This is a genomic window from Streptomyces sp. NPDC001889 (assembly GCF_053594535.1).
Genome location: NZ_JBSFER010000009.1, coordinates 1 through 115343, shown reverse-complemented (window position 1 = coordinate 115343; position 115343 = coordinate 1). Strand labels below are relative to the sequence as shown.

The following is a 115343-nucleotide window of genomic DNA, read 5'->3' as shown; positions in this document are numbered from 1 at the left end:
CAGCGGCAGCCCGGGTTCACCGACTGGGGGTCGTTCGCCCAGTACGTCTCCCTGCACCGGGCCGACACTAATCTGGTCGCCCTGCCCGAAGCGCTCTCCTTCGCCACGGCGGCGGCCCTGGGCTGCCGCTTCGCCACCGCCTTCCGCGCGGTGACCGGACCGGGCCGGGTGCGGGCGGGGGAGTGGGTCGCGGTGCACGGCTGCGGCGGGGCCGGCCTCTCGGCGGTGATGATCGCCGCCGCCTGCGGGGCCCGGGTGGTCGCGGTCGACATCTCCCCGGGCGCGCTGGAGCTGGCCCGGGCCTGTGGCGCCGAGGTCTGTGTGGACGCGGCCTCCGGCGAGAGCGTGCCGGCGGCGGTCCGCTCGGCCACCGGCGGCGGCGCCCATCTCTCCCTGGACGCCCTGGGCTCCCCGGTGACCTGCCTCAACTCCCTGGAGAGCCTGCGGCCCCAGGGCCGCCACGTGCAGGTGGGCCTGCTGCCCGCCGGGGTCCATCTCCCGCTGGACCGGGTGGTCGCGCTGGAGCTGGAGATCCTCGGCAGCCACGGCATGGCCGCCCACGCCTACCCGGCGATGATGTCCCTGGTCGCGACCGGTGCGCTCCGGCCCGAGCTGCTGATCACCGGTGAGCTGGGGCTGCACGGCGCGCCGGACGCCCTGGCGGCGCTGGGTGCGTCCCCGGTGCCGGGCATCACGGTGATCCGCCCGCAGCACCAGGACTGACCCGCGCCCTGATCCGCGCCGGGACCGGGCCGCGCCGGGCGCCGGCCCCGGGTCCCGCCCGCGTACGCACCGGGGACGCCGCCCGCCATTACCCCGCGCGTCATCGACCGGCCCCCACTCCGTCGAGCACTGTGGTGCGGACGGAACCCGGGCGGCGCACTCCGCCCGGGTTCCCTCCCCGACCAGGCGCCACAACCCCCGACGGAGGCCGATCCGCCATGACCGCCACGCTTCTCACCGGTATCGCCCGCACCACCGAGCCGGGGACCGCGCTCCGCCGCTTCCTGGCCCTCGACGCCGTGGTGACCGGGGTCAACGGGCTCGTCTGTCTCGTCGCCCCGGGCCCCCTCGCCCGGCTCCTCGGCCTCGACCGGAGTCTTCTCCTGGTGCTCGGCGCCGCGCTGCTCCTCTACGCGGCCGGTGTCGCCGCCGTCGCCGCCCGCCCCCGGCCCGCCGGCCTCGCCGTCCGGGCCGTCGTCGAGGCCAATCTGCTGTACGCCGCCGTCAGCGTCGCCGCGCTCGCCCTCTGGCTCGACCCGACCACGGCGGGCGCCGTCTGGATTCCGGTCCAGGCGCTGACCGTGGCCGCTCTCGCCGTGCTCCAGTTCTCCGCGCTGCGCGCCCGCGCTACGGAGTGAGGGAGCGCAGATACGCGACGGTCGCCGGGTCCGCCGGCAGCATGGTCTCGATGGCCAGCTCGGCGACCGTCACATCCATCGGTGTGTTGAACGTCGAGATCGACGACACGAACGACAGCACCCGCCCCTCGTGCTCGACCACCATCGGCAGGGCGAAGTACGGGTACGGAAACGTCTCGTCCCCGCTCCGGCCGTCGCCGCCCTCCGGCACCGGGTAGGCGGCGACCTCCTCGTACAGCTCCCGCAGGGCGTCGGAGCGGACCAGGGCGATCTGGCGCTCCATCTGGTGCAGCAAGTGGCCGCGCCACTCCCGCAGATTGCGGATGCGCGGGGCGAGCCCCTCGGGGTGGAGCGTGATCCGCATCGCGTTGAGCGGCGGGGTCAGCAGATGCTCCGCCACACCGTCCAGCAGCATCGTGATCCCCCGGTTGGCCGCCACCACCCGGTACAGGCCGTCCACGACCAGCGCCGGATAGGGCTCATAGCCCCGGAGCAGCCGGTCCAGGGCCTCCCGCAGCGTCCCCATCGAGGGGTCGTCGAGCGGGGTCTCCGCGTACCGGGGGGCGTAACCGGCGGCGAGCAGGAGGGAGTTGCGCTCCCGGACGGGGACGTCCAGATGCTCCGCCAGCCGCAGCACCATCTCCTCGCTGGGGCGCGAACGGCCCGTCTCCACGAAGCTGATGTGGCGCGCCGACGAGTCCGCGCGCAGCGCCAGTTCCAGCTGGCTCACCCGCCGGCGCTCCCGCCAGCCGCGCAGCAGAGGGCCGACACCCGTACGGGTCACCGCAGTCGTCATGTCCAGACCGTAGTACGGCGCGCGGCCCGGGTGGCCCGAGGGGGGTCAGTCCTGCCAGTCCCGCGCATCGCTCAGCAGCGCCGCCACGGTCCCGTCGATGTCCAGGGCGCCGGCCTCCAGATCGGCCGGGACCGCCGCGTAGGTGCGGAGGAGGAAGTGGCGCAGCCGCCCGGTGGAGAACCGCAGCAGCGCCACTCCCTGCGACGACCGCAGCTCCACCGCCGTCCGGCCCCGGCCGCAGGGCCGGACGCGCACATCGCCCACGCCCGAGGGGGCCCGCAGCCCCGCCTCCAGCAGCGCTCGGGCGAAAGTCCAGGTCACCCCGGTGCCATTGAGCGACATGTCCGCGGAGAAGGTCATATGGACCGCGAGCGGGTCGTGCGCGCCGTAGGTCAGCCACACCGTCAGCGGGACGGGCCGAGGGGCGTCGCTGATGAGCTGGGCCGGGATGGGCTGTTCGACCGTGGGAATCACCGGGCGCTCCTCTGCTGCGGGTACAACTCCTCGCCCGTAAGACGGGGTTCGGGCCGCACCCGGCAGCACTCCGGCGCCACCAAGTGATGTGACGTGTATCACATGTCATGGGGTTCGAGGGGGAACCCGGTCAGCGGTGGGCTCCCTCCCCCCGAGACGATCTTCAGCTCCTCCTCCGTCAGCGGCGGGCCCGTCAGCGGCGACCGGCCGGGACCGCGCAGGGCGGCCACCACGATGTCCGGGTGCAGCCAGGACGACAGCGGCCGGGAGAGGGTGATCACATCGAGGAAGGCCCGGGTGAGCCGGGCGCGCCCCGTCGCCCCGTACGTCAGCCGGGTGGCGTAACGGTTCACCAGAGCCGATCCCGCGACCGGCCCCTGCCCGACCGCACCCGGGTACTGGATGTCCGTGGACGTCGCCAGATCCCAGGCGACGGAGACCGGCCGGGAGACGGCCCGCTGCACCCGGCGGGCGAACCCCGGCTCGTCGGGGCGGTGGCGCAGCAGCGCGCCGCGCAGCCCCACCAGCCCCTGCGCCGCGACGCTCATGCCCTGCCCGTACACCGGGTTGTAGGTGGCCACCGAGTCACCGACCGCGATGAACCCCTCCGGCCAGCGCGGGGCCCGCTCGAACCAGCGGCGCCGGTTGACCGTGGAGCGCGTCACCGCGACCTCGTCCGAGAGCGGCACCGCCCGCGAGATCAGCTCGCCCACGACGGGATGGCGCACCGCCGAGCGGGCGTACGGCTCGAACTCCTCCGGGTCCGCCGACGGCCGGCCGCCCCGGGTGCCCGAGAGCGTCACCATCCAGAGGCCGCCCTCCACCGGGACCAGCGTCGCCGTCCGGCCCGGGACCGGATCGCCGGGGTTCGCCTGGACATTGACGACGGGGAAGTCCCCGCTGTTCGCCGGGGCCCGGTAGAGCCGGGTCGCGTACACCAGACCCGAGTCGACCCGGCCCTCCTCGATGCCGCCGACGCCCAGCTCACCGAGCCAGCCCACGGCCCGCGAGCCCTGGCCGCAGGCGTCGACGACCAGATCGGCGGCCAGCGTCAGCTCCCGGCCCCCCGGGCCGCTCACCCGCACCCCCGTCACCCGGTCGGCGGAGCCCGCCAGCGACTCCACCGCGAACCCCTGGAGCAGGGTCACCGCCGGCCGTCCCAGCACCTGCTCGCGGAGGACCGAGTCCAGCAGATCCCGGGTGCACGCGATGGTGAACTGCGTCTGCGGCCACCGTCGGAACCAGCCCTGCGAGGAGAGCGTGACCAGCCCCGTCGGCAGCGGAATCCGCCGCGCCCCCGCCGCGATCCAGCGCTCGGTGATCCCGGGTATCAGCTCCTCGAAGGCACGGGCCCCGCCGGACCAGAGCAGATGGGTGTGGCGGGCCTGCGGCAGCGAGCGGCGCGGCACCGGGCCGTCGGGGAGCACATCGCGCTCGACGACGGTGATCTCGTCCACCAGGCCGTCCATGGCCGCGGCGGTGAGCATGCCCGCCAGCCCGCCGCCGAGGACGACGGCGCGGCTGCGGGGCCTCTCGCCGGCACGGACACGGGCGGGGCTCGTCATCGGGTCCTGGTCTCCGCGTTCTGTGAGGGGGAGGGGCCCGGCGGCTGACCGGCCGCCGGCGGGGAGGGTGCGGCGGCGCCGCGGACGGCCTCGGTCAGCAGCGGGGAGCGCATCCCCCGGGAGAGCTGCACCAGCCGGTCGCGCCCCGGGGCGAGAGCCGCGGTGAGCGCGTCCGCGCCGGCCTGGACATGCTCCTCGTCCTCCGCCGGGGGCACGGCGTCACCGCGCGAGCCCACCGCCGCCATCACCATCGCCGCGACCCCCACGATCACCGCCTGCGGGCCCGGCGCGCCGCCCGCGAGCACCGACTCGTACGCCCGCTGCCGCACCCGGTCGTCCAGGAACGGCTGGAGCCTGAGCAGTTCGTCGTGGATCGCCGTCTCCCGCACGGTGAGCCGCAGCCCGGCCGGGGCCCACCAGGGGATGTCCGGCAGCGGAGGGCGGACGCCCGGCGCGGAGCGCAGATACCGGGCCAGCGGGCCCAGTCGCGCGTACGTCAGCCAGGCCCGGCGCACCCCGGTGAGCCTCGGGCCCAGCAGCGGCAGCAGAAAGCCCACGGTCAGCACCAGACCGCCGGTCGCGGCCAGCGGCGGGGCCACGGTGGTGCTCAGGGTGGACCAGTCGCGGCCGGTCCACCGCGCCACCACCGCCGTCAGCTTGGCGATCCCGAAGGCCAGATTGAAGGCCAGCCCGACCACCAGCACCACCAGGCCCAGCCGCAGCCAGTGCGCCACCGCCCGGGCCCAGCGCAGACACATCACGACCGTCACCGCGGCGGCGGCGATGTGCGCCACCAGATAGGTGACGATCATCTCCCGGATGAACGGGGTTCCCGCGTAGTACGTGTCGAAGTCCCGCAGCCGCTCCACCCCGGCGTCGCCCGCCAGGAAGAGCAGCGGCAGCGCCGCCATGGCCGCTCCGTACGCCGCGATCCACCGCCGGGAGCTGCGGCGGACCCGCTCCTCCGGGCCGCCGCGCCAGTTGACGATCAGCACCAGACAGGCACAGCTGAAGGAGCACATGATGCAGTAGACCAGCGGGGCCGAGAGATTGGTGACCCCGGTGATCCGGTTCACCGCCGCGATGGTCGGCGGGGCGGCGAAGAAGAAACAGATCGCCGCCGTGAAGAGCAGGAACAGCACCGAGCGCACCATCGGGTCGTGCCGTCCGCGCCGCAGCGCGGGCAGTTTGGCGGCGAAGGCGATCCCGAGGGCGATGGCGGGGACGTAGTAGTCGCTGTTGCGCATGGGAGGAATCAGCCCTGGCGGTGCCCGAGGGAGTCCTGGATGCGCTGGGCGACGCCGCTGCGCGGGGCCCGGCCGGGCGGGCGCTCCAGCCAGCGGCGCAGCTGGGCGCCCAGCTCCAGACCGAAGGTCTCCGCCTCGGTCTCCTGGGCCTGCCGGAAGTCGGTGCGGGCCGCCAGGCTCTGGACGGCCGCGTCCAGCCCGCCGTCCGCGCCCCCGCCGGGCGCCTCGGCGCCGGTCACCAGGCGCGCCGCCGCCGCCGGACCCGCCGGGGGGGGGGGGGGGGCCCCGCGGGGGGGGGGGGGGGGGGGGGGGGGGGGCGGGACCGGCATACCCATTACGGCCCCAACCGGCGCACTCTCCGGCGCGCGCCGCCCCGGCCGTGCCGTGGTGCCCGCTGTGGCCCGCGACCATGTGCCAGACCTCGTGCCCGAAGATGATCAGCTGGTGGACGGGGTGGGTGCCGGCCTGGACGCAGATGACATCGCGGTCCGCCATGTCGAGATAGAGCCCGCTCGCCGTCTGCGGCGGGAAGTCCACGAAACGCAGCACCACCGGCCTGCCCCGGCGCTCGGCGAGCCGGGCGCACAGCGCGGCGAAGACTTCCTCCGGTCCGGTGGGCCCGGCCTGTTCGAGAGCGCCCGCGAGATCCTCACGGAGCTGGCGCATGGCGCTCCTGGTGCCCACTGCACTCTCCCCCGGCTCGATCGGCGGCTCAGCCTGGCACCACACCGTACAGAGGGTTCGGTGCGGGGTCTCGGGTGCCCGGCGAGGTTGCGAGTTTTCCGGACACGATCAGGGCGTGTCAGCCACGCGGCGGGGCTCCGGACGGTCCGCGACGAGCCGGAGAGTGCGCCGGTTGGGGCCGTAATGGGTATGCCGGTCCCACCCGCCGGCGCGGAACGGGCGCGACCTCGCGCCGCGCCCGGCTCCTCCGAACCTTTGGCGGGATTCTGCTGGCCGCTCCATCCCCGGGGAACCCGGGGGCCTCCGGCGCCGTCGAACCGGACCCGGGACCGCGCCCCGGCGGATCAGCCCCGCGACGGGGCGGCGCGCCGCAGCACCTCGTGGACCAGCGGTGAGGAGCGCAGCGCGAGCGACATCTCCACGAGATCGTCCGCCCGGGTGGACGGCTGCGCGGGCCGGGCACCGGGGGAGAGTTCGGTCCGGCCCGGGTCCGCCGCACAGGCGTCGCCCGCCGCGGCGATCATCGCCGCGTCCGCGAGAATCCCCGCCCGCGCGGGGCAGTGCCCGAGCGCCAGGGCGCGCGCGTGCACCTCCTCGTACACCCCGGTGTCGAAGTACGGCCGCAGGAAGATGATCCCGTCGTGGATCGCGGCCTCCCGCCGGATCAGCCGCAGCTCCAGCGAGGCCCAGGGGCCGATCGTCACCGAGGGGCCGCCCTGGCACGCCGAGCCGGTCAGCCGGCCCGCCAGCGGGCCGAGCCTGCGGTAGCGCACGGCGGTGCGCCAGCCGATGCCGAGACGCTGGGCCACCAGCGGCAGCACGAAACCGCCGCCGACCAGCGGGGCGGCGACGGAGACCAGGGGCGGGGCCACCGAGGTGCTGAGCCCGTCCCAGTCGCGGCCGGCCCAGCGGGCCGCCACCGCGGCGAGTTTGACGCCGTCGAAACCGAGATTGAGGACATAGCCGACGACGATCAGCACCAGACCCGCCCGCAGCACCCCGGTGACCCGCCGCGACCAGCGCCAGCACAGCACCGCCGTCACCACCGCCGCGACCGCGTGCGCCAGCAGATAGAGGACGATCATCTCGCGGATGAACGGGGTGGTGGCGTAGTGGGTGTCGAAGTCCCGCAGCCGCTCCTCTGGCGCCTCGCCGAGCAGGAACATGGTGTTCAGCGCGAGGATCACCGCGCTGTAGGCGATCACACACATCCGGGAGGTCCGGCGGGTGGTGTCCGTGGTGCCGCCGCGCCAGATGACGATGAGAATGAGACAGGCGCCGCTGAAGGCGGTGATCGCGCTGTAGACCACGGGCGCGGCGAGGTTGGGGACACCGCTGATCCGGTTGATCGCCGCGATCGTCGGCACCGCGGCGAGCAGGAAGACCAGCCCGCCCATCAGGAGCAGCCCGCAGACGGCCCCCAGCAGGATGTCCTGCCGGTTGCGGCAGAGCGCGGGCAGCTTCAGCAGAAACGCGCCGAAGAGCAGCACGGCCGGGATGATCATGCCGGCGTTCCCCATCGGCCACCGGCTCTCAGCGGGCCTCGGCGGGGCGGGTCACGCCGCGCGGCGCGCGGTGCCCGAGCGAGGCGTGTATCCGGGCGGCCACCCCGCCCTGGGGCGGGGCGCCGGAGCCCGCCCGGCACTCCAGCAGCGGGCGCAGCTCGGTGCCGAGCATCAGCCCGAACAGCTCCGCAGCGCTCTCCTCGGCGCCGCCGAAGCCGGAGCGGGCGGCGGTGTCGGCGATCATCTCGCGCAGGCCCGCGAGATCCGGGAGCGCGGCTCCCGACACCAGGGCCCGCGCGGCGCCGTCCGCGTGGCCGCCCCGGTGGCCGGCGTGCATGTGCCAGATCTCATGGCCGGTGATGACCAGTTGGTGCTGGGGCGGGGCGCTCTCCTCGACCACGATCAGATCGTGGTCGCCCCGGTCCGACCAGAGCCCGCTGACGGTTCCCGGCGGGAAGTGCCGGAACACGATGCGGACCTCGCGCCGCCGCTGCGCGCTCAGATTCGCGGCGAGGGCCCCGAAGACCGAGGCGGGCTCGGCGGGAACGGACAGCCGCAGACTTCCCGCCAGCCGCGCGCACAGCCGGCGCATCTCCCTCTTCCTGCCGCACACAGCACCCCACCCCGTCCGACCCCGTCCCCGACGCGGGCCCGAGGCCCCGCGTCCTGCAATCACCCCTGGTGCCGGTGCACTTCGGGCGACTTCCCCCGCGCAACCGTACTTCGTACACGTGTACCCCGCGCACGACGGTCTCCCAAGTCGCCACCACCGGGCCAGCCTCCGGGGGCCCTCAGGCTCTGGCGCGGTGACAGCCTGAGGGGGTGCGTATGGGGTGATGTGTGATGTACGGGGGAATGTCTGCCGAATCGCCCCCCAGGGGTGCCCTTTCAGGGGTTCGCTTGGGTTCGCTGGGGGCGGGGTGCCGCGTCCACGCGGCCTCGCCGGTGCTTGAGGCGGACCTTGGCCAGGGCCTTGCCGGGGGCTGGGGCGCACCGCCCCGGCCGCGCCGGCGTTCGTGCCGCGCCACTTCAGCCTCTCCCGGCTTGAGCCGCGCCCTCTCAATCCCTCCGGGCGAGCCGAGGCACGCAATCCCACCCCGCCGGCGCTTCGGGCGCACCACTCCAGCCCCTTCGGCGTTCGTGCCGCGCCCCCCTCGGCTCCGCCGGCGACTGAGCCGCACCCTTTCAGTCTCGTCGGCGTTTCAGGCGCACCCCTTCAGCCTGCCCCGTGTTTTTGGGTCGCACCCTTTCAGCCCCGCTGGCGACCTGAGCAAACCCAGCCCCGCCGGCGTTTGAGGCGCGGGGGTTCGGGGGCCGGCCCCCGACCGTGGCCCGCAGGGTGCGGGGTCCTGTCGCACAGGGTCCGTCCTCAATCGCCGGACGGGCTTGGTTTGTGCGGGTCTCCTGTGGTGCGGGGGCCGGGCTCAATCGCCGGACGGGCTGGGTTTGTCGGTCTGTGCGGGTCTCCTGTGGTGCGGGGGCCGTCCTCAATCGCCGGACGGGCTGGGTTGGTGCGGGTCTCCTGTGGTGCGGGGGCCGGGCTCAAGTTCCTCCGGAGTTGCCTCTGGGAGGTGCCCCCGGACGGGCTGGATGGCTCGGGTCGGCGGTGACAGGGGGGGGCCGGTCCCCAGCTCCCCCAGGGCTGCCTCCGGGAGACGCCCCCGGGAGTGCCCGGGTCGCACGTGGCACAGGTGGCACAGGTGGCGCGGAATCCCGGGGCGCCGGGGATCGAGGCGCGGGGGTCCGGGGGCGGGCGCACCCGGGAGGTGGGGGTGCGGAGGCGCGGAGCGCGAGGCACCATGGGCGCATGGTCGCCGACGCCCCGGCCCCGGACACCCCGCTGACCCGGCTCACCGAGGTCTCCCGCGAGGTCACCACCACCCCCGCCCGCTCCCAAAAGATCTCCCTCCTCGCCGCCCTCTTCGCCGAAACCCCACCCGACCAGGCCGCCCTCGTCATCTCCTACCTCGCCGGACGCCTCCCGCAGGGCCGCATCGGCATCGGCTGGAGCGCCCTGCGCGACCCCCCGCCACCCGCCTCCGCCCCCACCCTCACCCTCGCCGCCACCGACGCCGCCCTCACCGCGCTCGCCCGGCTCACCGGACCGGGCTCCCAGGCGGGCCGCAGGGACCTCCTGCGGGAGCTGCTGGCCGCCGCCACCGCCGAGGAGCAGCACTTCCTCACCCGGCTGCTGCTCGGCGAGGTACGGCAGGGAGCGCTCGACGCCATCGCCCTGGAGGGTGTCGCCCGGGCCGCCCACGCGCCCCCCGACGCGGTCCGCCGAGCGGTCATGCTGGCGGGCTCCCTGCCCCGGGTCGCCGGCCCCCTGCTCGCCGAGGGCCCCGCCGCGCTGGAACGGTTCCGGCTCACCGTCGGCACCCCGGTGCTCCCGATGCTCGCCCACACCGCCGCGTCCGTCACCGAGGCCGTGCGCACCCTCGGCGCGCCCTGCGCCGTGGAGGAGAAGCTCGACGGCATCCGCGTCCAGGTGCACCGCGACGGCGACGAGGTCCGCGTCCACACCCGCTCCCTCGACGACATCACCGACCGGCTCCCCGAAGTCGCCGAGGCGGCCCGGCTGCTGGCGGGCGACCGGCTGATCCTCGACGGCGAGGTGATCGCCCTCGACGCCGGCGGCCGGCCCGTCCCCTTCCAGGAGATCGCCTCCCGCGTCGGCTCCCGCACCGATGTGGCGTCGGCCCGCGCCGCCCTGCCCGTGTCCCCGGTCTTCTTCGACATCCTCGCCGCCGACGGCGAGGAGACGCTCGACCGCACCGGCGAGCAGCGGTACGCCGTCCTCGCCCGGGTCGTCCCGGAGCCGATGCGGGTCCGGCGCGCCGTCGTCGACGACCCCGGGGACCCCCGGCAGGTCGCCGCCGCCGAGGAGTTCCTCGCCGAGACCCTGCGCCGGGGCCACGAGGGCGTCCTCGTCAAGGCGCTCGGCGCGCCCTACGGGGCGGGCCGCCGGGGACGCTCCTGGCTCAAGGTCAAGCCCGTGCACACCCTCGATCTCGTCGTCCTCGCCGCCGAGTGGGGCCACGGCCGGCGCACCGGCCTGCTCTCCAACCTCCATCTGGGCGCCCGGGCCGCCGACGGCTCCCTCGTCATGCTCGGCAAGACGTTCAAGGGGCTCACCGACGAGATGCTGCGCTGGCAGACGGAACGCCTCGGCGCGCTCGCGGTCGAGGACGACGGATTCACCGTACGGGTCCGGCCCGAGCTGGTGGTGGAGATCGCCTACGACGGGGTGCAGCGCTCACCGCGCTACCCCGCCGGGGTCACCCTGCGCTTCGCCCGGGTGCTGCGCCACCGCCCCGACAAACCGGCCGGGGAGGCGGACACCGTCGAGCAGGTCCTCGCGGTCAGGGGCCCGGCTCCGCCGTGACGGCGCCGCGCGGGAGACGGCGCGCGGCAGACGGCGCGCGGCTCGGGCCGGAGCCCGCCGATGAGGCGGCCCGGTGCGGGCCGGCCCCACCCGGGTCCGGGCTCAGCGCGCCCAGGCGCCCGCCGACGCCGTGTCCAGGGCGAACTCCCGGAAGTCCTTCGGCTCACGGCCCAGCACCCGGCGCACATCCTCCGTCACCGACTGGTTGTGCCCGTCCATCAGCATCGCGAAGAGCCCGGCCAGCCAGGCCGCCTCCGGCTCCGAGAAGCCCAGCGCCGGCAGCATCCCCCGGAACTCCTCCTCCGAGACCGGGGCATAGCGCACCTCGCGCCCGGTGGCCCGGGTGATCTCGGCCGCCGCCTCGTCGAAGGTGACCAGCCGGGGCCCGGTCACCTCGTAGGTCCGCCCGGCGTGCCCCTCGCCGGTGAGCGCCACCACCATCACCTCCGCCAGATCGTCCGCGTCGATGAACGGCTCGGCCGTCCCCCCGGCCGGGAAGGGGATGACGCCGTGCGCCACCCCGTCGGCGAGCGCGCCCTCGGAGAAGTTCTGGGCGAAGAAGGCCGCGCGCACGACCGTGAGATCCACCCCCGACTCGCGCAGCGCGCTCTCCGCCGCCACCGCCTCCGGCTCCCCGCGCCCGGAGAGCAGCACCAGCCGCCCCACCCCGGCCTCGGCCGCCGCCCGCCCGAAGCCCCGCATCGCGTCCACCGCACCGGGGTAGGCCAGATCCGGGTAGTACGCCACACAGGCCGCGTCGACCCCCTCCAGCGCCGGGCCCCAGGTCGCCGGGGACTCCCAGTCGAGGACGGCCTCGCCGGGGCCGGTGCCCGCCTTGCGGGAGCCCGCCCGGACCGCCACGCCCGACTCGGTGAGACGCTGGGCCACCCGCCGGCCGGTCTTGCCCGTCGCCGAGGTCACCAGCACCGTGTTCTGCTTCATGTTCTCTGTCATGACTCCAGATTCCCCCGGTCACTCTGGACTCTCCATGCTCCGGAGGCTCATCCGCATACGCGTTCGTCTACGCTGGCGCCATGGACGCTCTCGCCGGACTGCTCGACGGACCCCGCGCCCGGGGAGCCTTCCTGCTGCGGATGGTCATGGAGCCGCCCTGGTCCGTCCGGGTCGAGGACGGCGCCCCGCTCTCCCTGATGTGCCAGACCGCGGGCGAGGCGTGGATCGTCCCGGACAGCGGGGACCCGGTGCGGCTGCTCCCCGGCGATGTGGCCATCGCGCGCGGCCCCGCCCCGTACACCGTCGCCGACAGCCCCGGCACCGAGCCGCAGGCGCTGGCCGGCCCCGGCGGCACCTGCCACAGCCTGCGCGGCGAGCCGCTGATGGAGTCCATGCTGATGGGGGTGCGCCGATGGGGCAACGACCCGCACGGCTCGGCCGACATGCAGGTCGGCACGTACCAGATGGAGGGCGAGATCAGCGGACGGCTGCTGGACGCGCTGCCCGCCCTCATCCATCTGCCCGCCGACGCCTGGAACTGCCCGCTGATGCCCTTCCTCGGCGAGGAACTGGCCAGTGAGGAGCCCGGTCAGAGCGTGATGCTCGACCGGATGCTGGACCTGGTCCTGATCACCGCGCTGCGGGCCTGGTTCGCCCGCCCCGAGGCCCGGGCGCCGCGCTGGTACCGGGCGATGGGCGACCCCGTGGCGGGCCGTGCGCTCCGGCTGATGCAGGACGATCCCGCGCACCCCTGGACCGTGGCCTCGCTGGCCGGCCGCAGCGGGGTCTCCCGGGCCCAGTTCGCCCGGCGCTTCCACGAACTGGTGGGTGAGCCCCCGATGACGTACCTCACCCGGCTGCGGCTCGACCTCGCCGCCGATCTGCTGCTCTCCTCCGGCGCCACCGTCGACGCCATCGCCCGGAAGGTCGGCTACAGCGGCTCCTTCGCGCTGAGCGCGGCCTTCAAGCGGGTGCGCGGGATCAGCCCGCAGGAGCACCGCGCCGGTGGCCGGCCCTCCGCCGGCAGCCCCACCGCGTTGCCGAAACCGCAACTGACATTGTCATAAAGGGCACCCGCATCCGATCCTGTCGCCCATGAGCCGACACCACCACAGCGCCCGCACGAGCCCGCACGACCACGGCACCGGAGGCCACCCCGCAGAACCGGCCGGCAGCCGCGCCGACGGCCACCCCGGGGGAGACACCGGGGGAGACACCGGGCACCACCATCACCACCACGCCGCCGAGATGGACTGGGACGCGATGGGCCCGCTCCTGGAGCGCGGCGCCGAGATCGAGAGCCCGCTCTACCGTGACGCGGCCCAGTGGCTCGGCACGCTGGCCGACCCGGCGCGGGTCCGCCGGGTGCTGGACATCGGCAGCGGCCCCGGCGTGCTGACCACCGTGCTCGCCGAGGCGTTCCCGCACGCCGAGGTGGTCGCCGTCGACCCCACCCCGCAACTGCTGGAGCGGGCCCGGACGCGCGCCGAGCGGGCCGGGATCGCCGGCCGCTTCTCGGCGCTCCGCGCCGAACTCCCCGGTGACCTCTCCGGCCTCGGCCGGGCGGACGTGGTCTGGGCGGGCAACATGGTCCACCACGTCGGCGAGCAGAGCGCCGCCCTCCGCGACCTCTCCACCCTGCTGAACCCCGGCGGGCTGCTCGCCGTGGTCGAGGGCGGGCTGCCCGCGCGCCGGCTGCCCCGGGACATCGGCTTCGGCCGGCCGGGCCTGGAGGCACGGCTGGACGCCGCCCACGCCGACTGGTTCAGCCGGATGCGCGCCGGCCTGCCCGGGGTGAAGGACGAGACCGAGGACTGGCCGGCGCTCCTCGCCACCGCCGGACTCACCCCCGGGGGCACCCGCTCCTTCCTCCTGGACGTGCCCGCCCCGGCCCCCCGGGAGGTGCGCGACTACCACGTCACCTCCTTCCAGCGGCTGCGCGAGGCGGCGGAGGAGACGTTCGGGGCGGACGATCTCGCCGCGCTGGACCGGCTGCTGGACCCGGAGGACCCCGGCGGGCTGCTGCTGCGCCCGGACGTCTGTCTGCTGCTCGCCCGCACGGTGCACACCGCGCGCGGCTGAGACCGCACCGCACCGCACCGGCCCGGCCGGTCCGGGGGAGGGGGCGCGGCTCAGGGGCAGGGTTCGAGCCGCCACTGCTGGCCGGGCGCGTCGGTGTCCTCCCACTGGCGCACCCGCGCCCCCTCCTCCCGGCTGCCGTCGGCGACCTCCAGCAGCAGACCGCTGACGAAGCTCACGATGGCGACGGTGCCGGGCGCGTCGACATGGTTCTCGATGATCCACTCCTGTGCGCCGAAGTTGTTCGGCCGCCACTGCTGCACGCGGGCGCCGTTCTCGGTGGAGGCGTTCGCGACATCGAGGCGCTTGCCGCTGGCGACGCTGACGAAGTGGTGGAGCCCGCTGCCGTTCGGCACGGGCTCGATCCGCCACTGCTGGCCGGCGGCGCCGCTCTCCGCGCCCTGCTGGACGACGGCCCCGCTGCCCTTCGCCCCGCCGTACACCTCCAGGAGCAGCCCGCTGCCGACGTTGCGCACCCGATACCGGCCAGGCCGGATCGCCCCGTTCCCCATCCCGTACTCCTCGTTCGTCCGGCGCCTCGGACCGTGGCGCCGTGCCGCCGCATGATCGTACGAGAGCGCCGCGCGGCGGACGCACGGGAGCCCTCGACCGGACGTGCGGCCGGCTGAGGGCTCCCGTGCGCCAGGTCAGCGCACGTGCACGGTGAAGGGGGCCGAGGCCGTGCCGCCGCCGACGATCCGGAGGGTGTTGCGGCCCTGGAGGCCGAGGTGGACCCGGAGCCGGTAGGCCGACGCCCGGGTGATGTTCATGGAGGCGGGCAGGGTCACCCAGTGCCTGCCCTGCCGCTGCTGGAGTGCCACCCGGGTGCCGGGCCTCATCTCCTGGGCGTCGCCGTACACCCGGAACTGCTGCCAGGCGCGGACGCCGGTGCTGGTGGGCCGGGCGGTGAGGGCCTGTCCGCCCTCCCGGCCCGGGCCCGGGGCGACGGCCGAGCCCTTCCGCGGCCCGGGGGCGGGGGCCGGGTCGACCACCGCCATGGCCATGCCCATGGTCGCGGTGAGCAGGGCGCCGGTGGTGAGGGCGGTGGCGGTGGTCCTGGTGCGACGCTCCACGGGATGCCTCCGGTGCGGGGGTCAAGGAGCGTCACGCTAGACATACGACACGAAAATATGATGAAAGGGCGCGCAGAGAGGCCCCGGAATCCCACGCCCGGCCGAGCGCCACCGCCCCCGCGCCGCCCCCGGAGACCGGTCGGCCCCTGAGACCGGTCGGCCCCTGAGACCGGTCGGCCGGCCTCCGGGGCCGGCCGGTCAGACGATTTCGAAGGCCGCCGGGTCCGGGCCCAGCCGCTTCCCCTCGTCCAGCGCCGCCAGCGCGGCGAGGTCGTCCGCGTCCAGCTCGAAGCCGAAGACGTCGATGTTCTCCCGGATGCGCGACGGGGTCACCGACTTGGGGATCACCACATGGCCGAGCTGGAGGTGCCAGCGCAGCACCACCTGCGCCGGGGTCCGCCCGTGCTTGCGGGCGATCGCGATGACGGTCGGGACCTCCAGCAGCCCCTTGCCCTGGCCCAGGGGCGACCAGGCCTCGGTGGCGATGGAGTGCCGGGCGTGGAACGCGCGGGACTCCTCCTGCTGGAGCTGCGGGTGCAGCTCGATCTGGTTCACCGCCGGGACCACGGAGGTCTTCTCGATCAGCCGCTCCAGATGGGCCGGCAGAAAGTTCGACACGCCGATGGCACGGGCCCGTCCGTCCGAGAGGATCTTCTCGAACGCGCGGTAGGTGTCCACATAGGTGTCCCGGGACGGCATCGGCCAGTGGATCAGATAGAGATCCACCCGGTCGAGGCCCAGCCGGTCGAGCGAGGCGTCGAAGGCGCGGAGGGTCGTGTCGTACCCCTGGTCGCTGTTCCACAGCTTGGTGGTCACGAACAGCTCGTCCCGGGGGACCCCGGAGGAGGCGATGGCGCGGCCGGTGCCCGTCTCGTTCTCGTACACCGCCGCGGTGTCGATGCTGCGGTACCCGGCCTCCAGCGCCGTGGCGACCGACTTCGCCGCCTCGTCGTCGGGAACCTGCCACACGCCGTAGCCCAGCTGCGGCATCGTGACACCGTTGTTGAGGGTGATGGAGGGAACCTTGCTCACGAGGGGTGGGTCCTTACGTCGTCGGATGCTCCGCTGGTTCTCCCATGGTCAACGATCGCTGGGGAAAGAGCATTCCCAGCCATGGAACTTGGCGCGATACCACTGCGACCACATCGGTTCGGAGCATTGACCGGTTCTCGTCAAGACGCAACTCTATGACACATGGCTGAACGCAGGTCGCTCATGTGAACGTCCGTCCGGAAAGGCAGGCACCCTCGTGAACACCACCACCCCGGCCCCCCAGGACACCGCACCCCAGCACACCACCCCCTGGCACACCCCCGGGTACGAGATCGTCGAAACCGCGCTCGAAGTCACCGCCTACGCCCTCACCGACTGAGCCCAGCCGCCATGCTGCTCCAGGTGCTCGGCACCGCGGCGGGCGGCGGACTGCCCCAGTGGAACTGCGCGTGCCCCGGCTGCACCGGGGCACGCGCCCACCCGCACCGCCGCCGCCGGCACGCCTCCCTCGCCCTGCGCGCGGACGAGGACCACTGGTACCTCGTCAACGCCACCCCCGACATCGGCGACCAGATCGAGGACAGCGACGCCCTGCGGCCCGGACCCGGCCACCGGCGGACCCCGCTGGCCGGCGTCCTCCTCACCGACGCCGAACTCGACCACACCCTCGGTATCGCCCGGCTCCGGGAGGCCGGCGGCTTCACCGTCCACGCCACCGCCCCCGTCCGCACCGCGCTGCGGGAACGGCTCCGGCTCGGCGAGATCCTCGCCCCCTACACCCGTGTCGACTGGCTGCCGCTCGGCCCCGGACCCCAGCCGCTCGGCGGGGAGGGCACGGTCGAACTGTCCACCGTGCCCGTCTCGGCCAAACGGCCCAGATACGCCGCCGGGGGCCCGCCCGACCCGGACGGCGCGGGCTCCGCCGACTGGGTGGTGGCCCTGCGGCTGCGCGATACCACCACCGGACGGTCCCTGCTGTACGCCCCCGCGCTCGCCCACTGGTCCGACGCGTTCCAGCGGGCCGTCGACGAAGCCGACTGCGTCATCGTCGACGGCACCTTCTGGGACGACGACGAACCCGTCCGCACGGGGATCTCCCGCAAGACCGCCACCGGCATGGGCCATCTCCCCATCAGCGGCCCCCGGGGCACCGCCCGGCACCTCACCCGCGCCCGAGCCCGCTGCCTCTACACCCACCTCAACAACACCAATCCCCTCGGGGACCCGGACGCCGAGGAGCACACATCGCTCCGCTCCTGGGGCCTCGAAGTCGCCGCCGACCGAATGGTGATCGAGCTGTGAGCACCCTCGCGCCGTCCCCCGCGGGCGCCGGTCAGCTGTGGAGCCCGGAGGAGTTCACCGCGCGGCTGCGCGCCGTGCCCGCCGAGCGCTACCACGACCGCCACCCCTTCAACGTACGGATGCACCAAGGCACCCTCACCCCCGCCGAACTGCGCCGATGGATCGTCAACCGGTTCCACTACCAGCGCTTCATCCCCGTCAAGGACGCCCTGATCCTCGCCAAGTTCGACGATCCGGCGCTGCGCCGCTCCTGGCTGCGCCGCATCCAGGACCACGACGGGACCACCGAGGGCGAGGGCGGCATCGAGCGCTGGCTCCGCCTCGGCGAGGCCGCGGGGATCGACCGGGCCCGGCTGCTCTCGGGCGACGGGGTCCTGCCCGGAGTACGGCTCGCGGTCGACGGATACGTCAACTTCTGCCGGCTGCGGCCCGCGCTGGAGGCCGTCGCCGCCTCGCTCACCGAACTCGCCGCGCCCACCCTCATGCGCACCCGGATCGCCGCCTTCGAACGGCACTACCCGTGGATCGGGGCCGAGGGCCTGGCCTACTTCCGCGCCCGCGTCGGGCAGGGCGACCGCGACAGCACGGAGGCCCTGGCCCTGGTCCTGGACGGGGCGGCCGGCCGCCGCGACCAGGAGGCCGCCGTCGCCGCCCTGCGCTTCAAGTGCGAGGTCCTCTGGTCCCTCCTGGACGCCCTGGAGACCGCGACCGCCCACCCCGCGCCGGACACCCCGCGATGACCGCCGCCCGCCCGCGGCCCGCCGCGTCCGGTACCGGCCCCGCGCCGGACGCACCCCCCACCCACCCCCCGCCGGAAGCGCCCCCCGGCTGGCGGCCCGCGCTCTCTCGGGGCGTCGTGCTGCGGCACGACCGCGTCCGCGGGGTCGATCTGCTGCTGCTGCCCGAGCGGGTCGTCGTCCTGCGCGGCAGCGCCGCCGAGGTGCTGAAACGCTGTGACGGTGTACGCGATGTGCGCACCATCGTCGCCGAACTCGCCGCACTCCACCCCGGCGCCCCCGTCACCACCGAGGCGCCCCGCTTCCTCGGCCGCGTCCGAGCGGAGGGCTGGCTGACATGACCGAGATCGCCCCGCCGTGGGCCCTGCTCGCCGAGCTGAGCCACGGCTGTCCGCTGCGCTGCGCCTACTGCTCCAACCCCACCGAACTGGTCGGTCGGTCAGACGAACTGACCACGGCCGAATGGGCCGGCACCTTCACCCAGGCCGCCGCCCTCGGCGTCGTCCAGAGCCATCTCTCCGGCGGGGAACCCCTGCTGCGCCGCGATCTCACCGAGATCGTCGCCGCCGCCGACGGCGCGGGCATCCACACCCAGCTCGTCACCAGCGGCGTCGGCCTGAGCGAACGGCGGCTGGCCGCCCTCGCCGGCGCGGGGCTGCGCAGCGTACAGCTCTCCGTGCAGCACGCGGACCCCGGCGCGTCCGAACGCATCGCCGGGGCCCGCTCGTTCGCCGCGAAGGAGCGCGCCGCCCGGCTGGTCCGGGAATCAGGGCTGCCGCTCGGGCTCAACGCGGTCCTCCACCGGGCCAATCTCGACGCCGTCGACGCGCTCATCGATCTCGGACTCGCCTGGGGCGCCCAGCGTCTCGAACTCGCCAACGCCCAGTTCTACGGCTGGGCCCTGCGCAACCGCGACGCGCTGCTCCCCGGCCGCCCCCAGCTCGCCCGGGCCCGGGACCGTGTCGAGCGGCGGCGGCCCGCTCTCGCCGGGCGGATGGAGCTGCTCTGGGTGGTGCCGGACTACGCCGACGGCCGGGCCAAACCCTGTATGGGCGGCTGGGGAGCGGTCTCGCTCACCGTGGCGCCCGACGGCCGCGTCCACCCGTGCCCGGCCGCCGCCGCCCTCCCCGGGCTCGACGCCCCCAGCGTCCGGGACCACTCCCTGGAGTGGATCTGGCACGACTCCCCGTCGTTCAACCTCTACCGGGGCGAGGAGTGGATGCGGGACCCGTGCCGCGGCTGCGAGCTTCGCACCCGGGACTTCGGCGGCTGCCGCTGCCAGGCGTACGCACTGACCGGCGACGCCACCCGCACCGACCCGGTCTGCTCCCGCTCCCCGGACCACGGGCTCGTCCGCGATCTCGTCGACCGCGCCGCGACCGCCCCGGCGGCCCCGCCCGCGTACACCTACCGCGGGGAGGGGCCATGAGGCCCTCCCCGCGACGGACACCGGCACCACCCGTACGACCACCGCGACACCCGTACCCGCACGGACAACTCACAACGAGGTGAGGGACATGGCCACATCCCGCAGGACCGTCCTCGGCGCGGCGCTCACCGGCGCGGTCGCCGCCGGAATCCCGGCGCTCGCCACCCCCGCGTCGGCGGCCTCCTGGCAACTGCGCTGGTCGCCGTCGGCGAGCGGCGACCGGCTCCGCGCCTTCGAGACGCTGGAGGACGACCGCGCCAACTCCCACCCGGCGGCGGGGGACCACATCACCACCGAGGGAGACAACTTCCGCTTCACCATGCACACCGTCGACCGGGACACCAGCACCGACCGCCAGCGGCACGAGGTCACCGGCTGCCGCAACGGCGACTCGTACCTCCAGTGGAAGCAGGGCGAGACCTGGCGGGTCACGTACTCGATGTACATCCCCAGCTCGCTCAAGGCCACCACCACCTTCACCCACATCATGCAGATGAAGCAGCCGGGTGCCGGTTCCGCCCCGATCGTGGTCCAGTCGCTGCGCCGGGTGAACGGGGCCCAGACCATCGAGCTGAAGATCTTCACCCCGAACATCCTCGTCGGCCGCGCCAGCCTGACGCCCCTGCACAACAAGTGGACCGATGTCGACTTCCAGATCAAGATCGGCAACGGCACCTCGGGCTCGGTCCGCTGGATTCTCAAGAGCGGTGGATCGACTGTGATCGACGCCTCCAAGTCGGGCATCGACACCTTCCTCGCCGACCGGGTCCGCCCCAAGTGGGGCATCTACCGCTCCCTGGAGGACAGCTCCGGCTCCCTGGAGAACTGTCATCTGCTCCTCACCAACCTGCGCGGCTACCAGCTCGTCTGAGGAGGACGGCATGAAGAGCGTTCGCGGATCGACCGCCACGGTCCTGCTCGGCCTCGCGCTCGCGCTGGGCGTCCTCCAGCCCCCGGCGACCGGCGCCCCGGCACCGGCGGGCGCCTCGGCCCCCGTGGACGGGTCCCGGCCCCCGGCCGCCTCCCCGCGCGGCGGTGACCTGGTGACCGTGCCGCCGCCCGTCGCGGCCGAGTTCGACGTCCGGGACTACGGCGCGGTGGGCAATGGCTCCACCAACGACACCGGCGCCATCAACCGGGCCATCACCGCCGCCAACAGCGCGGGCGGCGGCACCGTCCGCTTCACCTCCGGCACCTACGAGTCCAAGAACACGATCCACATGAAGAGCCATGTCACTCTTCAGCTGGACGCGGGCGCCACCATCAGCGGCAACGGCGCGGACACCTACGACCCGCCCGAGACCAACCCCTGGGACGACTACCAGGACTACGGCCACAGCCACTTCCACAACGCCATGATCCACGGCGACAGGCTCACCAACATCGGCTTCACCGGCTCCGGCACCATCGACGGCGACGGCGCGCTGATCACCGGCAACCCCAAGTCCGGCGAGGCCGACAAGATCATCTCGTTGACCCGCTGCACCAATCTCACCCTCAGCGGCATCACCCTGCGCGAGGGCGGCCACTTCGCGGCCCTCATCAACGACTGTGACAACGTTGTGTCCGACCGTCTGGTGATGGACACCGCGATGGACCGCGACGGCTGGAACATCATCTCCACCACCGACGTGCGGATCACCAACGCCCGTCTGGAGGCCAACGACGACGCCCTCGCCTTCAAGAGCGACTACGCGCTGGGCGCCAAGCTCTCCAACGGCAATGTCACCGTCACCGACTCCCATCTCTCCGCCGGCTGCTGCAACGCGCTGATGTTCGGCTCCGAGACCTGCGGCGACTTCACCAACTACCGCTTCGAGCGGATCACCATCAAGGGCTCGGACAAATCCGGCCTCGGCATGGTCTCCATGGACGGCGCCAAGATCTCCGATGTCCACTACAAGGACATCACCATGACCGAGGTCCGCTCCCCGATCACGCAGAAGGTCGGCACCCGCAAGCGCTGCGGCAACAACCCCGGGGTCGGCTCCATCAGCGACATCACCTACACCAACGTCAGGGCGAGCGGACAGAGCGCGTCCTTCTCGCCCACCCTCTGGGGCGAGTCCGGCAGCGGCCGGATCAGGAACATCACCTTCGACAACACCGACCTCACCGTCCCCGGCGGCAACGGCACCATGGCCACCACCCCGCCCAGCAACCAGCCCACCGGCTACAACCCCAACTCGATCGGCACCCGCCCCGCCTACGGCTGGTACATCCGCAACGCCGAGAACGTCCGCTTCACCGACAGCGAGGTCCGGTTCAACGCCAACGACGGCCGGCCCGCCGTGATCGCCAACAACAGCTCCGGCATCCGCTTCGACCGCTTCACCGCCCAGCGCGGCAGCACCAGCCCCGCCGATCTCCTCTTCCAGACGGTGACCGGCTACTGCGCCGCGAACAGCGCCAACACCGGCGGCGGGGCACTGCGCGTCAGCCAGACCGGCTCCACCCAGGACTGCGCACCCACCGGTCCCGCGCCCACCCGGTACGAGGCCGAGAACGCCTCCTGGACCCCCGGCTCCACCGTGGACTCCAACCACACCGGGTTCAGCGGCAGCGGCTTCGTCAACACCCCGAACACCACCGGCGCGCACGTGGAGTGGACCGTCACCGCCGCCGCGGCGGGCACCGCCGGTCTCGTCATCGGCTACGCGAACGGCACCACCGCGGACCGCCCGATGGACATCTCCGTCAACGGCACCACCATCGCCGCCGGAAGATCCTTCCCCGGCACCGGGGCGTGGACCACCTGGCGCACCGTCACCGTGCCCGCCGCCCTCCTGTCCGGCGCCAACACCGTCAGGGTCACCGCCACCACCGCGAACGGCGCCCCCAACCTCGACCACCTCGATGTGGAGTCACCCCGATGAGACGCATCGGAACCCTGGGCCGCGTCGCCCTGGTCCTCGCCCTCGCCCTGCCGCTCGGCGCCGGCCGGCTCACCGCGCCACCGTCCGCCGCCGCCTCCGACAACGGACTCTCCATCCGGCCCGCGATGGGCTGGTCCAGCTGGAGCTTCGTCCGCCGCTGGCCCACCGAGGCCAAGATCAAGGCCCAGGCGGACGCCCTGGTCAGCAGCGGCCTGAAGGACAAGGGCTACATCCATGTCAACCTCGACGACTTCTACCAGAAGTGCGACGCCAACGGCTTCGTCGTCGACTCCCACGGCCGCTGGACCGTCGACGAGACCGCGTTCCCCTCCGGGATCAAGGCGCTCGCCGACTACATCCACTCCAAGGGGCTGAAGTTCGGCTTCTATGTCACCCCCGGCATCGCCAAGAACGCCGTCACCCGCAACACCCCCATCGAGGGCACCCCGTACCGGGCCAGGGACATCGCCGACACCACCAGGCAGGAGAAGAACTACAACTGCAAGAACATGTACTACATCGACTACGGCAAACCCGGCTCCCAGGAGTTCGTGAACTCCTGGGCCCGCCAGTTCGCCGACTGGGGAGTCGACTACCTCAAGATCGACGGCGTCGGCAGCCATGACATCCCCGATGTCCGCGCCTGGGACCGGGCCCTGCGCGCCACCGGCCGGCCCATCACCTACGCCCTCTCCAACAACCTCGCCATCGCCGACGCCCCCACCTGGCGGCAGCTCGCCAACAGCTGGCGCACCCAGGGCGATGTCGAGTGCTACTGCGGCCCCGGCCCCAACGGCAGCGGCTATCCGCTCACCGACTGGGGCCACATCACCTCCCGCTTCACCAGCGCCGCCAACTGGCAGCCCTACGCCGGACCCGGCGGCTGGAACGACCTCGACTCCCTCCAGATCGGCAACGGCGACCAGGTGGGACTCACCTCCGACCAGCGCCGCTCCCATCTGACGCTCTGGGCGATGGCAGCCTCCCCGCTGCTGCTGGGCACCGACCTCACCGCCCTCAACGCCACCGACAAGGCGATGCTCACCAATGAGCGGCTGATCGCCGTCAACCAGGACGGAGTCGCCGCCCGGCGGATCGTCAACGCGGGCGCCCAGCAGGTCTGGAGCAAACGCGAGGCCAACGGCGACCACATCATCGCCCTCTTCAACACCGGCACCTCCGGCAACCAGACAGTCTCCGTCACCTGGGCGCAGGCCGGTCTCAGCGGACCGGCCGCCATCACCGACCTGTGGTCGGGCCGGAGCGGCGGCACCGTCAGCGACTCCTACAGCGCCACCCTCCGGCCGGGGGAGACCCGGCTGATCCGGGCGGCCCCGCGCTCCGGCGGCACCGTCCGCCACGAGGCGGAGAACGGCACCTGGACCGCCGGCTCCACCGTGGACTCCAACCACGGAGGCTTCAGCGGCACCGGCTTCGTCAACACCCCGAACGCCACCGGCGCGTATGTGGAGTGGTCGGTGGAGTCGGCGACGGCCCGGGACGCCTCCGTCACGCTGCGGTACGCCAACGGGACGGCCGACGGGCGCCCGATGGACCTCTCCGTCAACGGCTCCGTCGTCGTGGCCAACCGTCCCTTCAACGGCACCGGAGCCTGGACCACCTGGGCCGATGCCACGCTCACCGTGCCGCTGGAGGCGGGCACCAACACCGTCCGCGTCACCGCCACCACCGCGGGCGGCGCCCCCAACCTGGACTTCCTCGACCGCGGATAGCCCCCCACCCCGCAACCCCCCCCACGGAGGTATCCATGCACCGCAGCACCACCACGAGGACCCGGCTCGCCACCACCACCGCGGCCGTCGCGGCGGCGCTCCTCACCGCCCTGGTGCCGCCCGCCGGCGCCACCGGGACCGAGCCGCCCGCCACCCGGGGCAACCCGACCGGGGTCACCCAGATCTCCACCGGCTGGACCATCCCCTGGGGCGCCTCCTGGCTCCCCGACCGCTCGGCCGCCCTGGTCACCGAACGCGACTCGTTCAAGGTCCTCAAGGTGACCCCGTCCGGCGGGAAGTCCTCGGCGGGCTCCGTGCCCCACTCCCAGACCACCGGCGGCGAGGGCGGGCTGATGGGCGTCGCCGTCGACCCCAACTGGGCGTCCAACCGCTACGTGTACTTCCTGCACACCTCCACCGACGGCAACCGCGTCGCCAGGATGACCTACAACGGCTCCACCCTCAGCGGCTACACCGCCCTCGTCTCCGGCATCAAGAAGGCCAAGTACCACAACGGCGGCGCCCTGGCCTTCGGGCCCGACGGCTATCTCTACGCCGCCACGGGCGACGCCCAGACCACCTCACTCGCCCAGGACCGCAACTCCCTCAACGGCAAGATCCTCCGGATCACCCGGGACGGCGCAGCGGCCCCCGGAAACCCCTTCAACAGCCGCGTCTTCAGCCTCGGCCACCGCAACCCCCAGGGCCTGGCCTTCGACTCCAGGGGCCGGCTCTGGTCGGCGGAGCTGGGCCAGAGCACCGCGGACGAGCTGAACCTCATCAAGTCCGGCCACAACTACGGCTGGCCGGCCTGTGAGGGCAGCTGCGGCACCGCCGGCATGACCAACCCCAAGAAGACCTGGGGCGTCGCCGAGGCCTCGCCGAGCGGCATCGCCATCGTCGACAACGCCGTCTACATGGCCTCCCTGCGCGGCAAGCGGCTCTGGGAGATCCCGATCAGCCCCGACAACGAGAACACCGGCACCGCGAAGGCGTACTACGCGGGCACCTACGGCCGGCTGCGCGGTGTGACCAAGGTGCCCGGCGCCAACCAGCTCTGGCTGTCGACCACCAACACGGACGGCAACGGCGGCGAAGCGGCCGGCGCCGACCGCATTCTCCGCGTCACCATCGGCTGAGCGGACCCGCTCCCGGCACGGGCCCCGGCAGGCCGTTCCTCACGGCCTGCCGGGACCCCGCTCCACCGTCAGCCGCACCTCGAACGACGCATCGGCACCCGCCCCGGAACCCACCACCCCGTCACCGGGCGCCGGAGTCAGCCCGAAGGTGACCTCCAGGCCGGAGATCTGCCAGCCGTCGCTGTCCGGCGTACCGGCCAGTGAACGGCGGGCGGCCTCGGACGCGTGGTGAATGGCCTCCGCCATGCCGGCGCTGCCCTCCGGGAGAACGGGTTCCGTCCCCCGCGCTACGGTCTCGACCCTGACCACGGTCATCGTGAGGCTTCTCCCAGATCCAGATGAGGAACGGACGCACGGACGGCACCGATGGCCGACAGCCTAGCGACGCGGCGCACCCCGCAGGACCCCTTCGCCGGACACCCTCGGGCACCGCTGCCCCTCAGCGGTACAGGGCGTCCACCTCGGCGGCGTACACCTCCTCGATCGCCCGCCGCCGCAGCTTCAGCGACGGGGTGAGCAGCCCGTGCTCCTCGCCGAACGGACGCGCCAGAATCCGGAACGTGCGGATCGCCTCCGGCTGCGACACCAGGGTGTTCGCCGCGACCACCGCCCGCCGGATCTCCTTCTCCAGCGCCGGGTCCCGCACCAGGCGCGCGGGCGGCAGCGGAGGCTGCCGGCGCATCGCCAGCCAGTGCGCCACCGCCTCCTGGTCGAGCGTCACCAGCGCCGCCACGAACGGCCTGCCGTCGCCGACCACGAGGCACTGCGCCACCAGCGGATGGGAGCGCACCCGCTCCTCCAGCCGCACCGGCGACACACTCCGCCCGCCCGATGTCACCAGCACCTCCTTCTTCCGGCCGGTGATCGTCAGATAGCCGTCGGCGTCCAGCGAACCGAGATCCCCCGTGGCCAGCCAGCCGTCGTGCAGCGCCGCCGAGGTCGCCTTCGGATCGCCCAGATACCCGGAGAAGACATGCGCGCCGTGCAGCCACACCTCGCCGTCGTCCGCGATGTGCACCGTCGTCCCCGGGATCGGCCGCCCCGCCGTGCCGAACCGGGGGCGCTCGGGCGGGTTCGCCGTCGCCGCGGCCGTCGACTCGGTGAGCCCGTACCCCTCGAAGACGGTGATCCCCGCCCCCTCGAAGAACAGCCCCAGCCGCCGGTCCATCCCCGAGCCCCCGGACATCGCGTACCGCAGCCGGCCCCCCAGCGCCTCCCGCAGCTTCCCGTACACCGACCGGTCGAAGAGCTGGTGCTGCACCCGCAGTCCCGCCGACGGGCCGGGGCCGAGGCCGAACGCCCGGTGCTCGCGGGCCTCCGCGTGGCGCACCGCCACCTCCACGGCCCGTTCGAAGGGGCCCGCCCGCCCCTCGCTCTCGGCCCGGCGCCGGGCGGAGTGGAAGATCTGCTCGAAGACATCGGGGACGGCCATGAAGAACGTCGGCCGGAACGCCGCCAGGTCCGCCGCCGGCGCACCCGTGCCCGTGCCCGTGCCCACCAGTGGCCGGTGGCCGAATCTGACCCGGCCGCGCACCGCCGCGACCTCCACCACGCGGCCGAGCACATGCGCCAGCGGCAGGAGGAGCAGCGTCGACGGCTCGTCCCCGGGCCGGGCGCGGAAGAGCGACTCCCAGCGCCCGGTGAGGGTGTCGCTCTCGAACATCAGATTGGCGTGGGTGATCACACAGCCCTTGGGCCGGCCGGTGGTCCCCGAGGTGTAGATCACGGTGGCGGTGGAGTCCGGGGTCACCGCCCGCCGGTGCCGGTGCACCACCTCGTCGTCGATGTGCGCCCCGGACGCCATGAGCCCGGCGACCGCGCCGGTGTCCAACTGCCACAGCCGCTTCAGCAGCGGCAGCCGGTCCACCACCGAACCGACCGTCATCGCGTGGTCCTCGTGCTCCACCACACAGGCCGACACCCCGGCGTCGTACAGCGTCCACAGCACCTGCTCGGCCGACGCGGTCGGATAGACCGGCACCGACTGCGCGCCGACGGTCCAGATCGCGAAGTCGAAGAGGGTCCACTCGTAGCGCGTACGGCACATCAGCGCCACCCGGTCCCCGAACCGCACCCCGCCCGCCAGCAGCCCCTTGGCCAGCGCCAGCACCTCGTCGCGGAAGGCGGCGGAGCTGAGATCCCGCCACCGGCCGGAGCCGTCCTCGCGCGCCAGGGCGATACGGTCCGGGTCGCGCTCGGCGTGGTCGAAGACCGCGTCGGCCACTCCGCCGACCAGCGGTGCCGCGTGCAGAGGAGGGACGGTGAACTCGCGCAAGGGCCTGCTCCTTGTGGTGCTCAGCACAGCGCCGCGACGGTATCCCACCCGGTTGCCGGGCCCATGGGGCGTCCGGGCGCCGGGTACCCGGGGCGGTACCGCCGGTTCAGGGAAGAAATCCGGTCACATGGGGAAGGTGCGGACAGGGTTCTGACTGGTCGGTACGTGGGCGGGGACGGAATCTCCACGGAATCCCTACGGTGCGCACACTGTCGCTTTACCATTTCTGGAGGATTTGGTCCATACCTTTTTCGGAAGTCCTCGCCGCCGGGGGAGCGCCGGGCGTGCTGTCCGCAGGGGCGCCGGACTGAGACGATCATCCGGTGACCTCGCCCGCGATACGCCCCTTCCGCAGCCGCCCCTGCACCCTCGTCGTCTGCCGGGGCTGCTGCTGCGGCAGCGCCCGCAAACACCCCGGCACCGACCACGACGGCCAGCTGGCCCGGCTGCGGGAGGCCGCCGCGGCCTCCGGCGGCCGGATCGAGGTACGCACCACCGACTGTCTCGGGCCCTGCGCCCAGGCCAATGTGATCGTGGTTCAGCCCTCGGCCGAGGGCCGGCGCCGGGGAGCGCGCGCCACCTGGATCGGCTGGGCGCTCGACGACGACGCCGTGGACGACCTGCTGGAGTGGGCGAGGGCGGGCGGCCCCGGCCTCGCCGAGCCGCCCGCGACACTCGCCCTCCAGACCATCCCGGCCCCGCTGCCCAAGGCCGCGCGCCGCTGAGCCCCCGGACATCCCGCCGCCGGCGGCCGGGCTTCCCACCGCGCGGCCTCCCACCGCCGGGCCTCCGGCGGCGGGGCCTCCACCGCCGGGCCGGGCGGCCTCCGGCAGCCGCCGCCGGGGCCGCCGGCCCGGGACCGTACGCCCCGGGCCGGCTCCGCCGGGTCCCTCAGACGCCCCCGCCGTCCAGCACGACGCGCTCCTGCCCCGCGTACACATTCATCGAGGCACCGCGCAGAAACCCCACCAGGGTCAGCCCGCTCTCCACCGCGAGATCCACCGCCAGCGACGACGGAGCCGACACCGACGCCAGCACCGGCACCCCCGCCATCACCGCCTTCTGCGCCAGCTCGAACGACGCCCGCCCCGACACCAGCAGCACCACCCGGGACAGCGGCAGCCCGCCGTTCCGCAGCGCCCGGCCAATCAGCTTGTCCACGGCGTTGTGCCGGCCGACGTCCTCCCGCGCGTCCAGCAGCTCGCCCTCCACCGAGAAGAGCGCCGCCGCGTGCAGCCCCCCGGTGCGGTCGAAGACCCGCTGTGCCTCCCGCAGCCGGTCCGGCAGCGCGCTGAGCAGAGCGGGCCGCACCCGCACCGGCGGCACATCCGCGACCGGATGGCGGGTCGCCGTCCGCACGGCGTCGAGACTGGCCTTGCCGCACAGCCCGCACGACGAGGTGGTGTACACATTCCGCTCCAGCGTGATGTCCGGAACCGGCACCCCCGCCGCCAGCCGCACATCCACCACGTTGTAGGTGTTCACCCCGTCCGCCGTCGCCCCCGCGCAGTACGTGATCGACCGCACCTCCCCGGCCTCGCCGATCACCCCCTCACTGACCAGGAAACCCGCCGCCAGCGCGAAGTCGTCCCCCGGGGTGCGCATGGTGATCGCGAGCGGTCTGCCGTTCAGCCGGATCTCCAGTGGCTCCTCCGCCACCAGCGTGTCGGGGCGGGCGGAGACCACACCGTCCCGGATGCGGAGGGTGCGGCGGCGCTCGGTGACGCGTCCCATGATGTTCCGTATCCGATCCGTCGGCGAAGCGCTGCGGGCCGTACCATTCTCCCCCCGCGGCACGCCCCCGGCGGCCGGGGGCGTCGCACGGGCCGTGCCACACTTACGGAAGCTCCAAATTCCAGGGGCTGAATCCTGTCGGATCACCTGCCGTCGTACCGGTTGGTAGCAGCGAACACTTGGGCATTCCACTGCCCGCACGGAGGGGGTCCGCACATGACCGGCTCACGAATCACCGCCCTCGGGCACTATCAGCCCGCCGGAGTCCTCACCAACGGGGACCTGGCGGCCCTGGTCGACACCAGCGACGAATGGATTCGCACCCGCGTCGGCATCACGACCCGGCACCGGGCCGCCGACGACGAACCCGTCGACGAGCTGGCCGCGCACGCCGCGGCCAAGGCGCTCGCCTCCGCCGGCCTCACGCCGCAGGACATCGGCATGGTCCTGGTCGCGACCTCCACCGCGATCGACCGCTCCCCGAACACCGCCGCCCGCGTCGCCGCCCGCCTCGGCATGGAGTCGCCGGCCGTGATGGACGTGAACGTGGTCTGCGCCGGGTTCACCCACGCCCTCGCCACCGCCGACCACACCGTGCGGGCCGGTGCCGCCGAGCGGGTCCTGGTGATCGGCGCCGACAAGATGACCGCCGTGACCGACTGGACCGACCGCACCACCTGCGTCCTGGTCGGGGACGGCGCGGGCGCCGCCGTCGTCGAGGCCGTCCCGGACGGCGAGGAGCCCGGTATCGGCCCCGTGCTGTGGGGCTCGGTCCCCGCCATGGGCCACGCCGTGCGCATCGAGGGCACCCCGCCGCGCTTCGCCCAGGAGGGCCAGACCGTCTACCGCTGGGCCACCACCCAGCTGCCGCCCATCGCCCGCAAGGTCTGCGAGCGCGCCGGGGTGCGCCCCGACGAGCTGGCCGCCGTCGTCCTCCACCAGGCGAACCTGCGGATCATCGAGCCCGTCGCGCAGAAGATCGGGGCGGTCAACGCCGTCATCGCCCGGGACGTGGTCGAGTCGGGCAACACCTCCGCCGCCTCCATCCCGCTCGCCCTCGCCAAGCTGGTCGAACGCGGGGAGATCACCTCCGGCGACCCGGTGCTGCTCTTCGGCTTCGGCGGCAATCTCTCCTACGCGGGTCAGATCATCCGCTGCCCGTGAGCCGGCCCCGTGAGCCGGCCCGGTGAGCCGGTCCGGTGAGGCCGCCCGCGAGACGGCGGAACCCGGGACGCCCGCCCGCGAGACGCCCGCCCGTGAGACGGCGGCCCGTGAGACGGCGGCCCGCGACACGGCCCGCGCCGGCGCCCTCGCTGGGCCCGTGCGCCCGGCCCGGACTGCCCCGTGACCGGCCCCGGGGGAGACTGGGGACCATGACCGCTGTGAGAAGCGCGGGGCTCCTGCTGTTCCGGGGGCGGGGCGACGGCATCGAGGTCCTCATCGGACACATGGGCGGCCCCTACTGGGCGGCCCGCGACGAACAGTCCTGGTCGGTCCCCAAGGGGCAGTACACCCCCGAGGAGGAACCGGCCGCGGCGGCCCGCCGGGAGTTCGAGGAGGAACTGGGACTCGCACCGCCCGAGGGCGAGTGGCTCCCCCTCGGCGAGGCCCGCCAGCCCGGTGGCAAGGTCGTCACCCTCTGGGCCCTCGCCGCCGACCTCGACATCTCCCTCGTGGTGCCGGGCACCTTCACCATGGAGTGGCCCCCGCGCTCGGGCCGCCTCCAGGAGTTCCCCGAGATCGACCGGGTCGGATGGTTCGGCCTCGACGAGGCCCGCACCCGGCTGGTCAAGGGCCAGCGGATCTTCCTCGACCGGCTGGCGGAGCTGCCCGCGGCGGCCGGCCGGGAGTGAGAGAACCTCCGGGAACACCCTGACCCGCCACCACGCCTCCGGCTTTGTCCCGAGTGTGGAAGAAGTTGCACCGGAACTCTGCTCAAGTTCTTCCCACTCCGTCAAAGCGCTGCTACGTTCCCCTCCAGAGCCGGATCACCCGCGAGCCGCACGGGGTCTCCCCTGACGAAGGCCCGGGGAAGGGAGGGGCAGTTGAGACGCATGACCGCTCGACCCGCCAACGCTCACCAGGCCCGGCTGCTGAAGCTGCTGCGCGACGGAGGGCCCAACTCCCGGGCACAGCTCGGCGATCTCGTCGACCTCTCCCGCTCCAAACTCGCCGTCGAGGTCGACCGGCTGCTGGAGACCGGGCTCATCGTCGCCGACGGACTCGCCGCCTCACGCGGCGGCCGGCGCTCCCACAACATCCGGCTCGCGCCCGGACTGCGCTTCCTCGGCGTCGACATCGGCGCCACCTCCATCGACGTCGCGGTCACCAACGCGGAACTGGAGGTACTCGGCCACCTCAACCACCCCATGGACGTCCGCGAGGGACCCGTCGCCGTCTTCGAACAGGCCCTGTCGATGGCGGCCAAACTCAAGGCCACCGGAATCGCCGAGGGCTTCGACGGCGCCGGTATCGGCGTCCCCGGGCCCGTCCGCTTCCCCGAGGGCGTCCCCGTCGCACCCCCGATCATGCCCGGCTGGGACGGATTCCCGGTACGCGAGGCCCTCAGCCAGGATCTCGGCTGCCCGGTCATGGTCGACAACGATGTGAACCTCATGGCGATGGGGGAGCAGCACGCCGGTGTCGCCCGCTCCGTCGCCGACTTCCTCTGCGTCAAGATCGGCACCGGCATCGGCTGCGGCATCGTCGTCGGCGGCCAGGTCTACCGGGGGACGACGGGCAGCGCCGGCGACATCGGCCATATCCAGGTCGACCCCGGGGGCCGCCCCTGCGCCTGCGGCAACAGGGGCTGTCTGGAAGCGCACTTCAGCGGCGCCGCGCTCGCCCGCGACGCCGAGGAGGCCGCCCGCTCCGGCCGCTCCCCGGAACTCGCCGAACGGCTCGCGGCGGCGGGCGCGCTCACCGCCGTCGACGTGGCCGCCGCCGCGGCGGCCGGTGACACCACCGCGCTCGACCTCATCCGCGAGGGCGGCAACCGCGTCGGCCAGGTCATCGCCGGGCTCGTCAGCTTCTTCAACCCCGGGCTCGTGGTGATCGGCGGCGGGGTCACCGGCCTCGGCCACACCCTCCTCGCCAGCGTGCGCACCCAGGTCTACCGCCAGTCGCTGCCCCTGGCGACCGGCAACCTCCCCATCGTCCTCGGCGAACTGGGCCAGATCGCCGGCGTCACCGGCGCCGCCCGCCTCATCAGCGACCACCTCTTCTCCCCGGCCTGACCCTCCACCCCGACCCCGCCCGGCACCCTCTCCCCGTCCAGCGTCCTGAGCCCGTCCGGCGATCGAGGACGACCCGAGCCCCGGGCTCCCCGAGGACAACCGCACCCGCACCCGCACCCCGAGCCCACCCCACCCCGGCCAGAGGGGACCCACATGCCCCCACCTCTTCTCACCATGTCCGCCATCACCAAGTCCTTCCCCGGCGTCCGCGCGCTCGACGGCGTCGACCTGGAAGTCCACGCCGGCACCGTCCACTGCCTCCTCGGCCAGAACGGCGCCGGCAAATCCACCCTCATCAAGGTCCTCGCCGGCGCCCACCAACCCGACAGCGGCACCATCACCTGGTGCGGCACCGAGGTCTCCCTCCCCTCGCCCCTCGCCGCCATGCGGCTCGGCATCGCCACCATCTACCAGGAACTCGACCTCGTCGAAGGGCTCTCCGTCGCCGAGAACGTGTATCTCGGCCACGAACCCACCACCGCCGGATTCCTCATCCGGAGCAAGGACGCCCGCGCCGCCACCGCCCGGCTCCTCGCCCGCCTCGGCCACCCCGGGATCGAACCCGGCCGGCTCGTCGGCGACCTCCCCGCCGCCCAGCGGCAGATCGTCTCCATGGCCCGCGCCCTCTCCCACGACGTCCGCCTCATCGTCATGGACGAGCCCTCCGCAGCCCTCGACCCCGACGAGGTCGACAACCTCTTCCGCACCGTCGCCGACCTCACCGCCGACGGCGTCGCCGTCATCCACATCTCCCACCGCCTGGAGGAGATCCGGCGCATCGGCGACCAGGTCACCGTCCTCAAGGACGGCCGCGCCGTCGCCGGCGGACTCCCCGCCAGAACCACCCCCACCCGCGACATCGTCGCCCTGATGACCGGCCGCAATGTCGAGTACGTCTTCCCGGAGCGCCCCCGGCGCCCCGCCCCGCCGGACCACCCCGCCCCGCAGGGCAGCCCCGTCCCGCAGGGCCACGCCGTACAGCCGGACCACGCCGTACAGCCGGGCCGCCCCGCCCCGCCGGAGCCCGCCGCTCCCGTCGTGCCCCCCGTCCTCACCGTCCAAGGGCTCACCAGGAAGGGCGAGTTCACCCCCCTCGACCTCGAACTGCGGCCCGGCGAGATCGTCGGCCTCGCCGGACTCGTCGGCTCCGGCCGCTCCGAGATCCTGGAGACCGTCTACGGAGCCCGCAAACCCACCGCGGGACGCGTCCTCGTCGACGGCAGACCCCTGCGCCCCGGCAGCGTGCGCGCCGCCGTCGCCGCCGGAATCGGACTCGCCCCCGAGGAACGCAAGGCCCAGGGCCTCCTCCTCATCGAATCCGTCACCCGCAATGTCACCCTCTCCTCCCTCGCCCGCTTCTCCCGGGCCGGCTGGCTCGACCGCGCCGCCGAACGCGCCGCCGCGCAGCAGGCCACCAGGGAACTCTCCCTGCGCCCCGACAACCCGGACGCCCGCATCCGTACCCTCTCCGGCGGCAACCAGCAGAAAGCGGTACTCGCCCGCTGGCTGCTGCGCGGCTGCCGCGTCCTGCTCCTCGACGAACCCACCCGGGGCGTCGACGTCGGAGCGCGCGCCGAGCTGTACGCGGTGATCCGCCGGCTCGCGGACGAGGGCCTGGCCGTCCTTCTCGTCTCCAGCGAGGTGCCCGAGGTCCTGGGCCTCGCCGACCGGGTGCTGGTGCTGCGCGAAGGCACCGTGGTGCACACCGCCGACGCCCGCGACCTCGACGAGCACCGCGTACTCGACCTTGTGATGGAAGGGAGCCCGACGGCATGACGCAGCCAGCCCCCGCGGCACGCCAGGACGCGGCCGCGGACCTCACGAAGACACCCCCGGCCCCCGGCCCCCGGCGCCCCGCGCTCGGAGTGCGCGCCGATGTCCGCACCCTGTCGCTCCTCGGTGTCCTCGCCGCCCTCGTCGCCGTCGGCGGCCTCACCCGGCCGGACGAGTTCCTCGCCACCAGCAATCTGCAACTCGTCCTCACCCAGGCGTCCATCATCGGCGTCGTCACCGTCGGCATGACCTTCGTCATCACCAGCGGCGGCATCGACCTGTCCGTCGGCGCGATCGTCGCCCTCGCGTCCGTCTGGGCCACCACCGTCGCCACCCAGGAGTACGGCTTCGCCGGAATCCTCTTCACCGCCGTCGCCGTCGGCCTCGGCTGCGGACTCGTCAACGGGCTGCTGATCGCCTACGGAGGGATGGTGCCGTTCATCGCCACCATCGCGATGCTCGCCTCGGCCCGCGGGCTCGCCCTCCAGATCACCGACGGCAAGACCCAGATCGTCACCGTCGAGTCCGTACTCGACCTCGGTGTCAAGGACGCCCACATCCTCGGCGTCCCCCCGCTGGTCCTGGTCTTCGCGGCCGTCGTCCTCGTCGGCTGGCTGCTGCTCAACCGCACGACCTTCGGCCGCCGCACCTTCGCCGTCGGCGGCAACGCCGAGGCCGCCCGGCTCGCCGGCATCGACATCCGCCGCCAGCGGCTCTCCCTCTATCTGCTCTCCGGGCTCTGCTGCGGCATCGCCGCCTTCATGCTGATCATCCTCTCCGGGTCGGGCCAGAACACCAACGGCAACCTCTACGAACTCGACGCCATCGCCGCCGCCATCATCGGCGGCACCCTCCTCAGCGGCGGCCGGGGCACCATCGCCGGCTCCGTGCTCGGCGTACTGATCTTCACCACGATCACCAATATCTTCGCCCTCAACAACCTGGAGAGCGCGGTCCAGCAGATCGCCAAGGGCGCCATCATCGTCGTCGCGGTCCTGGTCCAGCACCGCACCCTGCGCGGCAGCGGAGACGCCTGACCCCGCCGCCCCCGCCCCGCTCGCCCCACCCGTACACCCACTTCCCACCGAAGGGCCGGTTCCGCCATGCCACAAAGCCCCGTACCCAGCCGCAGAGGACTCCTCCTCGGAGGCGCCGCCGTCTCCGCGGGCGCCGTGCTCACCGCCTGCACCAGCAACGAACCCGCCGACAGGAAGCCCGCCGCCGACAGCGCCCCCGTCGCCGACGACAAGCCCGGCAAGGCCGTCACCATCGGCTTCGCCGGCCCCCAGGCCGACCACGGCTGGCTCAACGCCATCAACGACAACGCCCGCTCACGGGCGAAGAAGTACTCCGATGTCACCCTGGAGATCACCGAGGGCTCCAACGACACCGCCGCCCAGATCGGACAGATCCAGACCCTGATCAACAAGAAGGTCGACGTCCTCGTCATCCTCCCCGCCGACGGCAAGGCCCTCACCCAGGTCGGCCTCCAGGCCATGAAGGCGGGCATCCCCGTCATCAACCTGGACCGCGTCTTCGCCTCCCCGCAGTCCTACCGCTGCTGGATCGGCGGCGACAACTACGGCATGGGCCTCAACGCCGGCCGCTACATCGGAGAACGGCTCAAGGGCAAGGCCGGCGCCAAGGTCATCGAACTCGCCGGCGTCGACAGCCTCGAACTCACCAAACAGCGCACCCAGGGCTTCGACGACGCCCTCAAGAACTACCCCAACATCAAGAAGGTCGCCCGCCAGGCCGCCGACTTCACCGTCGAGTCCGGTCAGGCGAAGATGGCGCAGCTGCTCCAGGCCCAGAGCGGCTTCGACGCCCTGTGGAACCACGACGACGACCAGGGCGTCGGAGCGCTCCGCGCCATCGCCCAGGCCGGCCGCGAGGACTTCGTCATGGTCGGCGGCGCCGGAGCCAAATCCGCCATGGACGCCATCAAGGCCGACAACAGCGTCCTCAAGGCCACCGTGCTCTACCCGCCGACGATGTCCGCGTCCGCCATCGACATCGCCCGCGCCGTCGCCCAGGGCAAGGGCATCGGCGGCATGTCCGAACTGGAGATCCCCGCCACCATCACCCTGTACTCGGCCGTCGTCACCAAGGACAACGTCGACCAGTACCTGCCCACCGGCTTCATCTGAGCGGCACGCCCGCCCCGCGCCGAGCAGAACGACGAGGAGGAATCCGTATGGAACAGACCGACAGCGAGGCCGTACCCCCACCGCCACCGCTCGGTGTCGGCCTGGTCGGATACGCGTTCATGGGAGCCGCCCACTCACAGGGCTGGCGCACCGTGTCCCGCGTCTTCGACCTGCCGCTGCGGCCGGTGCTCGCCGCCATCGCCGGCCGCGACCGCACCGCCGTGCGCGCCGCCGCCGGACGCCACGGCTGGGCCGCCGCCGAGACCGACTGGCGCGACCTCATCGCCCGGGACGATGTGCAGCTCGTCGACATCTGCACCCCGGGCGACCTCCACGCGGAGATCGCCATCGCGGCCCTGGAGGCGGGCAAACACGTTCTGTGCGAGAAACCCCTCGCCAACACCGTCGCCGAGGCCGAGGCCATGGCCGCCGCCGCCGACCGGGCCCGCCCCCGCGGCCAGATCGCCATGACCGGCTTCAACTACCGGCGCGTACCCGCCATCGCCCACGCCCGCCGGCTCATCGCCGACGGCCGTCTCGGCACCCTGCGCCATCTGCGCTTCACCTACCTCCAGGACTGGCTGGTCGACCCCGGCGCCCCCCTCACCTGGCGGCTGGTCCGCGAACACGCCGGCTCCGGCGCGCTCGGCGACCTCGGCGCCCATATCGTCGACCTCGCCCAGCACCTCGCCGGGGAGCATCTGACCGGCGTCAGCGCGCTCACCGAGACCTTCGTACGGGAACGCCCGCTGCCCGCGGGCACCCCGGGCGCCCCCGGCACCGGCACCGTCACCGTCGACGACGCGGCCCTCTTCCACGGGCGCCTCGCCTCCGGAGCGCTCGCCTCCTTCGAGGCCACCCGCATGGCGTCCGGCCGCAAGAACGCCCTCCGCTTCGAGATCAACGGCGAACGCGGCTCCCTCGCCTTCGACCTCGAACGCCTCAACGAACTCTCCTTCCACGACCACACCGAACCCGCCGCCTCCTCCGGCTTCCGGCGCATTCTCGTCACCGAACCCGACCACCCCTACCTCCGGGCCTGGTGGCCCCCCGGGCACGCGCTCGGCTACGAACACACCTTCACCCACCAGGCCCGCGACCTGATCGAAGCCATCGCCGGACGCACCGACCCCGCGCCCACCTTCGCGGACGGCCTCCAGGTCCAGCGGGTCCTGGCCGCCGTGGAGGAGAGCGCCGAGAAGAACTCCGTCCACACCCCCGTACCGCCACAGCTCTGACCAGCGCGGGCCACCACCCGCACGGACCGAGGGAGGCGAGGGCACCATGCCCCGTCCGTTCACACTCTTCACCGGCCAGTGGGCCGACCTCCCGTTGGAGGAGGTGTGCCGGCTCGCCCGGGACTTCGGCTACGACGGCCTGGAACTCGCCTGCTGGGGCGACCACTTCGACGTCCCCCGGGCCCTCGCCGAACCCGGCTACCTCGCCGGGCGCCACGCACTGCTGGAGAAGTACGGCCTGCGCTGCTGGGCCATCTCCAACCACCTCGTCGGACAGGCCGTCTGCGACCACCCCATCGACGAACGCCACCAGGGCATCCTGCCCGCCAGGATCTGGGGCGACGGCGAACCCGAAGGCGTACGCGGGCGGGCCGCCGACGAACTCCGGGACACCGCGCGGGCCGCCGCCGCCTTCGGAGTGCGCACCGTCGTCGGATTCACCGGCTCCTCCATCTGGCATCTGGTCGCCATGTTCCCGCCCGTGCCCCAGACCATGATCGACCGTGGGTACGAGGACTTCGCCGACCGGTGGAACCCCATCCTCGACGTCTTCGACACCGAAGGAGTCCGCTTCGCCCACGAGGTCCACCCCGGCGAGATCGCCTACGACTACTGGACCACCCGCCAGGCCCTCACCGCCCTCGCCGACCGCCCCGCCTTCGGGCTGAACTTCGACCCCAGCCACTTCGTCTGGCAGGACCTCGACCCCGTCGGCTTCCTCTACGACTTCCGCGACCGGATCTACCACGTCGACTGCAAGGAATCCCGCAAACGGCTCGACGGCCGCAACGGGCGCCTCGGCTCCCATCTGCCCTGGGGCGACCCCCGCCGGGGCTGGGACTTCGTCTCCGCCGGACACGGCGACGTCCCCTGGGAGGACGTCTTCCGGATGCTGCGCTCCATCGGCTACGACGGGCCCGTCTCGGTGGAGTGGGAGGACGCCGGGATGGACCGGCTCACCGGCGCGCCCGAGGCCCTCGCCCATCTGAAGCAGTTCGACTTCGACCCCCCGGCCGCCGCTTTCGACGCCGCCTTCGGCAGCGGCCGGTAACCGGCCACAGCCGCACCACCGCAGGTCACGGCCCGGTGGCCCGATCCGCCGCCGGGTCGGTCCGCCCTGCCCGGAACCCCTTTGTCCCGCCGAGAGCGGAAGCCGAACCCGTCTCCCGCACAAGGGGTTTCCGATCCGGACGTACCCGTCTACCGTCCCAGATGTGTACAGCACTGAGGTGGTCCCCGGTGTGACGGCGCACTCCGGTTCCACGGCACCCCCCGCCCGTTCAACCGGTCCATTCCGGAGGAAAACGTGCACTCCACTCTGCCCCCGAACCGCCCCGCCCGCAGGACAAGATCCCGAGCCCGCACCGCGCTCGCCCTCCTCACCGGCACGCTCCTCGCGGCCACCACCGTCGTCCTCGCCCCCGCGCAGGCCGCCGCCGAGCCTCCCGCCCGCGCCGCCGCGCAAACGGACACCCGGGCCGCCGACCAAGCGGACACCCGCGCCGCCGCGCACACGGGCGTCCGGACTGCCGCGCACACGGGCGTCCGCGCCTCGGCGGAATCCGCACCGGACCCCGCAGCCGAGGAATTCCAGCAGGTCACCCTCGCCAAGGGCGCCGCCGAAACCGGCGAACCCATCTCGCTGGCCGTCCTCCCGGACCGCAGCGTCCTGCACACCTCCCGCAACGGCGAACTGCGGATCACCGACAGCGCGGGCAACACCCGGCTCGCCGGCTCCCTCCCCGTCTACACCCACGACGAGGAGGGCCTCCAGGGCATCGGCCTCGACCCCCGCTTCAGCGAGAACCGCTTCGTCTACCTCTACTACGCGCCGAAGCTCGACACCCCCGCCGGTGACGCCCCCGCCGACGGAACCGCGGCCGACTTCGCCCCCTTCGACGGCGTCAACCGGCTCTCGCGCTTCGTGCTCAAGGCCGACGGCACACTCGACAACGCCAGCGAGAAGAAGATCCTCGACGTTCCGGCGACCCGCGGCATCTGCTGCCACGTCGGCGGCGATATCGACTTCGACGCCCAGGGCAATCTCTATCTGTCGACCGGCGACGACTCCAACCCCTTCGCCTCCGACGGATACACCCCCGTCGACGACCGCCCCGGCCGCAACCCCGCGTACGACGCGCGCCGCACCTCCGGCAACACCAACGACCTCCGCGGCAAGATCCTCCGCATCAAGGTCGCCGACGACGGCTCCTACACCGTCCCCGAAGGGAACCTCTTCGCGCCCGGCACGGACAGGACCCGGCCCGAGATCTACGCCATGGGCCTCCGCAACCCCTTCCGCTTCAGCGTCGACCGCAAGACCGGCCACCTCTACGTCGGCGAGTACGGCCCCGACGCCGCCGCCGCCGACCCCGCACGCGGCCCCGCGGGCAAGGTCGGCTTCCTCCGCGTCACCCAGCCCGCCAACTTCGGCTGGCCCTTCTGCAGCACCGCCGGCGAGCCCTACACCGACTACGACTTCGCCACCAAGACCCCCGGCGCCACCTTCGACTGCGCCGCCCCCCGCAACGAATCCCCCCACAACACCGGGCTCACCGAGCTGCCCGCCGCGCAGAAGGCATGGATTCCCTACAACGGGGGCTCCGTGCCCGCCTTCGGCACCGGCTCCGAATCACCCATGGGCGGACCCGTCTACCGCTACGACCCGGAGAACCCCTCCCCGGTCAAATTCCCCGAAGCCTACGACGGCGACTTCTTCGCCGGGGAATTCGGCCGCCGCTGGATCAAACGCATCGAACAGGGCACGGACGGCTCCCTCGGCACCATCAACCCCTTCCCCTGGACCGGCACCCAGGTCATGGACATGGCCTTCGGACCGGACGGCGCCCTCTACGTCCTCGACTACGGCACCGCCTGGTTCGGCGGCGACCACAACTCCGCCCTCTACCGCATAGAGAACGCCACCGGCGGGCGCTCACCCGTCGCCGAAGCCGGCGCCGACAAGACCTCCGGCAAAGCCCCCCTCCGCGTCTCCTTCTCCTCCGAAGGCACCACCGACGCCGACGGCGACACCCTCACCCACCACTGGGACTTCGGCGACGGCACCACCTCCACCGAAGCCAACCCCAGCCACCGCTACCGCGCCAACGGCACCTACACCGCCACCCACACCGCCAAGGACCCCACCGGCCGCACCGGCGCCGCGAGCGTCCGCATCGTCGTCGGCAACACCGCCCCCAAGGTCACCCTCGAACTCCCCGCCGACGGAACCCTCTTCAGCTTCGGCGACGACATCCCCTTCCGCGTCAGAGCCACCGACGCCGAGGACGGACCCGTCGACTGCGCCAAGGTCAAGGTCAGCTACATCCTCGGCCACGACAGCCACGGCCACCCCATCACCTCCGCCAACGGCTGCACCGGCACCATCAAAACCTCCTCCGACGGCGGACACGACCCCAACGCCAACATCTTCGGCGTCCTCGACGCCGAGTACACGGACGGCGGAGGCGGCGGCCAGGCCCCCCTCACCACCCACGACCAGGTCCAGCTCCAGCCCCGCCACCGGCAGGCCGAGCACTACAACGCCTCCCAGGGCATCCGCACCTACAACAAGGCCACCGCCAACGGCGGCAGAACCGTCGGAGACATCAACAACGACGACTGGATCTCCTTCAAGCCCTACAACCTGACCGGAGCCACCAAACTCACCGCCCGGATCTCCTCCAACGGCGCCGGCGGCTTCCTCGAAGTCCGCACCGCGTCACCCACCGGGAAGATCCTCGGCTCCACCCCCATACCCGTCACCGGCGGCTGGGAGACCTTCCAGGACATCGACCTTCCCCTGCGGTCCGTGCCCAAGAAGACCACCGAACTCTTCCTCGTCTTCAAGGGCGGCACCGGAGCCCTCTACGACCTGGACGACTTCACCCTCTCCAACAGCCCCCCGGACCGCACCGCCAAACGCATCCTCGTCTTCTCCAAGACCGCCGGCTACCGCCACGCCTCCATCCCCGCCGGCATCACCGCACTCAAGGAACTCGGCAGAACCAGCAACATCACCGTCGACTCCACCGAAACCGCGGCCCAGTTCACCACCAGCAACCTCGCCCGCTACGACGCCGTCGTCTTCCTCTCCACCACCGGCAACGTCCTCAACGCCGCCCAGCAGCTCGCGTTCGAGAACTACATCGCCACCGGCGGCGGCTACCTGGGCATCCACGCCGCCGCCGACACCGAATACGACTGGCCCTACTACGGCAGACTCGTCGGCGCCTACTTCAGCTCCCACCCCCGCATCCAGTCCGCGACCGTACGCGTCGAGGACCGCGCCCACCCCGCCACCCAGCACCTCGGCGAGGAGTGGACCCGCACCGACGAGTGGTACAACTTCGCCACCAACCCCCGAGGCAACACCCGCGTCCTCGCCGGCCTCGACGAAACCACCTACGAGGGCGGCACCATGAAGGGCGACCACCCCATCGCCTGGTGCCAGACCTTCGAAGGCGGCCGGTCCTTCTACACCGGCGGCGGCCACACCCAGGACTCCTACACCGAACCCGCCTTCCGCCAGCACCTCCTCGGCGGACTGCGCTACGCATCCGGCCAGGTCAAAGCCGACTGCACCCCCCGCACCGGTGAACGGTCCCTCTTCAACGGCAAAACCCTCAACGGCTGGAAGCAGGCCGGCCCCGGACGCTTCACCGTCACCGACGGAGCGCTCCGCACCGAAGGCGGCATGGGCATGCTCTGGTATCACGCCAAGGAGCTCACCTCCTACACCCTGGAACTCGACTGGAAGGTCGACGGAGACGACAACTCCGGCATCTTCATCGGCTTCCCCGCCTCCGACGACCCCTGGTCCGCCGTCACCAACGGCCATGAGATCCAGATCGACGCCACCGACGCCCCCGACCGCACCACAGGCTCCGTCTACGGCTTCAAATCAGCCGACCGCAAAGCCCGCGACCGCGTACTGCGGCCCCCGGGCCAGTGGAACACCTACGAAATCAAGGTCAAGGGCGAACGCCTCCAGCTCTTCCTGAACGGCTCCAAGATCAACGACTTCACCAACACCGACCCCGCCCGCAGCCTCACCGACGGATACATCGGCCTCCAGAACCACGGCACCGACGACCAGGTGTCCTTCCGCGACATCACCCTCAGGGAGCAGCCCCAGTAGGCCGCACCCGCCACGACGGCGGCGGGCGGGGAGGCGCCGTACCCCCCGCCCGCCGTCCCCCCCACCCCCGAGAACAACCAGGCAGGGAGGCAGTAGCCCGTGTCGACACCCCACCCCGCGACACCCACCGGCATCTGGCTCATCGGAGCCCGCGGCTCCGTCGCCACCACCACCATCACCGGCTGCGCCGCACTCAACGCCGGACTGCACCCACCCACCGGCATGGTCACCGAAACCCCCGCCTTCGCCGCCTCCCGGCTCCCCCCACTCGACTCCCTCGTCTTCGGCGGCCACGACACCCACCACACCCCCCTCCCCAAACGAGCCGAGGAACTCACCACCGCCGGCGTCCTCCCACCCGGACTCACCAACGCCCTCCACACCGAACTCACCACCACCGACCAGGACATACGCCCCGGCGGACCCCACCACGGCGACACCCGCACCGACAACGAACTCATCCACGCCTTCGCCACCGACATCACCGCCTTCCGCGACCGCCACACCCTCGCCCGCGTCATCGTCATCAACCTCTCCACCACCGAACCCGCACCCCCACCGGACGCCGAACGCCTCGCCCCCAGCTCCCTCTACGCCGCGGCCGCCCTCCGCGCCGGCTGCCCCTACATCAACTTCACCCCCTCCACCGGGCTGCACACCCCGGCCCTCCAGGCCGCCGCCGCGGCCGGCGGACTTCCCCACGCCGGCCGCGACGGCAAAACCGGCCAGACACTGCTCCGCTCCGTACTCGCCCCGATGTTCGTCCAACGCGCCCTGTCCGTACGGGCATGGTCCGGCACCAACCTCCTCGGCGGCGGAGACGGAGCGGCCCTCGCCGACCCCGCGGCAGCCGCCGCCAAGAACACCGGCAAGGAACGCGCCCTCACCGACACCCTCGGCCACACCCCCGAAGGCACCGTCCACATCGACGACGTCCCCGCCCTCGGCGAATGGAAGACCGCCTGGGACCACATCGCCTTCGACGGCTTCCTCGGCAACCGCATGATCCTCCAGACCATCTGGCAGGGCTGCGACTCCGCCCTCGCCGCCCCCCTCGTCCTCGACCTCGCCCGCCTCACCGCCCGCGCCCACCAAGCCGGACTCTCCGGACCCCTCACCCCGCTCGGCTTCTACTTCAAGGACCCCGACGGCGGCCCCGCCTCCCTCGCCGACCAGTTCACCGAACTCCTCGCCTTCGCCGAACTGCTCCGGGAGACCCCATGACCACCCTCCTCGGCCGCCTCGGCACCCCCCGCCCCCGCCCCCTCGCCCCACCCTCCGCCGCCCCCCGCCGCGACCGCCCCCGCTCCCGCTCCCGCCTGCGGGCCTGGGCCGAACTCCTCCGCGTCTCCGCCACCCTCACCGTCCCCGGCGACACCCTCACCGGCGCCGCCACCCTCGGCCTCCGCCCCAACCGGGGCACCGCCCTCGCCCTCGGCGCCTCACTCTGCCTCTACGAAGCCGGCATGGCCCTCAACGACTGGGCCGACCGCGCCGAGGACACCGCCGAACGTCCCCACCGCCCCATCCCCTCCGGCCGCATCACCCCCACCGCGGCCCTCACCGCCGCCACCGCCCTCACCGCCGCCGGCCTCACCCTCGCCTCCCGCGCCGGCCGCCCCGCCCTCACCCTCGCCACCGCCCTCGCCGCCACCGTCTGGGCCTACGACCTCCACCTCAAACACACCCGGGCCGGCCCCGCCGCGATGGCCACCGCGCGCACCCTGGACCTCCTCCTCGGAGCCACCGCCACGGCCACCGCCACCACCGCCCACCGGACAGCCCCCGCACCCACCACCCCGCCGACCACCACAGCCACCCCCCTCCCGGCCCCGGCCCGCCACCCGGCCCTCACCGCAGCCACCACCGCACTCCCCGCGGCCCTCACCCTCGGCACCCACACCTACGCCACCACCGCCCTCTCACGACACGAAACCCACGGCGGCTCCACCAGCGCCCCCCTCACCGCCCTCGCCACCACCCTCACCCTCGCCACCCACACCACCCTCCGCCCCCACCCCACCGGCCCCCCGCAACCCGCCCACCGACTCCTCCGCACCGCCCTCGCCACCACCTACACCCGCACCACCGCCACCCCCAGCCTCCACGCCGCCCTCAACCCCTCCCCACCCCTCACCCAACGCGCCGTCGGCGCCGGCATCCGCGCCATGATTCCCCTCCAGGCCACCCTCGCCGCCCGCAACCACACCACCACCGGCACCCTCACCGCCCTCACCCTCATGGGACTCGCCCCACTCGCCCGCGCACTCTCCCGGAAGGTGAGCCCCACATGAACCCCACCCCACCCACCACCCCCCTCCGCTACGGCTACGGCACCAACGGACTCACCGACCTGCGCCTCAACGACGCCCTCGCCCTCCTCGCCGACCTCGGCTACGACGGCACCGGCCTCACCCTCGACCACATGCACCTCGACCCCCTCGCCCCCGACCTCCCCACCCGCACCCGCGACACCGCCACCCGCCTCGCCCGACTCGGACTCGACGTCACCATCGAAACCGGCGCCCGATACATCCTCGACCCCCGCCACAAACACGGCCCCTCCCTGCTCGACCCCGACCCCACCGCCCGGGCCACCCGCACCGGCCTCCTCCTCACCGCCCTCAGAATCGCCACCGACCTCGGCGCCCGAGCCGTCCACTGCTTCAGCGGCACCACCCCCCACCACACCGACCCCACCACCGCCTGGAAACGCCTCGCCCAATCCCTCACCCCCGTACTCGACGCCGCCCACACCGCCGGCATCCCCCTCGCCATCGAACCCGAACCCGGCCACCTCCTCGCCACCCTCGACGACTTCCACCACCTCCGCGAACTCCTCGGCAACCCCGAACCCCTCGGCCTCACCCTCGACATCGGCCACTGCCAGTGCCTCGAAGAACAGAGCCCCGCCGACTGCGTCCGCGCCGCCGCCCCCTGGACCCGCCACATCCAGATCGAGGACATGCGCCGAGGCATCCACGAACACCTCCCCCTCGGCCACGGAGAGATCGACTTCCCGCCCGTCCTCCACGCCCTCGCCGCCACCGGCTACCAGGGCCTCACCGTCGTCGAACTCCCACGCCACTCCCACGCCGGACCCGACCTCGCCCGCACCTCCATCGAATTCCTGCGGACAGCGGAAGCCACCCCATGCTGACCACCCGCGCCGAACTCGACCCCCACCTCGACAACACCGCCCGCACCTGGCTCGACCACGCCCTCGCCACGACAGCCGACCCCGCCACCCCCGCCTGGGAAACACACTTCGCCACCGCCGGCCGGCACTGCGGACCCCACCACGCCGACGCCGTACGCACCCTGCTCCTCACCACCGCCCGACCCGACCCGCCCACCCTCACCCGCCTCTACCACCACGGCACCGCCGCCGAACGCCGCGCCCTCCTCCTCGCCCTCCCCCACCTCGACCACCTCACCCCGCCCACCGCCGCCCTCCCCCTCGTGGAGGACGCCCTGCGCACCAACGACACCCGGCTCATCGCCGCCGCCCTCACCCCCTACGCCGCCCAGCACCTCGCCCCCCACACCTGGCGGCACGCCATCCTCAAATGCCTCTTCACCGGCGTACCCACCGATGCCATCGCCGGGCTCGCACAACGCGCCCACGGCGACCGGGAACTCGCCCGGATGCTCCACGACTACGCCGCCGAACGCACCGCCGCGGGCCGCGACACACCCCCCGACCTCAACCGCCTGCTGACCCTGACCGGCCAGCCGCCCGAGGAGCCCCGATGCGCATCTTCGACCCCCACATCCACATGACCTCCCGCACCACCGACGACTACCAGGCCATGTACGACGCCGGAGTCCGCGCCCTGGTCGAACCCTCCTTCTGGCTCGGCCAGCCCCGCACCTCACCCGCCAGCTTCCACGACTACTTCGACGCCCTCCTCGGCTGGGAACCCTTCCGCGCGGCCCAATACGGCATCGCCCACCACTGCACCATCGCCCTCAACCCCAAAGAGGCCAACGACCCCCGCTGCACCCCCGTGCTCGACGAACTGCCCCGCTACCTCGTCAAGGACACCGTCGTCGCCGTCGGTGAAATCGGCTACGACTCCATGACCCCCGCCGAGGACACCGCGCTCGCCGCGCAACTCCAGCTCGCCGCCGACCACGGCCTGCCGGCGCTCGTCCACACCCCGCACCGCGACAAGTCGGCCGGGCTCCGCCGCACCCTCGATGTCATCCGCGAATCCGCCCTCCCACCGGAGCGCGTCCTCCTCGACCACCTCAATGAAACAACCGTAGAACACGCCACTGACAGCGGGTGCTGGCTCGGCTTCTCCATCTACCCCGACACCAAAATGGACCCCGAGCGGATGATCGCCGTCCTCAAGAGCCACGGAACCGAGAAGATCCTCGTCAACTCGGCCGCCGACTGGGGAAAGAGCGACCCCCTCAGCACCCGCCGAGTCGGCGACGCCATGCTCGCCGCCGGATTCACCGAGGACGACACCGAACAGATCCTCTGGCGCAACCCCGTCGCCTTCTACGGACTCAGCGGACGGCTCCAGCTCGACATCACCCCGCCCCCACCCCTCCACCAGGGCAACTCCATCCTCCGCGGCGGGGAATGAGGAGGCAGCGGCCATGCGCTTCCGCCACCCCGACGGCACCACCCTCCACCTCGCCTACTGCACCAACGTCCACCCCGCGGAAACCCTCGACGGCGTCCTCGCCCAACTCCGCGACCACTGCGAACCCGTCCGCAGACGACTCGGCCGCGACCGGCTCGGCATCGGCCTCTGGCTCGCCAAGGACGCCGCCCACACCCTCACCACCGACCCCGCCGCCCTGCGCCGGCTCCGCGCCGAACTCGACCGCCGAGGACTCGAAGTCGTCACCCTCAACGGCTTCCCCTACCAGGGCTTCGGCTCCGAAACCGTCAAATACCGGGTCTACCGCCCCGACTGGACCCACCCCCTGCGCCTCGCCCACACCACCGACCTCGCCCGGCTGCTCGCCGGCCTCCTGCCCGACGACGTCACCGAAGGCACCATCTCCACCCTCCCCCTCGCCTGGCGCACCGGCTTCGACGCCACCGCCGCCGAGACCGCCCGCACCGCGCTCACCACCCTCGCCCACCGCCTCGACGCCCTCGCCGACCTCACCGGCAAATCCATCCGCGTCGCCCTCGAACCCGAACCCGGCTGCACCATCGAAACCACCGCCGACGCCATCGGACCGCTCACCGGGATCGGCTCCGACCGCATCGGCATCTGCATCGACACCTGCCACCTCGCGACCTCCTTCGAGGACCCCGGAACGGCCCTCGCCCGGCTCACCGCCGCCGGTGTCACCATCCCCAAAGCACAGCTCTCCGCCGCCCTCCACGCCGAGGAACCCCACCTCCCCGAGGTCCGCGCGGCACTCGCCGCCTTCGCCGAACCCCGCTTCCTCCACCAGACCCGCACCCGCACCGCCGCCGGACTGCGCGGCACCGACGACCTCGGCGAAGCCCTCACCGGCCACGTGCTCCCCGACGCCTCCCCCTGGCGGGCCCACTTCCACGTCCCCCTGCACGCCCCGCCCGCACCGCCCCTCACCTCCACCCTCCCCGTCCTCCGGTCCGCCCTGACCGGACTCGTCGGCCCGGCCGTGCCCCTCACCCGCCACCTGGAGATCGAGACCTACACCTGGCAGGCCCTCCCGGCCGGGCTCCGCCCCCGCAACCGGGGCCAACTGGTGGAGGGGATCGCGGCGGAACTGACGCTGGTGCGGGATCTGCTGGTCGACCTCGGGCTCAAGGAGCTGCCATGACCCCCACCGGGGCCCCCTCCCCTCCCCCCTCCCCACCCACCCCCGCCCCCCGCCCCACCCCTCTCCTCGTCATCGACGTCGTCGGCCTCACCCCCCGTCTCCTCGATCACATGCCCCGGCTGAGGGCGCTCGCCGTGTCCGGCTCGCACGCCCCGCTCACCACGGTGCTGCCCGCGGTGACCTGTGCCGCCCAGTCCACCTTCCTCACCGGTGTGCCCCCGGCCGAGCACGGCATCGTCGGCAACGGCTGGTACTTCCGTGAGCTGGGCGAAGTACTGCTGTGGCGGCAGCACAGCGGTCTGGTCTCCGGCGACCGGATCTGGGATGCCGCCCGGCGCGCCCACCCCGGGTACACGGTCGCGAACATCTGCTGGTGGTACGCGATGGGCGCCGATACGGACATCACCGTCACCCCGCGTCCGGTGTACTACGCGGACGGCCGCAAGGAGCCCGACTGCTACACCCGCCCTCCGTCTCTCCACGACGAGCTGACGGACAGATTCGGCACCTTCCCCCTGTTCCACTTCTGGGGCCCGGGCGCGGACATCGTCTCCTCCCGCTGGATCACGGACGCGACCCGCCACATCATGGCCACCAGCGACCCGGATCTCACACTCTGCTACCTCCCTCATCTCGACTACGACCTGCAGCGGTACGGCCCCGACGACCCGCGCTCCCACCGCGCGGCGGCCGAGCTGGACGCGGTGATGGCTCCGCTGCTCGACGACGCCCGGCAGCAGGGCCGTACCGTCGTCGCGCTCTCCGAGTACGGCATCACCCGTGTCAGCCGTCCCGTCGACATCAACCGGGCACTGCGCCGCGCCGGTCTGATCGAGGTGCACACCCAGGACGGCATGGAGTATCTCGACCCGATGGCCTCACGGGCCTTCGCCGTCGCCGATCACCAGATCGCCCATGTCTATGTGCGCCGGCCCGAGGACCTGGACGCCACCCGTGCGGCCCTGGAGGGGCTTCCCGGTGTGGAGACACTCCTCGACGACGAGGGCAAGAAGGCTCAGGGTCTCGACCACCCCCGCTCCGGTGAGCTGGTCGCCGTCGCCGAGCCCGATGCGTGGTTCACGTACTACTACTGGCTCGATGACGCCCGGGCCCCGGACTTCGCCCAGCTCGTCGAGATCCACCGGAAGCCCGGCTACGACCCCGTCGAGCTGTTCATGAATCCGCACGATCCCTATGTACGGCTCCGGGCGGCCACGGCGGTGGCCCGCAAGAAGCTCGGGATGCGCTACCGGCTCGCGGTGGTGCCTCTCGACCCGGAGCCTATTCGCGGCAGCCATGGCCGCCTTCCGCCGAGCGATGACGAAGGTCCGCTCATTCTGTGCTCCACCCCCCGCGCTGTGGACGGCCGTGTCGCGGCCACCGATGTGAAGGCCCTGCTGCTCCGGCTGGCTGGTCTCCACTGAACCACACCTCACCGACAACGAGGAGTTATCCACAATGAGCCGCTTCAGCAAGGGCGATGACGCCGAACTCTCCCGCCGTCTCAGCAGACGCGGGATGCTCGGTGTCGCGGCCGGCGCGACCGCCGCCGCGATGCTGACCACTCCCGCGAGCGGGGCCCCGGCAGCCTCCGGGGCCGGTGGGGAGCCCCGGGGGAACCGGGGGAGGGGCCGGGGAAGGCCGGTTCTGCCGCCCGGCCGTCTCGGGATTCAGCTGTACTCGCTGCGTGACAAGGTCTCCACACTGGGTTTCGCCGCGGTCTTCGCGGAGCTGGAGAGATACGGCTACGACGAGATCGAGCTCGCCGGGTACACCCAGGGCTCGGCGGGCCCCATCACCCTCGCGCGGCTCAAGCGACTGGCCCGCGATCACGGTCTGACGCCGATCGGCAGCCATGTCGGCTACTACTCCAGCGACCCGAACGCCTACACCTTCGCCCAGAACCTGGACAAGGTTCTCGACGACGCCCAGGCGCTCGGGCTGAAGCACATAGGCACCCCCGCGCCCCCGTTCCGCTACGGCACCACCGTCGACGCCTGGAAGCGGGCGGCGGAGGACTTCAATGTCTACGGCGCCGCGGCCCGGCGCCGGGGCATGAAGTTCTACCAGCACAATCACGCGGAGGAGTTCTCCTTCGCCACGGACCGCCCCGATGTCCGCCTCTACGACGTCCTTCTCGCCGAGACCGACCCCGAGCTGGTCTTCCTGGAGATGGACATCTACTGGGCGTATGTGGGACAGCACCGTTTCAGCAAGCGCCCCGACGGACGCCCCGCCCCCTTCGACCCGCTCGGCTACGTCCTGCGCCGGCCCGATCGCTATCCGCTCTTCCATGTGAAGGACGGCGAACGCGACGAGTCCGTCCGCGACGGCTACCGGATGAGCGACGTCGGCGACGGCGACATCGACTACCGCCGCTTCATGTCCGCGGTCGGCAGAACCCACGGCGGCCGCCGCGACCACCACTGGCAGGCCGAACACGACAACCCGGCCGACTCGCTCGCGTTCGCCCGCAAGTCCAGCGCCCATCTCCACGCACTGCGCGAGAACGACTGCTGACCGCCCACCCCTCCCCACCCGCGAGCCCGCCCGGCCCGCACCCCCACCGGGCGGGCCGCGCCGGGTATCCAGCCGGTCACGTATGGTCACGGCCCGGGCCGGAGTGGCGAGTGGATGCCTGATCACTGCCCTGACCACGGGATATGTGGGTGAGAGGCACCTCGGACCCCTGGTATTGTTGTCCATGTCGCCGAGGGGAGAACCCGAGGCGGTCACCTTGTCCGGGTGGCGGAATGGCAGACGCGCTAGCTTGAGGTGCTAGTGCCCTTTATCGGGCGTGGGGGTTCAAGTCCCCCCTCGGACACCAGCAGGAACCCCAGTTGATCTGGGGTTTTTCTGTTTCTCGGGCTGCGGCGTGACCAGCCACGTGACCAACAGCCGGGCGAATCTCCTGGTCGGACCAGGGATGGCAGGCCGAGTCGGCCCGCTCCGGTTGCGCTTTTCTTCGCCGTCGCCCTGGCGGCCCTGGGAGCCGTGGCAGATTGCGAGCTGCTAAGACGTGGCGGTTCGAGCCTGCCCGCTTCGGGGGTCATACCTCCACCCCTTCGCCGTCGCACCTCTCTCCGCCGACGCGCCCGCCCGTCCTGCCGGGCGAGCGGCTGTGCGCCACGCTGAGCACCTGGCAGAGCGGGAGCCAGGCCAGTCCAGCGTCCGACAGCAGGCAGCGAGACAGGCGCACAGCGCCCTGCTGTGGCAGGCACGTCAGGCTTTCAGTGGGGCGCGGCAGCGTCCACCAGGACGACGGGACAGGGCGTCTCATGAACCATCGTTAGTGAGACGACACGGCAACCGTCGGACTGTGTCCGTTTCGCTCACGTCTCACCGTCTCGAAACTCGTCTCAAAAGATCCCGCTCGGACCTGGATTTCGAGACGCGTTTTGAGACGGTCTGGCCATGCCGAAGAAGATCACCCCGGCCGAACAGGTCGAGCGCCACGACTGCCCCAAGTGCCAGGCACCCGCAGGAAGCCCCTGCCGTACCGGTGCGGGCAAGGTGGCAGCCGGCTACCACACGGGGCGCTTCGCCCTCGTGCCCGCCTCGAAGGCGGAACTCACCGTGAAGACCCCGGCCGACAGGCAGCCTGGCAAGGCGTGCACACAGGGCGCACCCGTGGCACAGGCGCCCGAAGGGAAGCCGGGCGCAGCGATCCGGCTCGGCTGCGCCCGGTGCTCCACGGTGGGGCAGGAACTCCAGTCCCCGTTGGACGCCCTTGCCGGGGCCCAGTGCACCCGTGTGTTCTCCGAGGAGATCAGTACCCGCGTGAAGGAGCGGCCGGAGCTGGAGAAGGCTCTCGCCCTCGCGCGGGAGAGTCAGGCAGGCCGCACCCGGGCAAGCCGTCATCCTCACCGTGGTCGAGATGAAGCGCCTTGCCCGCAACGTGGCGGAGTTGATGTCCCTGTCCGCCACCCTCCAAGCAGATGGCATCCAACGTGAACTCCTCTCCGGCCCCCCCCACGGGCGTGTACGACCCGAACGGGGCGGGCGCCATCGTCTTCGCCGTACTCGCCGTCAGTGCGGAGGTCGAGCGGGAGGGCATCCGGGAGAAGACCTTGGAAGGCTTGGACGCTGCGGCCCGCAAGGGCAACCACAGGGGACGCCCCACCGTCGTGGACGACGACAGTTAGCCGCAGCCCGTGCCCGGCACGCCAAGGGAGAGAGCGTCACCGCCATCGCCAAGGCGCTGGGGATCTCCCGAGCCACCCTCTACCGGCATATCGGTGAGAGCGCCTGAGACAGGCGCACAGGGGCGCAGTCAGGCGCTCACCTCGGAGTGCACAGGAACGGGCGGGCGCACTCCGGTGAGCGCCTCCGCTCGGGCAACCAGGCGGGGCGCAAGGTCCGGGTACCAGCCACGGGCTACGGCTTGCAGCATCTCGGCCAGGGCCGCGAGTTCCCCGATTCGGCCGGCGGGGGTGTCGAGTGTCGGCGCGCATTCCTTGCGGATGCGGGCGGCCACGTCAGGGACAAGCAGGCTGTTGGCGTGGAGAAGTCCCACGTCGTAGCCGAACGGCACGAGGCCCCACCGCTCCCAGTCCAGCAGGCACAGGGGCGCGGTGGTGAGGTTGCCCCAGTGCAGGTCACCGTGACCGGTCACCCTCTTCACCCTCGCGGGGGCCGGGATGCCAAGGAACTGAGGGAAGGCCCGTTCGATCCACCCGTCCCGGACGGTCGTCTTCGCACCCTCCGCTTCAGCGAGCAGGGCAAGGGCTTGGCGAAGGTCCGCCCACCACTCGTCAGGCAACGCGGGGTCCTGGTCGATGTCGGCCCGGTCCGGGGACACCACCGGTTGCGTGAGGTGGGCCAGAACTTCCGCCTCAAAAGCCCACTCGCCGTCAGTCCAGTCGTGCACCCCGTACAGGCGGGGGCGGGGCACGCCGTCAGGCACCAGCTCCGAGGCCCCGACGATGCCTTCCCCCGCCTTCCTGCCCGCGTTCCTCTTCGCCGTCCGGCTGACCCGTAGCCACCGGTCCCCCGCTCGGCGTCCGAGAGTGACACCGAGGAAGCCCCACGCCAGCGGCCCCGTGCAGGTGAGGCCCAGTGCCTTGGCCGCCCGGTCGTGGGCGGCCTCCATCAGGGCCTGCACCTCCTCATTCACCGGCGAGTTCATCCGTCACCCTCCTGAGTTCCTGGGCCGTCAGCGGCGCCGCCAGAGCCTTGGCCACATCGTCCCAGTGCTCGCGGGTGCTCGCGGAGGTGAGGACGACATCAAGGCCGGGACACGAGCCAACGGCCAGCAGGGCAGCGGCTGCGGCCGACAGGCCGGGGCGGATGAGGCTCACCAGTTCGGGTGTCATGGCGTCGAGGAGCTCGCCCCCGTGCAGGGGAGCGGAGCCGAAGGTGATCAGCCCCGCGTCCTTCGCCCGCACCAGTGGTCCGCCGCCGTTCAGGGCCTGTGTGATCGGGGCATCCATGATCAGGCTGACGGGCATCTGCAAGCCCGTGAAGTGGTGCTCGGCGGAACCGGCCGCCTGCCGGGCGAGCGTGAGCAACTCGGGCACGCTGAGCGCTCCGGAGGCCAGGCCCGACCAGGTGGCAACGCCGTACCCGCCGATCCTGCCCGCGTGGGCGAACTCTTCCAGCGCCGTGAAGGCTTGCCGCACCCGCCCGTGCAGAGCGGCACGGTCAAGGCCGTGCCCGTGGTGCTCCGGGTTGTGCACGAACACCAGGTCCACGCGCCCGAGCGCGGCCAACGACCGCTCCGTCTGCCAGCGGACGAAGCCCCGCTCAAGGCTGTGCCTACCGGCCGCCTCCTCCCGGGCGAGCACGCCCTCAGCCAGGGCGGCACGGCCCTGCTCCTCCGTGAAGAACCCCGTCTTCGTGGCTACCCGCACGGTCGGGTACTCCCCGAGAACCGGGCGCAGTTCCTCATGCGCCCGACCACGGGCGTAGTTGGGTGCCGTGTCCACCCAGGGACTACCGGCCGCCAGGGCGGTGCGTGCCGCCCGACTGACGGCACGCACGCGGTATGTCCCCAGGCAGAGCGCGGCGGTCACAGCGCCGTCCCCACGACTGCGACGGCGTGGCCGTCGATGAGGACGGAGACCAGTTCGGCCACCTCCTTGACCTCAAGCCCGGCGGAGTCGGCGAGTTCGCCGAGCGTGGCCGGCCGGTTGGTCAGCAGCGTGTCCAGCGCGGGCGCGGCGGACTCGGCGAAGTCCCAAGCCGTACCGGCCGCAGAGAAGGTGACCGTGCCCTGTTCGCGGTTCGCGGTCAGGCGGCCCCTCGGAGTGGTGAGCTTGACCGCGATCTCCCCCCGTGCGGGGAGTTCGCCCACGTAGGGCAGGGACGGAATCGCGTGGCCCAGATCCGTCGTGTCGATCGACTCCGCCCACCGCTCCACGAGGCGGGGGTCCGCCATCATGTCGGCCACCTCACGGCGTACAGCGTCGATGAAGTCCGACTGTTCCGCCGACGAGCCGAAGCGCGGAATGTCCCGGCGGAGCGCGAGGGACGCCCTGAGCTGATCGACGACCCACAGCATCAGGTCAGCACCTGTGTGCGGGACCATCCCGAACGTGAGGTGAAGGGACTCCGTCCCCTGATCGGCGGTGACCGAGTGCCACCAGCCGCGCGGCAGGTAGAGCACGTCGCCCGGGGACATAACGAGGTCCGCCATCGGGTCGCCCTCCGGCTCCTCCGGCGACTCCACGTCCCGGAAGGCGGGCGCTTCACGGGTCATCCCCCACAGGCGCCACCGCTTCGAGCCGTGCAGTTGGACCACGACCACATCGTGGTCGTCCCAGTGCCGGCCGAAGCCCTCCCGCTCGGTCCACGAGGCGTACACGTTGGCCTGCGCGGAAGTTCCGAGGAAGCGTTCCAGTGCCTCCGCAGCCGCCCCCACGGAGGGGTGGATCTTCTCCACCGCGTCAAGGACCAGCGACGCCCCGTCCCTGAGCCGGGCGTGGAAGTCGGACGGCTGGATGCGGGAACAGGTGACCGCGCGGCGGTTCGTGGTGGGGATCGCGTAGCGGTGGAGCGGGACCATCTCGCCGTCGACCGACAGGCGCAGCCGGGGCGGCTCCAGCCGCTGCGCGGAGATGATCCGGTTCAGGTCGTCCCAGGAGAACAGGCCCGCCGTGTCGGTGGCCCCGGGGAAGTGCGCGTATGAGCGGTGGTACTTCTGGGCGAGGAACGTGTCCCCGCCCAGACGCCCCGCCCACGAGGCTGCATCAAGCAACGTGGGCGCTCCCGTCAGTCGTTGCCGTCGGAACGGCCACTGCTGACGTCAGACTCCTGCTCGGCGCGGGTGCGCGCGGCCATGATCTTCCGCTTCGCGACGAGCAGGCCACCCCCCCTCGGGGGCCACCGAACCGGTGTTCTCTTCCACCATCGGACTACCTCTCTTCTCGGGAACTCCCGCCGGGAATCCGGCAGGAAGCAAAGGGGGACAGCGACGAGCGCGGCAGTTACCGGAACGCCAGGGTTCCAGCGAGAACCAGGGCACAGCCGCAGAGGATCGCGGCCAGGTAGAGCGGCCCCGCGTATCGGCCAAAGTGGCGCGGCACCCAGTGGCCCAGGCGACGCATCACGTCGCCTTCGGCTCCACAGCCACGGGGCGGAGAGCACTGGCAGGCAACGAACTGCGACCCGTGCACCGAGGGCACCTGCACGGCGGGTACTTGGCCGGCGAACCCAGGATCACCGCATTGCGCGGCTCCACCTGCACCTCACGAACCGGGCCGTGCGTCCGGCCGCCGTCGTACGACACCCGCAGAGTCATGCGCCCCGTCACGAGCGCACCACCATCAGGGCCGAACGTCCGCCGGTACTTCAACGTCTGACCTGCGCCGTAACGCACCCGCTCTTCGTTTCGCTCGGTCGCTGTCATGGGGGAAATCATTGGCCCAGAAAGCGGCGGCTGTGCAGTTCTTTCCCGTCATGGACTAAAGATCATGAGCGGCAGGCGGTGGCCCACTCCGTCAACAAGGCTCGCGCTTCGGCCCCGAACAGCGCGTATCCCTCCAGTGTCGAGAACAGTTCCACATGCATTTCGATGTCGCGCGGATCTCTCAGGATCACGACTCCGGTGGTGTTCTCCACAGTGGCCAGGGTGTTGTCGTAGACAGTGAAGGTGTCCATCGGAGCCATGGGCTTATGGCCCGCGATGGGGATGACACCGAGCTTCACATTCGGCAGGTGGGTCAGTGAGGCCAGCCGGTCAATCTGCATCGCCATCGCGGCCGGGGGCAGGAGTGGCCACCTCACGGCCTGTTCGGTGAGGATGAAGGTGAACCGCTTCTTCGTGTCGTAAAGAACCTCCTGGCGCTCCAGCTTCCTCGCGATCGCCTTGGTGACATCAGCCGGTGAATGGGCAAGGCTGGCCCGGATGTACTCAGGGGTGGACAGCAGTCCCGTAATCATCGAGAGCAGGAAGAAACGGAACTCGGTAGAGGAGGATTCGAGCGCGGCAAGTTCGGTCTGCTTCTTCTCCAGCCCCCGTCGCCGTAGCGAGCGCAGGTCTTGCCACTCGGTATTGGCCAGCCTCGCGAGGGCAATGACCTCCTCGATGGCCTCGGGCGGAGCAACGACAGCCCGGAGGATTCTCTCCAGGTCGAGCAGGCTCGGTTGCGCTTTCCCGTTCTCGATCCGACTGATCTTCGATTGGGACATGTTGCAACGCCGAGCGAGCCGGTCCCCAGTGAGGCCGGCTCGCTTGCGTAGTTCTTTCAGCAGGGCGGACAATTCTTGCTTCGGCTGCCCCAACTGTTCAGGGTCGAACGTCACCCGCTCACGTACTCCAGGAATGGAACCGACTCGGCAACGGCGATCCGCTTCCACTGCCGATACGGTTCAGGATCACCCTCGTACAGTTCCCGGTTTATCTGCGTCCCGTCCGCCCGGTAGTTCATCAGCACCACCTTGGACTCATCGAACATCCAGAAGTCCTGACCTGGAAGCCCCGGGTTCTCTCGGTCGGTGAGGTCGAGAATGCGGATATCCTCGCCCGCCTTCACGTGGTGCCGGTAGTAATACTCGAACTCGAACCGGAGGTAGTCCGAGAGCGGGCAGGTTACGACATGCACCCTGCCTACGCTCTTCCCTTCCGAGGCCCATTGCCGAACCTCGTCCATCCAGGCCGACGTGTAATCGTCCGGGGACTTCTCCCCGGCGAGGAAGCGCTTCAGCCTCTCCGCTTCCTGGGGCATGGTGTAAACGGGCAGCGTCTCCAGCCGCCACGCCTCACGCTCCATGAAATCGAAGCAGTCATTCCACGCGTCACCATCCAAGTGCACGGATTGCCTCCCTGAGAACCGCTTCCGGGATTTCCACGAGCCCTTCCCCGGCGGGCGGGGTGAAGGCGTCGGACACGTCGCCCTGCACGACGAACGATCCCGTGGCCGTGCGGTACACGTTCGGGCAGTCCTTCTCTCCGCACTCGCCGTTGCCGTTGCCTGTGAGCCGGGTGAGTGCCGAACGTTCGGCCATGCCAAACCCCCTTGCTCTGGCCACGTTTGGGCCGCCTGGCCAACGACAGTAGAGGGGGTGGCGCTACGCGTCTATGCGTGCACGCGACTATGCGTGTCCTTGCATAAACAGGTCCCCGACCGCGCCAGCCCACCCCGGTACGCGGTCACGTACGCGACCGTGCAGACTGGGCGTAGCCCCGTGGCGCCGTCCGGGAAGCCTGACCAGGGACGGACGCCTCGGAGGAGGGTTGGTCACATGACCAACGCGTGACCAACAGGGGCCCGAGAGGGCCTGAAACAGCAGGAAAGAACAGGAGAAGCGCCCGCCGAAATGAAGCCTGTCAGCGGGCGTTTCCCCAGGTCGGATCGGTTGTGGGCTGGTGCCCGAGTGGAGAGTTCAAGTCCCCCCTCGGACACCACGGCTCCATCACAGAACTCCCGGTACGGATTCGTCCGTGCTGGGAGTTCTTCGTTTGTCGAGGGATCTTGTCGGCTGCTGCCCGACGCCCGGCCGGGCCGGCACCGGTGCGGGGCGGGGCGTCTGCGGTGCCGGTATCCGGCAGGGTAGGCGGGTCGCTCGGCCGTCAGGGGGCGCCGCTGTGTTCAGTGGTGCTCGGGTTCCACGGCCAGCCACAGTTCGGCGTCCGCCTCGGTCCCCTCCGGTGGCAGACGGGTGCGCAGGATCTCGGGGCCGGTGCGGGTGCGGTACGGGTTCGACGGGAACCACTCGGTGAACACGTCCCGCCACAGCTCCTGGATGGCCCGCGGCACCGGCCCGGAGGTGGTGAAGACCGCCCAGGTGCCGGCGGGGACGGCCAGTGTGGTCATGCCCTCCGGAGCTCTCGCGGAGGTGACCACGCCGTGGTGGTAGTCGAGTTCGGTGCCCTCGGCGCGGCTGGGGTCCAGGCCGTCGCAGACCGCGACGATGCCGTGCGGCTCCTGGTCCGAGAGCTTCTCCAGGCGCTCCAGGGTCCGCGGGGCGATCCCACGGACGAAGTCCATGATCGCCTGGTTCGGCCCGCTATGTACCAGCGGTACCCGGGTCCTGGGCCCCGCGACCGTGAAGTCCGCCTTGTCCACGATGCGGTAGCGCATACCGCTCCTCCCTTCGACGGTGAGGCGGAAGGCCATCCGGGACTGGGAGCTGAGCGCGGCGCCGGTACGCCGGGCCTCGCCCGGTCCGATGCCGTGCATGGCCCGGAACGCCCGCGCGAACGCCTCGCCGGAGCCGTAGCCGTAGCGCACCGCGATCTCCAGCAGCGTGGCACGCCCCGCGAGTACCTCGGCGCCCGCGAGGGTGAGCCGGTGACGCCGGATGTACTCCGACAGCGGCATGCCCGCGAGCGCCGAGAACATCCGGCGCGGATGGTGCTCCGAGGTCGCCGCGAGGCGTGCCGGCTCCGCCATGTCGACGGTCCGGTCGAGATGACACTCGATGTGCTCCATGGCCTGGTTCAGCCGCTCCAGCACGCCCGGCGTCCTTCCTCTTCCGTCATGGCCGCTCCACCGGCGATGGCCGTGCGAGATCTCCGCTCCGACCAGGGATGTCCCGTCCCAGGCCCCGGCGGATCGCTGTCTCCACGGGTGAGTACGCGCCGTCGGCCCGCTCCAGTGCGTACGGTGCCGCGGGCATCAGCGGCGGCTGCGCCATGAAGCGCGGCCGCACCCCATGATGCGGTTGCGCCGCGCGCGCCAGGAACGGATGGCACAGGAAGACATCGCCCGGGGACCCGGTGGCAAGGGCGAGTGGCCGGTGGCCGGACGCCGCCACCAGTTCGGGTGCGAGGGTCAGCCCGCTCGCCCCTTCCTCCCCGCACCTCTCCAGCACCCTCCGCACGTCGAGGTGTGAGCCGGCCCGGATGCGGGTCGGGGCGTCCTCCTCGCCGACCTCGCTGAACAGGAACAGCATCAGCAGCGCCCGGCCCCGGGAGCGGAGATTCGTGAAGTACCAGCTCTCGCCCTCCGGCAGATAGCTTCCCTCGATGTGCCGGCCCGGGTCGTCCGGATCCTCCCCGTGCGGGAAGCGCAGCGGGAAGGTGCCCAGCGAGTAGCGCGGCTGCCGGCGCCCCGCGCCGACCAGCAGGTCGTACGCGTGGTGCAGCGAAGGGGAGTTGGGCGCGGCGGCGAACGGCCCCCGCGCCATGCCGTCACTCAGTGGACGGGCTCTGTCCACGTCGACGGGTCGTCCGGGTCGCGGCCCCTCTCCCGCCACAGCAGCCGCGCGCAGTCCGCCGCCACACGCGGCGCGACCGCGCCCTCCGGCTTCACGAAGCCGTCGCGAAGGAAACGGGATATCCAGGGTCGTGTCGTCCATGGCCCCATCGTGCGGCGCCACCTGCTCCGGGCACCCGACATTCCCCGTACCGTCTCTGCCGGGTGATCACGGGAGCGCGGCCGGGCGGCGTCCCAGGGGCGCGTTCTTGTACCCTGACCGGTCCGCCCGCTCCACCGGACCCGGGACACCGGCGACCAGTGGCTCGGTTGGACGGGCCAACCCGAGAGCGAGGAGCAGGAACGATGTCGTCAGAGGACCACTACCAGAAGCACCGCGTCCGGGTCGGCGGCCTCGACATGGCGTACATCGACGAAGGGGAGGGCGACCCGATCGTCCTCCTGCACGGGAATCCGACGTCGTCGTACATCTGGCGCCATGTGATCCCGCATGTGGTGGACCAAGGGCGCTGTATCGCGCCGGATCTGATCGGGATGGGTGACTCGGACAAGCTCCCCGGAAGCGGCCCCGACTCCTACCGTTTCGTCGAACACCGCAGATACCTGGATGAACTCCTCCAGGCCCTCGGAGTGCGCGAGCGGGTGACCCTGGTGGTCCAGGACTGGGGATCGGCCCTGGGCTTCGACTGGGCCCGCCGGCACCCTGCCGCGGTCCGGGGCATCGCCTACATGGAGGCCTTCGTGGCCACGATCCCCTCCTGGGACGACATGCCCGGCCAGGGAGCCGAGTTCCTCCGGGCGATCCGGTCCACCGCGGGGGAGGAGATGGTCCTCGGCCGGAACACTCTCGTCGAGGATGTTCTGCCGCATCAGGTACTGCGAGGGCTCTCCGAGGAGGAGATGGCCGTCTACCGGCGCCCCTACACCGAGCCGGGTGAGTCCCGCAGGCCCACCCTGACCTGGCCGAGGCAAGTCCCCGTCGCGGGCGAACCCAAGGACGTCCACGACATCATCACCGGCTACGCGGAGTGGCTCGCCACCTCGCCGATTCCCAAACTCTTCATCGAGTCGGTCCCGGGTGTCATGTTCGAAGCGCACCGCGCCATCGCCCGGTCATGGCCGAATCAGACACATCTGACGCTCACGGGCGGCCATATGGTCCAGGAGGACGCGCCCCACGACATCGGAACAGCTCTGGCCTCCTGGCTGCGGGATCTGTAGATCCGCCCACGCCCGGCCGGCCCCTTGCGCCGTCGGACTCCTGTCGTTGCCATGAGCCTCGATGATCATTACGTTGTGTCATTCGAAGATCGAGTGGCCCGGGCCGCGTGTGTGGGGGCGGCGGCGGATGACCGCGGGCCGGACCGGCTGCGCGCGCGGGCCGCCGATGCCACGGGACGCCAGAAAGTGAGCAGATACGTGCAACCGACACTCGTCCTGGTCCACGGAGCCTTCTCCAACTCCTTCTCCTTCGCACCGCTCCAGGCCGAACTGGGCCTTCTGGGACATCGGTCGGTTGCCGTCGACCTGCCGGGCCACGGTTTCGCGGCGACCTATACACACGCCTACCAGGCACCACAAGATCCCGGAGGACTCGCCGCGGCACCCGGCTCGACCAGGGGTGTCACGCTCGCCGACAACGCCGCGCATCTGATCGGAGTCCTCGAACGGGCCAAGCGCAACGGGCCGGTGATCCTCGTCTCCCACAGCCGCGGCGGAGTGACGGCCACGGCCGCGGCCAACGCGCGGCCGGATCTGATCGACCGCATCGTGTACGTCTCGGCCTGGTGCCCCGTCGACCTCGACGTCAGCGCCTACTACGCCGAGCCCGAGATGGCCACGGTCGACGCCGCCTCCCTGGCCATGGCGCTGGCCGGGGACCCCGCCGAACTCGGTCTGCTCCGCGTCAACTTCCGCACCGCCGACCCGGACGCCCTCGCGGCCTTCAAGGCGGCCTTCCTGGCCGACGGCACCGACGAGCAGTTCCTGGCCTTCCTGAACCTCTTCCAGCCGGACGAGAACCTGGATGTCGGCACCTCCGCCGACCGGGCACAGGCCGGGACCTGGGGCCGTATCCCGAAGACCTACGTCCGCCTGGCCGACGACACCAGCCTGCCGCTCGCCATACAGGACCGGCTGATCCGCGAGGGCGACACCCTCACACCGGACAATCCGTACGATGTGCGCACCCTTGAGGGCAGTCATCTGAAGTGGCTGATCGAGCCGGCACCGGCGGCTCGAATCCTGGGCGAACTCGCTTCACGGATCGGCTAGCCGGGCGCGGTCGGAGGCGGTCGGCGGGAACCGGTCCGTGCGGCACCGCTCGCGGCGGGACCGCCGGCCCGGCCCGGGGCGCGGGGGCAGCGCCCTGGGGCCGGCCGCGCGCTCCACCGCCGCCACCGCGTCGCCGTGACGGCCGGCGAGGCGGCGGTCGTGGATGACGAGGTGTGGCGGCCACTGTGTGATAATCGCGAGCGATCATTCAAGCAACGCGCGGACAGGGTCCGGGCCGCCCCGGTGGGGGGCCCTCGCACAGGGCCGTGCTTCCCGAGGGAGAGGACCGGCCCCATGGAGAACGAACAGGGGCCGGAGTCCGCGGAGACCTCCTCGCGGGCCGGAGCGTCCCCGGCGGGGGAGCGGACGCCCCCCGCGAGCACGGTGCAGATCGTGGACCACGCCCTGCTGGTGCTCAAGGCGATCGCCGAGGCCGACCGGCCGCGCGGGGTGCGTGAGCTGAGCCGGGACCTGGAGATCAGCAAGAGCTCCACCCAGCGGATTCTCGCCTCCCTGGAGCGGGTCGGGCTCGCCGTCATGGACGAGAACTCCCGCAAGTACGTGATCGGTCCGGCCGCGCTCACCCTGGCCTGGCGCCACGCCGCCAACAGCGATCTGGTGACCGCCGCCTCGGAGGCCACGGCCCGCATCGCCGCCGCGACGGGTGAGACCGCGTGCGTCTCCGCCGTGGTCGACGGCCGCCGGGTGACGGTGTACGAGGTGGAGAGTTCCCAGCCGCTCCGTCTGATCACGGGGGTCGGCCGCCCCTACTCGCTCTTCTCCGGCGCGACGGGCCGGGTGCTGCTGTCGATGCTGCCCGAAGCCCATCTGGACCACCTGGTGCGGGAGCATGTCTCCGCGACCGGCGCGACCGACGCGGTGGAGATCGTCGACCGGGTCGCCGCCGCCCGCGACCGGGGGTACGCCTTCAGCCGCGGCGAGTGGATCATGGGCGGGTGCGGGGTGGCCGTGCCCATCGCGACCCAGGGCACGGTCACCGCGGCGCTGAGCATCTACGGTCCCGAGGCGCGGCTCGCGGACCAGCGCATGGCCGAGCTGGTTCCGACCCTCCAGGCGGCGGCGGCCCAGATCGCCATCCGCTGGCGCCAGCCCGTCTGACACCCGCCCGCCCACGCACCGGCCCACCTGCCGCCCCGGCTGACCGGGGTCCGCCGCGCCGGTGCGCGCACCGCGCCGTCGGCCCGCCCCGGCCGGCTTCCCCGCACTCGCGTGCCGCGCTCCTCCCGTACTCCGCGAGAGTCTCGCTCGACCGTGGTGGCCCGCCGGGACCGCCGGAGAGACGGCTCCCGGGAACTGCCGGCCCCGAGGCCCCTCGTCGCCCTCGCCGACTCGCCCGCCGCCCGCGTTCGCGGTGCGGGGCGTGCCCCTCCCGGCGGGCACGCCCCGCACCCCGATGGGCTCACGCCCGCCGCCCGCCGCCCGCGTCTGCCGCCCGCCGCCCGTCGTACACCGAGCGCGACCGCAGGCCCGGCACCGCCCGTCGTACACCGGGCGGATCACCGCCCGCACGGGTCGGACCACCGTGCCCGCACTGCCCGCAGGTGTCGGACCACCGCCCGCACCGCAGGCCCGGCGCCGCCCGCACGGGGCAGACCACCGCCCGCCGCACCGGGCAGACCCCTGCCCGCACGGGGCGGACCACCGCCCGCACCCCCGCCCGCACGGGTCGGGCCTCCGCGAGCCGCACCGCCCGCACCCCCGCCCGCATCGCAGGCCCCGCGCCGCCCGCACCGGTCGGACCACCCCGCCCCGCACCGAGCAGACCCCCGCCCGCACCCAGTGCACCGCCGCGCCCGCCGCGCCCCGGCCGCCGTGGCCGGGGCGCCGGACCGCCCCGCGCCCCGCCCCGGCCCTCACCTCCGCCCCGTCCCGCCGCAAAACCTCCCCATTGACCTGGCCGAAACCCGTAGGTACGGTGTCCCAAACGATCTGGTCCACTGTCCCAGATTGCTTACGACGCCGCTGACCTCGGTCGATCCCAGAGGGAAGCGGGACCTTTGCCGCTATGCGGGCGACGTTCCACCCAGCAGAATCCGTGCACCACATCAGTCCCGGTGGACCTCGACCTGCCCGACACTCCCATCTTTCCGTAGATACGGCTTATTTCAGGAGAAATGCCCTATGATGCTCGGCTGGCGTGCACGAATCGGACAGATCCGCCCCGCGACCGCGATCGAAGGGGCCGAGGAGTGGCGCTCGGTCGCCCCCACCGGAGTGGCCTTCGCCGACGCCCGCACCATCGTTCCCCGCGTCGACGCGGAGGGTCTCCGCACCATGATGAGCCAGGTGCTGGACGCCTCCCGGCAACTCGCCACCGCCAAGGTGGACCTGATCGTGCAGTGCGGCGCGCCGGGTACCTTCATCCCGGGCCCCGGCACCGATGAGAAGGTCACCGACGAGATCAAGGCCGAGACCGGGATCGCCGCGATCACCATGATGCAGGCGACCGTCGACGCCCTGCGCGCCGTGGGCGCCACCTCGGTCGCCGTCGGCAGCATCTACACGGACGAGGTCAATGAGGCGCTGCGCGCGTACCTCACCGCCGTCGGCTTCGAGGTGCCCGTGATGGAGGGGCTCCAGATGACCGACCCCTACGAGGCCAGCGTCCACGACGCGGACAGCGCCTACCGGCTCGGGCGCAGGCTGCACAGGGCCGCCCCCGACGCCGACGCGCTGCTGATCTCCTGCGGCACCTACCGGACCTTCGAGATCCTGCCCTACCTCGAAATGGACACCGGGCGCCCCGTGGTGACCAGCAATCAGGCCTCCCTCTGGAGCGCCCTGCGGACCCTGGGGCTCCGCGACGAGATCCCCCAGCTCGGCCGCCTCGGCCGCGTGGTCTGACACCGGCCGGGCCCACCGCGGCGACCGGCGCCACCCGCCGGCCCCATCGCGGCCGATCGCCACACCACCGCACCCCGAAGAAACCCACCGCACCCCACCGGGCCGCACGGCCGGGCCGGCACCCCGCCCGGACGACACGGCCCCACCCGTCAGAAGAGGACAGCACGTGCTGGTAGACGCATTGCAGTTCGTCAAGCCCGCCCGCGAGCGATTCGAGGAGTGGCACGCCGCCGGGATAGCCGGCGTCCACGCCACCGTCGCCATCTGGGAGGACTCCACCGAGACCATGCGCGAGGTCGGCCGCTGGCAGCGGCTGCTCGCGGAGAACGCCGACCTCCTCCGGGAGGGCCGCTCCGGCGACGACATCCGCGCCGCCGGGAACGACGGCCGCACCGCCGTCGTCCTCGGATTCCAGAACAGCAGCCCCTTCGAGGACGACCTCGACCTCGTCGGCGCCTTCCACCAGGCCGGGGTGCGGATCGCCCAGCTCACCTACAACACCCAGAACTCCGCCGGCGCGGGCTGCTGGGAGGGCGACGACGCCGGCCTCTCCCGCACCTACGGAATCAATCTGATCCGGGAGATGAACCGGGTCGGCATGCTCATCGACGTCTCCCACTGCAATGAGCGCACCTCCCTCGAAGCCCTGGAGGCGTCCGAACGGCCCGTGGCGATCACCCACTCCAACCCCCGGGGGTTCGTGGGCGAGAACGTCGAACTGGCCTTCCGCAACAAATCGGACACGGTCCTCAAGAAGGCGGCCGAATCCGGCGGCGTCGTGGGGCTGAGCATGTACCCGAGGATCGCCCCCAGCGGCGTCGACTGCACCGTCGGCCAGTTCTGCGACATGGTCGCCTACACCGCCGACCTGATCGGCGTCGACCACGTCGGACTCGGCTCCGACTACTACGCCGGGCAGGGCGACGAGGAACTCCACTGGTGGCGGCAGGGCCGCTGGAGCCGCAAGCCCATGGTCCCCATCTCCGGACCCGTCGAGTTCCCCGAGTGGTTCGCCGCGGGCAGCGGCTACGCCGCCGTCCTGGAACAGCTGCGCAAGCGCGGATTCAGCGAGAGCGAGATCGAGCGGATCTCCGGCGGCAACTGGCTGCGGATGTTCGACGCCGGCTTCGTGGCCGGCCCCCGGAACTGACGGCAGCGGAGACGACGGCGTGCACGCGGAGAGGAAGGGTGGTCATGAACCGGTTTGACGTCGTGGTCGTCGGAGGCGGCCACAACGGGCTGGTGACAGCCGCGTATCTGGGCCGGGCGGGACTGCGCGTCGCCGTGGTCGAGGCCCGCCGGCGACTCGGCGGGCCCTGCGGGAGCTATGAGTTCCTGCCCGGCCGCAGCCTCGCCTTCACCAACTCGCCCGGGTCGCTCAACCCGGCCGTCGTCAGCGAACTCCGGCTCGCCGACCACGGTCTCCGGTTCATCCGGGCCGATCCGACCGTCGTCCAGCAGTTCGACGGCCGGTGCTTCCTCGGCTGGCGCGACCCCGCCCGCGTCGACCGGCAGCTCGACGCCTTCGCACCGGGCGAGGCCGACCGCTACCGAGGGCTGATCAGCGCTCTCGAACGGCTCGGCGCGAGCCTGAAGGTCTCCCTGGACGACCCCCCGCCCGCGCTCTCCGCCCTCCGGGAGCGGCTGACCGACCCCCAGGAGCGCGACCTCTTCGCCGCCGTCTTCGACGGCAGCCTCACCGGCCTCCTCGACGAGCGTCTCCGGTCGGACCAGGCCAAGGCGCTGCTCGCCCTGCTGGCGCTGAACGCCCAGCTCGTACCGCCCTCGACACCCGGCAGCGCCGTCGGACTGATGATGCGTCCGTTCGCCCTGGCGGCGGCGGGCGCGACCCGCTCCGGCGACGCCGCCGAGCGGGTCGCGCTCCGCGGCTCCACCGGTCTCCCGGTCGGGTCGATGAGCGCGATCGCGGACGCGCTGGAGGAGTGCTGCCGCGCCCACGGGGTCACCCTGCGCACCGCGTCCCCGGTGGCGCGCGTCCTGCACAGAGACGCCCGGGTCCGGGGTGTGGTCACCGCGTCGGGTGAGGAGTTCACCGCCGACCGGGTGGTGTCGGCGGTCAACCCCGTCCACCTCTTCCGCGATCTGCTGGACGACGCGGCGATGGGACCCGAGATCCGCGCGGAGGTCGCGGGCACGGCGATGCGCGGATCGGCGTTCAAGGTCGTCCTGGAGGTCGACTCGCTGCCCGCCTACGCGGGGCTCCCCGAGGACGCCGATCCCGGCCGGGTGCGGGCCTGCCAGTTCCGGGTGGGCTCCTCGCTCGGCCGGATCGAGGAGTCGATCTCCCGGGCGCTGCGGGGCCACGCCAGCGAGGAGCCCCTGATGTGGGGGCTGATACCGACCCTCACCTCGCCCGGACTCACCCCGGGGAACACCCATCTCATCAGCGTCAACGCCTGGCACGCCCCCTACCGTCCGCACGACGGCCCCTGGGACGCCGAGCGCACGGAGCGCTTCGGGCGCCGGTGCGTCGAGGAGCTGTCCCGGCTGATGCCGGGGCTCGCCGAGCGCGTCATCGACCACCGGTTCATGAATCCCGTGGAGATCGAGAGCGAACTGGGCCTGCCGGAGAGCAACATCACCCACGGGGACATGCTGCCCGGCAACCTCTTCGGGGCCCGCCCGCACCCCGAGGTCGCCGCCTACCGCACCCCCCTCCGGGGCTTCTACGTCAGCGGCGCCGGGACATGGCCCGGCGGCTACATCACCGGAACACCAGGCAGGAACACGGCCGGAGCGGTTCTCCACGACCTCCACCACGAGCAAAGGCGATAAGCATGAGGCTTTCGCACCGCAGTGGGCGCCAGCGCCCACGAGGAAGACAACTGAGCCGCATAGTGAGCGGTGTGGCCGTCACGGGCCTCCTGCTCACCGGTTGCAGCGCCAACCCCTCCTTCGGCCGCGACCGGGACACCCTGATCATCGGTGCCGAGGGCGAGATCCCCACGCTGGACCCGCACCGTGCCTCCGGCACCCCGGTGCTCCGCGTCATCGACGCCCTCTTCGACCCGCTGATCCGCGAGGACCTCGGCACCGAGACGGCCCAGGCGCCCGAGCTGCGCCCCGGGCTCGCCGAGTCCTGGCGGGCCTCCCCGGACGCGCGGACGTACACCCTTGAGCTCCGCGAGGGGGTCGACTTCGCCGACGGCTCGCCCTTCGACGCCGCGGCCGTCAAGGCCAACTTCGACCGGATCATGGACGAGAAGTCCGCCTTCCACGATCCGACGGCCGCCGGCAACATGAAGTTCCTGACCCGCTGGATCAAGAAGGTCGAGGTCCGCGGCCCGCACACCGTCACCCTCGGACTCACCGAGCCGTACGCCGGCCTGCCCCGGGTGCTCACCGACCGCAGGATGTCGATCATCAGCCCCACGGCGCTCCGCGCGCACCGGGCCGACGACATCGGCCTCCACCCCGTCGGCACCGGCCCCTTCACCCAGAAGTCCGCCGACCGCGGCAAACGCATCACACTGAAGCGGAACCCCGCCTACTGGGGCGGTGTCCCCAAGACCCCCTCCATCATCGTGGAGTCCGTCACCGACCCCACCACCCTCGCCATCGCCGCCCAGACCGGCGAGGTGGACGCCATCCTCAGCGCCGGGGCCCAGCAGGTCCAGCAGCTCGCCGGCGGCGGCACCATGACCGTGCAGTACCCCGAACCCGCCAACCAGTACTTCCTCCGGCTCAACACCCGGATCGCCCCGACCGACAACGCCCTCTTCCGGCAGGCGCTCAACCACGCCGTCGACCGCCGGGCGATCGCCACCCTCACCGGCCGGCAGGTCGCCCCCTCCACCGGGCCGCTGCCCCGGGGCAACGAGGCGTACCGGGAGAGCGCCGGAGCCGCCGCCGACTCGTACGACCCCGAACGGGCCCGCCGGCTCATCCGCGAGAGCGGGGTGCCCACCCCCGTACGGCTGCGGATGCTCGCACCCGACAGCGGCCCCGGCTTCTCCCAGGCCACCGAGATCATGTCGCTCATCCAGCAGGACCTCAGAGCGGTCGGCGTCCGGCTGGACACCCAGTACATGGAGTTCGCCTCGCTCGTCGCCGAGGAGGGCAACGGCTACAACGGCACCACCCACGGCTCCTTCAACGGATGGACCACCGGAGCCGACGCCGCCGACTTCCTGGAGCGGATGTTCAGCGGGGAACTGCATCCCCCCAACGGCGTCAACCGCGGCTGGTACCGCGACCGGGACGTCGACGCACTCCTCGACCGCGCCCGGGGCGAACCCGACGCGGACCGCCGTACGGCGCTCTACCGGGAAGCCGCCGCCGGCATCGCGGCCGACGCGCCCTGGGTCTTCCTCTACCAGGACCGGCTGCCCCGCCTGCTGAGCCGCGCGGTGGACGGGGTCGTGCCCGCCGCGTCCGTCTACATCGACTACACCACCATCCGCCGCCGGTGAGGAGATCACAGCCATGAAGGCCACCGCTCCACCACCCAGCCCCGCCGCCGTGCGGGCCGGAGCCCCCCGGCGGCGCACCCGCCTCCGCGCGCTGACGGGCTCCGGCAACGCCACCGCCCTCATCGGCGGTGCCATCGTCGCCACCACGATCCTGGTCGCCCTCCTCGCCCCGCTGATCGCCCCGGACGACCCGCTCGCCACCAACCCCTCGGCCATCGGACTCGGCCCCTTCAGCGGCGGCCACCTCCTCGGCACCGACGAGGTCGGCCGCGACATTCTCAGCAGGCTGATGTACGGCACCCGGCTCGCCCTGCTGGTCGCCGTGCTGCCGACGCTGGCGGCGCTCGTCATCGGCGGCTGCGTCGGACTGCTCTCCGGCTATGTCGGCGGCTGGCTCGACAGCACGCTGATGCGCATCTTCGATGTGATGTTCTCCTTCCCCGGGATTCTGCTCGCCCTCGGCATCGGCGTCGCCCTCGGCCCCGGCATCACCTCCATGGTCATCGCCATGGTCGTGGTCACCGTCCCCGAGTTCGGGCGGATCGTCCGGGGCAATGTCATCGCCCTGCGGCAGGAGCAGTACGTGGAGGCCGCGGGCGCCCTTGGCTACGGCCATGCGCGCATCGCGTTCCGCCACATCACCCCGAACCTGCTCGGCGGCGTGGTCGTCTTCGCCACCCTCCAGACCGGCCGCAACGTCATCCTCAGTTCCAGCCTCGCCTTCCTCGGCCTGGGCGCCCAGCCGCCCACCCCCGACTGGGGCCAGATGCTCAGCGGCGGACGCGCCCTGCTGGTGACGGCGCCGCATGTCGCCACCATCCCCGGCCTCGCGATCGTCGTGCTCGCCGTCGGGTTCAACCTGCTCGGGGACGGCATCCGCGACCGTCTGGACCCGCGCAGCCGCACGTCCCGGGCCGCGCGCGGCGGCACACGCACCCCGCGGACCCGGTGGAGCCGGTCATGAACAGCCCTGGAGACTCACCATGCTGACCTTCACGCTGCGCCGCGCGCTGCACATGCTCCCGGTCATCCTGGGGGTGACCATCGCCACCTTCGGCCTCGGCCAGATCATCCCCGGCGACCAGGCGAGCGCCCTGCTCGGCCCCACCTCGTCCGAGGAGGACCGCCAGGCGCTCCGCGAGGACCTCGGCCTGGACGAACCGGCCGTCTCCCGCTACTTCACCTACCTCGGCAGTCTCCTCAGCGGCGACCTGGGCCGCTCGCTCACCTTCGGCCGGCCGGTCTCCGAGGTCCTCTCCGACCGGCTGCTCAACACCCTGCTGCTGTCGGGCACCGCGATCGTCGTCGCGGCGGTCGTGGGCGTCGCCATCGGCACCTGGGCCGCGCAGAAACCCGGTTCGGCCCGCGACCGCGGCCTGACCGTCGGGGTGCTGTTCTTCAACTCCGTACCGTCGTTCTGGTTCGGACTGGTGCTCATCGTCGTCTTCTCGCTGCAACTGAGGATGCTCCCCGCCACCGGAATGACCTCCATCGGCGGCGGCGGAGCCCTCGATGTCGCCGCCCACATGGTGCTGCCGGTCATCACCCTCGCCGCCTGGTCGCTGGCGGTCATCGCCCGGATGACCCGCTCATCGGTGCTGGAGGTGATCGGCAACGACTACGTCCGCACCGCCCGCTCACGCGGCGTCGGCGAGTTCCGGGTGATCGTCCGCCATGTGCTCCCCAACGCCATGCCGTCCGTCGTCACGGTGATCGGCCTCCAGGCGGGATTCCTGCTCAGCGGCGCGGTGCTCACCGAGACGGTGTTCTCCTGGCCGGGCATCGGCCTCGCCCTCCACCAGGCCATCTCCACCCGGGACATCCCCCTCGTACAGGGCGGGATTCTGGTGATCGCCATCGCGTTCGTGCTGATCAATTTCCTGGTCGACGTGGTCCAGGCGTACTTCAACCCGAAGATCAAACTGGCTTAGAGGGAGGACCTCACCGTGACCGTACTGGAAGTCGAACACCTCAGGGTCGCCCACCACGGCCAGGACCGGGGCGACGGCGCCCCCCTGGAGACCGTGCGCGATGTCTCCTTCAGCGTCGCCGCCGGCGAATCGCTCGGCGTCGTCGGCGAGTCCGGCTGCGGCAAGAGCCAGACCATGCTGGCCGTGCTGCGGATGCTCGCCCCCACCGGCGTCGAGATCTCCGGCCGGGTGACCTTCGACGGCAGGGACCTGACCACGCTCACCCCCCGCCAGATGCGCACCGTCCGGGGCTCCGGCATCGGGCTCGTCTCCCAGGACGCGCTCTCCGCGCTCAATCCGGCCATGACCATCGGCACGCAGATGGCCGAACCCCTCATCCACTACGACGGCTTCAGCCGGCGGGCCGCCGCCGCGCGGTGCGCCGAACTCCTGGACCTCGTCGGCCTCCCCGGCGCCCGTGAACGGCTCCGCAGCCACCCCCACGAACTCTCCGGCGGTATGCGCCAGCGCGTGCTGATCGCCATGGCCATCAGCCGCGAACCCCGGGTCCTGATCGCCGACGAGCCCACCACCGCCCTCGACGTCACCATCCAGTCCCAGGTGCTCCAGCTCATCGACCGGCTCCGCAAGGACCTCCGGATGGCCCTCATCCTCATCACGCACGACCTCGGGGTCGTCGCCGGGGTCACCGACCGGATCGCGGTGATGTACGCGGGCCGGATCGTGGAGACGGCGCCCACCACCGCGCTCTTCGACCAGCCGGGCCACCCCTACACCCGGGCGCTGATGGAGTCCATTCCCCGGATGGACCGCGAGCGGGTGGAGTATCTGCCCGCCATCCCCGGCTTCCCGCCCGACCCCGCGGCGCCGCCGCCCGGCTGCGCCTTCCAGCCCCGGTGCGCCGCCGCCCGCGCGGAGTGCGGGGACCGCGTACCGGAACTGCTCACCCTCACCTCCGCCGCTCCCGGGCATCTCGTCCGCTGCCCCCACACCGAACCGGTCGCCGCCGGCACGCCGGACCACCGAGGAGAGCGCTCATGAACGCCGCCGACACCTCGCCCCCCGCCGACACCTCGCCCCCCGCCGGCGCCGGGCAACCCGTGTCCGCCTCCGGTTCAGTCGCCGCCTCCGCCTCCGCCTCCGCCTCCGCCTCCGCCTCCGCCTCCGCCTCCGCCTCCGCCTCCGACGCCGTCGCTGTCGCCGTCTCCGATCTGCGGGTCCACTTCCCCATCCGCACCGGAGTCCTGCGCCGGGTCACCGGCACCGCGCACGCCGTGGACGGCGTCTCCTTCACCGTCCCCGCCCGCGGCATCGTCACCCTCGTCGGCGAGAGCGGCAGCGGGAAGACCACCACCGGGCGCGCTCTGGTCGGCCTCTCGCCCATCGCCTCGGGCCGGGTCAGCATGCACGGCCGGGCCCTGGACGAGATCCGCCGCGAGGGCGGGCTGCCCCGGCTCGCGCAGATCGTCCACCAGGACCCGTACGCCAGTCTCAACCCGCGCATGACCATCAGGGCGATGATCCGCGAGGTCGTCACCGTGCACCGGACGGCACCCCGTGAGAGGACCGGGGAGCGGGTCGGGGAACTCCTCGCGCAGGTCGGCCTCCGCCCGGAGCTGGCCGACCGCTACCCCCATGAACTCTCCGGCGGCCAGCGCCAGCGCGCGGCCATCGCCCGCGCCCTCGCGGTCGAGCCCCGCTTCATCGTCTGCGACGAGATCGTCTCCGCGCTCGACGTCAGCATCCAGGGCCAGATCGTCAACCTCCTCAAGGACCTCCGCCGCGACCAGGACGTCAGCTTTCTCTTCATCTCCCACGACATGAGCGTGGTACGGCACATCTCGGACCATGTCATCGTCATGTACGGGGGCCTGATCATGGAGAGCGGCCCCTGCGATGAGGTGTTCGCCGCGCCGCGCCACCCCTACACCCACGCGCTGCTGGCGGCCGTCCCCGTGCCCGATCCCCGGGCGCCCGGCCTCCGCGGCGAGATCCGTACCCGCGCGGAACCCCCGGACCCGGCCCATCCGCTGCCGGGCTGCCGCTTCCAGCGCTCCTGTCCGTTCGCCACCGAGGTCTGCCGCGAGGGCGCGCCGCCCCCGACGGTCGCCGCCGGGGCGCCCGGGCACACTCTGGCCTGCCACCACGCCGACGCGCCCGACGTACGGGCCGCCCTGTCCCCGAAGGGTCCGTCCCCGAAGGTCCCGTCCCCGAAGGTCCCGTCCCCGGAGATCCCGGCGGCCGAGAGCCCGTCCCCGCACCCGTCCCCGTCCCCGTCCCCGTCCCAGGAAAGGACCACCGCTCCATGACCACCCCCGACACCCCGCCGGCCATCGAGGACTACACCTCCCACACGGGCGGGGCCAGGCGCGCACCCGCGGGTACGGCGGTGCCGCTGACCGATCCGGCGACCGGCGAGATCTGGGCCCGCGCCCACCAGGACCCGGACGCCGTGGACCCGGCCGTGGCCGCCGCCCGCGCCGCCTTCCTCGCCCCCTCCTGGGGCGCGCTCCCCGCCCACGCCCGCGCCGATCTGCTCCACCGCCTCGGCGATGTGCTGGTGGCGCACACCGAGGAACTCGCGGCGCTGGAGACCCGGGCGAACGGCAAACCGCTCACGGCCACCCGGGGCGAGGTCGGCGCGCTGGCCCGCTGGTACCGCTACTTCGCGGCCGTTGCGGAGACCATGGAGGACGTCTCCCGTCCCCTCGGCGGCACGGCGAGGGCGCTCATCACCCGGGAGCCGCTGGGCGTCGTCGCCGCGCTCACCCCCTTCAACGGCGCTCTCTCGCTCGGCTCCTGGAAGCTCGCCCCCGCGCTCGCCGCGGGCAACACCGTGATCCTCAAACCGCCGCCGCAGGCCCCGGCCTCCTCGGTGCGCCTCGCCGAACTGGCCCTGGAGGCGGGTTTCCCGCCCGGGGTGATCAGCGTGGTCATCGGCGGCGCCGACGAGGGCCGCCGCCTCACCGACCACCCCGACGTCGCCATGGTCACCTTCACCGGCAGCACCGCGGTCGCCCGTGCGCTCGGAGCGCGCGCGGCCGAGCGGATGAAGCGCTATGTCTGCGAGGCGGGCGGCAAGTCCGCGCACATCGTCTTCGCCGACGGCGATCTCGACGCCGCCGTGGTCGCGGCCCGGCAGGGCGCCTTCGCCGCGGCCGGCCAGACCTGTGTCGCGGGCTCCCGGGTCCTGGTCCAGCGCGAGGTGTACGAGGAGTTCCTCCGCCGGTACGGGGAGGCGGTCGGCCGGCTGCGCGTCGGCGACCCCCGCGATCCGCGCACGCACGTCGGACCGGTGGCCTCGGCGGCGGCCCTGGCGCGGATCGAGGGATATGTGGACGACGCCCTGGCGAAGGGCGCGCGGGCGGTCACCGGGGGGCGGCGGGCGGCCGTCGCCGCGCCCGCCGAAGCGGGTTTCTGGTACGAGCCGACCGTGCTGGCCGACGCCGCGCCCGATCTCGCGGTCTGCCGGGAGGAGATCTTCGGACCGGTCGTCACCGTGCACCCCTTCGACACCGAGGACGAGGCCGTCGCGCTCGCCAACTCCGTCGAGTACGGCCTGGCCGCGGGCTTCTGGACCCGCGACGCGGCCCGCGCGCACCGGGTGGCCCGGCGGCTGGAGGCGGGCGTGGTCTGGGTGAACACCTACCGGCTGCTGCACTGGAGCGTGCCGTTCGGCGGCTACAAGCAGTCCGGCCTGGGGCGGGAGAACGGCGTCGAGGCGGTCGCCGAGTTCCTCCAGACCAAGTCGGTCGTCACCGAGTACGGCACCCCGGCCGACCCGTTCGGCGACTGACCGCCCGCCGCCGGCCCCCGCCCCTTCCGGAACCCTTCCCGGCCCCTCAGGAACAGGACACCTCCCATGGAATTTCTCGTCAACATCCAGATCACCTGGCCCGAGGGCATGGACCCCGGGCTCAAGGCGGCGGTCTCCGAAGAGGAGCGCCGCCGCGCCGCCGAACTCGCCGCGTCCGGACATCTGGTCCGCATGTGGCGGGTGCCCGGCCGGACCGAGAACTGGGGGCTGTGGCGGGCCGCCGACCCCACCGAACTCCACAGCGTCATCTCGGCGCTGCCGGTCTGGCCCTGGATGGATGTCACGGTGCACGCCCTGGCCGCCCACCCGGTCGATCCGGGACCGGCGGTCTGACGGCCCCCGCCTTCCGTGCCGCGCCGGGCGGGCCCGGGCCCGGACACCGGGCGGGCCCGGGCCCGGGCGAGCGGGGGAGAGCGGGGGAGACCGGCGGGGAAATCCCGTGGCCGCTCGGGCCCGCCCACGGCTACCTTCGCTCGCATGGCTGACGACGGTTTCGCGCACCCACGGCTCGCCGCGCTCTACGATCCGCTCGACCCCGACCGCGGCGATCTCGACGCCTATCTCCGGCTCGCGGAGGAGTCCGGGGCCCGCCGGGTGCTGGACATCGGCTGCGGCACCGGGGTGTTCGCGCTTCTCCTCGCCGACCGCGGAATCGAGGTCGTCGGCGTCGATCCCGCCCTGGCCTCCCTCGATGTCGCCCGGGCGAAACCGGGCGCGGAGCGGGTCCGCTGGATCCGCGGCGACGCGACGGACCTGCCCCCGCTGCGGGTCGACCTCGCCACCATGACGGCGAACGTCGCCCAGGAGATCACCGACCCGGACACATGGCACAGGACGCTGCGGGGAGCCCATGAGGCACTGCGCCCCGGTGGGCATCTGGTTCTTGAGACCCGCGACCCGGCGCGGCGGGCCTGGGAGGAGTGGACCCGCGAGCACACCCGCCGGGTGACGGAGATCGCGGGCGTCGGCGCGGTCGAGACCTGGGTCCGGGTGACCGAGGTGAGCCTGCCCCTGGTGACCTTCCGCTGGACGTACGCGTTCGCGGCGGACGGGGCGGTGCTGACATCGGATTCGACGCTGCGTTTCCGGGAGCGCGAGGAGGTCGAGCGGGACCTGGTCGACCAGGGCTATGCGGTGGAGGACGTCCGCGACGCGCCCGACCGGCCGGGGCGGGAGTTCGTCTTCGTGGCACGCCGTCCGTGATCCCCGGCCGGGCCCGGGAACCGTCTTCCGGGGCGGCGGGCCGTGTGGGGACGGCCCGCCGCTCTCATGGAGCCGGACGGCTCACAGCCGGTCGAGCACCCAGCGGGACGCCGTCGCCTTGGTGGGCTTGAAGACCACCTGGTCCCCGGCTTCCCCGTCCGCGTGCAGGTACCTGCCGCTCTGGTTGTGCCTGATGGACTTCGGACTGCCGGACGTGGTCGTCCACTTCTGGTAGCCGCCGCCGTTGCATCGCAGCGCGTAGACATCCGCGCCGTCTCCGTCCAGGCAGAAGCCCGACGCCGGGTTGCTGAAGACCCCGCCGGCGATCCGCCACACCTGCTTCGCGCTGCGGTCACAGGTGGCGAGGACGAGGTTCTTCCTGTCCGCCGAGACGTTCACCAGCTGAAGGCAGGCGTTGCGGCTGTTGCCGTTGACCACCTGGTAGTTCACCGGCGCCGCCTGCGCCGAGGTCTCGGCGCCGACCAGCAGCGCCGAGCCGAAGGCCATCGCCGCGCCGGTACCGGCGAGTCGAACGAACATTGCCCTGAGTTCCACGGTTGATCCCCTCGATCGGGTCGGATGGTGGGCGCGCCGATCCCGGGCCCGCCCGGTCGTCCGCTCCCCCTGTTCGCCGCCGTGTCGCGGATGGCCTCGGCGACCGGCTCCCAGGGGGCTGTGCCGGACGGCGATCAGCGTCTCCCGCGCCGTCCCCATGGCGTCATCGCCGCGTCACCACGGCCGTTGGGCGGGCATCACCGCCAACGCTATGCTCTGATCCGATTACTTTGGGTGAGAGGCAGGGGTGGGGGGATGGACTTTCGCGTCCTCGGCCGGCTTGAGGTCCACAGCGGCCGTGAGCGGGTCCCTCTGCCCGGAGCGCGCCGTCAGCGGGTGCTGGCCGCGCTGTTGCTGGCGCCGAACTCGGTGGTCCCGCTGTCCCGGCTCTCCGAGATGACCTGGGACGACGAGCCCCCCGCCACGGCCGGCAAGCAACTGCGGAACTCCGTCTCGGCGCTGCGGGAGCGGCTGGGCGACACCGACCAGCGGCTGATCCTCACCGAGGAGCCCGGCTACCGGATCCGTGTCGGCGCGGAGCGGCTCGACTCGCTGCGGTTCGCCGCCGGGGTCGCCGACAGCCGCCGCCACGCCGCCGAGGGCAGGCTGGACCGGGCCGTACGGGCGATCCGGCCGGCCCTGGCCCTCTGGCGCGGGCCCGCGCTCGACGGGCTGGGCACCCCGGTGCTCACCAGATCCGCCGCGCGCCTGGACGAACAGCGGCTCAGCGCGCTGGAGCTGTGCGGCGGATGGCGGCTGGAACTCGGCGAGCACCACGAGGTCGCCGACGATCTCGCGGATCTCGCCCACGAGCACCCGCTGCGTGAAGGGCTGCACGCGCAGCTGATGGCGGCCCTCGACCGCTGCGGCCGCCGCGCGGACGCGCTGCACGTCTTCCACCGCCTCAGAACCCGCCTCGACGAGGAACTCGGAGTCGGCCCCGGAGCCGATGTGCGGCGGCTGCACGAGCAGATCCTGCGCGGAGAGCCCCGCCCGCGCCGCGCCGGCCGCCCCCACCGGGACGAGCCCTCCCGCGCCGACGGCCCCGCCCGGGCCCTCGGCGCGCTGCCCGCCCCGAGGCAGCCCTGGACCGCCGTGTCCCCCGTGCCCCGCCAGCTCCCGCAGACGATCCGCGACTTCACCGGCCGCGCCGACCACCTGGCCGCGCTCGACGCCCTGTTGCCGGCCGCCGGCGGGCAGGCCGTGGTGATCTCCGCGCTCGACGGGTCGGGGGGAGTGGGCAAGACGACGCTCGCCGTGCACTGGGCACACCGCGTCCAGGACCGGTTCCCGGACGGCACGCTCCACACCAACCTGCGCGGCTACGGCCCCGGCAGGCCCGCGAGCCCCGACGAGGTGCTGGACGACTTCCTCGTCGCGCTCGGCGTGCACCCGGCGGCGGTGCCCGCCGGGACCGGCGCCCGCTCGGGACTGTTCCGTACGCTGGCGGCGGGGCGCCGCATGCTGGTCCTGCTGGACAACGCCAACAGCGCCGAGCAGGTCAGACCGCTGCTGCCGGGAGTCCCCGGATGCATGGTCGTGGTGACCAGCCGCGACAGCCTGACCGGTCTGGTGGTCACCGAGGCCGCGCACCGGCTCACCCTCGACGTGCTCTCCCCGGCCGAGGCCCTGAGCCTGGTCGTCGGCATCATCGGACCCGCCCGGGCCCGGGCGGAGCCGGGCGCGGTGGAGCACCTCATCCGGCTCTGCGCACGGCTGCCGCTGGCGCTGCGGATCGCCGCCGGGCGCGCTGCCGCGCACGCACACGTCTCCGTCGCCGACATCGTCACCGAACTCGACGACGACACGGCCCGGCTCGACGCGCTGAGCTGGGGCCAGGACCCCTACGCCGCGGTCCGCAACGTACTCGACTGGTCCTACGAACAGCTGACCGCGCCACAGGCACATCTGTTCCGGCGCCTCGGCCTGCACCCGGGTCCGGACATCTCGGCATCCGCGGCGGCGGCCCTCGCGCGGCTGCCGCTCCGCGAGACACGCCGGCTGCTCGGCGCGCTGGCCGACGCGCATCTCATCGAGCCGTCCGCGCACGACCGCTACCGCTTCCACGACCTGCTGCGGACCTACTCGGACGAGCTGGCCCGCGCACACGACACCGAGGACGAGCGACGCCACGCCCTCGACGCCGTACTCACCTGGTACAGCCACACCGCGCACACCGCCGACCGACTGCTCTACCCCACCTGCACGCGCCTGGTGGCGCACCCCGACGAGCCCGCCCACCCCCATCCCGTGGCCGACCGCGACCACGCCTGGGCATGGTTCACCGCCGAACGGGCCAATCTGGTCGCCGCCCTGCACCACGCCGTCGACCGCACCATGGACCGGTACGCCCTGCACCTCGTCGACGCCCTGGGCTTCCTCGTGCTCATGGGTGGCTGGGAGGAGCGCGTCGAGACCGCCACCGCGGGCCTGCGGGCGGCGCGGCGGTCCGGCCGGACCGAGCACGAGGCCAATGTGCTGCTCGCCCGCGGGGAAGCACTGGCGCATCTGCGGCGCCCCGACGCGGAGCCGGACCTCACCCGTGCCTGCGCGCTCGCCCGGGACGCGGGCAACCTCCACATCCAGATCGCCGCCCGCACCGAACTCGGCCAACTGCTCCGCCGGCAGACCCGGTTCGCCGAGGCGCTGCACCACTTCGAGGAGGTGTGCGTGCTCAGCCGGGGCTTCGACACCGGGCGGTGGGAAGCGGTGGCGGAGGGCAATATCGCCCAACTCCACGCCGATCTCGGCAACCATCGGCAGGCCATCGACCACGGCACCCGCAGCGCGTGGCTGCGCCACCGGCTCGGTGACACCGACGGCGAGGCGTGCGCGCTCTCGGCCATCGCCAGGGGCCGGCAGGGAATCGGCGACCACGACACGGCGATCACTCACTGCCGGCGCGCGATCGCGCTCGGCCGCGCGTCCCTCGGCAGCCAGGACGAGACACTCGCCTGGCCTCTCGCCGTCCTCGCCGCGTCGCTGAACCACCTCGGGCTGGTGAGCGAGGCCATCGCCTGCTGGCAGGAGGCCGCGACGATTTACACCGACCGAGGGCTGGACGCCGACGCGGCCATGATGCACCACCACATCCGAACGGCGGACCGTCCGCTCACCGACCCGCGTCCCGCCGGCGGTGCCGCGAACCGGGGCCTCACCCGCTGATCGACCCGCCGTGCCTCTGGGTCCTGCCGTTCGGGCTCGGCCGGTTGCGCGTGCCCCGGGGGCCCCGGTGGCACGTTTCTCGGCGCGGTGCCTGTGCCGTACGTGCCTCTGCGGGGCCGCGCCGCCCGGTCCGCCGTGCCTCTGGGGCCTGCTGTCCGGGCTCGGCCGGTTGCCCGTGCCCCGGCACCGCACCCGCCCCGGGGGCCCCGGTGGCACGTTTCTCCGCGCGGTGCCTGTGCCGTACGTGCTCCCGCGGGGCCGCGCCGCCCCGTCCGCCGCACCCGGCTCTCCTCGCTCCGCGCGGTGCGGCGGCCCGCCCGCCCGGCCCCCCGGGTGGGGGAGTCTCGGCGATTCGGGTACCGGAGCGGCCCCGGGTACCCGAGGGGGGTATATTGCTGACCCGAGGAGATATACCCCCCTCCGGTATAGGAGACCGTCATGTCAACCCCCATCGCCCCTCCCAGTCCGCGCCGTTGGACGGCGCTCGTGCTCATAGCCCTGGCCCAGTTCACGGTCATCATGGACACCTCCATCATTGGTGTGGCCCTGCCCAAGATGCAGGTTGACCTCGGCTTCTCTCCTGAGGGCCTGTCCTGGGTGTTCAACGCCTACGTCATCGCCTTCGGCGGGCTGCTGCTGCTCGGCGGACGGCTGTCCGATCTGTTCGGCGCCAAGCGGATCTTCGTCGCCGGCTGGACCGTGATGGCCGCGGGATCTCTGGTCGCCGGCCTCGCGTCCGAGGTCTGGGTCGAGCTGGCCGGCCGCGCCCTCCAGGGTGTCGGCGCCGCGTTGATCGCCCCGGCCGCGCTGACCCTGCTGATGACGCTCTTCGGCGCCCGTCCCCAGGAGCTGACCAAGGCGCTGGCCCTGTACGGCGCCGCTGCCCCGGCGGGCGGTACCGCCGGTGTCTTCCTCGGCGGTGTCATCACCGAGTACGCCAGCTGGCCCTGGGTGTTCTACATCAACATCCCGATCGCCCTGGTGGTGCTGGCACTCACGCCCGCTGTCATGCCCTCGGCCCCCGTCCGCCGCGGCTCCGTCGATCTCGCGGGAGCGGCCACCGTCACGCTGGGACTGGCCACCGCCGTCTACGCCATTGTCCGCGCTCCCGAGACCGGCTGGGGCTCGGCCCGGACCTGGCTCGTGCTGCTGGCCGGTGCGGCCCTGATCGCCGCCTTCATCGCCATCCAGTCCAAGCGGCGCGAGCCGCTGATGCGGCTGGGCATCTGGCGGGCGCCCGGTCTGGCCGGAGCGAACATCGCGCAGCTGCTGATGGCCGCCGCGTGGATTCCGATGTGGTTCTTCCTCAACCTCTACCTCCAGCAGGTCCTGGGACTGGGCGCCTTCGCCTCCGGCGCCGCCCTGCTGCCCATGACCGTCGCCATCATGATCATGATGATCGTCCTGGCGCCCCGTCTGATCGCCCGCTTCGGGACCAAGCCACTGATCGTCACCGGTCTGCTCGCCCTCGCGGCAGGCATGCTGTGGCTCTCCTTCGCCCGGGCGGACGGCACCTTCTGGGTCGACGTCCTGCCCGCCTCGCTGCTGGCGGCGGCCGGTATGTCGCTGGCGTTCATCCCCTCCCTCGGCACCGCCCTGTCCAGCGCGCGTCCCGAGGAGGGCGGCCTGGCCTCCGGCATCGTCAACACCAGCTACCAGGTCGGCTCCGCTCTCGGGCTCGCCGCGATGACGGCCGTGTCCGCGGCGTACGGCGCCCGTGAGCCGGGCGACCCCGAAGCGCTCACCAACGGGTTCTCCGCCGCCTTCCTCGGCGCGGCGGCTCTCGCCGCCGCCGGCGCGCTCGCGTCCCTGCTCACCCTGCGCGCCGCCCCCGCGCAGGGTTCCCCGCAGGGAGAGGAGCGGCCCGCCGAGGCGGGCGCGGCCTGAGCCCGGGTGCGGCGCCGCACGTGTCGCCCGGCCGGGCGGCGCGTGCGGCGCGGACGGGTTTCCGGAGCGGCCGGCACAGCGGCGAGCGGGTTCGACGGGACGGCGACCGCCCCGGCCGACGACCCGAGCCGACGACCCGAGCCGACGACCCGAGCCGACGACCCGAGTCGACGACCCGAGCCGACGACCCGAGTCGACGACCCGAGTCGACGACCAGCGCCGACGCCCCCAGCCGACGGCCCGGCACCGATCTCCACGGACGGAGACACGACCGCGGGGGCCCACCCCATCCCTCTTGTTGTTCGATTCCTGTGTGATTCCCGTGCGCCTCCCGTCAGATTCCCGGCCCCGGTGAACCGATGACGGGACGTCACGGTCTCCCCGGTGCGGGGGGCGCTCCCGGGGCTCCGGGGGCGCTGACGCACCATCAAGGACGAGGAGACACCATCGTGGGACTGGTCTCACGCGCGCTGACGGCCGCACTGGCGGTCGTGGCACTGGCGGCGGGTGCGCCGGGGCCGGCGCACGCGCAGCCGCCCGGCGCGTCCATACCCGGCGCGCCGCCGGGCGCCTCCGGGGAGCGGCTGCCGGAGGGGTGGCGCCTCGCGGGCGGGGAGCTGGTCTGGAGCTCGCCCGACCCGGTGGGCACGGGCGGTGCCCGGGTCGAGTTCCGCTCGGGGCAGCGGACCCTCGGCGTCCCGGAGCCCTCTCCCGACCACCGCACCTTCCGGCTCCGCCTCGGCGGGGCGGGGACCGGACCGGTGAGCGGACTCCAGGTGGTCGCCGGCGCGCGCCGGCTGGACGCCGGGGGGCCGGCCGGGCCCCCCGGCCAGCGGCGCGCACCGGTCCCGGCCGCGCCCGGTGAGCGGCTCCCCGTCAACGCGGTCGATCCCGGTGTCCCCGGGAAGTACCGCACCACCAGTGGGGAGTACACCCTGAAGGCGGTGCGGCTGCCGGGCTACGCGGAGCCCGTGGAGATGCGCGCCTCGGTCGTCGGCCCGACGGACGCCCCGGGGAAGCGACCGCTGGCGCTCTTCCTCCACGGCCGCACCGCCACCTGCTACGAACCCGGCCGGGACATGCCGACGCTGGAGTGGCCGTGCCGGCCGGGCCACAAGTCCGTCCCGAGCCACCGAGGCCATCTGCACGACCAGAAGCGCCTCGCCTCCCAGGGCCATGTGACGGTCTCGATCTCCGCGAACAGTGTCAACGCGCAGGACTTCGGCGTGGCGGACGCCGGGGCCCAGGCCCGTTCGTCCCTGGTGCGCCGGCACCTCGCCCTCTGGGCGGAGTGGGGAGCCGACCCCGCGAAGGCTCCACGCGCCGTGCGGTCGATGGCCCCCGCCGATCTCTCGAAGGTGCTCCTGGTCGGCCACTCCCGGGGCGGCGAGGGCGTCAACCGGGCGGCCCTCGACAGCGTCTCCCCGCCGCCGCCCGCCGAGAACGGCCACCGCGGGCCGGTACGGTGGCGCATCCGCGGCACCGTCCTGATCGGCCCCACCCTCTTCGGCCAGAACCCCGCCCCCGACGTGCCCTCCCTGACCATCCTGCCGGGCTGCGACGGCGATGTGAGCGACCTCCAGGGCCAGCTCCACCTCGACGCCACCCGGGGCGCCGGCCGGGGCAGGGCGCTGCACAGCGCGGTGTACATGGTCGGCGCCAACCACAACTTCTTCAACACGGAGTGGACGCCCGGCCTGGCCGAGGCCCCGGCCTCCGACGACTTCCCGCACGACGCGAGCGATCCGGACCCGGTCTGCTCACCGGGTGCCGCGACCCGGCTGAGCGCCGCGCAGCAGCGGACGGCGGGCACCACCTACATCGCCGCCGCCGCACGGCTCTTCCTCGCGGGGGACGACCGGGTCCGCCCGCTCCTCGACGGCTCCGGCCGGCGCGCGCCGTCGGCCGGGCCCGCCCGGGTCCTCACCCACGCCGTCGGCGGCCACCGCACCCCGGCGATCCTGCCCGACGCCCCGCTCGCGGTGACGAACGGGCGCGTGTGCCGGCAGATCACGGCCGACGCCGCCCGGGCCTGCGCGCCGGACTTCCACTCCGGCCGGTCGCCCCACTTCGCGGCCTGGGGCGCCGCCCCCGACAACGAGCCCGGCCGCAACGCGGTCACGGCCCGCTGGACCGCGCCGGGCACCCCGGTCCGGCTCACCCCGGGGCGGGCCTTCTCGCTGGCGGGCTCCGACACGCTCGCCCTGCGGGTGGTCGTGCCGCCGAACACCCGGGACACCCGGCTCGACATCGCCCTCACCGACACCTCCGGCAGGCGGGCGGGGCTCGGCCGGGTCACCGTCGACGGCCTTCCGGGCTCCCGGATGACGGCCGCGCACTGGGCGCGTGAGGTGCGCGTCCCGCTGAAGGCCGCCGTCGCCGCCGGTCTGGATCTCCGGCGGACGCGGTCGCTGGAGCTGACCCCGCGCGGCGGCCCCGGCACGTTCTGGCTGATGGACGCCTGGGGCTGGCGCCCCGGCACCCCGGCGGCGGGCGCCGCGGCGCTTCCGCGCGTCGACATCGGCCGGACGACCGTCGAGGAGGGCGACTCGGGGACCCGCACCTACCGGGTGCCCGTCCGGACCACCGGCCGGGGCACCGGGGTGATCAGGCTCGCCGTCCGCGACCCGAGGACCCACGCGTCCACGGTCCGTGAGGTGAGGGTGGAGGCCGGCCGCTCCGTGGACGTGCCGGTCACGGTGGAGGGCAACTCCCGCTACAGCCACGACCTCGACCACGAGGTCGCGGCCAAGCCCGTGCGCGGCGTGGCGGTCGGCGCCGCCGCCGGGGGAGTGCTCGTCAGGAACGACGACCCCGTGCCCACGGTCACCGCGACGCCGGTCGCCGACTCGGTCGCCGAGGGCGGCCGGCTCACCTGGAAGCTGGGGCTCTCCCACCCCGCCGACACCGCCTTCGACACGCTGATCACCTTTCTGCCGGTGAGCGGGGGCGCTGAGCTGTCCACGAAGGACGTCGACCCGGAGTGGCTCGCCGAACGGGGCGGGACCCCGGACCCGGAGCTGCCGCTGTCCGGGGCCGGCTTCCCCCTCTGGGCCACGATCCCCGGGGACGGGACGGGCACCGAGGTGTCCGTGCCCACGGCCGCCGACACACTGACCGAGCCGGAGGAGTCCCTGCGGACACGGGTGTCGACCCACCAGGGTGACGCCGGCTTCGTGGAGGGCCCCGTGCTCACCGGGAAGGTCCGGGACGCGCCCCGGCGCTGACACCGGGCCCGCGCCCCGCACGGCCGATGGCACCGCTCCCCTCGCCGGGGAACGGTGCCATCGGTGTGCGGAGGCCGCGCGGGGCCGTCTCAGGGACGGGGGCCGAGCGGTGTACCGGCGTCCGGCTGCTCCGGCTCGGCCAGTCGCGCCCTCAGCGCGGTGTTCTCGGCCTCCAGGGCCGCGACGCGCTTGCGGGCGAAGTGGAGTTCCATGACCGCGTCATGGAACTCGGTCACCAGTTCTTCCGTGGTCAACTGCATGGTCTTCTCCGGTGGTACGACGGCGGTTCGGACGGGTTGGGGAGTTTCTTTCGGGTTGTGCCGGATCGGGTCGGGTCGGGTCGTGCCGGGTCGTGCCGGATCGGGTCGGGCCGGATCGGTGAGCGGGGTCCGGTGCCGTGGATCGCGGGGCGGGGGAGGGAGCCCACGCGGAGCGTCGGCGACGGACGGCAACGCGGCGGGGCGCGGTGCCGGGGCTCGCGAGCCCCGGCACGATCCGAAAGAGACGACCCAGGTCCGGCTCTGTCCGATGCGGCGGGCTCAGACGGGAGGCGCGGCCGGTGTCGGGCCGGTCGGCGAAGGTGTGGCGGTCGGCGCGGGCGTGGTGGGCGGCGCGGGCGGCGCGATGCGTGTGGGCGGCTTGCCGTCCGAACTCCGCCACCACAGGACGCCGTCCTGTGCGTAGAGCGCGCCACCGCCGCGCGAGTCGACCGCGGTCGGCGCGGTCGCCACGTCGACGACGCGCACCACCCCCTCGACCATCAGCGCGGACCCCACCCCCGCCTGCTGGATGATGTGGAGCTGCGACCAGGGGTTGTTGCCCACACCCATGCCGATGCCGACCCGTCCGCTGCCCTTCACGACGAAGTCGTCGCGCCCGTTGTTGCGGAGACAGATCAGATTGCCGCTGGTGGGGCCATTGGTCGCGGTCACATAGATGCCCTGGGCCGCGGTGCCGGCCGTCCGCAGGTCGATCGAGACGGCGGCGACGTCCGCGTCACCGCCGTCCGCGTAGCCCATGTGGGAGATCTTCAGGGTCCCGCGCCCGTTTCTCTCATGGCCGGTCAGATAGACGGCGGAGTTGTCGGGGTTGTCCGAGATGATGTTCAGCGCCACTCCGCCGCCGGACTTCCCGGCCTGGTGGATGGTCGCGGTGTGCGCCGTCGTCGAGGTCGTCTTGAAGGAGGCCGAGTTGACGGTGGAGTCCGTGACGAAGGTCTCGGCCCGCACGGTCCCCGGGGTGGCGGCCGGGGCGTTCCCCGCCCCGTTCGCCCCGTTCGCCCCGTTCGCCGCGTTCCCGGGCGCGGCCGAGGCGGCCGGCGCCGCGGCTCCCGAGGCCACCACGGTCAGCGCGCCCGCGGTGAGGCCCCCCATGAGGTTCCTGCGATTCACGGTCATAAATTCCCCTTTGTCCATTATTCCGTGCACACATCAGGGGTGTGCCCACGGAAAGGACCTCCACGGGGCCCGTCCGGTTGTACGGGAAACCGGACGGACGCCCGGGCGCGGGTCAGATGTCGTGCGGCACCCAGGGCGCGCTGTCGCTCCCGAAGGCGACGGACGCCTCCGCCAGCGCCCCCGCGCGCAGCTCCCGCACCCGCCCCGCCGCCGCCAGCTCCGTGAGTGTGAGATCGCCCAGATAGGCCGCGCCCAGGCTCCGCGCGTCCAGCGCGAGGTCCGCCGCGTCGGAGGTCCGCGCGCAGGACGCGCCCTTGGTGTCGCCGGAGAGCCGCCACCGGCCCTCGTTCCAGGGGCAGAAGGAGTCCGACACCTCCAGGACGACATCCACCGGCACCCGGTAGGCCCGCGCCTCCAGCGCCGCCCCCACCTCCACCAGCCGTACATAGCCCTCGTCGCGCAGCCGGATGCCGCAGCGGCGGATGTCGGAGACGAGATGCTGCCAGGCGTCGTCCAGCGGCCGGTTCTCCATGGTGACGGTCGAGGTCAGATCGATGCCGAAGAGGTAGCGCAGCAGCGCGGCGCCGGACGCCGGGTCGAGCGCGTACAGATCCTGCACCTCGATGGTGCCGTTGGGGCCCGCGTGCTCCCAGGAGGGGCGGATGCGGAAGAGGACGTAACCGGTGGTCCGCCCGTCGCGCTCGGCGAGCGCGCACTGGAGGTGCGAGGTGCCCTGCCGGTTCTCGGGGGCGTCGAGCACGCCGAGCCGGTCCCAGCCGGGCAGCCGGGCGATCATGCCGGGGCGGGTGGGGACCAGCTCGGCGTAGACCGCCTCGCAGCGGGCGAGCGCGTCCTTCGGCGGGGCCGTGCGGATACGGACGGAGTCCGTGCCCTCGGGTACGGCGAGCCGCACCCGGGCCGTGTCGATGTCGGCCCGGAGCAGACGGGTCGCCGCGCCGTAGCCGAACCGCCCGTAGATCGCGGGCTCGGAGGCGCCGAGGATGGCGAGCGGCTCGCCCCAGGCGCGGAAGTCGTCCAGCTGGCGGCGCATCATCGCGGTCAGCACACCGCGCCGCCGGTGGGTGGCGGCCACATGCACCATGGAGACTCCCGCCATGGGGGCGAGCCCTCCGCCGGGCACGGTCACCTCGAAGCGGAACGACGCGGCGCTGCCGACGCACAGGTCGCCGTCCCAGGCGGCGATCGCGCGGCCGGGATCGGTGAGACCGCGGATCAGCTCGCGCTTCTCCGGTGACTGGGCCACGCCGCCGAAGGCCAGTTCCAATCCCTCGTACCAGCGGTCCCATTCGGACGCGCGCAGAACCCGCAGCTCAGTGGTCATGGGCCATGCCTATCAAGGCGTGCTGCCCCGCGCGACCGAATTTCCGCCGCGCGGCCCCGGGGCGGGGCTCGGCGAGGCCGTGCCCCAGGTCGTCGTCCGATTCCCGCCGGCGCCCGCGGTCCCGGTCACCCAGCCTGAGCGCATGACGACAGCGACACATCATCCCCTGGCCATCCCTCCCCGTGTGCTCGGCGAACTCCGCGCGTGCGACGACGCGGGAGCCCGCCGCCCCCGCGCCGACGACCGCGGCGGGGCGCCCCTGCGGTGCTGTCTGCGCCGCGCCCGCGCCGGGGAGTGGATCTCGCTGGTGTCGTACGCTCCGCTGCGCCGGTGGGCGGCACGGACCGGCGCCGACCCGGGGGCCTACGACGAGGTGGGGCCGGTCTTCATCCACGCCGACCCCTGCGAGGGCCCGGACCCCGCGCCGGGGTATCCGTTCGCCGAGACCGGGGCCTCCCGTGTGCTCCGCCGCTACAGCGCCGACGGCCGGATCACCGGCGGGGCGCTGGTGCGGCTGCCGGAGCACCCCGCCGGGGCGCGGGAGGTCCTGGACCGGGCGCTGGACACGGCCTTCGGCGACCCCCGGGTGGCGCTGGTGCAGATACGGGCGGTGGAGCACGGCTGCTTCCTGTGCGAGGTGCGCAGACCCTGACCAGCGGCGGCGCCGGGCCGGCCGCTCACCCCACGTGGACTCTCGGCCGCCGCTCCGGGTCCGGCTCCGCCCGGCGGAGCACCTCGCGGGTCACCGGAGCGGTCTCGCCCTCGCCGAAGACCAGAAAGCTCAGCAGACGCCCGAAGGGCGGGCCCTCCGTCCAGGTGAAGTACGCGTGCGGCACGGTCCCGGTCCGGTCCCGGATGCCCAGCAGGACCGCGGCGATCGTGTTGGGGACCGTCGAGCCCTCCACCCGGAGCCTGCGCACCCCGTACCGCTCGTCCCCGCGCACGGTCAGATCCGCCGAGAAGTCCGAGGAGTCCCGGACGAAGACCTCCAGGAAGAGCACCGGCCGGCGTCTGGGAATGGGGGTGTCGCGGCGCTGGCCGTGCTCCCTGTCCCGGTACGCCTCCGCGCTGTGCTCCCGGGGCTCGTTGGCGATGATCCGCGGCGGCCCGGACGCCGCCGCCTCGTCCAGGAACCGCGCCGCCGTCGGGTCGAAGACGACCTCCGCGGCCCGCAGTTCGAACGCGCGGTGGACCCGGGAGGCGAAGGAGGTCAGCAGGATGGTGAGGATGAAGAGCGCCGCGATCTTGATGCCGTCGGGCCGTTCGATCACATTGGCGACCGTGGTGTAGAGGAAGACCGCGGTGATCACGGCGAAGCCGGCGGCGGCCCTGGGGTGGCCCCGGCGGCGGGTGGCCACCGCCGAGGCGAAGGCCGCCGACAGCATCAGGACCAGCACCCCGGTGGCGTACGCCCCGCTCTGCTTGTCCACGTTCGCGTCGAAGTAGACGGTGATGCCGGCCGCGATCGCCACGAACACCAGCACCAGCGGCCGGACCGCCCGCGTCCATTCGGGTGCCATGCCGTAGCGGGGCAGAAACCTCGGTACGAGATTGAGCAGCCCGGCCAGCGCGGACGCGCCCGCGAACCAGAGGATGCAGATGGTGGCGATGTCGTAGACGGTGCCGAACTGCTCCCCCAGATTGCGGTGCGCCAGATAGGCGAGCGCCCGGCCGTTCGCCGGCCCGCCCGCCTCGAAGTCCTTCTGGGGGATGAGCAGGGTCGTGGCCAGGCTGGAGAGCAGCAGAAAACAGCTCATGATCAGTGCCGCGGTGGTCAGCAGCCTGCGGGTGTCGCGGATACGGCCCGCCGGACGCTCGTACGTATCGGTGGCGTCGCCCTTGATCTGCGGCATCACCGCCACCCCGGTCTCGAACCCGGACATGCCGAGCGCCAGCTTGGGGAAGACCAGCAGCGCCACCCCGATCATCACCCAGGGGGAGGAGTGCTCGGCGGTCATCGCGTCCCACCAGTCGGGGACCACCACCGGCGCGCTCGCCACCTCCCGGGCGGCGGAGGCCAGCACCACCACGTTCAGCGACAGATAGACCGCGACCAGGACCACGGCCACGCCGATCGCCTCGCGGAAGCCCTTGAGGAAGACCGCGCCGAGCAGCCCGATCAGACCGAGGGTGATCCACAGACTCTCGCCGTGCAGCCAGGAGGGCGCGTACGGGTTCTCCACCACATGCGCCGAGGCGTCGGCGGCCGAAAGGGTGATGGTGATGATGAAGTCGGTCGCCGCGAACCCGAGCAGGACCAGCACCAGGATCTTCCCCGACCACCAGGGCAGCAGCCGCTCCAGCATGGCGATCGAGCCCTCGCCGTGCGGTGACTCGCGGGCGACCCGGCGGTAGACCGGGAGCGCGCCCAGCAGGGTGAGGGCCAGCAGGACGAGGGTCGCGAGCGGGGAGAGCAGACCGGCGGCGAGCGCCGCGATACCGGGCTGGTAGCCGAGGGTGGAGAAGTAGTCCACACCGGTGAGGCACATGACCCGCCACCAGCGGTGTCCCCGGTGCTCGGGGGGCGGGGTGCCGTGCGGACCGGGGTGGCGGGCGGTGGTCTCGCTGAGGCCGTCGAGCAGCCACGCACGGCAGCGCCGGCCCGCCTCCGCGCCCCCGCGGCGGGGCCCGGTCTCGGCCTGAGTGCCGGTCATGGGCGCACACTCCCTGTTCATCGGCCGGATGGTCCGGGCGTCCGCGCTCCCATCGTCGCCCGCCGGGCCGCGCTCGGCAGCCCGGTGCGGGGCGCGCCCCTCGCGCCCGGCGGCCCGTCACGGCGGCCCCCCGCCCCGGGCGGCCGTACAGGAACCGTCAAGAGCGACGACGGCCACGTATGGGACGTATCAACGGGAGCCGGACCGCGGCCGGGGCGCGGTTTCCTCGGACAGTCAGATTGTCCGAGCAGACCGGCATCCGGCGGATTCGTCCGCCCGCTCCGTGTCCGACGGTCCGAACCCGAGTCCTACAGGAGCTCACGATGGCCGATGTGGCCTTCGTCGTCACCACGATCGCGGTCTTCGCGCTGGTGGCTCTCATCGCCAAGGGGGTGGCAAAGCTGTGACTGCCGAGAACATCGTCGGTCTGATCGTGGCCGTCGCCCTGCTGGGCTATCTCGTCCTCGCCCTTCTGTACCCGGAGAGGTTCTAGCCCGGAATGAGTCCCGTACTTGCCGGTGTGCTCCAGCTGCTGGCGCTGATGGTGGCGCTCGCCCTGGCCCACCGCCCCCTGGGCGACCACATGGCCCGTGTCTACACCTCCGACCGGCATCTCCGGGTGGAGAAGTGGATCTACAAGGCCGTGGGCGCCGACCCGGACACGGAGATGCGCTGGCCCGCCTATCTCCGCGGGGTCCTCGCCTTCTCCGCCGTCGGCGTGCTCTTCCTGTATCTGCTCCAGCGGCTCCAGGGCTCACTGCCCGGCTCGCTCGGATTCCGGTCCATCGACCCGGACCAGGCGTTCAACACCGCCGCGTCCTTCGTCGCCAACACCAACTGGCAGTCGTACTACGGCGAGCAGGCCATGGGCCATGTCGTCCAGACCGGCGGCCTCGCGGTGCAGAACTTCGTCTCCGCCGCCGTCGGCATCGCCGTCGCCGTGGCCCTGGTGCGGGGCTTCACCCGCTCCCGCACCGGTGAGCTGGGCAACTTCTGGGCCGACCTGGTCCGGGGCACCATCCGGATTCTGCTCCCGATCTCGGTGATCGCGGCGGTCGCGCTGGTCGCCTGCGGGGCGATCCAGAACTTCGCCGGCATCCACGGGGTCGGCCAGTTCACCGGCGGCACCCAGGAGTGGAACGGTGGCGCCGTCGCCTCCCAGGAGGCCATCAAGGAGCTGGGCACCAACGGCGGCGGCTACTTCAACGCCAACTCCGCCCACCCCTTCGAGAACCCGAACGGCCTCTCCAACCTCCTGGAGATCTTCCTCATCCTGGTCATCCCCTTCTCCCTGACCCGCACCTTCGGCCGCATGGCCGGCAATGTGCGCCAGGGGTACGCGATCCTGGGCACGATGGTCACGATCTGGCTCGGGTTCACCGCGCTGATGATGTGGACCGAGTTCGCCCACCCGGGAGCCGCGTTCCAGGAGGCCGGCGGGGCGATGGAGGGCAAGGAGACCCGGTTCGGCATCGGCGGCTCGGCCATCTTCGCCGTGGCCACCACCCTCACCTCCACCGGCGCGGTCAACAGCTTCCACTCCTCCTACACCGGCTTCGGCGGCGGCATCACCATGCTGGGCATGCAGCTCGGCGAGATCGCCCCCGGCGGAGTGGGCTCCGGACTGTACGGAATGCTGATCATGGCGATCATCGCCGTGTTCATCGCGGGCCTGATGGTCGGCCGCACCCCCGAGTACCTCGGCAAGAAGATCGGCACCCGGGAGATCAAGTTCGCGGCCTGCTACATCCTGATCACCCCGGCGCTGGTGCTCTGCTTCACCGCCGCGGCGATGGCCCTGGAGACCCCCGGCAACTCGATGACCAACTCCGGAGCCCACGGCTTCTCCGAGATCCTCTACGCCTACACCTCGGGCGCCAACAACAACGGCTCCGCCTTCGCCGGGCTCAACGCCGACACCCAGTGGTTCAACACCACCATCGGGATCGCGATGCTCCTCGGCCGGTTCCTGCCGATGGTCTTCGTGCTCGCGCTCGCCGGCTCGCTGGCCGAGCAGCACCCCGTCCCCGCCACCGCCGGCACCCTGCGGACCGAGAAGCCGCTCTTCACCGGGCTGCTGGTCGGGGCGATCCTCATCATCACCGGTCTGACCTACTTCCCGGCGCTCGCGCTGGGACCGCTTGCCGAAGGGCTCGCTTCATGAGCACGATCACTCCCACCCGAGCACCGCACTCCGATGTGCCCACCGGGCACACGCCCGGGCCGGGCCGGGTCGGCGGCGGCCTCTTCGACCCCGGACAGCTCGTCAGGTCCCTCCCCGAGGCGCTGCGCAAACTCGACCCGCGGGTCATGGTCAAGTCCCCGGTGATGTTCGTCGTCCTGGTCGGCTCGGTCGTCACCACCGCCCTCGCGATCAGCGATCCGTCCAACGGCTTCGGCTGGGCGATCACCGCCTGGCTCTGGCTGACCACCCTCTTCGCCAACCTCGCCGAGGCGGTCGCCGAGGGCCGGGGCAAGGCCCAGGCCGACACCCTGCGCAAGGCCAGGACCGACACCGTCGCCCGCCGGCTCAGCGGCACCACCGAGGAGCGGGTGCCCGGCACCGGGCTGCGCATCGGCGATCTGGTCGTCTGCGAGGCCGGTGACACCATCCCCGGCGACGGCGATGTGGTCGAAGGTGTCGCCTCCGTCGACGAGTCCGCGATCACCGGTGAGTCCGCCCCGGTCATCCGGGAGTCCGGCGGCGACCGCAGCGCGGTCACCGGCGGGACGAAGGTCCTCTCCGACCGGATCGTCGTCAAGATCACCGCCAGGCCGGGCGAGACCTTCATCGACCGGATGATCGCCCTCGTCGAGGGCGCCGCCCGGCAGAAGACCCCCAACGAGATCGCGCTGAACATCCTGCTCGCCTCACTGACCGTGGTCTTCCTGCTGGCCGTGGTCACCCTCAAGCCGTTCGCCGTCTACGCGGGCGCCGACGGCCAGACCTCCCTGATCGTGCTCACCGCGCTGCTGGTCTGTCTGATCCCCACCACCATCGGCGCGCTGCTCTCCGCCATCGGCATCGCCGGTATGGACCGGCTGGTCCAGCGCAATGTCCTCGCCATGTCCGGACGGGCCGTCGAGGCCGCGGGCGATGTGTCGACCCTGCTGCTCGACAAGACCGGCACCATCACCCTCGGCAACCGCCAGGCCGCCGAGTTCGTCCCCCTCCAGGGCGTCACCGCCGCGGAACTCGCGGACGCCGCCCAGCTCTCCTCGCTCGCCGACGAGACCCCCGAGGGCCGCTCCATCGCCGTCCTCGCCAAGGAGAAGTACGGACTGCGCGAACGCCACCGGGGCGAACTGGCCGGAGCCGAGTGGATCGACTTCACCGCCCAGACCCGGATGTCCGGGGTGGACGCCGACGGCCGCAGGGTCCGCAAGGGCGCCACCGCCTCCGTGATCTCCTGGGTCGGGGAGCGGGGCGGCGAGGTCCCGGCCGACGCCGACCGCGTCACCGACACCATCGCCGAAGCGGGCGGCACACCGCTGCTGGTCGCCGTCGAGGACCGGGAGGGCGCCCGGGTGCTGGGCGTCATCCACCTCAAGGACGTCGTCAAGGAGGGCATGCGCGAGCGGTTCGGGGAACTGCGCCGCATGGGCATCCGCACGGTCATGATCACGGGTGACAATCCGCTGACCGCGCGGGCCATCGCCGAGGAGGCCGGGGTCGACGACTTCCTCGCCGAGGCCACCCCCGAGGACAAGATGGCCCTCATCAAGCGGGAGCAGGCCGGCGGCAAGCTGGTCGCGATGACCGGTGACGGCACCAACGACGCCCCGGCGCTGGCCCAGGCCGATGTCGGCGTGGCGATGAACACCGGCACCTCGGCCGCCAAGGAGGCCGGGAACATGGTGGACCTGGACTCCAACCCCACCAAACTGATCGAGATCGTCGAGATCGGCAAACAGCTCCTCATCACCCGGGGAGCCCTCACCACCTTCTCCATCGCCAACGACGTCGCCAAGTACTTCGCGATCATCCCGGCGATGTTCGCCGCGGCCTACCCGGGCCTGGACAAGCTCAACATCATGCAGCTGTCCTCGCCCCACTCCGCGATCCTCTCCGCCGTCGTCTTCAACGCGCTGATCATCATCGCGCTGGTCCCGCTCGCCCTCCGGGGCGTGCGGTACCGGCCCACCAGCGCCGACCGGATGCTCCGCCGCAACCTCGGCGTCTACGGACTGGGCGGGCTCATCGCCCCGTTCATCGGCATCAAACTCATCGACCTGATCATCTCCCTCATCCCTGGCATCGGGTGACGACCATGAACACCTCCGTACGCAACACGGGCCGGCTCATCTCGGCGGCCCTGCGCGCCCTTCTCGTCCTGACCGTCGTCTGCGGGGTGCTCTACCCGCTCGCCGTGACCGGCGTCGCCCAGGCCCTCTTCAACGACAAGGCCAACGGCTCCGAGGTGACGGCCGGCGGCGAGGTCGTCGGCTCCTCGCTCATCGGCCAGACCTACCACCTCCCGCTGAAGGACCCCGGCGACCCGGAGGAGACCCCGGAGCCGGACCTCACCTGGTTCCAGCCACGCCCCTCCAACGGCCTCGGCAGCAACAGCGTCAACACGCGGTACTCCCTCATCCTCTCCGGCGCCACCAACCGCTCCGGCGACAACGCCGAGCTGCTCCAGTGGGTCAGGGACGCCAAGGCCGCCGTGGTGAGGGACAACTCCACCGCCGGCCACCGGGTCGACCCCGCCGATGTGCCCGCCGACGCGGTCACCTCCTCGGGCTCCGGCCTCGACCCGCACATCTCCCCGGAGTACGCGCGACTCCAGGTCCACCGGGTCGCCGAGCGGAACTCCCTCGCCGCCGCCGCCGTGGAGAAGCTGGTGCGGGAGCACACCGACGGCCGGATTCTCGGATTCATCGGCGAACCCCGGGTCAATGTCCTCGCGCTCAACATCGCGCTGCGGGAGCTGACCGGCCGCGGCACGGACTGATCCCCCCGCGCCTCCCCGCCCCGCGCGCCACCGCCCCGATCCGGCGGTCGCGCGCGGGGCGGACCCGTACCGCCGCTCACACCCCGGGGACCGCGTCCACCAGCTCCGCGAGCGCGCCCGCCAGCGCGCCGAGCCCCGGGCCCGCAGGGCCCCCGGGCTCGCTCATGTATCCGTCGCGGCGGATCTCGACCATCAGCGCGCCGACCCGGGCGTCCCGCCCGTGGAACTCCAGCGGCACATAGGCGCCCGCGAAGGGGCTGTCGGTCCCGGTGCCGCCGAAACCGGTGAACGCCCGCTCCGCGAGGGCGGCAAGCCCCGGCGGGGTGTGGAAGGGGTCGGTGCCCAGACAGACCGGGGGACGGGGGCCGTCGCCGTGCAGTTCGTACGGCAGCCGCTGTGTGGGGTAGGAGTGCACATCGATCACCACCGCCCGTCCCGTCGCCGCCAGCCGGTCCGCGACCGCCGCCGTCATGGCCTCCGCGTACGGGGTGAAGTACCGCTCGATCAGCGGGGCGGGGTCCACGGTCTCCGGGCGCAGCGGCTCGCCGTGCGTCGTCCGGGTGTAGACGGCGCCCATGCCCACCGCGCGCATCTCCTCGCGCTCGTCGGGGAACCGCTCGGGGTCGGTCACCAGCCGCGACAGCCCGTTGACGAACCGCCAGGGGGTGACGGCGCAGAGCCCGGCGGCGGTCCGCGCCAGCTCGGCGGTGTGGGCGTCGGTGATGTGGTCGAGCTCCCGCTCCAGCGCGGCGTCCCCGAGCAGGATGCCCTCGCGCACCGACGGGGGGATCGTCCGCGCCGCGTGCGGCACATGCAGGATCACGGGCGAGGAGGCGGCTCCGGGGAGCAGCCGGAAGGGGACGGGGGCAGCGGACACGGGCATCTCTCCGGGGGTCGCGTCGGTACGGGGACGGCACGGCCACCGGCGCGGCGCGCGGCCTCCCCGTACGGACAACTCACGCCCGCCCCGGGGGGTTCCGCGGTCCGGCCGGACCGGCCGGGGAAGACCGATGCCCCCGCCCGCTCCGGTCGGGGAGGGGACGGGGGCATCGCGCGGGCGGGTGTCAGCCGCCCTGCGCCGGGCCCGGGCCGCCGGACGCCGGAGCGGGCGCGCCGGGCGGTGTGTCACCGGGCTCCGCCGCCGCGGCCTCCGCCGCGCAGGGCTCGGTGGCCGGGGCCCGCGTACCCACGGGCCCGGCCGCCGGCGGACCGCCGGGGGTGCCCGGCCGCGCCGCCTCCGACAGACCGCCGTAACGCGACACCAGCGGCTCGGTCCAGCGCGCCGCGAGCGGCCCCAGGACCACCAGGATCAGCACATACGCCGTGGCGATCGGTCCGATCCTCGGCTCCGTGGCGACGGCGAGACCCGCGATCACGATCGAGAACTCGCCGCGCGCCACCAGCGCGCCGCCCGCCCGCAGCCTGCCGCGCGGGCCGATGCCCGCCCGCCGGGCCGCGTACCAGCCGGTGAGCACCTTGGTGACGGCGGTGACCACCGCGAGGAGCAGCGCGGGCAGCAGCACCGGCGGGATGTCGGTGGGGTCGGTCGACAGTCCGAAGAAGACGAAGAACACGGCGGCGAAGAGGTCCCGCAGCGGGGTGAGCAGCTTGCGCGCGCCCTCGGCGACCTCGCCCGACAGCGCGATGCCGACCAGGAAGGCGCCGACGGCCGCGGAGACCTGCAGCTCCTGGGCGATGCCCGCCACCAGCAGGGTGAGTCCGAGGACCACCAGCAGCAGCATCTCCGGATTGTCCGAGGAGACCGCACGGCTGATCAGGCGTCCGTGCCGGAGCGCCAGATAGAGCACGATCCCCACCGCGCCGAGCGCGATCAGCAGGGTGACACTGCCGCCCGCGAGGCCCACACCCGCCAGCAGCGCGGTGAGCAGCGGCAGATACACCGCCATCGCCAGATCCTCCATGACGAGGATGCCGAGGACCACCGGGGTCTCCCGGTTGCCGAGCCGGCCCAGGTCGGTGAGGACCTTGGCGATGACTCCGGAGGAGGAGATCCAGGTGACACCGGCCAGGGCGACCGCCGCCACCGGGCCCCAGCCCAGCAGCAGCGCCGCCGCCGCGCCGGGCAGGGCGTTGAGCGCGAAGTCGACCGCGCCCGACGGGTACTGGGTCTTGAGGCTGCCGACCAGTTCGGACGCGCTGTACTCCAGGCCCAGCAGGAGCAGCAGCAGGATGACGCCGATCTCCGCGCCGACGGCGACGAAGTCCTCGCTCGCGCTCAGCGGCAGCAGGCCGCCGGTGCCGAACGCGAGGCCGACCAGGAGATAGAGGGGGATGGGGGAGAGGCCGATGCGCCCGGCGAAGCGGCCTATCAGCCCCAGCCCGAGAATGATCGCCCCGAGCTCGATGAGCAGGGTGGTGGTCTCGTGCACGGTCAGCCTCCGGCGATGATCTCGGCGAGGGCGTCGACGCCCTCGCGGGTGCCGACCGCGACCAGGGTGTCCCCGATGGCGAACCGGAAGTCGGGCCCCGGCGACGGGTGCGCGCCGGTGCGCCGCAGGACGGCGACGACCGAGGCGCCCGTGCGGCTGCGCGCCCGGGTGTCAGCGAGCACCCGCCCGGCGTAGGGGGAGCGGGTGCCGACCTGGATGTGCTCGGTGACGAGATCGATCCCGTCGGTGCGCACGGCGTCGATCGGCTCGGGGTCGATCAGATGCGCCAGCGCGGTGGCCTCATCGGACGAGAGCGGAACCGCCAGTTGGCAGGCGTCGGGGTCGTCGGAGGCGTAGAAACCGAGAAAGCGTCTGCCGTCGTGGTGGACGACGACGGAGATGTGCCGGCCTTCCTCGGTGGTGAAGTCGTACTGTGTCCCGACTCCCGGCAGTGAGGTGCGACGGGTGCCCATGCTCGCCTCCCAAGGCGTGGGTCGTCCTCTCACCGTGGGCGGGTGAGCGGTGCGGTGGGTTGAGGTGTACCAGACAGTCTACGAAAGTGGATCACCCTCGGCCCCCGGCGGGGCCGGGAATCCGGAATATCCGGCTCCGTCCATGGGGGCGGCCGACCGGGCGGGCGGCTGCCGGGAATGCCTGCCCCGCCCGGGCGCGGCTACTCCCCGAGCGGGCCCGCCCGGCCGGGACTACTCCCCGAGCAGTCCCGGCCGGGCCCGCTCCAGCACCCCCGACACCCGCTCCCAGGTCTCCGTGTCCCGCTCCACGGGAGGCAGTTCGCGCCCCTGGCCCGACCCCCAGCGGACGGCGGCTGCCACCGGGTCCTCGCCGGTGGCCGCTGCCGCCGCCAGTGCCGCCGCGCCCGTCGCCACCGGTTCGGCGGCGCGCGGGACCAGCAGGGGGCGGCCGGAGAGCCGGCGCACGGTCTCCACCCAGAACCTGCCGCGCGCCCCGCCGCCCACCAGCCGCAGCGGCGCGCCGGCCGTCGCCGGGGCCGCCGGGTCGAGACCGCAGGAGCGCAGCACCTCGTCCAGCACCCGCAACACCGTGACCACCGCGCCCTCGTAGGCGGCGCCGAGGATCTGCCGGCCGGAGGTGGTGTGCCGGAGCCCGGTGAGCAGACCGGCGGCGGCCGGCAGATCGGGGGTGCGCTCGCCGTCGAGATACGGCAGCAGCACGGCCTCCCCGCCCGGCTCGGCCGCCTCCCGGTCCAGGCCCAGCAGGGCCGCGATCCGGTCCACGGCGAGGGTGCAGTTCAGGGTGCAGCCCAGGGGGAGATACGTGCCGTCGGTCGCCGCGAACCCGGAGAGCGCGGGGGAGACGGGGCGGGCGCGGGTGGCGGCGAACACCGTGCCGGAGGTGCCGAGACCGAGGACCGGGTGGTCCAGCAGCCCCGTACCGCCGAGCCCCAGGCCCACGGCGGCGGCCATGTTGTCGCCGGTGCCCGCGGCGACCGCGATCCCGGCCGGGAGGCCGAGCGCGGTGGCCGCCGCCCGGGTGAGCGAGCCCACCCGGGTGCCGCCGCCGGCCGCCGGCTCCGGCAGCAGGGCCGGGTCGAGGCCGATGAGCCGCAGGATCTCGGGGTCGTACGCGCCGGTCGAGGTGGCGTACCAGCCGGTGCCCGACGCGTCGCCCGGGTCGGTGGCCGCGGTGCCGCAGAGCCGTTCGGTCAGATAGTCGTGGGGGAGCCGGACGGCCGCCGCCGCGTCGGCGGTGCGGGGCTCGTGCTCCCGCAGCCACTGCCACTTGGTGGCGGTGACCGAGGCGACCGGCACCGATCCGGTACGCGCGGTCCAGACATCGGGGCCGCCGAGGGCGCGGGTGAGGGCGGCGGCCTGCGGGGCCGAGCGGGTGTCGTTCCAGAGCAGCGCGGGCCGCGCGGGGCGCCCGGCGCGGTCCAGGACCACCAGTCCGTGCTGCTGGCCCGCGACCGCGATGCCCGTCACGGCCGACGGCCGGACCCCGGTCCGCGCGAGCCCGGCGGCGACCGCCTCCCGCAGGGCCCGCCACCACTGGTCGGGGTCGCTCTCCCGGGCGCCCGCCTCGCCCGTGACCGTGTGCGGGGCCCGGCCGGTGGCGAGCGTCTTGCCGGTCGCCGGGTCGATGAGGACCGCTGTGGCCGACTGGGTGGAGCTGTCCACCCCGATGACGACCGTCCGTGCGGGCATCGCCCTCACCTCTCCCTCTTCCGCCGCCCATTTTGGGCATGGTGCGAACAAATTACGCCAACCCTCGCCGGATCAAAAGATGTTGGGGTCTTCTGCGGAACGCGTCCGGTGTGCATCATTAATCAGCGCAGAGAACAAACAGTGAGCGAGCGGACAGCCGGCCGAGGACGGACACGGGGCGCGCGCACGGCGAACGCGCGACGAGCGCGGGGGGACGGAGATCCGGGCGGGCGCGGGGGACGGCGCAGGGACACCGACAGCGGAGCGAAGGCGGTCAACGGCGATGACGGCGACAACGGCGACAACGGATGTGCTCACCGGGGCCGGGAGCCTCACCCCCACCCCGGGCGACCGGTTCAGCTTCGGCCTGTGGACCGTGGGCTGGCAGGGCAGGGACCCCTTCGGGGACGCCACCCGGCCACCCCTCGACCCGGTCGAGTCCGTCCACCGGCTCGCCGCCCTGGGGGCGTACGGCGTCACCTTCCACGATGACGACCTGGTCCGCTCCGGTGCCTCGCCGGCGGCCCGGGAGGCCGGGATCGGCCGCTTCCGGAGCGCGCTCGACCGGACCGGGATGGCGGTGCCGATGGTCACCACCAACCTCTTCACCCACCCCGTGTTCAAGGACGGCGGCTTCACCGCCAACGACCGGGACATCCGGCGGTACGCCCTGCGCAAGTCCCTGCGCTCCCTCGACCTCGCCGCCGCGCTCGGCGCGCGCGTCTATGTCGCCTGGGGCGGCCGGGAGGGCGCGGAGTCCGGCGCGGCCAAGGACGTCCGCTGCGCGCTGGACCGGCTGAAGGAGGCGTTCGACCTGCTGGGGGAGTACATCACCGGCCAGGGGTACGACCTCCGCGTCGCCATCGAGCCCAAGCCCAACGAGCCGCGCGGGGATCTGCTGCTGCCCACCGTCGGCCACGCCCTGGCCTTCATCGAGCGGCTGGAGAGGCCGGAGCTGTACGGGGTCAACCCGGAGGTCGGCCATGAACAGATGGCCGGGCTGAACGTCCCGCACGCCGTCGCGCAGGCGCTCTGGGCCGGCAAGCTCCTCCATATCGACCTCAACGGCCAGAACGGCGTCAAGTACGACCAGGACCTGCGGTTCGGCGCGGGCGATCTGCGCTCCGCCTTCTGGCTGGTGGACCTGTTGGAGACGGCCGGCTACCAGGGTCCCCGGCACTTCGACTTCAAGCCGCCGCGCACGGAGGACTCCGCCGGGGTGTGGGCCTCCGCCGCCGGATGCATGCGGAACTATCTGATCCTGCGCGAGCGGGCGGCGGCGTTCCGGGCCGACCCCCGGGTGCGGGAGGCCCTGCGGGCGGCCCGGCTCGACGAACTGGCCCGCCCGACGGCACCCGACGGCCTCGCCGGGCTGCTCGCCGACCGCACCGCGCACGAGGAGTTCGACGCGGACGCGGCGGGGGAGCGGGGGATGGCCTTCGAGGTCCTGGACCAACTGGCCCTGGACCATCTGCTCGCGGCCCGCTGACCGCACCCCTCCGGCTCCCGCCGCGCCTCCTCCCGCTCCCGCCGCGCCCCGGCCGGCGCGGGCCGGGTGTCCGGGGGCCGGATGCCCAGGTGTCCGGGCGTCCCGATGGTGTCCGGGCCCGCTCATCCGGCCGCGGCGCGGTCCCCGAAGGCCAGAGGGTCCGTCAGCACATCCCGCACCACCAGGGCCGCCGCGCCCCGGGCCGCGTCCGCCGCCGGGGACGAGGGCCGCAGACGGGCGCCCGCCCGGGGCCACAGACCCGAGACGATCCGAGTGGACAGCTCACCGGCGGCGCGCGGGATCAGCCAGGGGGAGAGCGGCCGGTAGATCCCGCCGAGCACCACCGCCGCCGGGTCGAGGAGATTCACCGCGCCCGACAGCACCCGGCCCAGCATCAGCCCCGCCCGCTCCAGCGCGGCCACCGCCCGCTCGTCGCCCGCGCGGGCCCGGCGCTCCAGCTCGGCCACGGCGCTCGCGCCATGGGTCTCGTCGACCCCCGCCGCCCGCAGCAGCGCCGTCTGGCCCGCGTACTGCTCCAGACAGCCGCGCGCGCCACAGCGGCACTCGGGCCCGTCGGCGGCCACCACCGCGTGCCCGATCTCCCCCGCGAAACCGTGGGCCCCGCGCAGCAGCTCCCCGTCGAGGACGAGCGCACCGCCGATCCCGATCTCGCCGGAGAGATAGAGGAAGGTGCGCACCGGACCGAGCGCGCCGAACCACAGCTCCGCCAGCGCCGCGAGGTTCGCCTCGTTCTCCGAGCGCACCGGGAGCACGGGCAGCCTCGGCCGCAGTGCCGCGAGCGCGGCGCCGAACGGCTCCTCGGCCGGGACCCGGGTCCACCCGAGGTTGGGTGCCTGCCGGACCGTCCCGGAGGAGACGAGGCCGGGCAGCGCCAGCGCCGCGCCGACCGGGCGCAGCTCCTGCTCGCCCGCCGAGACCAGCGCCCGTGCCGCGATCTGGGCCGCGCGGCGCAGCACCTGAGCGGGCGGCGCGTCCCGGTTGTCGAGGTGTTCGACCAGCCGTACCCGGTCCGTACCGGCGAGGTCGACCACGCAGACGCAGACATAGTCGACATTGATCTCGACCCCGAGCCCGGCGACCCCGGTCCGCGCGACCTTCAGCACCGTGCCCGGACGCCCCGCCTGGCCGCTGAAGGTCTTCCCCGACTCCGAGAGGAATCCGCTCTCCAGCAACTGCTCCACCAGGGAGGAGATCGCGGCACGGGTCAGCCCCACCCGGGCGGCGACCCCGGCCCGGGTGGTCTCGCCGGAGTCCTTCACGGCGCGCAGGACGAGACTCAGATTGTGGCGGCGGACCGTGTCCCGGCCCGCCTTGGGCTCCAGCGGGTCCCGGCTGACGGCACTGGCCAGCCTGACGCGAGTGGTTCTCTCCACGGATCAGCCCTGGGGCCCGCGGTATCCCAGGGAGGCCTCGATCCGTCCGGCGAGCCCCTCCCGCCGCTTGGGCCCCCGGCCGGTGGAACCCGCCAGCCAGGAGCGGCACTTGCTGCCGAGCAGCAGCCCGAAGCTCTCCGCCTCGTTCTCCTCGCTCTGGTCGAAGCGGGTGCGCGCGGCGACCTTGAGCACGGTCGCCTGGAGGTCCGCCTCGTCGGAGAGGAGCCGCGCCGCGACCGCCGCGCCCTCGATGTGGTGGGTGCAGTGCCCGGCGTTCATGTGCCACAGCTCATGGCCGAGGATGACCAGCTGATGGTCGGGCGCGGTGCGCTCCTCGATGACGATCAGATCCTGGTCCGTCATGTCCAGCCAGAGGCCGCTCGCCGTGCCCGGGGGAAAGGTGGACATCCGGTAGCGGACGGGCCGGCCGCGGCGTCTGCTCATCTGGCCGCACAGGGCGGCATAGAGATCGGCGGGCTCCGCCGGCGCGGGCAGGCCGAGTCCGGCTACCAGCTCGCCGCAGAGCCGACGCATCTCCTTGCCAATGCTCACCGTTCTCCTCTCCCCCGCACGGCCGCGCGCACACGTGCGGCCTCAACCCTGCCCTGACATCAGGGGCTTTCTGAAGTCATCTTTCCGTCGGCTTTGCGGAATCGGCCGGTTCCACCGGCTTGACGCTCTCCAGCAGGAGATCGAGCCACTCGGTCACCTTGTCGCGGTGTTTGTCGGTGGGCAACTGGGCGGCCCGCCAGGCGATACCCCGTACGCCGTGGTCCTGGAGGAGCCGCTCCAGCGGGTCGCCGTCGCCCGCGCAGTCCTGGAGGAGACGGGCCTCGGTGCGCTGGAGCGCGCTGTTGAGCGCGTCCGCGTCCCCGGCGGTCAGAAAGCCCGCGTGGACCCTGAAGAACCGCTGGATCGCGTCGCAGTGCTCCATCGTCGGGCGGCGGTCGCCGTTGATCAGGGCCCCCGCCTGCTGCCGGGACATCCCGGCGCCGTCGGCGATCTCCTGCTGGGTGTAGCGGCGCCCATTGGGCTTGAGCCGGGTGCGCCGCAGCAGGTCGAAGCGCTGGAGGAAGCGTGCCTGAAGGTCGGGCTGGCCCGCGGGCCGGCCCTCCAGCAGGGCACCCACCACATCGGCGGGCACACCCGAGGCCTCGGAGAGCTGATCCACGTCGAACACCTCGCCGTGGCTCAGACCGAGTCTGCCTGCGAGTTCGGTGACGCGGGCAACCGACGCCGCAAGAGGGCCTGCGGCTGCCGGGCCCGGAACCAAGAAGCCGTCTGTCACCAGTGGGTCTCCTAGATCACGCGAGATGGCTCCGCACACGGTTGGCTGCCCGGAGATTATCCGCTTCCCGGACGTACAGCCAGGACTTGCCACAGCTGTGGCGCATTCTGAGCGTTCGGTGGCGCCGAATGCCACGATAGTTGACATGACGCCTCTCGCGGTAGCAGGATCGCCGGGCGGGGTGAAGATCCAAAGGGCGCTGCCGCAGCGGGACTTCGAGAAGGGTGGCGTTCTCGATGACACATGAGGCGGGTTCCGACCGTTCGGGTGTCCACGGGCGTCGAGGGTGCACGGGGACGGGCCGAGGCTCACTCCGGTCCAGAAGACTGACCGACATACTGCGCGAGCGCAGGGAAGAGCTGGGGCTGAGCGTGGCCGAGGTGGCCGCCCGGCTCGACATCAGCACCCGCGCCTACAACACGTGGGAGTGCACTCCTTCCGAGGACTGGACCGAGGACCGGCTCTACGCGCTGGTCAAGGCCCTGGAGATGACCGACCAGCAGGGCGGCTGGCTGTTCCGGCTCGCCGTGGACCGGGAGCCGCCGGCCCATCTGGCGGGCCGTCCGAGGACCGCATCCCCGATGGGCCCCGCCCGGCCGTCCGGACCGGCCTTCCCGTCCGGGCTGACCCGTCCGTACGCGCCGCTGCCCCCGGTGCTGCCCCCCGAGCGCTCCGCGCCGGTGGAGACGCCCCTGCCGGCGGACCCCACCACCCGGGAGTATCTGCACGATTACTCGGTGATGATGGACGCCGTGCCGCTGCCCTCGGTCCTCTTCGACCGGCGGTGGGACGTCACCCATGTGAACCCGGCGTTCCAGGCGCTCTTCCGGGGCATGGGCGCCCACCCCACGGCGATGCCGGACCAGAACTTCCTGCGGTTCGTGCTCTTCCACCCGGACGCGGGCTCGGTCCTCGGCGACCGGGAGACCAGTTGGTGCCTGCCCCTGCTGGCCCAGCTGGAATCCGCGCTGGAGCGCTATGAGGACGACGGTGTGCTTCAGGCCATTCGCGGGGAGATCGCGGACGACCCGATCATGGACGCCGCCTACCGCTGCGGACTGCCGCACTGGATGCGGCTGGCCGGTGCCGCCGCCGTCCACCACGACGGAGCGGTACGGCCGCTGCACCACCCGGACCCCCGGTACGGGCGCTCGGAGTGCCGGATCGTCGACGAGACCCCGGCGACCCTCCAGGACCGGGGGTACACCCGGATGACGCTCGTCCTGCGCGAGCACCGGGGCACCACCGCGCCGCCGCCGGTGCGGCGCGGCAAGGCCCATCTGCGGGCCGTCTCCAGCGGCTGAGACACGCGGCGGTCCCGGCGGACCCGGCCTGCGCGGGGGCGGGCGGTCCCACGGGGGCCGCCGTCTCCGCGCGTCGGGACGTTCCGGGGCCGCTGGGGTGCCGCGGCCGGGGACCCGCCGCGCCACGACGCCATGGCCCGGCCCGCCCCGGAGGGCGCACGGATCGTCCGCGGCCCGGGGGGCCGGGGGCCGGCCCCCGGCCCCCCGGGCCCGCGCCGGGCGGGCACCCGCCGCCCAGGGTCCGTCCGCGCGCACCGGACGGGCCGGGACGCGCCGGCCCGGGCGGCCCCGAGTGCGGCGCGGCGGCGCGACCTCCCGGGGTGCCAGGGGGTGTGGCGCGGGACCACCGAATCCGCGTGGACCCGGATCGTCCGGGCCGGTGACACGGTTCGCCATACCGTGGACCTCTCCAGGGACAGTTTTCTCTTCGTTTGCTGCGTGTTCCTTCGTGTTTCTTTCGTGTTCTTCGTCTTCGTGTTCTTCGGGCGTGTGCCGTCCACCGCGCGGGCCCGCGCGATGGACGTCGCCTCTCCCGTCCACCGGGGCGCCGCCGCGCGCCGGGCCGTTCGTCCGTGCCGGTACGGGGCGGTGCGCCGGGGCCCCCTGCCCCGGCGCACCGCCGGCACCCGTCCGTCGGTTGCGGCCACCCCCCTTGCCCCGCGGCCGAACGCGGACCGGCGCTCCGGAACCGGGTCCTCGGCTTCCCCCGCGCGAGGACCTGGTCCCTCCCCCCTGTTCCCCCGTGTGCTCTGGTGCGCCGGGCCTCGCGGACCGGCGCGTTCCACCGTCAGCGCGTCGACGCGACGGCCCACTCCGCGGCTACCGCGAGGACGACGCACGTCCCGAGGACGGCGGTCGCCACTCTCGTGCGCCCCTGTCTGCTGAGCACCAGCGCGCTCCCCGAGAGGATCAGCGCGATGCCGTAGAAGCCCATCGTGAGCACCGAGTGCGTGCTGCCGAGCCGAAGGGCCAGGGCCAGACCCGCCGCGATCATGATGACCGTGGAGAGCGTGGTGCGGACAAGGCGTGCCTGACGTGGTGTGAGCCCTTGTCGCCGCGGGCCCGGGCTGGCTTCCGACATGCCCGGAAGGGTATCCGGCCCGTCCCCGCTCAGGCGGTCGGGAACGGGCGCCGCGGTGCGCGCGGCGGTCATGCCGGCCCGCTGACGCCGGCCGGCCACCGCGGTGCGGTTCCGGTCAGCTGGCAGGCCATGAGATAGAGCGGTATCGGTGGTGTGTAGGGACTGCTGTCGTCGGGCCGGCTGATCAGCCGGGGGCCCGTCGCCGGTACGTAGGCTCCTTTCGCGTAGTGCGAGGGAAGCGGCCAGATCAGCTCGTGGTCGGAGCCGGCGGGGACGATCCACCACCACCACTCCGCGTCCGCGAAGACACAGCCGTTGCGCGGCAGCCGGCCCAGCAGCCGCAGACCGTGGCGCGCGGGCACCCCCACCGCGTCGCAGCCCAGATCGGGCTCGACCCGGGCCGGCGGGCGCAGCCGTGTCAGCCCGGTGCCGTCGCCCAGACGTCCGCTCCAGGTCAGGAGGGGCGGCATATGTCTCAGCATGGCCTCTCCGTTCCGTGCGGCAGTCCCGGACGGGCCGAGGGGATCTCGGCCCTGGTCAGCTCGGCGCGGGGGTGCGGCCGGCGGGGTTCGGACGGCGCGGTGTGCGCCGGGCGGGCCTTGGCCCGGGGGAACTCGCGTCCCGGGAAGTCGGCCCCGTACGGTACGGCGGTGTGCGCCAGCTCCGCCCAGACGACGCGGCCGGCGCCCCGCTGGATGGCGTGGGCCCCCCAGGAGCTGGAGACGGACTCGACCAGCAGCAGGCCGCGCCCCCGCTCCTCGGCCGCCAGGGTGTGGCACACGTGCGGGCCGGTGGGCGCGCTGCCCTGGTCCCGCACGCTGATCCGCAGCCGCTCGACGCCGTTGGTCAGCTCGCAGGAGATCAGATGGCTGCCGCTGTGCACGACCGCGTTGGTCACCAGCTCGGAGACCACCAGCATCGCGGTGTCGTGCACATCCCCGCCGATGCCCCAGCAGCGCAGCCGGTCACGGGTGAGCTTGCGGGCTCTGGAGACGTACTCGACGCGCGCCGGCAGCTCGAAGCCGTACCTGTGGTGGTCGACACCCGAGCACGGGTCCAGGAGTGGGGCGTGGAGCGCGTCACGGTTCACCCGAACACTGTCGCCCTGAAATGGACAGCTTGGCAAGAGCCACTCTGAATTTTTCAGAGTGGGCATATTCATCGATGCGGGCGCGTGGCAGACTGCATCGCAACAAGCACGTGGGGAGGTCTCGAAGTGAGTGAACCGCGGTCCGCCCCCACCGTGGGGCAGGTCGTACTCGGCAAGCGCTTGCAGGATCTGCGCGAGCGGGCCGGGCTCAAGCGCGAGGAAGCCGCCAAGGTCCTTCGCGTCGCCGCGGGCACCATCCGCCGCATGGAGACCGCCGAGGTCGCCCTGAAGATCCCGTATGTCCAGCTGCTGCTGAATGCCTACGGCATCGGCGACGAGGAGGCGCGCGGCTTCATCGAGCTGGCCGAGGAGGCGAACAAGCCCGGCTGGTGGCAGCGGTTCCACGATGTGCTGCCCGGCTGGTTCAGCATGTACGTCAGCCTGGAGGGCGCGGCCAGCCTCATCCGCTCCTACGAGCCCCACTTCGTGCCCGGTCTGCTCCAGACGGAGGAGTACGCGCGAGCGATCATGCTCAGCGGAGCCGTGGGACAGACCGACCCCGAGGACATCGAGCGCCATGTGGCGCTGCGAATGGAACGCCAGGCTCTGCTCACCCAGCCCGGCTCACCCAAGCTGTGGGTGATCATGGACGAGACGGTCTTCCGCAGGCCCGTCGGCAGTCCCGCCGTCATGCGAGGCCAGATCGACCGGCTGCTCGAAGGCGCCCAGCTGCCCCATGTCACCCTTCAGATTGCGGAGTTCGCGTCCGGACACCACCCCGGCACCTACGGTCCGTTCGTGCTCTTCCGGTTCGCCGTCCCCGAACTCCCGGACATGGTCTACAGCGAGTATCTGACCGGCGCGGTCTATCTCGACGCGCGCCCCGAGGTCGCCTCGCATCTGGAGGTCCTGGACCGCATGGCGGCCCAGGCCGCGACTGCACAACGCACGAAGGAGATCCTCCGGGATCTCCGCAAGGAGCTGTGAATGAATCACGTATACAACGGCATGCCGGCCACCGAGCTGGGCGATGTGGGCTGGCACAAGCCGTGGAGCGGCGGGAACGGCGGCAACTGCTTCGAGACGATGAAGCTGGCCGACGGCCGGGTGGCGGTGCGCCAGTCGGCGGACCCGGACGGTCCCGCGCTGATCTACACACCCGGTGAGATCGCGGCATTCATTCAGGGAGCGAAGTCCGGGCAGGCGGACTTCCTCCTCACCTGAGGCTCCGGCGCCTGCTGTCATGACATCGAACGAACACTTATCGGACATCACGGTTCATCCATCCACGGCGTGCGGGCAACTTCCCGCACGCCGTTGCTTTTTCCCTCACCACGGATTGCGGAGGAATGCCATGCGGGACGCCGCGGCGGGCGGGTTCGTACGGAACGGGGTCTGGGTCTCCGTCCCCCGGCCGGCCGGGGCGATCGCGCCGGCGCAGGCGCTGATCCTGGTCGACGTCCAGTGCGGATTCATGACCGGGGCGGAGGCGGTGCCGGGAGCGGAGGCGCTCGCCGAGCGCCTCGCCCGCCTGCTGGAACGGGCCAGGGCGGCCGGGGCGCTGGTGGTGCATCTGCGCAACGACGGGGAGCCCGGCGCGGTGGACGAGCCCGGGGCGCCGGGGTGGGAGCTGTGTCTCCCGGTGCGGGAGTCGGCCGACGAGCACGTGGTCGCGAAGGAGGAGGACGACGGGTTCGAGGGGACCGGGCTGGGGGAGCTGCTGGAGCGGCGGGGGGTGGAGCGGGTGGTGATCGCGGGGGTGCTGTCGGAGATGTGCGTCAGGGCCACGGCGGAGGGGGCGCTGGGCCGGGGGCTGGGGGTGGTGGTGCCGCACGACACGCACGCGACGTACGGACTGGACGACATTCCGGCCTCCGCCGTCGCCCGGGTGGCCGAACACGCCCTGGGCTCGGACCCGGAATTCCCCCTCTCCGCGACTTCTCTCACCTTCACCCCCGCCCGGGCAACTCCCACCGGCCTGAGCCAACCCAGCCCGTCCCGCGCTTGAGGACGGCCCGAGCAATCTCAGCCGTCCGGCGTTTGATGACGCCCCGAGCAATCCCAGCCCGTCCCGCGCTTGAGGACGGCCCGAGCAATCCCAGTCGGCCTGGCGCTTGAGCCCACCCTGGGCAACTCCAGCCGGCCCGGCGCTTGGGGGCGCCCCGAGCAATCCCAGCCCGTCCGGCGTTTGAGGACGGACCCCGCGCCACGGGTGTCCCGAGCCATCTCGGCGGCCCGGGCGACTCCAGCCGGCCTGGCGCTTGAGCCCACTCCGGGCAACTCCAGCCGGCCCGGCGCTTGGGGCGGCCCGAGCAATCTCAGCCCGTCCGGCGTTTGAGGACGGACCCCGCGCCACAGGACCCCGCACCCCGCGGGCCACGCCCAGAAACCACCCCCCGCCCTCCCCTCCCCGCCCCGCGCACCCCCCTGCCGAGGGGGTTGCCTCACGAGAGGTGCGTTTGTAGCGTGGGAAAGCGCTTTCCAGAAAGCGCTTCCTCACCCCGCGCCCCGCACCGCCCCGCACCCCACCCCTCCGAGGTGACCGCGATGCCCACCCCTCCAAGACCCCTCAGAAGAACCCCCCGAAGAACCCCCCCACTCGCCGCCGCCACCCTCTTCCTCACCCTCCTCGCCCCCCCTGCCCTCGCCCAGGACGGCGACACCCCCGTGTCCGACCCCCTCCCCGACCCCACCCCCTCCCGCCACGCCCTCGTCCTCACCGAGTTCTCCACCCTCCCCCGGTCCGAGTCCGTGCCCCCGCCCACCGACTCGCGGCTCAAGCGGTGGGCGCGCATCAACCACCTCGGCGAGGTCCCCGACGGCTCCGGCCGGCTCGCCGTGCCCGATCTCAACGGGAAGCTCCATCTCCTCGACCGCGCGGGCACCCCCCGCGAGTACCTCGACGTGGGCACCGCCACCGGCGCCGACTTCTGGTCGCACCAGGGGCTCGGCAGCGGGCTCGGCTCCGTCGCCTTCCACCCCGGGTTCGCCCGCAACGGCGTCTTCTACACCGTCCACACCGAGGGCCGCGCCGCCCTCACCGCCAAGACCCCCGATCTGCCCGCCCCGCAGGGAGCCCGGCTGCACAGCGTCGTCACCGAGTGGACCGCCGACGACCCGCGCGCCGCCACCTTCGCCGGGACCAGCCGCGAGGTGCTGCGCCTCGGCTTCCAGAGCACGTACCACAACATCCAGGAGATCGGCTTCAACCCCAACGCCCGCCCCCGGGACCACGACCACGGGCTGCTCTATGTCGCGGTCGGCGACGGCGCGGCGGGTGCGGGCGGCACCGTACCGCAGGATCTGACCGTCCCCCAGGGCAAGATCCTCCGGATCGACCCGGCCCGGCGCGACGCCCCCTCCGGCCGCTACGGCATCCCGGCCGTCAACCCCTTCGCCGGCCGGCCGGACGCCCTGGGCGAGATCTACGCGTACGGACTGCGCAACCCGCACCGCTTCAGCTGGGACACCGGGGGCCGCCGGCAGATGTTCACCGCGAACATCGGTGAGCACCGGGTGGAGTCGGTCTACGAGGTCCGGGCCGGGGACAACTTCGGCTGGAGCGACCGCGAGGGCCCCTTCGCGTACCGCAAGGCGTCCAACCCCACCTGCGGAGTCTTCCCGCTCCCCGACGGCGACGCCCAGAACGGCTACACCTACCCCGTCGCCGCCTTCGACCACACCCCGCCGGCCGCCAGGCCCTGCTCCGACAGCGGCAGCGCGATCGTCGGCGGCTTCGTCCACCGGGGACGGCTCCCCGCGCTGAACGGCAAGTACCTCTACGCCGAGGGCGTCGGCGGGCGCGTTTTCCACTCCGACGTCCGCGAGATGCGCCGGGGCGGCCCGCTCGCCACCACCCATCAGCTCCAGCTCATCGACGGAGCCACCGGCGCCCCCACCACCATGGCGGAGCTGGCCGGCCACACCCGGGTCGATCTCCGTTTCGGCACCGACCGCTCCGGCGCGCTGTATGTGCTCTCCAAGGCCAACGGCCGGATCTGGAAGGTGACGGATGTCCGGGTCACCCCCTGAACCCCGGCCGCACCGCCCCCGTCTCCACCGCTCCCGCCGCCCCCGGACGGCACTCCTCGCCGCTCTCGCCGCCGCCCTGCTGCCGCTGCTCCCCGGCCCCGTGGCCGCCGAACCCGCGCCCGGCGAAGGGGCGCAGGGGCTGCGCCGCCATCTCGTCGCGCACTACGACTTCGCCCACCCCGTCCCCGGCGACCCCTCCCGCGAGCGCGACCTGGGCCGGTCCGGCACCGATATCGCCCTGGTCAACGGCGGCTCCCGGATGCGGGTCCACGACCGCGAGCGCGGTCCCGTCCTCCAGACCCGGCAGAACACCCCCGGCGCCCGGGGCAACGACGACTGGAAGGCCGGTGTGTACGGAGCGGACGGCCTCCCCGCCCTCCGGGCCCTCAACGGCGCCCGTGGGGCCACCGTCATGGGCTGGTTCAGGACCACCGGCGACAACCCCGCCCCCAACTCCAACTCCGCCGACCCCGGCGACCGCTACGGCGCCATCGGGCTCGCCGGAGTCCTCTCCGGCACCTCCCAGGGCCACGACGTACGGGCCCTGCTCGAACTCATCGAGGTCGACGGGGTGATGAGGGTCGTGGCTCTCGGCCGCCGGCTGGACGGCGGCGTCTCGCAGACCTTCGCCGCCGACGCCGACTGGCGGCAGGTGCTGCCGCCCGGCCGCTGGGTCCATCTCGCCGCCACCTTCGACTACGACAGCGGCACCATGGCCCTCCACCGCGACGGCCGCGCCCTGTCCGGCTCCTATGTCCGCACCGGGGACCCCTGGGAGATCGCCGGACCACCCGAACCGGACACCGCGTCGGCCACCGACCCGCGCGGCATCAAGATCGGCGGCAGCTATCCGCAGAACACCCGCGAGGGCAACCCCTGCGCCTGCCGCATGGACGAGCTGATGTTCCTCGACCGGGCCCTCACCGCCGGCGAGATCCGAGCCCAGTACCGCAGGACCCGATAGAGAGGGTACGTATGCGCGCGATGCCCAGGCCCCTGACCGTCTTACTGGGGCTGGCTCTGCTGACCGCCCCGCTCACCGTCCCCGCCCAGGCCGGCGCCCCGGCGGAGCCCGCCCGCACCACCGCGGCGCCCCGGCTCCCCGACGGCCTCGCGGCCACCCCGCCGATGGGCTTCAACAACTGGAACTCCACCGGCTGCGCCATCGACGAGAAGATGATCCGCGACACCGCCGACCTCTTCGTCTCCACCGGTCTCAAGGACGCGGGCTACGAGTATGTGAACGTCGACGACTGCTGGGCCGCCGAGAAGCGCGACCCGCTCACCGGCCGGCTCACCCACCACCCCACCCGCTTCCCCGGCGGGATCAAGGCCCTCGCCGACTATGTGCACTCCAAAGGGCTGAAGTTCGGCATCTACACCAGCGCCGGCACCCTCACCTGCGCGAAGACGATGCCGGGCTCGCTCGACCACGAGGAGATCGACGCCCGGACCTTCGCCGACTGGGGCGTGGACTACCTCAAGTACGACAACTGCAACAACCAGGGCAGGCCCGCCCTGGAGCGCTACACCGCGATGCGGGACGCGCTGCGCGCGACCGGCCGCCCGATCGTCTACTCCCTCTGCGAGTGGGGCGAGAACAAGCCCTGGGAGTGGGGCGCCGACGTCGGCCACCTCTGGCGCACCACCGGGGACATCAACGACAGCTGGCAGTCCGTGGTCAACCTCTTCAAGCTCAACGCGCCGCTCGCCGAGCACGCGGGACCCGGCCGGTGGAACGACCCCGACATGCTGGAGGTCGGCAACGGCGGCATGACGGACACCGAGTACCGCTCCCACTTCAGCCTCTGGTCCGTGATGGCCGCCCCGCTGCTGATCGGCACCGATCTGCGCAAGGCGACCCCGCGGACCCTGGAGATCCTCTCCAACCGCGAGGTCATCGCCGTCGACCAGGACCCGCTGGGCCGCCAGGCGAGGGTCGTCCGCAGCGCGGACGGGCACTGGGTGCTCGCCAAGCCCCTCGCCGGCGGGGACATCGCCGTGGCGCTCTTCAACGAGTCCGAGCAGACCACCACCATCCGCACCACCGCCGCCGAGATCGGGCTGCCCCAGCGCTCCGGCTATGTCGTGCGCGACCTCTGGAAGGGCCAGAACGCGCACACCGTCGGCACCGTCAGCGCCACCCTCCCGGCGCACGCCACCGCGCTCTACCGGGTCTCGGCCGACGGCGACTGGCGCGAGGAGCCGCCCGCCGTCGAACTGGGGCTGCACCTGCCGTCGGCCGCTCAGGGAGTGCCGGGCAACATCACCCCCGCGGGCAGGAGCCTGACCGTCAAGGTCACCACCACCAACCAGGGCCGCACTCCGCTGCTCTCCCCCCGGCTGCGGCTGACCGCGCCCGAGGGCTGGCGCCTCAAGTCGCTCGGTGACAACGACACCGACGTCCTCACCACCGGCAAGACCCTCACCGCCCGCTGGCGCCTCACCCCGCCCGCCGCCACGCCCCCCGGCACCGCCCCCCTCGCCACCGGGCTCACCTTCCGCACCTCCCGCCACGGCAGGGTCGAGCGGACCGCCGACGAGATCCTGACGGTGCCGCGGCCCGTCCCGGCCGGTGTCTCCGATCTCGGGCAGCTCACCTGGGCCTGGGCGAGCAACGGCTACGGGCCCGTGGAGCGCGACATGTCCAACGGCGGGGCCAAGGCCGGGGACGGCCGCACGCTCACCGTCAACGGCGTCACCTACGCCAAGGGGCTCGGGACCCACGCCCCCGTCCAGCTCGTCTACTACCTCGGCGGACGGTGCACCGGATTCGCCACCGACGTCGGCGTCGACGACGAGCGCGATCCGCGCGAGCCGGACCAGGGGACGGTCACGGCGGAGATCTGGGCCGACGGGACCAAGCGGGCCGACAGCGGGCTGCGCACCTGGCGGGATTCGGCCGTTCCGCTCACCGCCGACCTCCGGGGTGCCCAGTATCTGCGGCTGGTGGGGACCATCGGGCCCGACACCAACCGCTACGACCGGATCGACTGGGCGGCTCCCGTGCTGACCTGCGCCTCCTGAACCCGCCTCCTGAACCCGCCTCCTGAACCCGCCTCCTGAACCCGCCTCCTGAACCCGCCTCCTGAACCCGCCTCCTGAACCCGCCTCCTGAACCCGCC

General features: G+C 72.8%; 100 protein-coding genes, 1 tRNA gene and 2 pseudogenes (1 of these 103 running past the window's edge). 66 read left to right on the top strand and 37 right to left on the bottom strand.

Annotated features, from left to right (window positions below; translation table 11 throughout):
• Both ACWCRA_RS12135 and ACWCRA_RS12130 read left to right on the top strand, forming a co-directional pair.
• Window positions 1-723 carry the 3' portion of a zinc-dependent alcohol dehydrogenase family protein gene (locus tag ACWCRA_RS12135; RefSeq protein WP_351559556.1) on the top strand. Its footprint begins 318 nt before the window's first position, so only the last 723 of its 1041 coding nucleotides appear in the window; its start codon lies off the left edge, out of view; the stop codon is at window positions 721-723.
• A gap of 218 nt (window positions 724-941) precedes the next feature.
• Window positions 942-1361 (top strand): hypothetical protein, encoded by a 420-nt coding sequence (locus ACWCRA_RS12130; protein ID WP_351559557.1) that lies wholly within the window; start codon window positions 942-944, stop codon window positions 1359-1361.
• Here the strand turns inward: ACWCRA_RS12130 and ACWCRA_RS12125 are convergent.
• The 7 genes from ACWCRA_RS12125 to ACWCRA_RS12095 all read right to left on the bottom strand — a co-directional run bounded on the left by ACWCRA_RS12125 (window position 1351) and on the right by ACWCRA_RS12095 (window position 8224).
• Entirely contained in the window at window positions 1351-2157 is an 807-nt protein-coding gene (locus ACWCRA_RS12125) for a helix-turn-helix domain-containing protein (protein WP_351559559.1), read from the bottom strand. The genes ACWCRA_RS12130 and ACWCRA_RS12125 overlap by 11 nt on opposite strands.
• Window positions 2158-2202: 45 nt before the next feature.
• Complete coding sequence (locus ACWCRA_RS12120) at window positions 2203-2631, bottom strand: SsgA family sporulation/cell division regulator (RefSeq protein ID WP_351559561.1); 429 nt, start codon at window positions 2629-2631, stop codon at window positions 2203-2205.
• A 98-nt stretch (window positions 2632-2729) separates the two neighbouring features.
• Entirely contained in the window at window positions 2730-4196 is a 1467-nt protein-coding gene (locus tag ACWCRA_RS12115) for an FAD-dependent oxidoreductase (protein ID WP_451067379.1), read from the bottom strand.
• On the bottom strand, window positions 4193-5443 hold the full coding sequence (locus ACWCRA_RS12110; protein WP_451067378.1) for an MAB_1171c family putative transporter: 1251 nt from the start codon (window positions 5441-5443) through the stop codon (window positions 4193-4195). The genes ACWCRA_RS12115 and ACWCRA_RS12110 overlap by 4 nt, the downstream gene beginning before the upstream one ends.
• Window positions 5444-5451: 8 nt before the next feature.
• Window positions 5452-5682, bottom strand: a complete 231-nt coding sequence (locus tag ACWCRA_RS12105) for a hypothetical protein (protein WP_451067377.1) — start codon at window positions 5680-5682, stop codon at window positions 5452-5454.
• A gap of 789 nt (window positions 5683-6471) precedes the next feature.
• On the bottom strand, window positions 6472-7632 hold the full coding sequence (locus ACWCRA_RS12100; RefSeq protein ID WP_451067376.1) for an MAB_1171c family putative transporter: 1161 nt from the start codon (window positions 7630-7632) through the stop codon (window positions 6472-6474).
• A 28-nt stretch (window positions 7633-7660) separates the two neighbouring features.
• On the bottom strand, window positions 7661-8224 hold the full coding sequence (locus ACWCRA_RS12095) for a toxin-antitoxin system, toxin component (RefSeq protein ID WP_351559923.1): 564 nt from the start codon (window positions 8222-8224) through the stop codon (window positions 7661-7663).
• 1215 nt (window positions 8225-9439) lie between these two features.
• Between ACWCRA_RS12095 and ACWCRA_RS12090 the strand changes: the two genes are divergently transcribed.
• A complete protein-coding gene (locus ACWCRA_RS12090) occupies window positions 9440-11017 on the top strand; it encodes an ATP-dependent DNA ligase (protein WP_451067375.1) in 1578 nt (525 codons plus the stop codon).
• Between the two features lie 102 nt (window positions 11018-11119).
• Here ACWCRA_RS12090 and ACWCRA_RS12085 read toward each other — a convergent pair whose 3' ends face one another.
• Window positions 11120-11971 (bottom strand): NAD(P)H-binding protein, encoded by an 852-nt coding sequence (locus ACWCRA_RS12085; RefSeq protein WP_351558972.1) that lies wholly within the window; start codon window positions 11969-11971, stop codon window positions 11120-11122.
• A gap of 80 nt (window positions 11972-12051) precedes the next feature.
• On the opposite strand from ACWCRA_RS12085, the gene ACWCRA_RS12080 reads away from it, so the two are divergent.
• Both ACWCRA_RS12080 and ACWCRA_RS12075 read left to right on the top strand, forming a co-directional pair.
• Window positions 12052-13038 (top strand): AraC family transcriptional regulator, encoded by a 987-nt coding sequence (locus ACWCRA_RS12080; RefSeq protein ID WP_351558974.1) that lies wholly within the window; start codon window positions 12052-12054, stop codon window positions 13036-13038.
• A gap of 28 nt (window positions 13039-13066) precedes the next feature.
• Window positions 13067-14053, top strand: coding sequence for a class I SAM-dependent methyltransferase (locus tag ACWCRA_RS12075; RefSeq protein WP_451067374.1), 987 nt, complete (start codon window positions 13067-13069; stop codon window positions 14051-14053).
• A 50-nt stretch (window positions 14054-14103) separates the two neighbouring features.
• On the opposite strand, the gene ACWCRA_RS12070 is transcribed toward ACWCRA_RS12075, so the two are convergent.
• The 3 genes from ACWCRA_RS12070 to ACWCRA_RS12060 all read right to left on the bottom strand — a co-directional run bounded on the left by ACWCRA_RS12070 (window position 14104) and on the right by ACWCRA_RS12060 (window position 16155).
• A complete protein-coding gene (locus tag ACWCRA_RS12070; protein WP_351558975.1) occupies window positions 14104-14562 on the bottom strand; it encodes an RICIN domain-containing protein in 459 nt (152 codons plus the stop codon).
• A gap of 135 nt (window positions 14563-14697) precedes the next feature.
• Window positions 14698-15123 carry a hypothetical protein gene (locus tag ACWCRA_RS12065; protein WP_351558976.1) on the bottom strand — a complete coding sequence of 142 codons (426 nt, stop codon included), beginning with the start codon at window positions 15121-15123 and terminating at the stop codon, window positions 14698-14700.
• Window positions 15124-15321: 198 nt separating this feature from the next.
• Window positions 15322-16155 (bottom strand): aldo/keto reductase, encoded by an 834-nt coding sequence (locus ACWCRA_RS12060; RefSeq protein ID WP_451067373.1) that lies wholly within the window; start codon window positions 16153-16155, stop codon window positions 15322-15324.
• Window positions 16156-16372: 217 nt separating this feature from the next.
• Here ACWCRA_RS12060 and pqqA point away from each other — a divergent pair, with 217 nt between their 5' ends.
• The 9 genes from pqqA (at window position 16373) to ACWCRA_RS12015 (ending at window position 25332) form a co-directional block, all read left to right on the top strand.
• Window positions 16373-16495 carry a pyrroloquinoline quinone precursor peptide PqqA gene (gene pqqA, locus ACWCRA_RS12055; protein WP_451067372.1) on the top strand — a complete coding sequence of 41 codons (123 nt, stop codon included), beginning with the start codon at window positions 16373-16375 and terminating at the stop codon, window positions 16493-16495.
• Between the two features lie 11 nt (window positions 16496-16506).
• On the top strand, window positions 16507-17418 hold the full coding sequence (gene pqqB / locus ACWCRA_RS12050; RefSeq protein WP_451067371.1) for a pyrroloquinoline quinone biosynthesis protein PqqB: 912 nt from the start codon (window positions 16507-16509) through the stop codon (window positions 17416-17418).
• Window positions 17415-18158 carry a pyrroloquinoline-quinone synthase PqqC gene (gene pqqC, locus ACWCRA_RS12045; protein ID WP_451067370.1) on the top strand — a complete coding sequence of 248 codons (744 nt, stop codon included), beginning with the start codon at window positions 17415-17417 and terminating at the stop codon, window positions 18156-18158. The genes pqqB and pqqC overlap by 4 nt, the downstream gene beginning before the upstream one ends.
• Before the next feature lie 116 nt (window positions 18159-18274).
• Complete coding sequence (pqqD, locus tag ACWCRA_RS12040; RefSeq protein ID WP_451067369.1) at window positions 18275-18496, top strand: pyrroloquinoline quinone biosynthesis peptide chaperone PqqD; 222 nt, start codon at window positions 18275-18277, stop codon at window positions 18494-18496.
• Window positions 18493-19584 carry a pyrroloquinoline quinone biosynthesis protein PqqE gene (gene pqqE / locus ACWCRA_RS12035; protein ID WP_451067368.1) on the top strand — a complete coding sequence of 364 codons (1092 nt, stop codon included), beginning with the start codon at window positions 18493-18495 and terminating at the stop codon, window positions 19582-19584. The genes pqqD and pqqE overlap by 4 nt, the downstream gene beginning before the upstream one ends.
• An 88-nt stretch (window positions 19585-19672) precedes the next feature.
• The gene (locus tag ACWCRA_RS12030; RefSeq protein ID WP_351558990.1) at window positions 19673-20455 is read left to right on the top strand and encodes a Tat pathway signal sequence domain protein; all 783 of its coding nucleotides are present in this window, start codon (window positions 19673-19675) and stop codon (window positions 20453-20455) included.
• 10 nt (window positions 20456-20465) lie between these two features.
• A complete protein-coding gene (locus ACWCRA_RS12025) occupies window positions 20466-22460 on the top strand; it encodes a glycosyl hydrolase family 28 protein (protein ID WP_451067367.1) in 1995 nt (664 codons plus the stop codon).
• Window positions 22457-24193, top strand: coding sequence for a carbohydrate-binding protein (locus ACWCRA_RS12020; protein WP_451067366.1), 1737 nt, complete (start codon window positions 22457-22459; stop codon window positions 24191-24193). The genes ACWCRA_RS12025 and ACWCRA_RS12020 overlap by 4 nt, the downstream gene beginning before the upstream one ends.
• A 35-nt stretch (window positions 24194-24228) precedes the next feature.
• Window positions 24229-25332 (top strand): PQQ-dependent sugar dehydrogenase, encoded by a 1104-nt coding sequence (locus ACWCRA_RS12015; protein ID WP_351558996.1) that lies wholly within the window; start codon window positions 24229-24231, stop codon window positions 25330-25332.
• A gap of 39 nt (window positions 25333-25371) precedes the next feature.
• Here ACWCRA_RS12015 and ACWCRA_RS12010 read toward each other — a convergent pair whose 3' ends face one another.
• Together ACWCRA_RS12010 and ACWCRA_RS12005 are read right to left on the bottom strand one after the other, a co-directional pair.
• Window positions 25372-25647 carry a hypothetical protein gene (locus ACWCRA_RS12010; RefSeq protein WP_351551779.1) on the bottom strand — a complete coding sequence of 92 codons (276 nt, stop codon included), beginning with the start codon at window positions 25645-25647 and terminating at the stop codon, window positions 25372-25374.
• 124 nt (window positions 25648-25771) lie between these two features.
• A complete protein-coding gene (locus tag ACWCRA_RS12005; protein WP_451067365.1) occupies window positions 25772-27607 on the bottom strand; it encodes an AMP-dependent synthetase/ligase in 1836 nt (611 codons plus the stop codon).
• Between the two features lie 323 nt (window positions 27608-27930).
• Here ACWCRA_RS12005 and ACWCRA_RS12000 point away from each other — a divergent pair, with 323 nt between their 5' ends.
• Window positions 27931-28332 (top strand): (2Fe-2S) ferredoxin domain-containing protein, encoded by a 402-nt coding sequence (locus ACWCRA_RS12000; protein ID WP_451067364.1) that lies wholly within the window; start codon window positions 27931-27933, stop codon window positions 28330-28332.
• A 166-nt stretch (window positions 28333-28498) separates the two neighbouring features.
• Here ACWCRA_RS12000 and fdhD read toward each other — a convergent pair whose 3' ends face one another.
• Window positions 28499-29341 (bottom strand): formate dehydrogenase accessory sulfurtransferase FdhD, encoded by an 843-nt coding sequence (gene fdhD / locus ACWCRA_RS11995; protein ID WP_351551770.1) that lies wholly within the window; start codon window positions 29339-29341, stop codon window positions 28499-28501.
• 216 nt (window positions 29342-29557) lie between these two features.
• On the opposite strand from fdhD, the gene ACWCRA_RS11990 reads away from it, so the two are divergent.
• From ACWCRA_RS11990 to ACWCRA_RS11890, 21 genes and pseudogenes are all read left to right on the top strand, one after another.
• Window positions 29558-30505 carry a beta-ketoacyl-ACP synthase III gene (locus ACWCRA_RS11990; RefSeq protein WP_351551767.1) on the top strand — a complete coding sequence of 316 codons (948 nt, stop codon included), beginning with the start codon at window positions 29558-29560 and terminating at the stop codon, window positions 30503-30505.
• Window positions 30506-30714: 209 nt separating this feature from the next.
• On the top strand, window positions 30715-31194 hold the full coding sequence (locus ACWCRA_RS11985; RefSeq protein WP_351551765.1) for an NUDIX domain-containing protein: 480 nt from the start codon (window positions 30715-30717) through the stop codon (window positions 31192-31194).
• A gap of 201 nt (window positions 31195-31395) precedes the next feature.
• Window positions 31396-32577 carry an ROK family transcriptional regulator gene (locus ACWCRA_RS11980; protein ID WP_351551762.1) on the top strand — a complete coding sequence of 394 codons (1182 nt, stop codon included), beginning with the start codon at window positions 31396-31398 and terminating at the stop codon, window positions 32575-32577.
• Between the two features lie 153 nt (window positions 32578-32730).
• Window positions 32731-34353, top strand: coding sequence for a sugar ABC transporter ATP-binding protein (locus tag ACWCRA_RS11975; protein ID WP_451067363.1), 1623 nt, complete (start codon window positions 32731-32733; stop codon window positions 34351-34353).
• Window positions 34350-35387, top strand: a complete 1038-nt coding sequence (locus ACWCRA_RS11970) for an ABC transporter permease (RefSeq protein ID WP_351551757.1) — start codon at window positions 34350-34352, stop codon at window positions 35385-35387. Before ACWCRA_RS11975 ends, ACWCRA_RS11970 begins: the two co-directional genes overlap by 4 nt.
• A gap of 66 nt (window positions 35388-35453) precedes the next feature.
• Window positions 35454-36500: a substrate-binding domain-containing protein gene (locus ACWCRA_RS11965; protein ID WP_351551755.1), complete on the top strand. Its 1047-nt coding sequence runs from the start codon at window positions 35454-35456 to the stop codon at window positions 36498-36500.
• A gap of 47 nt (window positions 36501-36547) precedes the next feature.
• Window positions 36548-37738, top strand: a complete 1191-nt coding sequence (locus ACWCRA_RS11960) for a Gfo/Idh/MocA family protein (RefSeq protein ID WP_351551752.1) — start codon at window positions 36548-36550, stop codon at window positions 37736-37738.
• 46 nt (window positions 37739-37784) lie between these two features.
• Window positions 37785-38789, top strand: coding sequence for a sugar phosphate isomerase/epimerase family protein (locus tag ACWCRA_RS11955; protein WP_351551749.1), 1005 nt, complete (start codon window positions 37785-37787; stop codon window positions 38787-38789).
• Between the two features lie 255 nt (window positions 38790-39044).
• Complete coding sequence (locus tag ACWCRA_RS11950; protein ID WP_451067362.1) at window positions 39045-42878, top strand: ThuA domain-containing protein; 3834 nt, start codon at window positions 39045-39047, stop codon at window positions 42876-42878.
• A gap of 99 nt (window positions 42879-42977) precedes the next feature.
• Window positions 42978-44102 (top strand): inositol-3-phosphate synthase, encoded by a 1125-nt coding sequence (locus ACWCRA_RS11945; protein ID WP_451067361.1) that lies wholly within the window; start codon window positions 42978-42980, stop codon window positions 44100-44102.
• Window positions 44099-45172 carry an SCO3242 family prenyltransferase gene (locus ACWCRA_RS11940; RefSeq protein ID WP_451067360.1) on the top strand — a complete coding sequence of 358 codons (1074 nt, stop codon included), beginning with the start codon at window positions 44099-44101 and terminating at the stop codon, window positions 45170-45172. Before ACWCRA_RS11945 ends, ACWCRA_RS11940 begins: the two co-directional genes overlap by 4 nt.
• Window positions 45169-46038 (top strand): sugar phosphate isomerase/epimerase family protein, encoded by an 870-nt coding sequence (locus ACWCRA_RS11935; RefSeq protein ID WP_351551737.1) that lies wholly within the window; start codon window positions 45169-45171, stop codon window positions 46036-46038. The genes ACWCRA_RS11940 and ACWCRA_RS11935 overlap by 4 nt, the downstream gene beginning before the upstream one ends.
• Window positions 46032-46661, top strand: coding sequence for an EboA domain-containing protein (locus ACWCRA_RS11930; protein WP_451067359.1), 630 nt, complete (start codon window positions 46032-46034; stop codon window positions 46659-46661). The genes ACWCRA_RS11935 and ACWCRA_RS11930 overlap by 7 nt, the downstream gene beginning before the upstream one ends.
• On the top strand, window positions 46631-47479 hold the full coding sequence (locus ACWCRA_RS11925) for a TatD family hydrolase (RefSeq protein WP_451067358.1): 849 nt from the start codon (window positions 46631-46633) through the stop codon (window positions 47477-47479). The genes ACWCRA_RS11930 and ACWCRA_RS11925 overlap by 31 nt, the downstream gene beginning before the upstream one ends.
• Before the next feature lie 13 nt (window positions 47480-47492).
• On the top strand, window positions 47493-48662 hold the full coding sequence (eboE, locus tag ACWCRA_RS11920; RefSeq protein ID WP_451067357.1) for a metabolite traffic protein EboE: 1170 nt from the start codon (window positions 47493-47495) through the stop codon (window positions 48660-48662).
• Window positions 48659-50086, top strand: coding sequence for a nucleotide pyrophosphatase/phosphodiesterase family protein (locus ACWCRA_RS11915; RefSeq protein ID WP_351551725.1), 1428 nt, complete (start codon window positions 48659-48661; stop codon window positions 50084-50086). Before eboE ends, ACWCRA_RS11915 begins: the two co-directional genes overlap by 4 nt.
• A 34-nt stretch (window positions 50087-50120) precedes the next feature.
• Window positions 50121-51182, top strand: a complete 1062-nt coding sequence (locus ACWCRA_RS11910) for a sugar phosphate isomerase/epimerase family protein (protein WP_351551723.1) — start codon at window positions 50121-50123, stop codon at window positions 51180-51182.
• A 219-nt stretch (window positions 51183-51401) separates the two neighbouring features.
• Window positions 51402-51489 (top strand) — tRNA-Leu (locus tag ACWCRA_RS11905).
• Window positions 51490-52076: 587 nt separating this feature from the next.
• Window positions 52077-52616, top strand: coding sequence for a zinc finger domain-containing protein (locus tag ACWCRA_RS11900; RefSeq protein WP_451067356.1), 540 nt, complete (start codon window positions 52077-52079; stop codon window positions 52614-52616).
• Window positions 52601-52807 carry a recombinase family protein gene (locus ACWCRA_RS11895; protein WP_451067355.1) on the top strand — a complete coding sequence of 69 codons (207 nt, stop codon included), beginning with the start codon at window positions 52601-52603 and terminating at the stop codon, window positions 52805-52807. Before ACWCRA_RS11900 ends, ACWCRA_RS11895 begins: the two co-directional genes overlap by 16 nt.
• A gap of 32 nt (window positions 52808-52839) precedes the next feature.
• Window positions 52840-52914: pseudogene (locus ACWCRA_RS11890) on the top strand (helix-turn-helix domain-containing protein); the annotation flags it as partial.
• Between the two features lie 21 nt (window positions 52915-52935).
• Here the strand turns inward: ACWCRA_RS11890 and ACWCRA_RS11885 are convergent.
• The 8 genes and pseudogenes from ACWCRA_RS11885 to ACWCRA_RS11850 form a co-directional block, all read right to left on the bottom strand.
• Entirely contained in the window at window positions 52936-53790 is an 855-nt protein-coding gene (locus tag ACWCRA_RS11885) for a hypothetical protein (protein ID WP_451067354.1), read from the bottom strand.
• The gene (locus ACWCRA_RS11880; RefSeq protein ID WP_451067353.1) at window positions 53771-54676 is read right to left on the bottom strand and encodes an aldo/keto reductase; all 906 of its coding nucleotides are present in this window, start codon (window positions 54674-54676) and stop codon (window positions 53771-53773) included. Before ACWCRA_RS11880 ends, ACWCRA_RS11885 begins: the two co-directional genes overlap by 20 nt.
• Window positions 54673-55860: a cupin domain-containing protein gene (locus ACWCRA_RS11875; RefSeq protein ID WP_451067352.1), complete on the bottom strand. Its 1188-nt coding sequence runs from the start codon at window positions 55858-55860 to the stop codon at window positions 54673-54675. The genes ACWCRA_RS11880 and ACWCRA_RS11875 overlap by 4 nt, the downstream gene beginning before the upstream one ends.
• 713 nt (window positions 55861-56573) lie before the next feature.
• Entirely contained in the window at window positions 56574-57407 is an 834-nt protein-coding gene (locus ACWCRA_RS11870; protein WP_451067351.1) for a helix-turn-helix domain-containing protein, read from the bottom strand.
• Entirely contained in the window at window positions 57404-57916 is a 513-nt protein-coding gene (locus tag ACWCRA_RS11865; protein WP_451067350.1) for a DUF6879 family protein, read from the bottom strand. Before ACWCRA_RS11865 ends, ACWCRA_RS11870 begins: the two co-directional genes overlap by 4 nt.
• On the bottom strand, window positions 57900-58109 hold the full coding sequence (locus ACWCRA_RS11860) for a hypothetical protein (RefSeq protein ID WP_265293932.1): 210 nt from the start codon (window positions 58107-58109) through the stop codon (window positions 57900-57902). The genes ACWCRA_RS11865 and ACWCRA_RS11860 overlap by 17 nt, the downstream gene beginning before the upstream one ends.
• 584 nt (window positions 58110-58693) lie before the next feature.
• Entirely contained in the window at window positions 58694-59560 is an 867-nt protein-coding gene (locus tag ACWCRA_RS11855; protein WP_451067349.1) for an AraC family transcriptional regulator, read from the bottom strand.
• 22 nt (window positions 59561-59582) lie between these two features.
• Window positions 59583-60404 (bottom strand): annotated as a pseudogene (locus tag ACWCRA_RS11850) (phytanoyl-CoA dioxygenase).
• Window positions 60405-60607: 203 nt separating this feature from the next.
• On the opposite strand from ACWCRA_RS11850, the gene ACWCRA_RS11845 reads away from it, so the two are divergent.
• From ACWCRA_RS11845 to ACWCRA_RS11780, 14 genes are all read left to right on the top strand, one after another.
• A complete protein-coding gene (locus ACWCRA_RS11845; RefSeq protein WP_451067348.1) occupies window positions 60608-61483 on the top strand; it encodes a haloalkane dehalogenase in 876 nt (291 codons plus the stop codon).
• Window positions 61484-61669: 186 nt separating this feature from the next.
• On the top strand, window positions 61670-62536 hold the full coding sequence (locus tag ACWCRA_RS11840; RefSeq protein ID WP_351551709.1) for an alpha/beta fold hydrolase: 867 nt from the start codon (window positions 61670-61672) through the stop codon (window positions 62534-62536).
• A 294-nt stretch (window positions 62537-62830) separates the two neighbouring features.
• The gene (locus ACWCRA_RS11835; RefSeq protein WP_451067347.1) at window positions 62831-63655 is read left to right on the top strand and encodes an IclR family transcriptional regulator; all 825 of its coding nucleotides are present in this window, start codon (window positions 62831-62833) and stop codon (window positions 63653-63655) included.
• 1023 nt (window positions 63656-64678) lie between these two features.
• Window positions 64679-65401, top strand: a complete 723-nt coding sequence (locus ACWCRA_RS11830) for a maleate cis-trans isomerase family protein (RefSeq protein WP_351551703.1) — start codon at window positions 64679-64681, stop codon at window positions 65399-65401.
• A gap of 166 nt (window positions 65402-65567) precedes the next feature.
• Window positions 65568-66551, top strand: a complete 984-nt coding sequence (locus ACWCRA_RS11825; protein ID WP_351551700.1) for a dipeptidase — start codon at window positions 65568-65570, stop codon at window positions 66549-66551.
• A 44-nt stretch (window positions 66552-66595) separates the two neighbouring features.
• Window positions 66596-68197: a phytoene desaturase family protein gene (locus tag ACWCRA_RS11820; RefSeq protein ID WP_451067346.1), complete on the top strand. Its 1602-nt coding sequence runs from the start codon at window positions 66596-66598 to the stop codon at window positions 68195-68197.
• Between the two features lie 2 nt (window positions 68198-68199).
• Window positions 68200-69834: an ABC transporter substrate-binding protein gene (locus tag ACWCRA_RS11815; protein ID WP_351551694.1), complete on the top strand. Its 1635-nt coding sequence runs from the start codon at window positions 68200-68202 to the stop codon at window positions 69832-69834.
• A gap of 13 nt (window positions 69835-69847) precedes the next feature.
• Window positions 69848-70798, top strand: coding sequence for an ABC transporter permease (locus tag ACWCRA_RS11810; protein WP_451067345.1), 951 nt, complete (start codon window positions 69848-69850; stop codon window positions 70796-70798).
• Window positions 70799-70817: 19 nt separating this feature from the next.
• Window positions 70818-71765 (top strand): ABC transporter permease, encoded by a 948-nt coding sequence (locus ACWCRA_RS11805; RefSeq protein ID WP_351551688.1) that lies wholly within the window; start codon window positions 70818-70820, stop codon window positions 71763-71765.
• Between the two features lie 15 nt (window positions 71766-71780).
• Complete coding sequence (locus tag ACWCRA_RS11800; protein ID WP_351551685.1) at window positions 71781-72806, top strand: ABC transporter ATP-binding protein; 1026 nt, start codon at window positions 71781-71783, stop codon at window positions 72804-72806.
• Window positions 72803-74074 (top strand): ABC transporter ATP-binding protein, encoded by a 1272-nt coding sequence (locus ACWCRA_RS11795; RefSeq protein WP_451067344.1) that lies wholly within the window; start codon window positions 72803-72805, stop codon window positions 74072-74074. Before ACWCRA_RS11800 ends, ACWCRA_RS11795 begins: the two co-directional genes overlap by 4 nt.
• The gene (locus ACWCRA_RS11790; protein WP_351551680.1) at window positions 74071-75561 is read left to right on the top strand and encodes an aldehyde dehydrogenase family protein; all 1491 of its coding nucleotides are present in this window, start codon (window positions 74071-74073) and stop codon (window positions 75559-75561) included. Before ACWCRA_RS11795 ends, ACWCRA_RS11790 begins: the two co-directional genes overlap by 4 nt.
• A 66-nt stretch (window positions 75562-75627) precedes the next feature.
• Window positions 75628-75915 (top strand): muconolactone Delta-isomerase, encoded by a 288-nt coding sequence (locus tag ACWCRA_RS11785; protein WP_351551678.1) that lies wholly within the window; start codon window positions 75628-75630, stop codon window positions 75913-75915.
• 144 nt (window positions 75916-76059) lie between these two features.
• Window positions 76060-76785, top strand: coding sequence for a class I SAM-dependent methyltransferase (locus tag ACWCRA_RS11780; protein ID WP_451067343.1), 726 nt, complete (start codon window positions 76060-76062; stop codon window positions 76783-76785).
• 81 nt (window positions 76786-76866) lie between these two features.
• Here the strand turns inward: ACWCRA_RS11780 and ACWCRA_RS11775 are convergent, their stop codons facing one another.
• On the bottom strand, window positions 76867-77325 hold the full coding sequence (locus ACWCRA_RS11775) for an RICIN domain-containing protein (protein ID WP_451067342.1): 459 nt from the start codon (window positions 77323-77325) through the stop codon (window positions 76867-76869).
• Window positions 77326-77595: 270 nt separating this feature from the next.
• Here ACWCRA_RS11775 and ACWCRA_RS11770 point away from each other — a divergent pair, with 270 nt between their 5' ends.
• The 3 genes from ACWCRA_RS11770 to ACWCRA_RS11760 all read left to right on the top strand — a co-directional run bounded on the left by ACWCRA_RS11770 (window position 77596) and on the right by ACWCRA_RS11760 (window position 85619).
• Window positions 77596-80505: an AfsR/SARP family transcriptional regulator gene (locus ACWCRA_RS11770; protein WP_451067341.1), complete on the top strand. Its 2910-nt coding sequence runs from the start codon at window positions 77596-77598 to the stop codon at window positions 80503-80505.
• A 438-nt stretch (window positions 80506-80943) separates the two neighbouring features.
• A complete protein-coding gene (locus ACWCRA_RS11765) occupies window positions 80944-82392 on the top strand; it encodes an MFS transporter (RefSeq protein WP_451067340.1) in 1449 nt (482 codons plus the stop codon).
• Between the two features lie 449 nt (window positions 82393-82841).
• Window positions 82842-85619 carry a hypothetical protein gene (locus tag ACWCRA_RS11760; RefSeq protein ID WP_451067339.1) on the top strand — a complete coding sequence of 926 codons (2778 nt, stop codon included), beginning with the start codon at window positions 82842-82844 and terminating at the stop codon, window positions 85617-85619.
• 89 nt (window positions 85620-85708) lie between these two features.
• On the opposite strand, the gene ACWCRA_RS11755 is transcribed toward ACWCRA_RS11760, so the two are convergent.
• The 3 genes from ACWCRA_RS11755 to ACWCRA_RS11745 form a co-directional block, all read right to left on the bottom strand.
• Window positions 85709-85879 carry a hypothetical protein gene (locus ACWCRA_RS11755; protein ID WP_351551661.1) on the bottom strand — a complete coding sequence of 57 codons (171 nt, stop codon included), beginning with the start codon at window positions 85877-85879 and terminating at the stop codon, window positions 85709-85711.
• A 279-nt stretch (window positions 85880-86158) separates the two neighbouring features.
• Window positions 86159-87016 carry a hyaluronoglucosaminidase gene (locus ACWCRA_RS11750; RefSeq protein ID WP_351551658.1) on the bottom strand — a complete coding sequence of 286 codons (858 nt, stop codon included), beginning with the start codon at window positions 87014-87016 and terminating at the stop codon, window positions 86159-86161.
• Between the two features lie 112 nt (window positions 87017-87128).
• A complete protein-coding gene (locus ACWCRA_RS11745) occupies window positions 87129-88358 on the bottom strand; it encodes a GNAT family N-acetyltransferase (protein WP_351551655.1) in 1230 nt (409 codons plus the stop codon).
• A gap of 142 nt (window positions 88359-88500) precedes the next feature.
• Here ACWCRA_RS11745 and ACWCRA_RS11740 point away from each other — a divergent pair, with 142 nt between their 5' ends.
• Window positions 88501-89010: a DUF1203 domain-containing protein gene (locus ACWCRA_RS11740; protein WP_351551652.1), complete on the top strand. Its 510-nt coding sequence runs from the start codon at window positions 88501-88503 to the stop codon at window positions 89008-89010.
• Between the two features lie 25 nt (window positions 89011-89035).
• Here the strand turns inward: ACWCRA_RS11740 and ACWCRA_RS11735 are convergent, their stop codons facing one another.
• Window positions 89036-91012 (bottom strand): amino acid transporter, encoded by a 1977-nt coding sequence (locus ACWCRA_RS11735; RefSeq protein WP_351551649.1) that lies wholly within the window; start codon window positions 91010-91012, stop codon window positions 89036-89038.
• 403 nt (window positions 91013-91415) lie between these two features.
• On the opposite strand from ACWCRA_RS11735, the gene kdpF reads away from it, so the two are divergent.
• From kdpF to ACWCRA_RS11715, 4 genes are read left to right on the top strand one after another with little or no spacing between them, the layout of a single operon-like run.
• Window positions 91416-91505: a K(+)-transporting ATPase subunit F gene (gene kdpF, locus ACWCRA_RS11730; protein ID WP_037701211.1), complete on the top strand. Its 90-nt coding sequence runs from the start codon at window positions 91416-91418 to the stop codon at window positions 91503-91505.
• 6 nt (window positions 91506-91511) lie between these two features.
• Window positions 91512-93176 carry a potassium-transporting ATPase subunit KdpA gene (gene kdpA, locus ACWCRA_RS11725; RefSeq protein WP_351551646.1) on the top strand — a complete coding sequence of 555 codons (1665 nt, stop codon included), beginning with the start codon at window positions 91512-91514 and terminating at the stop codon, window positions 93174-93176.
• A complete protein-coding gene (kdpB, locus tag ACWCRA_RS11720; RefSeq protein WP_351551644.1) occupies window positions 93173-95278 on the top strand; it encodes a potassium-transporting ATPase subunit KdpB in 2106 nt (701 codons plus the stop codon). The genes kdpA and kdpB overlap by 4 nt, the downstream gene beginning before the upstream one ends.
• Before the next feature lie 5 nt (window positions 95279-95283).
• Window positions 95284-95967, top strand: coding sequence for a potassium-transporting ATPase subunit C (locus ACWCRA_RS11715; RefSeq protein ID WP_351551642.1), 684 nt, complete (start codon window positions 95284-95286; stop codon window positions 95965-95967).
• A 76-nt stretch (window positions 95968-96043) separates the two neighbouring features.
• Here ACWCRA_RS11715 and ACWCRA_RS11710 read toward each other — a convergent pair whose 3' ends face one another.
• From ACWCRA_RS11710 to xylB, 4 genes are all read right to left on the bottom strand, one after another.
• Entirely contained in the window at window positions 96044-96850 is an 807-nt protein-coding gene (locus ACWCRA_RS11710) for an N-formylglutamate amidohydrolase (protein ID WP_451067338.1), read from the bottom strand.
• Between the two features lie 181 nt (window positions 96851-97031).
• On the bottom strand, window positions 97032-98357 hold the full coding sequence (locus tag ACWCRA_RS11705) for a cation:proton antiporter (RefSeq protein ID WP_351551636.1): 1326 nt from the start codon (window positions 98355-98357) through the stop codon (window positions 97032-97034).
• 2 nt (window positions 98358-98359) lie between these two features.
• On the bottom strand, window positions 98360-98830 hold the full coding sequence (locus tag ACWCRA_RS11700) for a cation:proton antiporter regulatory subunit (protein ID WP_351551633.1): 471 nt from the start codon (window positions 98828-98830) through the stop codon (window positions 98360-98362).
• A gap of 231 nt (window positions 98831-99061) precedes the next feature.
• Window positions 99062-100540, bottom strand: coding sequence for a xylulokinase (gene xylB / locus ACWCRA_RS11695; RefSeq protein WP_451067337.1), 1479 nt, complete (start codon window positions 100538-100540; stop codon window positions 99062-99064).
• Between the two features lie 283 nt (window positions 100541-100823).
• Between xylB and xylA the strand changes: the two genes are divergently transcribed.
• On the top strand, window positions 100824-102029 hold the full coding sequence (gene xylA, locus ACWCRA_RS11690; RefSeq protein WP_451067336.1) for a xylose isomerase: 1206 nt from the start codon (window positions 100824-100826) through the stop codon (window positions 102027-102029).
• A gap of 122 nt (window positions 102030-102151) precedes the next feature.
• Here the strand turns inward: xylA and ACWCRA_RS11685 are convergent, their stop codons facing one another.
• The 3 genes from ACWCRA_RS11685 to ACWCRA_RS11675 all read right to left on the bottom strand — a co-directional run bounded on the left by ACWCRA_RS11685 (window position 102152) and on the right by ACWCRA_RS11675 (window position 104711).
• Window positions 102152-103423 (bottom strand): ROK family protein, encoded by a 1272-nt coding sequence (locus ACWCRA_RS11685; protein WP_451067335.1) that lies wholly within the window; start codon window positions 103421-103423, stop codon window positions 102152-102154.
• A gap of 3 nt (window positions 103424-103426) precedes the next feature.
• A complete protein-coding gene (locus tag ACWCRA_RS11680; protein ID WP_351551782.1) occupies window positions 103427-103957 on the bottom strand; it encodes a toxin-antitoxin system, toxin component in 531 nt (176 codons plus the stop codon).
• A gap of 94 nt (window positions 103958-104051) precedes the next feature.
• On the bottom strand, window positions 104052-104711 hold the full coding sequence (locus ACWCRA_RS11675) for a helix-turn-helix domain-containing protein (protein ID WP_351551624.1): 660 nt from the start codon (window positions 104709-104711) through the stop codon (window positions 104052-104054).
• A gap of 371 nt (window positions 104712-105082) precedes the next feature.
• Between ACWCRA_RS11675 and ACWCRA_RS11670 the strand changes: the two genes are divergently transcribed.
• Window positions 105083-106015: an MmyB family transcriptional regulator gene (locus tag ACWCRA_RS11670; RefSeq protein ID WP_351551621.1), complete on the top strand. Its 933-nt coding sequence runs from the start codon at window positions 105083-105085 to the stop codon at window positions 106013-106015.
• 787 nt (window positions 106016-106802) lie between these two features.
• On the opposite strand, the gene ACWCRA_RS11665 is transcribed toward ACWCRA_RS11670, so the two are convergent.
• The 3 genes from ACWCRA_RS11665 to ACWCRA_RS11655 all read right to left on the bottom strand — a co-directional run bounded on the left by ACWCRA_RS11665 (window position 106803) and on the right by ACWCRA_RS11655 (window position 108186).
• Window positions 106803-107096 (bottom strand): hypothetical protein, encoded by a 294-nt coding sequence (locus tag ACWCRA_RS11665; protein WP_451067334.1) that lies wholly within the window; start codon window positions 107094-107096, stop codon window positions 106803-106805.
• Window positions 107097-107164: 68 nt separating this feature from the next.
• Window positions 107165-107566 (bottom strand): hypothetical protein, encoded by a 402-nt coding sequence (locus ACWCRA_RS11660; protein ID WP_351551615.1) that lies wholly within the window; start codon window positions 107564-107566, stop codon window positions 107165-107167.
• A gap of 5 nt (window positions 107567-107571) precedes the next feature.
• Window positions 107572-108186 carry an ATP-binding protein gene (locus ACWCRA_RS11655; protein ID WP_351551612.1) on the bottom strand — a complete coding sequence of 205 codons (615 nt, stop codon included), beginning with the start codon at window positions 108184-108186 and terminating at the stop codon, window positions 107572-107574.
• Between the two features lie 126 nt (window positions 108187-108312).
• On the opposite strand from ACWCRA_RS11655, the gene ACWCRA_RS11650 reads away from it, so the two are divergent.
• From ACWCRA_RS11650 to ACWCRA_RS11625, 6 genes are all read left to right on the top strand, one after another.
• Complete coding sequence (locus ACWCRA_RS11650; RefSeq protein WP_351551609.1) at window positions 108313-109173, top strand: helix-turn-helix domain-containing protein; 861 nt, start codon at window positions 108313-108315, stop codon at window positions 109171-109173.
• Entirely contained in the window at window positions 109174-109410 is a 237-nt protein-coding gene (locus ACWCRA_RS11645; protein WP_351551606.1) for a DUF397 domain-containing protein, read from the top strand.
• 130 nt (window positions 109411-109540) lie between these two features.
• Window positions 109541-110194: an isochorismatase family protein gene (locus ACWCRA_RS11640; protein WP_451067333.1), complete on the top strand. Its 654-nt coding sequence runs from the start codon at window positions 109541-109543 to the stop codon at window positions 110192-110194.
• Window positions 110195-110733: 539 nt separating this feature from the next.
• Window positions 110734-112218: a PQQ-dependent sugar dehydrogenase gene (locus tag ACWCRA_RS11635; RefSeq protein ID WP_451067332.1), complete on the top strand. Its 1485-nt coding sequence runs from the start codon at window positions 110734-110736 to the stop codon at window positions 112216-112218.
• Window positions 112199-113182: a LamG-like jellyroll fold domain-containing protein gene (locus ACWCRA_RS11630; RefSeq protein ID WP_451067331.1), complete on the top strand. Its 984-nt coding sequence runs from the start codon at window positions 112199-112201 to the stop codon at window positions 113180-113182. The genes ACWCRA_RS11635 and ACWCRA_RS11630 overlap by 20 nt, the downstream gene beginning before the upstream one ends.
• An 11-nt stretch (window positions 113183-113193) precedes the next feature.
• On the top strand, window positions 113194-115245 hold the full coding sequence (locus ACWCRA_RS11625) for an NPCBM/NEW2 domain-containing protein (RefSeq protein ID WP_451067330.1): 2052 nt from the start codon (window positions 113194-113196) through the stop codon (window positions 115243-115245).
• Window positions 115246-115343 lie beyond the last annotated feature (98 nt).

Coding starts and splice junctions, on each gene's coding strand:
- ACWCRA_RS11735 (WP_351551649.1), bottom strand. CDS start 91,012: ATGACCGGCACTCAGGCCGAGACCGGGCCCCGCCGCGGGGGCGCGGAG.
- ACWCRA_RS11780 (WP_451067343.1), top strand. CDS start 76,060: ATGGCTGACGACGGTTTCGCGCACCCACGGCTCGCCGCGCTCTACGAT.
- ACWCRA_RS12125 (WP_351559559.1), bottom strand. CDS start 2,157: ATGACGACTGCGGTGACCCGTACGGGTGTCGGCCCTCTGCTGCGCGGC.
- ACWCRA_RS11915 (WP_351551725.1), top strand. CDS start 48,659: ATGACCCCCACCGGGGCCCCCTCCCCTCCCCCCTCCCCACCCACCCCC.
- ACWCRA_RS11645 (WP_351551606.1), top strand. CDS start 109,174: ATGAATCACGTATACAACGGCATGCCGGCCACCGAGCTGGGCGATGTG.
- ACWCRA_RS11745 (WP_351551655.1), bottom strand. CDS start 88,358: ATGACCACTGAGCTGCGGGTTCTGCGCGCGTCCGAATGGGACCGCTGG.
- ACWCRA_RS11980 (WP_351551762.1), top strand. CDS start 31,396: ATGACCGCTCGACCCGCCAACGCTCACCAGGCCCGGCTGCTGAAGCTG.
- ACWCRA_RS11715 (WP_351551642.1), top strand. CDS start 95,284: ATGAACACCTCCGTACGCAACACGGGCCGGCTCATCTCGGCGGCCCTG.
- ACWCRA_RS12080 (WP_351558974.1), top strand. CDS start 12,052: ATGGACGCTCTCGCCGGACTGCTCGACGGACCCCGCGCCCGGGGAGCC.
- ACWCRA_RS12015 (WP_351558996.1), top strand. CDS start 24,229: ATGCACCGCAGCACCACCACGAGGACCCGGCTCGCCACCACCACCGCG.
- fdhD (WP_351551770.1), bottom strand. CDS start 29,341: ATGGGACGCGTCACCGAGCGCCGCCGCACCCTCCGCATCCGGGACGGT.
- ACWCRA_RS12030 (WP_351558990.1), top strand. CDS start 19,673: ATGGCCACATCCCGCAGGACCGTCCTCGGCGCGGCGCTCACCGGCGCG.
- ACWCRA_RS11815 (WP_351551694.1), top strand. CDS start 68,200: ATGAGGCTTTCGCACCGCAGTGGGCGCCAGCGCCCACGAGGAAGACAA.
- ACWCRA_RS12070 (WP_351558975.1), bottom strand. CDS start 14,562: ATGGGGAACGGGGCGATCCGGCCTGGCCGGTATCGGGTGCGCAACGTC.
- ACWCRA_RS12075 (WP_451067374.1), top strand. CDS start 13,067: ATGAGCCGACACCACCACAGCGCCCGCACGAGCCCGCACGACCACGGC.
- eboE (WP_451067357.1), top strand. CDS start 47,493: ATGCGCTTCCGCCACCCCGACGGCACCACCCTCCACCTCGCCTACTGC.
- ACWCRA_RS11885 (WP_451067354.1), bottom strand. CDS start 53,790: ATGAACTCGCCGGTGAATGAGGAGGTGCAGGCCCTGATGGAGGCCGCC.
- ACWCRA_RS12020 (WP_451067366.1), top strand. CDS start 22,457: ATGAGACGCATCGGAACCCTGGGCCGCGTCGCCCTGGTCCTCGCCCTC.
- ACWCRA_RS11665 (WP_451067334.1), bottom strand. CDS start 107,096: ATGTCGGAAGCCAGCCCGGGCCCGCGGCGACAAGGGCTCACACCACGT.
- ACWCRA_RS11660 (WP_351551615.1), bottom strand. CDS start 107,566: ATGCCGCCCCTCCTGACCTGGAGCGGACGTCTGGGCGACGGCACCGGG.
- ACWCRA_RS11680 (WP_351551782.1), bottom strand. CDS start 103,957: ATGCGTCGGCTCTGCGGCGAGCTGGTAGCCGGACTCGGCCTGCCCGCG.
- ACWCRA_RS11635 (WP_451067332.1), top strand. CDS start 110,734: ATGCCCACCCCTCCAAGACCCCTCAGAAGAACCCCCCGAAGAACCCCC.
- ACWCRA_RS11965 (WP_351551755.1), top strand. CDS start 35,454: ATGCCACAAAGCCCCGTACCCAGCCGCAGAGGACTCCTCCTCGGAGGC.
- kdpB (WP_351551644.1), top strand. CDS start 93,173: ATGAGCACGATCACTCCCACCCGAGCACCGCACTCCGATGTGCCCACC.
- xylA (WP_451067336.1), top strand. CDS start 100,824: ATGACGGCGACAACGGCGACAACGGATGTGCTCACCGGGGCCGGGAGC.
- ACWCRA_RS11820 (WP_451067346.1), top strand. CDS start 66,596: ATGAACCGGTTTGACGTCGTGGTCGTCGGAGGCGGCCACAACGGGCTG.
- ACWCRA_RS11960 (WP_351551752.1), top strand. CDS start 36,548: ATGGAACAGACCGACAGCGAGGCCGTACCCCCACCGCCACCGCTCGGT.
- ACWCRA_RS11895 (WP_451067355.1), top strand. CDS start 52,601: ATGGCATCCAACGTGAACTCCTCTCCGGCCCCCCCCACGGGCGTGTAC.
- kdpA (WP_351551646.1), top strand. CDS start 91,512: ATGAGTCCCGTACTTGCCGGTGTGCTCCAGCTGCTGGCGCTGATGGTG.
- ACWCRA_RS11985 (WP_351551765.1), top strand. CDS start 30,715: ATGACCGCTGTGAGAAGCGCGGGGCTCCTGCTGTTCCGGGGGCGGGGC.
- ACWCRA_RS11970 (WP_351551757.1), top strand. CDS start 34,350: ATGACGCAGCCAGCCCCCGCGGCACGCCAGGACGCGGCCGCGGACCTC.
- ACWCRA_RS11830 (WP_351551703.1), top strand. CDS start 64,679: ATGATGCTCGGCTGGCGTGCACGAATCGGACAGATCCGCCCCGCGACC.
- ACWCRA_RS11785 (WP_351551678.1), top strand. CDS start 75,628: ATGGAATTTCTCGTCAACATCCAGATCACCTGGCCCGAGGGCATGGAC.
- ACWCRA_RS11935 (WP_351551737.1), top strand. CDS start 45,169: ATGAACCCCACCCCACCCACCACCCCCCTCCGCTACGGCTACGGCACC.
- ACWCRA_RS11640 (WP_451067333.1), top strand. CDS start 109,541: ATGCGGGACGCCGCGGCGGGCGGGTTCGTACGGAACGGGGTCTGGGTC.
- ACWCRA_RS11630 (WP_451067331.1), top strand. CDS start 112,199: ATGTCCGGGTCACCCCCTGAACCCCGGCCGCACCGCCCCCGTCTCCAC.
- ACWCRA_RS11770 (WP_451067341.1), top strand. CDS start 77,596: ATGGACTTTCGCGTCCTCGGCCGGCTTGAGGTCCACAGCGGCCGTGAG.
- ACWCRA_RS12095 (WP_351559923.1), bottom strand. CDS start 8,224: ATGCGCCGGCTGTGCGCGCGGCTGGCGGGAAGTCTGCGGCTGTCCGTT.
- ACWCRA_RS11750 (WP_351551658.1), bottom strand. CDS start 87,016: ATGACCGTGAATCGCAGGAACCTCATGGGGGGCCTCACCGCGGGCGCG.
- ACWCRA_RS12115 (WP_451067379.1), bottom strand. CDS start 4,196: ATGACGAGCCCCGCCCGTGTCCGTGCCGGCGAGAGGCCCCGCAGCCGC.
- ACWCRA_RS11940 (WP_451067360.1), top strand. CDS start 44,099: ATGACCACCCTCCTCGGCCGCCTCGGCACCCCCCGCCCCCGCCCCCTC.
- ACWCRA_RS11790 (WP_351551680.1), top strand. CDS start 74,071: ATGACCACCCCCGACACCCCGCCGGCCATCGAGGACTACACCTCCCAC.
- ACWCRA_RS12100 (WP_451067376.1), bottom strand. CDS start 7,632: ATGATCATCCCGGCCGTGCTGCTCTTCGGCGCGTTTCTGCTGAAGCTG.
- ACWCRA_RS11810 (WP_451067345.1), top strand. CDS start 69,848: ATGAAGGCCACCGCTCCACCACCCAGCCCCGCCGCCGTGCGGGCCGGA.
- ACWCRA_RS11975 (WP_451067363.1), top strand. CDS start 32,731: ATGCCCCCACCTCTTCTCACCATGTCCGCCATCACCAAGTCCTTCCCC.
- ACWCRA_RS11845 (WP_451067348.1), top strand. CDS start 60,608: ATGTCGTCAGAGGACCACTACCAGAAGCACCGCGTCCGGGTCGGCGGC.
- ACWCRA_RS12110 (WP_451067378.1), bottom strand. CDS start 5,443: ATGCGCAACAGCGACTACTACGTCCCCGCCATCGCCCTCGGGATCGCC.
- ACWCRA_RS11835 (WP_451067347.1), top strand. CDS start 62,831: ATGGAGAACGAACAGGGGCCGGAGTCCGCGGAGACCTCCTCGCGGGCC.
- ACWCRA_RS11765 (WP_451067340.1), top strand. CDS start 80,944: ATGTCAACCCCCATCGCCCCTCCCAGTCCGCGCCGTTGGACGGCGCTC.
- ACWCRA_RS12010 (WP_351551779.1), bottom strand. CDS start 25,647: ATGACCGTGGTCAGGGTCGAGACCGTAGCGCGGGGGACGGAACCCGTT.
- ACWCRA_RS12130 (WP_351559557.1), top strand. CDS start 942: ATGACCGCCACGCTTCTCACCGGTATCGCCCGCACCACCGAGCCGGGG.
- ACWCRA_RS11910 (WP_351551723.1), top strand. CDS start 50,121: ATGAGCCGCTTCAGCAAGGGCGATGACGCCGAACTCTCCCGCCGTCTC.
- ACWCRA_RS11900 (WP_451067356.1), top strand. CDS start 52,077: ATGCCGAAGAAGATCACCCCGGCCGAACAGGTCGAGCGCCACGACTGC.
- ACWCRA_RS11700 (WP_351551633.1), bottom strand. CDS start 98,830: ATGGGCACCCGTCGCACCTCACTGCCGGGAGTCGGGACACAGTACGAC.
- ACWCRA_RS11930 (WP_451067359.1), top strand. CDS start 46,032: ATGCTGACCACCCGCGCCGAACTCGACCCCCACCTCGACAACACCGCC.
- ACWCRA_RS11775 (WP_451067342.1), bottom strand. CDS start 77,325: ATGTTCGTTCGACTCGCCGGTACCGGCGCGGCGATGGCCTTCGGCTCG.
- xylB (WP_451067337.1), bottom strand. CDS start 100,540: ATGCCCGCACGGACGGTCGTCATCGGGGTGGACAGCTCCACCCAGTCG.
- pqqB (WP_451067371.1), top strand. CDS start 16,507: ATGCTGCTCCAGGTGCTCGGCACCGCGGCGGGCGGCGGACTGCCCCAG.
- ACWCRA_RS11955 (WP_351551749.1), top strand. CDS start 37,785: ATGCCCCGTCCGTTCACACTCTTCACCGGCCAGTGGGCCGACCTCCCG.
- ACWCRA_RS11990 (WP_351551767.1), top strand. CDS start 29,558: ATGACCGGCTCACGAATCACCGCCCTCGGGCACTATCAGCCCGCCGGA.
- ACWCRA_RS12090 (WP_451067375.1), top strand. CDS start 9,440: ATGGTCGCCGACGCCCCGGCCCCGGACACCCCGCTGACCCGGCTCACC.
- ACWCRA_RS11795 (WP_451067344.1), top strand. CDS start 72,803: ATGAACGCCGCCGACACCTCGCCCCCCGCCGACACCTCGCCCCCCGCC.
- ACWCRA_RS12085 (WP_351558972.1), bottom strand. CDS start 11,971: ATGACAGAGAACATGAAGCAGAACACGGTGCTGGTGACCTCGGCGACG.
- pqqE (WP_451067368.1), top strand. CDS start 18,493: ATGACCGAGATCGCCCCGCCGTGGGCCCTGCTCGCCGAGCTGAGCCAC.
- ACWCRA_RS11740 (WP_351551652.1), top strand. CDS start 88,501: ATGACGACAGCGACACATCATCCCCTGGCCATCCCTCCCCGTGTGCTC.
- ACWCRA_RS11710 (WP_451067338.1), bottom strand. CDS start 96,850: ATGCCCGTGTCCGCTGCCCCCGTCCCCTTCCGGCTGCTCCCCGGAGCC.
- ACWCRA_RS11625 (WP_451067330.1), top strand. CDS start 113,194: ATGCGCGCGATGCCCAGGCCCCTGACCGTCTTACTGGGGCTGGCTCTG.
- ACWCRA_RS11805 (WP_351551688.1), top strand. CDS start 70,818: ATGCTGACCTTCACGCTGCGCCGCGCGCTGCACATGCTCCCGGTCATC.
- ACWCRA_RS11860 (WP_265293932.1), bottom strand. CDS start 58,109: ATGGCCGAACGTTCGGCACTCACCCGGCTCACAGGCAACGGCAACGGC.
- ACWCRA_RS11925 (WP_451067358.1), top strand. CDS start 46,631: ATGCGCATCTTCGACCCCCACATCCACATGACCTCCCGCACCACCGAC.
- ACWCRA_RS12025 (WP_451067367.1), top strand. CDS start 20,466: ATGAAGAGCGTTCGCGGATCGACCGCCACGGTCCTGCTCGGCCTCGCG.
- ACWCRA_RS11755 (WP_351551661.1), bottom strand. CDS start 85,879: ATGCAGTTGACCACGGAAGAACTGGTGACCGAGTTCCATGACGCGGTC.